Raw genomic sequence first — 115343 nt, 5'->3', positions numbered from 1 at the left:
TTAAACGTTGTGCTGAAATGTTGAGTCAATCTTCCGATATTAATTACATTGGCTATATTGAAGGTCATCAATTGTATTCCGATAAAGCGGATGTGATTGTATGTGATGGCTTTGTCGGGAATGTGAGTTTAAAAACCAGTGAAGGGGTAGCAAACCTATTCATTGATTGTATTAAGCGTAATATTGGTCGTAATCCATTTAAGCGATTGATTGCTAAATGGCTATTTCGTGAACTGTTTGATAGCTTACAGCAATTGAACCCCGACCAGTATAATGGCGCAAGTCTGTTAGGATTACGCGGTATTGTCGTTAAAAGCCATGGAAGTGCCGACACCACAGCTTTGGAGAATGCCATAAGCCAAGCGGTTTATGAGATTAAACGCCAAATACCGATGAAAATCAGTGACCGTCTGGAAGAGGTCTTATTAGAGAGGCATTATTAGTCTTCATGTATAGCAAAATTTTAGGAACTGGCAGCTATTTGCCAACACAAGTTCGCACCAATGCGGATTTAGAAAAAACGATAGACACCAGTGATGAATGGATCGTTGCTCGTACTGGTATTCGTGAGCGTCGCATTGCATCGGCTGACGAAACAGTGGCAGTGATGGGTTATCATGCTTCTTTAAACGCGATTGAAATGGCTGGCATTGATAAAGAAGATATCGATCTTATTATTGTTGCTACGTCTAGTGCAAGTCACTCATTTCCCTCTGCGGCTTGCCAAGTACAAGGCATGTTAGATATTAAAGGTTGTCCTGCTTTTGATTTATCTGCGGCATGTACAGGCTTTGTTTATGCATTAAGTGTTGCTGATCAGCATATTAAAACGGGCATGGCGAAAAATGTATTAGTGATTGGGTCTGATGCACTTTCTCATCATTGTGATCCACAAGATCGCTCAACCATTATCTTATTTGGTGATGCGGCAGGTGCGGTTGTTCTTGGCGCAAGTGAAGAGCAAGGTATCATTTCAACGCATTTATATGCTGATGGTCATTTTGGTGGTTTGCTAAGCCTTGCTGTACCAGAACATGATAAAGACTTTGATGCAAATACTTGGCTTTACATGGCAGGTAACGAAGTATTTAAAGTTGCTGTAACACAACTGTCTAATTTGGTTAAAAATACGCTTACTGCCAATAATATGGATAAATCTGAACTTGATTGGTTAGTACCACATCAAGCGAACATGCGTATTATTTCAGCAACAGCGAAAAAATTATCAATGTCGATGGATCAAGTGGTGGTTACACTGGATCGTCATGGTAATACGTCGGCGGCAACAGTACCGACAGCATTAGATGAAGCGGTACGTGATGGCCGTATTCAACGTGGTCAAACGTTATTATTAGAAGCGTTTGGTGGCGGTTTCACTTGGGGCTCTGCACTAGTGAAATTTTAAACTAAATCAAAATCGGTTTAGTTTTACGCGTTAAAAGAATTTTGCGATAAGGCAGAAGGTTGAATATAGTTAACGCTGTCTTATTAGCCTATTAATTTACTGAACGATCAGTATATAAAGAATAAGGATTCTCAAATGTCTAAGTTCGCGATTGTTTTCCCTGGACAGGGTTCTCAAACTGTTGGCATGCTTGCTGATTTAGCAGAGCAATTTGATGTGGTTAAGCAGACGTTTGCTGAAGCCTCTGATGCGTTAGGTTACGATCTATGGGCGTTAGTTCAAAATGGTCCTGTTGAAGATCTTAACCAAACTCAGCGTACACAACCTGCGTTATTAACTGCATCTGTAGCTATTTGGCGTGTATGGCAGCAGCAAGGTGGTGAACAACCTGTTGTTTTAGCTGGTCATAGCTTAGGTGAATACTCTGCACTTGTTTGTGCGGGTGTGATTGATTTCCAAGCGGCAGTTAAGTTAGTTGAGCTACGCGGTAAGCTAATGCAAGAAGCTGTACCAGCTGGTGTGGGTGCAATGTCTGCAATTATCGGCTTAGATAACGACGCTATTGCAGCCGCTTGTGCGCAAGCAGCAGAAGATCAAGTGTGTTCTCCTGTTAACTTTAACTCGCCAGGCCAAGTGGTTATTGCGGGTAACAAAGAAGCAGTAGAACGTGCCAATGTATTGTGTAAAGAAGCCGGTGCTAAGCGTGCATTGCCATTACCAGTTTCTGTTCCTTCACACTGTGCGTTAATGAAGCCTGCGGCTGACAAATTAGCTATCGCATTGGAAGGCTTAGCATTTAGTGCACCGACTGTGCCTGTAATCAATAATGCTGATGTAGCGACTGAGACTGATCCTGTTGCGATTAAGTTGGCACTTGTTAAGCAACTATATAATCCAGTACGTTGGACTGAGTCTGTTGAGCGTATGGCGGCTGAAGGCGTTGAAGAATTGCTAGAAATGGGACCGGGTAAAGTATTAACCGGTCTGACTAAACGTATTGATCGTGCACTTGGCGGCGCAGCAGTCAATGATGTTGCATCATTAACCGCAGCACTAGCGAAGTAATTAAGCTTAAAAGAGGATTTACAATGAGTCTGGAAGGTAAAATTGCACTAGTTACAGGTGCGAGTCGTGGTATTGGTCGTGCTATCGCTGAAATCTTAGTTGAGCGTGGCGCGACAGTAATCGGTACAGCAACCTCTGAGAGCGGTGCTGATGCGATTAGTGCGTATCTTGGCGATCACGGTAAAGGTTTTGCGTTAAACGTAACCTCACCAGAGTCAATTGAAGTAACATTAAAGCAAATTAAAGAACAATATGGCGATATTGACATTTTAGTGAATAACGCTGGTATTACTCGTGATAATCTACTTATGCGTATGAAAGACGACGAATGGCAAGATATCATGGATACCAACCTAACGTCGGTTTTCCGTCTGTCTAAAGCCGTGCTACGTGCTATGATGAAAAAACGTAATGGTCGTATCATTAGCATTGGTTCTGTTGTTGGCACTATGGGCAACGCAGGTCAGACAAACTACGCAGCTGCTAAAGCAGGTTTGCTTGGTTTTACAAAATCGATGGCACGCGAAGTTGCTTCTCGTGGAATCACCGTTAACGCAGTTGCACCCGGTTTCATTGAAACGGATATGACAAAAGCGTTAAATGATGATCAACGCGCTGCAACGTTAGCAAATGTTCCTGCTGGTCGTTTAGGCGATCCGCGCGAAATAGCAGCGGCTGTTGCTTTTTTAGCCTCTGATGAAGCTGCTTATATAACAGGCGAAACATTGCACGTTAACGGCGGCATGTATATGATTTAAGCAAATTTGTTGTAATACTTCATGATTCAAGTCAAATTGAACTATTTTTCTGGTTAAATCGTGGTTTGACCAGCATTATGAGTGTTGCAACTTTTGCTGTAATGAATAAACTACAACAAATCGCATTAGCGAATTCTTGTTAAAGGAAATATATTAGTATGAGCAACATCGAAGAACGCGTAAGAAAAATCATCGTTGAGCAACTAGGCGTAGACGAAGCAGAAGTTAAAAACGAAGCATCTTTCGTTGACGATCTAGGTGCTGATTCTCTAGATACAGTTGAACTAGTAATGGCTCTTGAAGAAGAATTCGATACAGAAATCCCTGACGAAGAAGCTGAAAAAATTACTACTGTTCAAGCTGCAATCGACTACGTAAACAGCGCACAGTAATATAAAAATGAATATTCCCAGGCGGTCATTATGACCGCCTGTTTTTTTTCACTTCCTGTTTTATCCTCAATTCCCGGAGAAATTAATCGTGTCTAAGCGTCGTGTAGTTGTAACTGGCATGGGTATGCTTACCCCGGTTGGTAATTCTGTTGAATCTTCTTGGAAAGCTTTACAATCTGGCACTAGTGGTATCAGTACCATTCAACATTTTGATGCAAGCGCATTTGCTACTCAATTTGCCGGAATGATCAAAGACTTCAATTGTGAAGATTACATGTCTAAGAAAGATGCACGCAAAATGGATTTATTTATCCAGTACGGCGTTGCAGCTGGCGTACAAGCATTCAAAGATTCTGGTATTGAAGTTACTGAAGAAAACGCACCACGTATCGGTGTCGCTATTGGTTCTGGTATTGGTGGTCTTGGTTTAATTGAAGCTGGCCATCAAACATTGATTGACAAAGGACCGCGTAAAATCAGTCCGTTCTTTGTACCATCAACAATTGTTAATATGATCGCAGGCCACATGTCTATCATGTACGGTCTACGTGGTCCAAATATCGCGATTTCTACTGCGTGTACGACGGGCCTTCATAACATTGGCCATGCTGCACGTATGATTGCATACGGCGATGCTGATGCAATGCTGGCGGGTGGTGCAGAAAAAGCATCAACAGAGCTAGGCATGGCAGGCTTTGCTGCTGCAAAAGCATTATCAACACGTAATGATGATCCTCAAGCGGCTTCTCGTCCATGGGACAAAGATCGTGATGGTTTCGTATTAGGCGATGGTGCTGGTGTGATTGTGCTTGAAGAGTACGAACATGCCAAAGCACGTGGCGCAAAAATTTATGCAGAGCTTGTTGGCTTTGGCATGAGTGGTGATGCTTACCACATGACGTCACCAAGTGCAGACGGTTCTGGTGGTGCATTAGCTATGGAAGCTTGTATTCGCGATGCGGGTATCAATGCTGACAAGATTGGCTACATTAACGCACACGGCACATCAACGCCTGCGGGTGATAAGACTGAAACATTAGGCATTAAACGCGCGCTAGGTGCTGCTGCGGATAGTGTTATGGTTTCATCAACTAAATCAATGACTGGTCACTTGTTAGGTGCTGCTGGCTCTGTTGAATCAATCATCACTATTTTAAGTTTGATTGATCAAGTAGTACCACCAACAATTAACTTGGATAATCCAGGTGAAGGTTGTGATCTTGATTATGTTCCAGGTGAAGCACGTCAAGCTAACCTAGAATACGCATTATGTAACTCATTCGGTTTTGGCGGCACTAACGGTTCGTTATTGTTTAAGAAAATTTAATTCACTTATTTGCGTGTTGAGCAATAAGTGCCATAACCTGATATGATTAAGTAGCCTGATATTTCGATATCAGGCTATTTTTTTATCTGTACAAAGGAATACTTAATGGCCCTAGTGAACAGTTGTGAACAACAGCAACTTGCTATTACCGATCGCGCGACTCAATATGGTGATGGTTGCTTTACAACAATGCTGGTTGAACATCAGCAGGTTCAATTATGGTCATTGCATTTAGCGCGTTTTAAAGTAAGCCTTGAAAGATTAGCAATAGCTGCACCTGATTGGCTGCAGGTATATACTGACGTTGCTGCCCTTGCATTAAAATATCCACATCAAGGCGGTATCAAAATTTTAATTAGTCGTGGCAGTGGTGGCCGTGGCTATAATCCAGCTGGGTGTCATGATACTCAAGTGATCATCACCCATTTTGAATGGCCATTGCATTATCAACAGTGGCAACAACAAGGAATTACATTAGGTGTATGCCAGCTACGAATGGGTAATAGCCCAATGCTCGCAGGAATGAAGCACCTAAATCGGCTTGAACAAGTATTATTGAAACAAGAAATTGAAAAAACGGGTTGGGTTGATGCAGTTGCATTAGATAGCGATGGCCGCGTTATTGAAACAACTGTTGCGAATCTATTTTGGCGTAAAGGTAATACTGTATATACTCCAGCGCTGCAACGTACAGGTGTTGCAGGGGTTATGCGTCAACGGGTGCTTGATATGCTTAATGAATTAAATTATGACTATCAAGTGGGTGACTTTGCCCTTGAAGCTGTACTGACTGCGGATGAAGTTTTTATTACTAACGCATTGATGACGTTAGTACCTATAAATCAAATACAAACAACACAATATAGTGAACGTACAGTGTTCAAAATACTATGGAAGAGGTTACATTCGTGCTAAAGAAGTTGATTACTGTGATTTTTATATTGCTATTATTAATAGCAAGCGCGGCTGGTTGGGGATATTTTCAAGTTAAATCAACGCTTGATAAACCAGTACTGACAGAACAACAAACATTTATTACCGTTAAGACGGGGACATCTTTCCGCGGGCTATTAACGCAATTAAGTAATGATAAGCTAATAACAATATCACCATGGTTACGTTGGGTTGGGTATTTGGAACCAGCATTAACAGACATTAAAGCAGGTACGTATGCTATCAAACCGCAAGCGTCTTTGTATTCTGTCTTAACCATGATCACCGAAGGTAAAGAATATCAATATGCGATCACGCTGGTGGATGGTGAACGTTTTAGTGAATGGCGTGAGTTGTTACAAGCTGATCCTCATTTAGCTCATACCACCGATGATATGACCCAAGCGCAAATTAGCGCTGCGGTTGGTATCGATAATGATAAAATTGAAGGTTATTTTCTGCCGAATACATATCACTTTACTGCGGGCACGAGTGATATCAGTATTTTAAAGCGTGCACATAGTGCAATGATGAAAGAGTTAGATCTTGCATGGCAGCAACGCGCGTCAGATTTACCTTTAAAAACGCCGTACCAAGCGTTGATCATGGCATCTATTATTGAAAAAGAAACAGCCGTGGCCAGTGAGCGTGGTTTAGTGGCATCTGTCTTTATGAATCGTTTACGCGCCAATATGCCATTACAAACTGATCCTACGGTTATTTATGGTATGGGCGATAAGTATAACGGCAACATTACGAAAAAAGACCTACGCACACCAACTGCTTACAACACCTACACCATGCGTGGTTTACCGCCAACGCCAATAGCAATGCCAAGTAAGGCATCTATCATGGCTGCCGTTGATCCCGATAACAGTGACTTTTATTATTTTGTTGCTGATGGTAAAGGGGGTCACAAGTTTTCAACTACATTAGTCGAGCACAACCGCGCGGTTCGTGCCTACCTTAAAATATTAAGAACACAGAAATGATCGGTAAATTTATTGTCATCGAAGGCCTTGAAGGGGCTGGTAAAAGTACAGCTATTGCACAAGTTATAGCAACATTAGCGCAGCATGGTATTACAAACCCACAATCAACACGTGAACCTGGTGGCACTCCGTTGGCAGAGCAAATGCGCGCCTTAGTTAAACAAGGTCATCCTGATGAGCCTTTAACGGATATGGCAGAGTTATTACTGCTGTATGCGGCGCGTATTCAATTGGTTGATAATGTAATTAAACCTGCTCTAGCTGAAGGACGGTGGGTGGTGGGTGATCGCCATGATATGTCATCACAGGCTTATCAAGGCGGTGGTCGTGGTTTTGATCAATCATTGATGGAAAACCTGCGTGATACCGTTCTAGGGGATTTTCGTCCTGATCTGACTATCTATATGGATATTGATCCTGTATTAGGCTTACAGCGCGCACGTGGCCGTGGTGAGCTTGATCGTATTGAACAAATGGATATCAGTTTCTTTGAACGTGCTCGTGAGCGCTTTTTAGCATTATGTCACAATCAACCTAATGTGATTATTATAGATGCGAGCCAAACTTTAGAACAAGTTACTGCCGATTTAACCCAAGCATTACAGTCTTGGTTGGAGCAACAATAATAATGATCTATCCATGGCAACAAACTTTGTGGCACAACTGGCAGCAGTTGCTTGAGCAACGACGTTTACACCATGCTATTTTGTTATTAGCGGCAAAGGGCAGTGGACGTGGTGTATTAACTCGACAATTATCTAAAACCGTACTTTGTCAAAACTCACAAACCGAGCCTTGTGGTGTTTGTCATAGCTGCCAATTATTTGATGCTGAAAACCATCCTGACTTTCATGTAATTAAGCCAGAACAAGAAGGTAAGCAAATTGGTGTTGATGCGGTACGTCAATGTAATCGCTGGGCTGTTGAGACCTCTCATTTAAATGGACAGCGGGTTATTTTAATTGAAGACGCAGATGCATTGGGTGAAGCGGGTGCGAATGCGATATTAAAAACATTAGAAGAACCGCCAGCTGGATGCCAATTTATTTTGACGGCACAAAGTTTAGATCGGTTATTACCGACAGTGGTGAGTCGTTGCAATAAGTGGCGTTTAAACCCACCGAATGAACTCAGTGTGAAAAGTTGGGTTGAAAGCCAACTTCAACAATCTATCTTTTTAGAAAGTGTACGGCTTAATAATGGTGCGCCATTAGCAACGTTGTCTTTCATTGAAAGTGGATTAGATATTCGTTACGGCCATTTAGTTAAAGCGTTTACTGAATTTGTACAACCGCCGCATATTGGTATTTATGATGTCGCGGCAATGTGTACTGCTGATGGTATTGTGACATTACAATTGCTCAGTTACTTTCTGGTGGATTGTTTAAAATGGCAACAAGGGGCAACGCAATATCTTGTTCATCAAGAATCGCTACCCGCAGTTGAAGCCGTCGCGACCACGATACCAACGGCATTATTATTAGAACAAGTGCGCAATCTTAACAACTTACATCGTCAATTAGCCAAACATACAGGGCTAAATATTGAGTTGTTAGTGGTTGAGTGGTTAAGCGGATTTATTGGTAAGTAATTTTCACAATTAATGCTTTACCAGCACCGTTATGAAATGAAGTATAAGAATAAACAAGAGGAAAGCCTGTGTTAGTCGATTCACATTGTCATCTTGATAAACTTGATTACAATAAATTACATACAGGGATTGATGATGTATTAAATAAGGCCAAGGAACGTGGCGTTGAATATTTTCTATCAGTAGGGGTGACATTAGCGGCTTTTCCTAAAATGATGGAAATGATCGCACCTTACGATAACGTGTTTGCATCCTGTGGTATTCACCCATTAGATGTAGAGTCAGGGTATGACTCTGAGCAATTTAAAGCCTATGCACGCCATGAAAAAGTGGTTGCGATTGGTGAAACAGGGCTTGATTATCACTACCAGCCTGAGACTGCAGAACTGCAGCAAAAGCTATTCCGTGAGCAAGCACGTGTAGCGGTTGAATTGAATAAGCCGCTAATTATCCATACTCGTATGGCACGTGAAGATACTATGCGTATTTTACGTGAAGAAGGCGCAGAAAAGTGTGGCGGTGTATTACATTGCTTTACTGAAGATTTGGATATGGCATTGGCTGCGATTGAGCTAGGCTTTTATATCTCAATCTCTGGCATTGTGACGTTCAATACTGCGAGCGACTTAAAAAATGTGGTGAGTAAGTTACCGTTAGATCGGTTATTGGTTGAAACCGATTCTCCATTCTTAGCGCCAATTCCATACCGTGGTAAGCAAAACCAACCAGCTTACACACGTGAAGTAGCTCAATATATTGCGCTATTAAAAGGTATATCTGTTGAGGAAGTGGAACAAGCCACCACTAAAAACTTCTTCACACTGTTTTCATTAGCAAAACAGTAAAACACAGTTTTGATCTGACATTAAAGAGAAGCTTCGGCTTCTCTTTTTTTGTTGCTGGAAAGGGGCTGGTGGTTGATGTGACATTTCTAAATGGTTGTAACACATACAATTCTCTGTGGGACATATAACAGATGTTATGTGAAATAGGTGGAGATGTTCGTCGATATAGCATGATATTGGTGAAGTTTGTTTTAGTGGGGTCGCTTGGTAACCCAAACGAGTTAGCTAAAGAGCTAACTCGTTATTGGTCAAAAGTTAGTTAGGGTTCGGAATCTAACTAAGTGAATATAGATCAGTAAAAGTATAGCAAAAAGGGAGAAATCAGTTCTGCCACCTCATATATTTATTTTGATACCGCAATCCAATTTTCAAGATAATGAAAAGGGACTGGATACCGATAGCAGCGACAAGCAGTTAATACCAAAGGCTCCTTCCTCTTAGTAATCGCTGACATTCTCTTAAATGAATCAGCATTGCTACACTCTTGTGTTATGTGCTCTAACGCTAATTTTCCATTCATAGGGAAATTAGTTGATGCCGAACCATGCATATCAGAGTTCGAGTACATATTCTGTTCACTATATTGGTTTGGATACCAATACTGTAATGTACTATGTGCTAGTTCATCCGTGACAAATGTTTCCAATTCTAGGCTTACTGAATCTAACTTATATAGAGAGCAAAATACTGCCAATAACGGGTATAAAATGCTAGCTTCTGTAACTTTATTCTTATAATTACTATCGGCCTTATCTTTATCTCTGTGCTCAAGCAGCTTCTCATAGGAGTCGTGCACTATTGGGTACATGCCATTACTCTCAAAAGAGAATATACACTTGTTGACCATTTCTGAAAGCCAACTATCCACGAAGACATCTAGTTCTGAATTATTTGAAAGCAACGTTAGAGCTAAACCAATATCAATTGCTTGTGAGTCTTTGTACGGCGACAGTAATATTGGATTATTAACACACAAGAGATTAATTGATCGTGTTATTTCTCTAAGGCGAAGTCGTAATTTTTCCTGTTCTTCACTCCCGCCATCGGTTATTGGAGTTTCAATATAACTCTTTGATAGTGAATCTAATATCCAGTGCCCTTTAACTGATAAGCGTCCTAGTGCATCAAATAGCTTAATATTCACATCAATAGAGCATGGTGAGTGAACAGCATGAGAGAGCGCATATTTAAGATCAACATATGGAATTAAACATCTATCTACATAGCAATCAGTAATTTGTTGGTATGTATCTAAAATACTATCGAATGCCTTTGAGGGCTTATTCTTTCCTGTGTAATAATCTTTCACTTTATCCCAAGCTAACAATAATGCTCGCTCGGATGAAAGATATGCTGCCTCTAAATTTTTAGTATCACGACACCATGAAAATAAAACCCATAAACAAACGTTTACTCGTGTTATGGATGATGCAACAGAATCTGCATCAATGGCATTTGATAGAACCTCACCAATCAATAATGAAAAGTGTTTGCTTGAGCTCTCTGGCTCTTCAAGCAAAGCTAAAGATTTTCTCAATAAGGCTTGATTAGAACTAGGTAGCAATTTTTCTTTTAATAAGTGCTGTTGAATGTATTCCGCCAGCATATCGCCATTCCACTCTTCAAACCTCAAATTATCCCGCGAATTAATACTTTCAAATCCTGTGACTTCTTGGCGAATACCAGAATTCACATCACCACCAAAACATAAACAAATAACGATTGGCTTAGCTTTGTGTTGAGGAGGTATACGACAGGGAATGAATCCATATAGGATCTCTTGTAGCGATGGAAGCAGTGACTGGTTCGATTGCCCACTCCACGTTTCACGAGTTAGGTTTCCTGATTTTACGGAAAATAGATAGACCGACTCTTCCTTATCATCTTGCAACTGACCTACTGCTGCTATATCAACACCATACTCTTTAAATCCTCGTGAGGGGAAAATGAATACATTCATTCCCATGCTACTCAACAAGTCAGGCAGTACAGCATCTAGCTCTTTTCGCTCTTTCAGTGAGGCTAAGTATTGCTTAAGAATTAACTTCATCTTTTATTCTCTCACAGCGATAAATTCTTAAAATGTAGTCTAATGACTCGGGATCTAATACATTCAGCCTTGGCATTTCAGTTGAATGAGAAAAGGACTGCATTTGCATTTCTTGTCGTAACTGCTCCCCATTACCTTTATGTACATAATAAATTGAGCTATTTCCATATAGTAACCTTTGTGTAGTTGCAATTTCTCTTATAAACGATCCTTTTGATGCTTCTTCGTAGGCTGCCTGCATGTCTTTATTAGATTTTTTCCAGTAAGCTCTTACATTTTCACTCGGAGCTATTAACTCTTTTAAGTCAAATACTTCTTTAATATTAGTATGATAAACGTCAAGTCTATCAAGTAAACGCTCACATAGATGAACTTGAAAGCCTTTATTAATACATGACTGTAAGAATTGTTTAAGCTCTCCTGGATAGCTTAGAAGCATTGGATCGTATAAAGCTTGTTCAAGAGTTTTATGCGTAGTTGGAGAGGCTGTTTCATAAATTGATAAAATAAAACTTGCCACAGATATAGGCCGAGTAAACAACCATCCTATAGCTTTATTAGCAACAAATACTTGTTTCACTTCATCATTTAACTGTGCCATCTCCGCTTTTAGCTCAATGTCTTTATCAATTACATCATGAAGTAGTTTAGAAACACTATTACAAAGTGATAATTTTCCAGACAAGAACCACTTTGTAATAATGTGGTTAAGTAATTCTTGTCTTTTGTTCAGTAGCTCATTAGTAAAATATCCAAGATCCGTGATTTCCACACCAGCATTTAAGATCGATTCCAATAATTCAACTGCAAATGAAGATGACCCCTTTTCAACCAGCTTAACTAACACATAATTAATATTGCTGACGGCATTATTATTCTCAGGTGAAACATTAGCTAACTGCTTTATTAAAAGATGTAAAACAGTTGGTGGAATATCGACTCTTTGAAAGGCTGTAATATCTGATATCTGATATATAATTTCTGCTGAAGTTCTTTCAATAAACGTAAGTAGAAACTCTTCTATTTGCGGCCAATAAGATGGATATTTCCCTCCAAAGTAAAGTGCTGATTTCAGTATCAAAGCACGACAGTTATCATCGGTCTCATTATTAGCATTACTACTGAGTAAATCCCATATGAGACTGGCTTGAACTTCACTTACATCCAGTTGCCCCAAAGCAAAATAGGCTTGGCCTCTAACAATCTGATTATTATTACCAATTAGATTTTTTGTTATCTGAATAGCTTCAGCCACACGATCTGATCTGTATGCTAAGATTGAGCTAGAGAGAAAAGGAGCATATATACTAAGCTCAGGTTGTTCCATAATAAATTCAATGCCATCTATGGGGCGATGTGCTTCTACTTTACAGAAACACTTAAATGCCTCATCGACAGCCAAATATCCGCTTGCCTGTTGTGCAACATGAGTTAGGCAATATAGGATCTTTTCAACACTTTCATTCAATAAAGGTAGTGCGCTGTTAAAAACATGTAGAAATGTATAAAATTTGTGTCCATTAAAATTTTTAATGTCTTGTACTATTTTTACAAGATCAATCTCTCTCGAGTTATGTAGTTCAGACAATGCCTCTTTCAGGTTCTTATTTTCAGCACTCATTTCCTCGACATATAAATCGTTTATCTGGGTAAGCAGTCCCTCTAACGTTTCATTTGCAGTTAACAATTTAGCTTTTGTATCTTCTAGTGACATTTCTGTTTCCTAACTAGACAACCATTAAATTTACGATCAAAGATAACTATGAAAATTTGGGTAATTATACTCAATCTATGCATCTATAATCTCAATGCTGGTAACACTTTTACTTTAAATGAATAATTTATATAGAAAATGTATAAATTGATGTTTGCCATAAATAGTATGGCTTAGTATAAGAAAAAATAATGCTAACGAAATGTGAGTAAATATTTATTAAAACTAATGAAGAAGTAGAAATTAGCCACATACTTTGATCTGTTATTACTCCGTTACTTTAGGTATACGCTACCGAACAAAATGTTCAACAAAACAATATTATCTTGGTTTTAACCGGACACATATTAGGTCTAGGCACAGATATGGTGCGTAATGGCTATGAGGCTAGGTACAAATATCAAGCTCAAGGTATTGCGAAAGCAAAAGCCGAAGGTAAGTACCGTTGTCACCGTGTAAATGAATCATTGCAAGCCTTAGGCATCGTTACTCACAGATATAGTAGAAGTAGGGCAATAATAGCGGGGGTGGTTAAAGATAGTCTGTTTGATCGTTGTAATATATTAAAGATTATTGTTTTTTTAATTTATTCACAAGAATCACCGACAGGAAGAGACCAAGTTGTTCCATCTAGAGCTTTATTAAATTTAAGATAGGCTAATAGTCGTTTTTTAGTATTGGTCGTTATTGATTCCAGCTCTGAAGCGACACGAGCTGGGTATATTGCATTTTCCTTTGTACTATTGAATTTAGAGAGTATGCAATTAATGGCTCTAGAGTTAAGCTTGTTTATTTGTTTGACTTTAAGTTTATTATCAATGTCAGCAATTAATGTTTTCTGGAGTCCTCTCGCTAATTGCTCTGCCGCTTTTTTTTGAGTCACATTTGGATAGTTAAGTTGAATGAAATTATCAATATCATCTCTAATTCCATTGTTATCAGAGTCAATACCGAGTAAGTCATCTCCTCGATCTTTTAAATTTGGTATTTCAGCTAACTCTGTAATTTGATCTATTTTAGCATTATTTGTAAATCTTGAAGAAATACCTAATTTAAGCCAAATATTATCTGAGTTAGATAATGTAGACGTTGTCCATATATTAAGTGAAAGCATAAAAATATAAAATAATAGTAGTTGTTTCATAGAATAGAATAATCATTGAACGTGGAAATAATTTTATTTTATAAAGTTATTTCCATATATATATTGTTTTTCTTTTTCGAGTTATTTCTCAAAGTTATAATATAATCTCAATGTTTTGTATTATCTTTTTAGAGCTATGTCTAAGGTTTTTTAATTAACAGTTATTGATTATAAAGATATTAGTAATATTTGTTATGACAGAGTCGTTGGTGAGCACAATAACTGAGTCGAAAACTTACTCATAGATAGGCAGAAATGAATATAGAACTTCTCGTGACCAGTTAATGATGTATCTGATATTTACCCAGTCACTTTTCAAATATTTACGATAGAATATAAAGTGGTTAGGAATTGAAATTCCTAACCACTAAATTATTATTGTAATTTTAAGAAATTAAAGCCATGTTCTTTTTCAAATAATTTTGGTGCTGTTATTACTTTATCTTGGTCGTAATCATATACAATGAATCTAACCCCATCAGATTTATTAGCGCTTGTTTGTTTATCATCGGGTCTTAATAAAATCATTATTCTTCCAGATTCAAAATAGTTTGCAGCAGACGTAATATCTTTCATATAAGGCTTTAATGCTGTTTTTCCAGTATTTTCCCAATTATTAGTTGTGAATATTTCACCTTTATTTGAAATAATTAAACCAACTTTATCATCGTAAGGATGATGAAAGGCCGCAATTATTTTTATTTTTGTATCTAGAGGTTTAATTGCTAGATAGCTTGTAAACGGAGTTAGAATAAATTCTTTTTCATTAGCCAATCCATTTGTAAATAAATACATTTTATTTTCAGATTCAGAAAAATAGCCAGAATAAATAAATTTCACATAGTTAGTAAGTTGAGGGTAAAAAGCTAATAAAGATCTTGGTTGAAGTGTTAAACCATCTCTATTGACAGTTACGGCTGTGTTATTTGTTAAAGCACCATAACCTATATTATAATTACTATACCATCCTGAATAACTCATTACTTTTGAAATACTTTCTGCAATATATCCAGGATCAGGTAAATCTCGATATTTACTCATTGGAAATGATTTTGGTACTATTGTACTGTAGTCAAATGGTTGAGAATAAGTAATTTGTTCATTTTTAGGTACAATAGCATTAAATAACTTTCCGCCAAACCATGCGCAGTTTGTATACATTGTATATCTGCCACCTGCCCAATCATATCCGACGTTTAAGAAATCTTTTGCAATATTAATGCTTTTTTTGTAAAGATCTGACGATTTTAGCGCAATATCATTTTCAATTTCTTGATGAGTTTTGTTTTGTATATTGACACATTTTTGGAAACTAAATTCTCTAGAAGATTGATTACCATTACTTCCAAACCCATAACCTTTAGACTTAATTTCTCCATTATCATCTTTATAAAAAAGATTAATCCATGTATGGCCAACAATTCCAGAATCAGCCCATTTAGTAACTTTTCCCATGAATTGATCAAAGTTATCATTAGGAGATTCACTTCTTATTTCTTGAAATTTTTCCATGATAGGAATTCTATTAGCGCTACGATTAACTCGAATGCAGACTTGAGGATAATTTATATTCTGATCGCCTTTAAGGTCGACTCTATGTATATTCAGATATTGAATTGAATCAGCATAAGCTATATTAAAAATTGATAGATTGAGTATGGCAGCTATAACTATTGGTACTGAAATGTATCTCATATGATGTTCTTTGAGTCATTAAAAATAGATGCATAATATAATATCAAGGATAGTCGTCTCTGTCGCAAAATTATAATGAAGTGCTTGATTTTTTTGTATCGATCTTGTTGATAATGACTTTCTCAGCTAAGCCATTCTTGTTTATAGCCTTATGTAGAAAAGTTTGTGCTGCTTTTTCATCCATATATCACGATAGTTTACGTTTTAATTGATGAGCATTGTGCTTAATTATTGGAGTAAAAGTAATAATCCAACGGTTGATTGTGAAACAATCAATAGCACTACTGTGCTCCGTAAAAATATCTTTAATATCACGCGTGCTGAGTTTGTATTATACGTAATTGAGTTTGTATTATACGTAATAACGTACCGCTTGAAGAATGACCTCAGAAGGGGGGTTGGTCGCTAGTGAAATCAATGAGTGACTCTAAATGATCTTAAAAACACATATTTTTAGCGGGTACCGCTAATTAAGCTCCCAACTTATACGGCAGAACCTTTATTTTGTGTTGTTTGTGTTACATTGTGTTACTTAGGTATCAATTCTGTAATAAAAGTTTTATTAGAATTACGTTTTTTTGGTTTTATTATCAGTAATTTACGGCTCGTAATGCAATCCGTGTGATCTATGTTTTATATTTAGCATGTTATTTAAGTATATTCTGGAAATATCGGTCAAAAACGAGCAATATCTTCGCTGGGTTATACTTGTTAAGAATGCTTTAATCAATTTATTATTCTAAAGAGCTAAAACTAAATTTATTAAAGTAGATAAATATTGTATATAACCCTTAATTATATTAATAAAATTAATGAGTTATTAAGTACATGCCAGTGAGGGATGCTATCCTCATTGGTATTGGTCTGGATATCAAAGGTAAAAATCATGTCGAATGGCAATAAATCATCAGCAGAGAGAATCCTTGAAGGGATTGGTGGTGCTGCTAACATTAAGTTTTTAACGTGCTGTGCAACGCGTTTACGTTTTGAATTAAACGATAACTCAATTGTAGATAAAGCCGCATTAGATGCTATTCCTGATGTAATGGGTTGTGTTCCTCAAAGTGGCGAGCGCTACCAAATTGTTGTTGGTGGCGGTGTTGCGACGATGCATAGCGCACTGCAACAGTTAATTGAAGATAGTAAAGCAAGTGGTGGTGCTGATAACACTAACACTAAAACTGAAGCTGTGGCATCTAATGATGATGTGAAAGCATCACTGCGTTCAGGTGGTGTTCGTGGCAAAGTTGCTTGGGTTGATGGTTTCTTTGAATACCTTTCAGATTCGTTCCGTCCCATTTTAGGTATTTTACTTGGTGCATCGTTAATTATTGCATTATGTGCAGTATTAGATGCCTTACACATTGTTGATTTTAGAGGTGATAAGTCTGCGGGTTGGATCTTTGTCGATTCAATGTGGCATTCTGTATTCTACTTCTTGCCAATTATGGTTGCTTATAATGCGTCTAAAAAACTGAAGGTTGACCCTTGGTTAGGTGCGGCAATCATGGGCGCATTAATGACGCCTGATTTCCAAAAGCTAACGTCATTAGCGTCAACAACATCGATTAAAGATACAACATTAGGTACTGTCTCTCACGTTGCACACGTGTTTGGTTTACCAATGCAGCTTAATGATTACTCTGGTAACGTGTTCGTTCCATTGATCATGGTTGCTGTATTAGCGCTTGTATACCGCTTCTTAAAGAAAATCATTCCTGACAACCTACACATGGTATTTGTACCATTCCTTTCTTTGATCATCATGATTCCGCTAACTGCGTTCTTGATTGGTCCTCTAGGTGTATGGATTGGTACTTACTTAGGTCTTGGTTTAGCTTGGTTAAATACGAATGCACCGTTTGTGTTCGCGATTCTAATCCCGCTATTATACCCATTCCTTGTTCCATTGGGTCTACACTGGCCACTAAACGCACTAATGTTAATGAATATTCAAACATTAGGTTATGACTTCATTCAAGGCCCAATGGGTGTGTGGAACTTTGCATGTTTCGGCGCAACAGCGGGTGTATTGTTGATTTCGCTTCGTGAAAAAGATGCCACTATGCGTCAAACTGCTTCTGGTGCGTTAGCTGCTGGTCTATTTGGTGGTATTTCAGAACCATCACTATATGGTATCCACTTACGCTTTAAGAAAGTTTACTCACGTTTACTTCCTGGTTGTCTTGCTGGTGGTGTAACACTTGCGATTCTTGGTTCTATGTACGGTAGTGTTAAAACTCAAGCGTTTGCATTTACATCACTATTAACCATTCCTGTGTTCCACCCAATGTGGGTTTACGCAGTATCAATCGCTGTTGCTTTTGTTGTGCCAATGGTACTGATTTTCATCTTTGATTATCGTACAGCAGAAGAAAAAGCAGAGCATAAAGAATAGGCCTAATTGCGATTAGCTACTCTTTGTACTATAGAATGAACAGAGAGGTATATTAGCTCGCCTCTCTATGAAAATCCCGCGATGAAAGTCGCGGGATTTTTTTATTTATAAAATAGATAGAATTTAGCCATTGACGATATTTTTGAATATTATTTTCTGCGCATGTTAGCGATATGATGGCAAGGTAGCTTAATTAAAGGTGAGATTTATGGCTCTTATATGATTTATAAATGCGCTATCGAGTTTTGTGTGAATTATTATGCGACAGTTGAAAAATGAGTTATATGACAAACTTTTAACAAATATTACTTATTATTCATGTTACATAGGTTACAAAGGTTACTTATTGGAGAGGGTGAAATTTGTTGAAAAAGGCGTTTTTTGTGATTATTTAACCTTTATAATCATTATGTTGCGATTTGTTGGTGGCGTTTAATTGCATTTGTTTCATTGTGATCTGCATTATAGTTTGGAATTATACTTTATTGCTTATTAGTAATTTTGATAGTCATCAAGTTATATTATTCGACGCATTTTATACTAATGCCTGAAATAGTACTGAATAAGTATTAGCAAATGACTACGGGGGTATGTCGCTAGTGCTTAGTGTTATTTCAAAATAAATATACTCAGGAGCAAACAATGTTCACTAACGCAATTACCGATGGTAATTGGAGCTGGTCTCTAATCTGCGAAAGTGTTCATCACCTGCTTATTTGTTTTTGAAAATGATTTAGAAAAAGAGACGTAATTAAAGTCTTATATTTATTTCATCGACAAGTGTAGAGTCCATCTCGAGGAGACAAGGTAATGAAAGCCTTTTTCAGTAAGTTATCCCAAGCAGTAATGCTACCGATAGCCTTGCTACCAGCCGCTGGTATTATGCTGGGGCTTGGTGGTAGTTTTACTAACCAAAGTATGATTGAAGCGTACCAAATCGGTATTTTGCAAGACGGAACACTTTTAAATAGTTTCCTACAGGTTATGACCGCAGCTGGCGGTATCGTCTTCGCAAACTTACCATTAATGTTCGCACTTGCTATTGCTATCGGTTTTGCGCGTGCAGAAAAGGGTGCAGCAGCACTTGCTGCTACTATTGCATACCTTGTAATGAACGTTGCGATTGCAAAAACACTGACTGTTGCAGGTATGGTTGATACTACCAACAACACAGTGATATTAATGGGTACCCATTATGCTGGCGTACTTGCTGATGTGCTTGGTATTCATAATACACTCAGTATGGGTGTATTTGGTGGTCTTATTGCTGGTGGTATTACTGTTGTGCTTCACAATAAATACCACGCTATTAAGTTACCTGAATTCTTAGGCTTCTTTGGTGGCGCACGTTTCGTACCAATTATTAGTGCATTCTCTGCATTATTTTACGGTATCGCATTAGTATTTGTTTGGCCTTACATCGGTGCTGCATTTGGTTCTATCGGTGCAACGCTAGGTGAAATGACTGCGTCTGGTCATGGTTACATTGCTTCGTTTATCTTCGGTATTATTGAGCGTGCATTGATTCCTGTTGGTCTACACCATGTGTTCTATCTTCCATTATGGCAGACAGAAATTGGTGGTACGGCTGAAATCGCAGGTCAAGTATTTAAGGGTACGCAAAACATTTTCTTTGGTTCTTTAGCGAATGGTGATTACTCACAGTTCTCTTCAACTAACTTTATGACGGGTAAATTCCCATTCATGATGTTTGGTTTACCAGCAGCCGCTTACGCTATGTACACTGTTGCAGATAAAGAAAATAAAACCGCGGTTGGTGGTCTACTGTTTTCTGTTGCGCTAACAGCGTTCCTAACCGGTATTACTGAGCCAATCGAATTTACATTCCTATTCTTATCTGCGCCACTTTACTACTTTATCCACGTGCCACTAGCCGGCCTATCATTTATGATCATGGACTTGCTACAGGTTAAAGTGGGCATGACATTCAGTGGTGGTTTCATTGACTTCGCTTTATTTGGTATGTTGCCAGGTCTTACAGGTACTGAAAACCATTGGTACTACATTCCATTACTAGGTCTAATTTACGGCCCTGTATACTTCTTCTTGTTCCGTTGGTTTATTCTGAAGTTTGATGTGAAAACACCTGGTCGTAAGGGTAGTGCTGTTGCCGTTGTACGTAAGAAAGATTACCACGCATCAAAAGCAGCGGGTGGCGAAAATGACGTTCAAGCTGATGAGATGATTGATGCACTTGGCGGTAAAGATAATATCGTTGATGTAGATGCATGTATCACTCGTTTACGTATCATTGTTAAAGATGGTGATTTAGTAAAAGACAATCAATATTGGACTGAGCATTTAGGTGCAAAGGGTTTAGTGAAGATTGGTAATACAGGTATTCAAGCTATCTATGGTGCACAAGCTGCTGGCTTTAAAGCACAGATTAACGCGAAACTAGGTAAGTAAGAACGCTAATGAGCTTTAAATTGAAATACCGACGTATTGGTACCTTCATGATAGATATGGCAATTGTGCAGATGTTCGCGATGGTTGGTCGTAACATCTACCTTAGTATTATTGCGTATATCTCCAATGGTACTGGCGCGACGCTTTCGTTAAACGATACCATGGCATTACCCGCATTATTGTTATTGTTTATGGGATTAATGCTGTTATTTATTGGTGTCTTTATGGGCTATCAATGGATCTGTTACCGTTTATTAGGAACGTCACTATCACGTTACTTATTAAGCGTTCAGGTTGTAACGACAGATGATCAACCGTTGACGAAGCAACGTTACTTAAAGCGTGAGTTTAATAAAATTTACCTTTGTGTCGCAACGTTAGGGTTATATCCACTCTATTGTGGAGCTCAATATTTAGCTTTCTCACATTTGCCTTGGCACGATCGTACCAACCATACGACTGTTGTATTGCATTAAGTTATCACCATAAATACGAAAGCCACAGCATTACGCTGTGGCTTTTTTTTTGCATTTTTTAATCTACAGTTGTTGATAGGTATAATAACGTTGTTTTTTTAAGCAATTATTGGCTCTTTATTTAAACAGTGTTTTATATTTTTGTTTGATTATGCCTGTGTTTGATTGATTGTTTTTTGCTCATTAATTGATGTTTAGGCGTGATTTTTGAGTAAATAGTTCTGTTTGTTTATTAAATATCGTCTATTTTTCATTATTGGAAAGATAGCTTGCACTGCTGAGTGCTATCTTTTAATAGGTTGGGTCATTACTCTTTTAGTGTCTATACAAATAATCTGCATTAAAAATAAAGCAGTTAATAAAGGAAGAAAAAAATGGGTTTATTAGATTTTGCTCGTGATATTGGCCATAAATTATTTTCTAATGAAGATGAAGCACCAACAAAAATTACTCAACATATTGAAGATAATAATCCGGGTATCAGCGATCTACAGGTAAGTGTGGAAGATGGCGTTGCTACCTTGTCGGGCGCTGCTGATTCAGCTGCTGCACGCGAAAAAGCTATTTTAATGGCAGGTAACACTCAAGGTATTGCAAGTGTTGTTGATAATATTTCAGCGCCAGAAGAGACAAGCAATATAACTTATTATGTTGTTGAAGAGGGTGATAGCTTATGGAAAATCGCCGAGAAAACACTAGGCAATGGTGCTAAGTACGAGCAAATTTTTGAAGAAAACAAAGAAGTTATTCAAAACCCAGATTTGATTTTCGCTGGACAAAAGCTGCGTATTACTCAGGCATAATAAAGCATAAACATTTGTCACTTCACATTAATAAGTAAATGAGGATATACATGGATATTGCAAAAATATTAGAAATTGGTGCACAGTTATTTAGTCAGTCACAAGCAAATACCGGTGGATTAAGCCAAGGTTCTATTGTCTCAGCACTGTCTCGTTTACTTGGTGGTGATGAGAATGGTCAAGGTGCAAATTTAGGACAACTATTGTCATCTATTGATGGTGCCGGTCTTGCTAATGTATTACAGAGCTGGCTTGGCAATGGTGAGAACAGTGCGATTTCAGCCGATGATATTGGTAATATTTTTTCAGGTTCTCAGCTGTCTGATTTTGCTAATGAATTGAATATTCCAGAACAAGAGGCTAAAACCGGCCTAAGTGAAGCGCTGCCTGCTATGGTTGATAACGCGAGCCCTGCTGGTGAAGTTGCCGGTGAACTATTAAATGCCGTTGGTGGTGTGTCTGGTTTGTTCAATATGGCTGCAAGTTTATTCGGTAAAAAATAAGCTAAATTAACTCAATCACTGTGATTGATAATGAGCACTTTGATATAAAACCTCAGCTTAATTGGCTGAGGTTTTTATTTTTATAGTGATAGGAAAAAGAGAATTAAAATAGGCACCAACATACTTAGAATAAACCCGCTAACAATGGCGATAGGCACACAACGAATGCCACCACAGTTCTGAATAACAGGTAAGGTAAAGTCCATAGCTGTTGCGCCAGCATAACCAATTGCGGTGTTTGGATAACGGTTAATAAGTAGTGGAATCATTATTAACGCTAACATTTCACGTAGAAGCTCATTTAAGAATGCCGCCCCACCATAAATACTGCCTAAACCGTCACCAATTAATATTCCAGCTAATGAATACCAACCAAAGCCTGATGCCATTGCTAAGCCGTTATTAATTGGAATGCCAAGTAACAGTGCGGCGATAATACCGCCTAATAAGGATGTCACGAGAATGACCGCAGCAATGATAACGCCTTTTTTATTGAGGATAATTTGTCGCAGTGTCATGCCGCTATTACGAAGTTGAATACCAACAAAAAATAACAGTAATAATAAAATGTGTTCGCTGGCTTGTTCTACCCATGACAGATCAAGGTTTAATAACAATCCAACAATTAAACCAAGCGCCACCACCACAACTAATTTTCCTGATTCAAGCATCATTTTTGTTAGCGGTAACTTTCGATGTATATGTGATGTGGGTGTTGGCCATAAACGGTCGAGCCATGGTAAAGCGAGTAGGTTACAGACTGAAATAGAGATAAAAAAAGTAAAGGTATACAGCAGAATCTGACCTAAATTCTGACTGAGGTTATCGAGTCCGGCTAAACTTAATCCCATTAACGCGAGAATCACCAATACCAAACGGCTTGTTTGTGTGTTGATAAACTCAAGAATATTGGCTTTTTTTATAGGAATTAAATATCCCAAGACCAAAGGTAAAAAAATGAGTAGGATCCCCGATAACATATTCATCCTTATATGTATAAAACTGCGCTGAAAGTGACTCGCTGAATATCTTAATACAAGATTGTTGTAACAACATCATAATAAGTGATTAAAGATTAAGCGTTTATTTTGTGACGAATATAACATAGAAGAATAGAAAGAGTATATATTTCAACAGGAAAGAACTAGTGAAATTATCTTAAAAGTGTATGTATATGTGTCAAAACGTATCGTCTAATAGGGAGATTAGACGAACGTAGAGAAGTGATAGGGGGTTCTGTTAAACGTGTTAAATACCGCTGCTATGGGTTATTTGTTGCAGCTGCTTTTCAAATTCAATTTCAGGCATATTGGTTAACTCATACATCACTTCAGCCCCAGTAAGATCTAATTCTATTTCATGCTCATTGATAGCGGCATCATTGGTTTTAAACAGTAATAAGTGATGTGCCATTCGAGCGATAGTTAAATAATTGATCTCACTATCATGATGAGGAGATATGGTATTGGTTGCGACCGCAATATAATCCTCATCAAATCCCCATTGTTTGAGGACGATTTTACTGGTTAATGCACAGTTATCTTGGAAGATATATTTAGCAATATTAAAATCAAGATAATTACCTTGTTTAATAAATTGTGAGTATTCATTAATCAAGCCAAATAAGCCAATGTCGGCTAGCAAACCTGTCAATAATGCTTTATCGGGTTCAAGTTTAAAGGGCTTACTACTGTATAGATGCATCTTTTGGCAAATAAGCGCCATCGTTGCAGCGAATTGACGTGAATGGAAAGCACTATTTTTAAGCAATAAATTACATTCAATATTTTCTATAGAGGTATTTTTTAAAGAATAAATTATTTGAGCTGTAATAATATCTCTAATTCGAATAATACCTAAGCGGGATACTGCCGTGAGAATATCGTGGCAAATAATATTACGACGATTAAATATTGCGGAGTTTGCGGTTCGAATAATGTTTGCAGTTAGTACAGGATCATCCAGTAATAAGGTGGCAACATCATGGACTGTTGTTTCGGGATCTTTACACAATATATTCAATTTTAATAGCGTATCAGGAATGGATGGTAAAGTTAACTTGTTATAACGTGCTGCTTTTTTTATTGAATGGCAAAGATCTGACTGAATAGCACGAATATAATGCTGGTTATTAGCTTCTAGCCAAAAAAAAGATAAATGTGACATTGAAATATTACAGTGGAAAGAGGTGTTATGAGTGTACGCATTGTTACTTCATGTACAAAGTATAAGCTGCTATTTTTTTGACACAGTTAACGCTTGGCTCATTTAATAAAGGTGTTATTTTAAATTATTAATTAAGTCATGGTTTTGTAGCAGCTGTAATAAGAAGTTAATTGTAATCTCTGCGGTTGGATGATGGATTAACGTTTGCTTTTGTTTTATTCCGATTGGTAATATTTCTAACCAACGTTGGCAAACCCAAGTTGCATCTTGATAGTTAGGTTGTGGATAACGTTGGCTTATTTCTGGCATTGATAGAAACAACAATTTTAGCTTGTCAGTGAGTATTTGGTTCTCGGCATTTATTCTAATACTTGGCCAATTATAATGAGGTTCATAGGTTGCTGTTAGTAAATTATCATGTGCCATTGTAAGATCTAAAATTGATATTTTATTCGTACCTTCAACGATTATTTCCAAGAATCCTCCAGCTACCGTATTAAAATCTCGAATTATTGCCGTTGTTGCAATAGCTGGAATATTAGTCACTGTTTCTGGTGCGGTATTTCGGTCTATCATCCCTAAGGCGAATGCCTCATTATTTGCGATTGCCTCGGTTACCATTCGAATATCACAGACTCTTGAAATAATAATTTTTAACCGTCCTCCGGGTAATAAATGTCCATTATGAGGTAATAATGCGATGGTATTCATAGTTTATCCTTGTCGTCTTTATGTCGCTTACAAGAAACCTTATTAAGGTTAGCACTATATATTTAACTGAGAGTAAGTATAAAAAATGATTAATTGTTAATTTGTTTCATAAATTTTCGACTAAAAATATGGGAGCAATCTCATATTCGAATGCTAGTTGTATCATCTGTTGTTGCTATGAGCATAAAATAGCTCGTCAAATGATTGACATTGTTAATGGTAAATATTTGGTGTGTTTTTAGTTGTTATGGATAATATCTGGAGCATAAGTTATGACGTCAATAAAAGATGATTACTTGAATTATTTATCTAAATTTGGCCAACAAGAAAAAAGATCAATGTTTGGTGGTACGGGTATTTTTATTAATAGTGCCATGTTTGCCATTGTTACACCGACGTCAATGTATATTCGTGGAGGGAATGACCTTGACGAGAAATTAATTAAATCTGGTTGCGAAAAGTTTAGACATATAAAAAAAAGTAAAACAGCTACCGTTAATTATTATGAAATTAAAACCCTATTTTTAACGGATCAATCTCAATGTGATTCATTTGTCGAAGAATCAATTGCTTTTTCTTGTCGAGATAAAAATTTTAGATCTTCTGAATCAAATCGTCGTTTGCGTGATTTACCTAATATGCGCTTAACACTAGAGCGAATGGTAAAAAAAGCTGGTGTTTTGGATGTAGATACTTTTTTTAATGCGGGTGCCGTTAATGTGTTTAGGCGTGTGTGCGAACATAATGGCCAAGAATTAGATCATAAACTGTTATGGATATTTGCAGGTGCTATTCAAGGTGGTCACTGGCAGCTATTAAGCGAAGATCATAAGCGACGCTTACTTGATGAATATCGTCAACAAACACATTAATAGAGATAGCTAATTGATAATGTAAGTCTATTTAAGATGATGTAGCTGAGAATCAGTGATTTTTTTGCTATGCTTGCAACAATTATGTTGTCGTGGCTAAAGTATGCAATTATCTAAGTTGTCAGGTTCTGTTCTTTCTGGATTACATTGTTTTTTGATTGCAGCAGATCAAATGAGTTTTACTCGTGCTGCTGAAATTTTGTGTTTAACGCAAAGTGCAGTCAGTCATAAGATTAAGAATCTTGAAGACAGTTTAGATGTTCAGTTATTTATTCGACAGCATCGAAAATTAGTCTTGACCGATGAAGGTCAGCGATTAAAGCAAGTTTTAGCGTCTAATTTTGGCAATATTATTCATGAAATTCGTGATTTAAAAAGTACGGAGCTATGTGGCGATTTAACCGTTTCAGCTCCTCCGACTTTTGCCCAAACATGGTTAGTGCCTCGTTTAACGTCTTTTATTGAAAAATACCCAAACTTACGTATTCATTTACGTACGAGAAATGATTTAGTTGATTTTCAGATCGAAAGTTATGATTGTGCGATTTATTTTGGTAATGGTATTTATCCTAATCTCGCGGTAGATAAGTTACTTGAAGAGACCATGTTCCCTGTGTGTAGTCATGATTACGCCTTAAAAAATAAACTGTATGACCAGCCTGAGAATTTGATGCATTGCTTATTATTACACGATGCTGCGCCATGGGCGAGGGCGGGTAGAAATGATGAGTGGCAATTTTGGGCTCAATATTTCAATGTCGCATTACCTGATAATAATTGTACGTTTGATCGCGCAGATTTAGCGATTAAAGCAGCAACTACGGGGATGGGGGTGGCAATGGCAAGACAATCATTTGTTGCCGAACAACTTGCTACATCTCGTTTAGTGTCACCTTTTGATATGACGATGAACTCAGCCCATAGCTACTATGTTGTTTGCCGCAAAGAGATGCAAACTTCGCCCAAGATAAAAGCATTTAAAGATTGGTTATTTAGTGAGATTAATAGCTAATATTCTAATCACCATGATCAAAAAAGGCGCATGATGCGCCTTTTGGGTGAAACATATTCTTTATTTTTTATTTAATGAGCTCGTTACCTGATAGCTCACCTTTTTCAAAGCTAGATAAGCTTTCTAATGTTGTTTGCGCAATACTGCCCAGTGCTTCTTCGGTTAAAAAGGCTTGGTGGCCAGTGAATAGCACATTGTGGCACGATGATAAACGACGGAAAACATCATCTTGAATAATGTCATTTGATTTGTCTTGGAAGAATAAATCTTTTTCATTTTCGTAAACATCAACACCTAATGAACTAATAATACCACTTTTTAATGCTTCAACTGCATCACTAGAATTGAGCAAACCACCACGACTGGTATTAATTATCATCATTCCTCGACGCATTTTTGCAAACGCTTTACGGTTTAGCATGTGATAGTTTTCTTTACTCATTGGGCAATGAAGGGTGATTACATTTGCTTGCGCGTAAATTTCATCAAGCGTGCAGTAGGTAACGCCTAGCTCTAGTGCAATGGGATTTGGGTAAGGGTCATAAGCAAGAATATTCATGCCTAAACCTTTTAAAATACGAATTGTCGCAATACCAATTCTCCCGGTACCAATAACACCAACAGTACGACCATGGAAATTGTAACCCGTTAAGCCTTCTAATGAGAAATTGGCGTCACGCGTTCGCTGATAAGCTCGGTGAATACGACGGTTAAGGCTTAACATCAGTCCGAGGGTATGCTCGGCAATGGATTCTGGAGAGTAAGCCGGAACAGTAACGACCTGTAAATTGAGTGCTTTTGCGGCTTCAAGATCAACGCGATCAAAGCCTGCACAACGCATCGCGATAATTTTCACCCCTTGCTCGGCTAATATTTTGAGAATAGGCTCGCTTAGGTCGTCATTAACAAAAGCACAAATAGCATCAAAACCTTCAGCCATTTTTGCCGTGTGATGATTGAGTTGAAATTCAAAATAAGTGAGCTGTTGATGGAATTGTTTATTAGTATGAGCAAATGATTTTTGGTCATACCCTTTGGTGCTAAACACAGCTATTTTCATAATATCACTCCAAAAACACAGTCTGTTATTCAGTCATTATTAAGTATAAAGTCTTAATATCTGACTAACTTACACGGTTATTATGTGATCAAGATAACAACTCTGTTGTAAATAGCAAATCATTTGTATGACAAAATAACCGTACTAAAATAACGGTTATGGTTATGCTGCTGTGACGAAGTGGTTCATGTTATGATTTAGATTGTTCGTTGCAACTTACTTTATTTTTGGGATTCAATATGTTGAAAAAAATTCTTGCCAGTGCAGGCGCTGTTGCGATCATTGCATGTGGCCCATTGGCAACAGGTCAAATCGGGCAGAGTATCTACATGGGGGCGGTTGAAAACTACCATAGCCCTTATCTGTCTATTACCAATAAAAGTTTTGAACGAGGCTACTTATCGTCAAATGCGGTATCGCGTATTGAGCTTAAAAATCAATTAAAAGCGGAGTTTGCAGAACAAGGTTTACCGACTGTATGGTTAGTTAGTCATCATATTGATAATGGCTTTTTAGGCGTTAAATCAACCAGTGAATTCGTGATCGATAAGCAGTTAGCACCGTTAGTTAACAAAATTTGGGGCAAGAATGTTGCACCAATGCAAATTGTCACAGACTCCGGTTTTACGGGGACAACCCATTTTGTGATGACAATTAATCCAATGGATTACACCCATGATGACGGTATGACAGCGATCAGTAAAACATTACTGGTGAAAGGTGAATTTGACCCTGAAAATGGTAAGAGTCAATTTAGCTATAATTTACCACAATTAACCATAGCGACCCCTGATAAAGAAAGTATGGTCGTCAAAGGTATTAATGGTGAAGGCAAAGGCCAAATGCAAGGTAATTTTTGGATTGGACATCAAACCTTTAGTTTAGAACATGCCAAATTTACCGCTGCTGATCAAAACCAGTTTATTGCTATTAATGGTGTTAATGTTGCAATGAATAATGCCTTAAGTCAGCCAAGCGGTGAAAAGACACCAACAGAAGATACCCAACAAGTTACCAATACTAATACCATCCAAGTGGCAACATTAACGACGCTTGATGGCCAACATTATCAAGACATTGCCTTTAAGTTAGCGTTAAAAGATTTAAATTATAAAGCCATTAGTCAGTTAGCTGCGATGGAGCAATCTCCACAAGCAGCTCAAGATCCAGCACAGATTAAGCAAGCAATGGTAGCGTTAGATTTATTGATCGCTCATGGTGCAACAGTTGATTTATCACAACTAAGTGTAAAAACGCCAGAAGGCACGGTTAATGCACAATTGCTGCTTAATATTAAATCAGGGTTAGAACATGCGTCGACCAATTTGACGGCAGTGACTGATCAAGTGAGCGGTAATATCAATATAGTAATTCCTGCAGCACTTGTGGCTAAAGAGCCGTTATTAGCGGCGAAATTGCCTGTATTAGTGAATCAAAAAATTGTCACTAAGAAAGATGGTAATTATCAGTTACAGGTAAAAATTATTGCTGATCAATTGGAGTTTTCTTCTGGTGCAAAACTACCATTAGCAATGATGGCATTATTCCTGCACTAATTTAATTTGGGTGGGTTAGAGATAATAAAACGCTTACCTTTTGAGTAAGCGTTTTTTTTGATGTGTAAAAGTGTTAATTATCATGTTGTTACCATTTTTTTTGATAAATATGTTTAAAATGGAACATTGATATTTAGTAAAACCAGATATTTAGACTTAACTTAATGTCATAGGTACAGGTTTATTTTAAACAGCATATCAAAGGATTAAATCTGATCCACAGCAGGATACAGTATGGTGGGGGGAAGCTATGGAATCACTAAAAGTAAAAGACTATATGAATATTCGTCCGGTTACATTTACTGAAGGTATGTCGTTATCCGCAGCATTAGATAAATTACTAACAGCGAAACAGATTGGTGGACCGGTTGTTAATGAGCATAAGCAAGTGGTCGGTTTTATATCGGAACAAGATATGATCCATAAACTCCTTAAAGTAGGTTATCACTGCCAAGATAGTCATACTGTTAGTGAGTGTATGCGCGTTGATGTGTTAACCGTGTCTGGGGATGACACAATCATTGTATTAGCTGAAACCATGACTGGGCAAAAACCTAAAATATACCCTGTTGTTGATGATGGTCGGTTAGTGGGGGTTATCACACGTCGTGATGTGCTAACGGCAATTAGTAATCAGATTGGGGCTTGCTTTAAGCATCCATTGTGATCAATATATAAACATATTTGTAGATTAGTAACAAAAAAGGCGCTCAGAGCGCCTTTCTTTTTGATTGTTATGGCCTTATTTTCGAGTGTCATAATGCCGATTTGGAGATGTTGTGAACAAAGAAAATACAGCAGAGAATAGCCAAGCTAAATTTTTAACTGGTTCTATTATGCGCCACATTGTGGTGATGTCAGGAACGGGTGCGATTGGCTTAATGGCATTGTTTTTAGTTGATTTGCTCGATATGTTTTTTATTAGCATGTTGGGGCAAATTGAACTTGCTGCTGCCATTGGCTTTGCTGGAACCTTGGTGTTTTTTTCTACTTCTATTTCTATCGGTACATCGATTGCTGCGGGGGCATTAGTCTCACGCGCACTAGGTAAAAATGATCGTCAACAAGCACGTATGATGGCCAGCAATGTAATGATTTTTGCCGTTATTATCAGCATTACTGTCGTGAGCTTGATGCTATGGCAGTTGCCGCTCTTGCTTGATTTAATTGGCGCGAAAGGGGCTGTAGCTGAAGCCGCTACTCAATATTTAGTGATTCTATTGCCCAGCGCACCATTTATTGCGATTTCTATGTCTGCGGGAGCGGCATTACGCGGGGTTGGCGATGCTCGACGTTCAATGATCGCAACACTTATTGGCGGGGGCGTTAATGCGGTCTTAGATCCTCTGTTTATTTTCGGTTTATCAATGGGTATGCAAGGTGCTGCAATTGCATCTGTATTTGCACGATTAGCTGTTATGTGTTTTTCCTTGTATGCCGTGGTCTATAAGCATCAATTAATAGCCAAACCTGATCTTACGAGCTTTAAACTGGCATTACCAACAGTGGCTAAAATAGCCTTGCCAGCAATACTTACCAACACTGCAACCCCTATTGGTAACGCTGTTGTGACCAGTAATATTGCCCATTTTGGTGAAAGTTTTGTCGCAGGTTATGCGGTTATTGGGCGCATTATGCCAGTTTGTTTTGCGTTGGTTTTCTCTTTATCTGGTGCTGTTGGGCCGATTATTGGTCAAAATTTTGGTGCTGAACGGTGGGATAGAATTAATCAAATCTTACGTGATGCAATGTTATTTACGGCGGTTTATTGCGTTGGTGTTTCGCTGTTACTTTGGTTTGGACAAGATATATTAATTGCGATGTTTAGCCTGACGGGTGATGCGGCTGAAATTGTCGGTATATTCTGTAGCTTTATTGCCGTGACCTTCATTTTTAATGGTGCATTATTTGTGGCAAATGCCGCCTTTAATAATCTTAATCGTCCAACATGGTCAACAGCATTAAATATAGGAAAAGCAACCTTAGGAACCATACCTTTTGTGTTAATTGGCGGACATTTGGCGGGTGCGGGGGGGGTATTAATGGGGCAGGCTGTTGGTTCGGTAGTGTTTGGTATTATCGGTTTTGGTTTGGTTATTCATCAAGTTAAGAAGATGGGACTGACACACGAACAACAACTATTGGATGACAATGATATTCTGACCCCATCGGTTCCTGTTACGGCGTTTTGTTCTTCACGCACCTACATGGGAACGGAAGATGTGTTAGAAGAAGTATTAGCGGCTGATATTGATCATAGTCGTAATACCACTGAGCTAAAAAAGTAGGTAATTGAGGTGATATAGGTTGTGTGAAGTGGCTCACATGCAGCTATGTTTTTGATAGAGATAGGATATTTTTTTGTCGAAATGTGATCATTGTTTTATCTAATGAGTGATTATTTCATCACTTTATTGATCTAACTCGATGAAATAAGAGCTATAGCCAGCGACAATAATAATACTAACAATTATTAGCTTGTAGATGAATGTTTATAGCGACTGCCGCTATTTGCCATTGTCAGTAATGTTAGTTTAGCCATTACACTTCACCTTTAGGTTAAGGAAAATAAAGGTGATGGCGTATTTATTGTTTAAGGGAATAATGCTCTATGCGTCAAAATCTTCGCTATATCATACCTATTTTAATTCCATTACTGATTTTATTGTTGCCCGCATCTGCCTTTCCTCTTGAAGGGTTAACGGTTATTCAACAACGTGTTATTGCTATTTTTTTATTAGCTGCATTGTGTTGGGTAATGGAGCCGATTCCTATTTATGCAACGTCTGTTGTGATTATTGTGCTGGAATTATTATTACTGTCAGATAAAAGCTTGTATCTGTTTCGGCTTGATCAAGGACAGCCTCATTTTGGCAATTTAATGAGTTATAGCGAAATAATGGCGACCTTTGCGAGTCCTATTATTATGTTATTTTTAGGCGGTTTCTTTTTAGCCATGGCGGCAACGAAATACCGTTTAGATGTCAACTTAGCGCGAGTGTTATTAAAACCATTTGGACACCAACCTAAATATGTCATGTTTGGCTTAATGCTGATCACGGCTATTTTCTCTATGTTTATGTCAAACACAGCAACAACCGCAATGATGCTCTCTATTTTAGCGCCAGTTATTACTTTGTTTAGCGCTAAAGATCCGGGCAAAATAGCGTTTGCTTTATGTATTCCAGTTGCGGCTAATATTGGTGGTATTGGCACGCCTATTGGTACTCCTCCAAATGCGATTGCGTTGAAATACCTGACCGGAGAAAATCTGATTACTTTTGGTGAATGGATGTTCTTTGGTGTGCCATTTGTAGCGGTGTTATTGGTATTTGCATGGTGGTTGATTAATAAACTTTATCCTGCCACTCAGCAATCAATTGAACTGACTATTCAAGGTAAGTTTCTTAAAACGCCAAAAGCGATCACGGTTTATGTGACATTTGCTGTCACCATTATTCTATGGTTAATGGGTTCAATGCATGGCATGAACTCTTATACTGTTGCATTAATTCCAGTAGCTATTTTCTCGTTAACGGGGATCATCAATAAAGAAGATCTTAAGAAAATATCATGGGATGTTCTATGGCTGGTATCAGGGGGTATTGCGCTTGGTTTAGCCTTGGATAAAACCGGTTTAGCAAAATTAGTCGTGCATAGTATTCCATTTGATATTTTCTCTCCTTATGTGGTCTTGCTTGGGGCGGCGATATTGTGTTTATTGATGGCTAACTTTATGTCACATACCGCAACGGCAAACTTATTAATGCCAATTATGGCGGCATTAGGAACATCGATGGTGTCGTTAACGCCTTTAGGTGGTGAAGTGACATTGATTTTAGTGGTTACTTTTGCAGCATCGCTTGGTATGTCATTACCTATAAGTACACCGCCGAATGCGTTAGCGCATGCTACAGGGCATGTTGAAAGTAATCAGATGGCTCGCGTTGGCGTTATTATTGGTATTGTGGGGGTGTTATTGAGTTTTGTGATGATTTGGGGACTACAGGTCATCGATCATATTTAAGGATAATGAACTTAATTCAAGGATGCTGGCATGAATCAACCAAAAGCATTGCGCCGAATCATCGATACCTATTTTCAAGATCCAACCATGACTATGGCTGTTGTCGCGGGCACAGAGGTGTTACGCCAAGATGGGTATAACGATCGCTTATATTGGGTAAAACAAGGTGAGCTATCGGGGTATTTAAAAAGTGAAGAAAATGATTTAAGTGCCCAAGTGTTTGTCGTGAAGGAAGGGATGTTTTTTGGTGTTCACAGTTTCTTTGCACAAACACGTGTCGCTTCAACGACAGTTGTTGCAGAAAAAGACAGTGAAATTGCTTGGATTGATTTATCAACTCAAGCGATTGAACCTGAACATTATGGCCCATTAGCGGAACAATTTATGCCAGTGATGGTGCATGAATTGGCAATGCGGCAAATGCTAACGGGAATTGCAGCACTAGAAAAAGAAAAAGCGTTGCAGAAACTGTATGCCACTGAACAAATGACGACTTTAGGGCAATTAGCCGCTGGTATTGCCCATGAACTCAATAATGCTATTGGTGTTATTAGCAGTAAAACGGAAAATATCCAAACCGCGATTAGTCAGTTTGTTGGTGATAACCAGCCACAAATGATGCCATTTTTACAACATGGTATCGATCATGGTCAAAGTATAAGCTCGGCAGAAGTTCGTGAGCGTACCAAGGTTTTACAGCAGCAATATCATTTGAGCCGAGAACAAGCACGTATCCTTGCTCGAGCATTACCGAGTGGGGATGTACCTGCTAATTGGCTTGTAGATATCAATGCCGCACTTGAATGTTGGGACACGGGACGTGATTTACGTGATATTCGATTGGCGGCTCGCCATGCCGCAAGTATTGTACGTTCGGTAAAACAACTTGGTGGCGGTGATCATGCCCGCATACCTAATGTTGATATCAATGATACGCTTCATAAATCATTAGCGTTATTACAAAGTAATTTGCGAGCGGTGGAGGTTGTGCTTAGACCTGCAATTTTACCACCAGTAACCGCAAGCGTTACTGAGTTGGTGCAGATCTGGGTTAATTTGATTAAGAATGCATGCGATGCAATGGAGCACACTGACAATCCACAAATTGAAATCGCGACTCGAAGTGTAAAGAATAAGTTGTTAGTTACAATCACTAATAATGGACCAATAATCGATGAAGCCACACGACGTAAAATATTTAATCCCAATTTTAGTACCAAAAAGGGTGGATTATCATTTGGATTAGGATTGGGATTGGCCATTGTTCAACGTATTGTGAATAGCTATGGCGGCACAATAGTTGTTAAAAGTGATCACCAACATACGACATTTAGAATTAAGCTACCGATAACGTAAGGGACGGTTATATGGAAAAAATCACTATTATTTGCGTTGATGATCAACGTGAAGTGTTAAGTGCAGTATTAAAAGATTTAGCTGAATTTGAGCCATCTTTTTTATTGGAAGAGTGTGAATCAGCCGATGAAGCATTAGCGTTGATGGATGAACTGGATGCTGACGGTCAGTTTATTGGGGTAATTATTTCTGACCATGTTATGCCCGGTAAAAGTGGCGTTGAATTGTTAACCGCAGTGGCTAACGATAACCGCTTTATTCATACTAAAAAGGTGTTATTAACCGGTCAAGCAACCCATCAAGATACTATTGCCGCGATCAATAAAGCCCGTATTGAAAGCTATTTTGAAAAGCCATGGGACACTGAGGTATTGGTTAACTGTGTACGAACATTAGTGACAGAATATATTTTTGATATGGGGTTAGATTATACGCTTTGGGGTGATGTGCTTGATAATACAATAGTTTTACGTCGTTTACGTTAATTTATCTCTAAGGGTGCAACAGTATTTTTACTTATTTATGATAATTATTATCACTTAACTGTGATGAGTTGCTTGACCTTGGTCTTAACTCAAAGGTTTATAATCAAAAATAGTAAAATCGAATAGCACCCAAGGAGAACGATGATGTGTGCTCAATGTAATAATAAAAAAGATCATATTCATACTGCAAAATCAACCGTTGCAAATAAAGCAACGGTTACTATGGTTGCTGCAACAACGGATTGCTGTTCAAGTGTCAGTGCTGATTGTTGCTCGACCAATAAAGATTCTGAAGGGTATGGTGATAATGACACTGAAGGTCCTGCGGCAGGTGGTTGTTGTTCAGCGACAACACATGATGCGATCCATCCGGTAGCCAAGAAAAACAGCTTTACCATTACAGGTACGCATATTTCTGATTGTGATAAGCCTGCCCAAAATAATACACACCATGATCATGGTGTAGATGCCACGCGTACGCACCACCATGATACTCATGATCATAGCGAACATGTTCATACGAAACAGTGTTGTTCAACACCAGCGATGAGTAAAGAACAAGAATTAGCGTTAGAAGCTTCTCTAACCAATAGCGCTCATGGCAAGACCTTTAGCTGGAAAGTACTAGGCATGGATTGCCCTAGTTGCGCAGCTAAGCTTGAAAAGTCCATTATGTCATTAACTTCAGTCGACACGGCTAAGGTGATGTTTGCGACTGAAAAGTTGATTGTAAATATTCATGATAATCAACAAGCAGATATTGAAAGCCTAAAATCTGAGATCGAAAATAAATCACAACAGACAGGTTTTATCTTAGTTTCTACTGCTACAAAAACCGCAGATTTACCTACTCAATCTTTTTTACATCAACATCTCTCTGTGATCGTTATTGCAATGATGATGGTGATTGCCTTTATTTTAAATAAAACGGTTTCGGCAGAAGCAGGGTTGTTAGCGTTTACGTTGACGACCATTGTTGGTTTATTCCCTATTTTGAAAAAAGCGATTATTTTAACTAAATCAGGAACACCGTTTTCAATTGAAACATTAATGTCGGTTGCCGCTATTGGCGCTTTGTACCTTGGTGAAACTGCAGAAGCGGCAATGGTTATCTTTTTGTTCCTTATTGGCGAACAACTTGAAGGTTATGCGGCTTCTCGTGCGCGTAGTGGCGTCAAAGCATTAATGGATTTAGTACCAGAAGAAGCCACTGTTATTTTGGCTGATGGTACTAAAACCAAACGATCAGCAGCGGAGTTAAAACCCGGTGATGTGATTGAAGTGGTACCGGGTGAACGTTTACCCGCAGATGGTCAAGTGTTGGATGTTATCGCCAGTTTTGATGAAAGTGCGTTAACAGGGGAGTCCGTGCCTGTTGAACGTACACCGGGCGAAAAAGTCATGGCGGGTAGCATGGCATCCGATAAAGTGGTGCGATTAACCATTATTTCAGCGCAAGGCGATAATGCCATCGATCGTATTTTGCATATGATTGAAGATGCTGAATCACGTAAAGCACCATTAGAACGTTTCTTGGATAAATTCAGCCGTTGGTATACGCCAAGTATGATTTTATTGGCTGCGCTGGTGGTTATTATTCCACCACTGGTATTTGGTCAATCGTGGGATGAGTGGATTTATAAAGGCTTAGCATTATTATTGATTGCTTGTCCGTGTGCATTAGTTATCTCTACTCCCGCAGCGATTACATCAGGTTTGGCTGCGGCGGCACGTCGTGGTGCATTAATTAAAGGGGGAGCGGCGTTAGAACAACTGGGTCATATTGAAGTGGTTGCGTTTGATAAAACAGGTACGCTGACTGAAGGTAAACCTGTTGTAACAGATATGATTTGTTGGGATAACGACGACGAGAAATTATTACGTCAAGCTGCAGCGATTGAAGCGGGTTCATTGCACCCATTAGCGAAAGCCGTGGTTAATCGCGCGCAACAACAGCAGGTCACTGTGGTTGAAGCAACGGAGCGAGAAACCTTGGTTGGTCGTGGTATTCAAGGTATCACCGAAGGCGATAAGTTCTTATTATGTGCCGCTGATCGTTTACCACAAGATATTGTGCTCACTGAAATACAACAACAGCAAGCAACAGCATTAGAAAATGAAGGCAAAACGTTAGTGGTTGCTGTTCGTAATTCATACCCTGTTGGCTTGGTAGCATGGCGAGATAATTTACGTGACGATGCATTAGTTGCGATTGAAAAACTTAAACAGCTTGGTATTAAATCCGTAATGCTAACGGGTGATAATACTCGGGCTGCCGCTGCAATTGCGAAAGAGATCAATATTGATTTTCGTGCCAGCTTATTACCTGCTGATAAAGTCACTGAAATTCGTAAATTGAATGACGAACATAGTGTTGCCATGATTGGTGATGGTATTAATGATGCGCCGGCAATGAAAACTGCAACTATCGGTATTGCGATGGGCGGCGGTACTGATGTTGCACTGGAAACTGCTGATGCAGCGATTACGCATAATCGTTTGGCTGAATTGCCTGTAATGATTGAGCTGTCACGTGCAACGTTAAATAATATTCGTCAGAACATTGGCCTTGCTCTTGGGCTTAAAGGTATTTTCCTTGTCACAACGATATTGGGTGTAACGGGACTGTGGGTCGCGGTATTAGCGGATAGTGGTGCAACAGCATTAGTGACTTTAAATGCGTTACGCTTATTACGTTTTAAACCTAAGCAATAATTGGGTGAATAAATAATATTATTCGCTGAATAACGAAGAGCAGAATGGTTTCAATACCATTTTGCTTTTTTATTTATAGTTATGATTGAATACCAATAAAAACGGTAAACGTTATGCTGAAGTTACGATTTTTTTTGTGATGGGCTCGATAGGAAAACGTTTTGTTGTGATCTCTGTTCAATTATTTTGTAACTAAAAATTATATTGCTTTTGTTTAATGTGATTTAACTCACTAAAAACAGTCTCAGCTTCCGTTATCTTTACATTAGATTTTGACAGACGTTGTTGTTATGTTGCGTATTACGTTTGCTGTCAAAAAACACAATAATTAACGATAATTATCCATCTCTGTTCCTACAATCAGAGCGATTAAATTTAAAGGGTATCATTATGTCTGACAATAAAGTGTTCCACCTAGGTGTTAATAAAGCGGATCTTAACGGTGCTGAGTTAGCAATTATTCCTGGTGATCCTGCTCGTGTAGAAAAAATTGCCAACCTAATGGAAAACCCTGAATTCCTAGCAAGTGCACGTGAATACACAGTATACCGCGCGCAGTTAGATGGTAAGCCAGTTGTTATTTGTTCTACTGGTATTGGTGGTCCATCAACATCTATCGCTGTTGAAGAGTTAGCACAATTGGGTGTTAATACTTTCCTTCGTGTAGGTACAACAGGTGCTATTCAACCAAACATTAACCCGGGTGATATGATTGTAACTACGGGTTCTGTACGTCTTGACGGTGCAAGCCTTCACTTTGCACCAATGGAATTCCCTGCGGTTGCTGATTTCACTGTTGCAACAGCAATGAAGCAAGCATGTGATGATGCTGGTGCGACAGTGCATACTGGCGTTACCGCTTCTAGTGATACTTTCTACCCAGGTCAAGAGCGTTATGACACATTCTCAGGTCGTGTAGTACGTCGTTTCCAAGGCTCTATGAAAGAGTGGCAGGAAATGGGTGTGCTGAACTTTGAAATGGAATCTGCAACACTATTAACTATGTGTGCAAGTTCTGGTTTACGTGCAGGTTGTGTTGCGGGCGTTATTATTAACCGCACTCAAAAAGAAATTCCTGATCACGCAACATTAAAAGCAACTGAAGCGCGCTCAATTAAGATTGTTGTTGAAGCTGCACGTCAGATGCTAACTAAATAATACGTTTTCAATAACGCGATTTATTTAATATGTATGTTAGAAAGCCGATAGATTACTGTCGGCTTTTTTGCATTAAAAGCGCACAGGTATAATGAAAACAATACGATAATGCTATGACTTAGTGGGGGAGTTTAACCATTAGGTTGTTTTTGTTGTAGAATAGTATTTCGTTGAGCTTAGTGAAGTTATAAACATGATTGATTATAAAATTATATTTCCAAATGGACATCAAGCGACCATAGCATTACCTATCTCTCCTGTATTACAGATGAAGATTGCTTACTTAGATGATGTGTTTGTTGTAAGAGATATTATTGCAACTGTAGGGGAAAATATGACCATGGTAACACTTGTCTTAGATGAGGGTCAGCACCATACACAGAAGCCACAAGCTGCAGGAATTGTTTTTAATCGACTTGGATAATTCACGCCAAACAGCATTAAGCGATTCTCAAAATTTGATGAAATAAAAAGGCCTTTAAGAAGGCCTTTTTTGATCGTTACTCTTTTTTACTAATGCAAGATGGCTCGCGATTTAGGCTGGGTTATGAGCTTGACCACCAGCACCTTTAAGCCAATCATGTAGATGAGTGTATAACTCTCCTAGTTGATCTGGACCAATGATCGCTAATCCTAAATCTTGAGCTCGAACGAGGTCATGGTGACGTAAAGGACGGAAGCTCACTAGCATTGCACGTGCTTGTAGGCCACCTAGCAAGTCACGTAAAGATTCTAGTTTGTACAAGGTATCATCGCCATCATCGCGCATACCTTTGGTCTTACATTCAATGATGTGCAGTTTATTATTGACGATAGTTGCTACATCAAGTTCATTACGTACTTCACGCTCACCAATTTTACGGTAAACCTGCACACCTAAAGAGTGATCTTGAATAGTGGGTAACTCATTTTGAATCGCACGCACTGTACTGTGAACAAGGCTTTCTAACCACTCGCCATTAGCAAATCGACGTGCCTCTTCATGTTTAAATGTCAAAATACCATCGTGATATGTTGCAAGGCCTGTTTCTTCGAGATCGGTTAGAAGTGTACCAAGTTCTTTATAACCTTGCTGTTTTTCACTTAACTCAACAGTTAGCACTTGTTCTTTACGACATGTAGTTGCTAGGTAGTTAAGCGTTGCTAAGCCTGGGCCTAATTCTAATGCAGAACTCGCCCAACGTTGGCCCAGTTCCCATAACTGATCGTTAAGAGATTCTGGCATTGGATTATCAGATAACTCACAACGCGCACCAAAAATAGTTAAATAATCAGAAATTTGAATACGATCTTGTACTTGTTGTTGTTCGCGATCATTGGGGAATAACCAGCACATTTCATCACTGAATGGTTCAATGACATAGATTGGCCAATGAAAAGAGCGGAAAACTTCATAAGCGGATAATAAACGGTGACGTAAACCACAACTTGCATTAAACCAAACATCACGGCTGTCTTGTTTTAATTGGTCGGCAAGTTGGTTCAAACGTTGTCTAATTTGAGTGACATTGATAATGTCGGGAATAATGAAAAATTCAACAATAATATTACGTGAAGTTAAAATAGAAGCGAGTCGATCATATTGTTCTTGTTGTTTTTCAGTACCAATAAATATCATTTTATCGGCAGGTACGGCTTCGTCTAATAATGGAGTGATCAGGCGGACTGGATCCTGATCAATAATGCCAACGTGAGTAATCATAATAATCCTTAATGCGCCCGACATACTGGGCGTAATGTTGTGATGCGCATTAAATAAAAGAAATGCAAAAGTAAGCGTGCGCACACATCTATAAGGTAAGTATATGAGGTTTTTTAGTGTGAAATTCAAGTCAAAATTTAAAGGCTAAGAATTCACATATAAGGCGAAAATATTACTTATTCAGTTATTTTGTCTAATAGTCTATTTTTAATCGTTTTTTTTACTTAAATATCGATAATTTCTAAAACGCCATCATTATTAATGGCGTTTTTTTTGTTGAAAACATAGTTACCAATATTAAATTACATGCTTGGTGGGGTTGGTAATTGCGAGGCTAATAGCCAAATAGCCAGTATGAAGAAGATTAAACCCATAAATTTATGTTGGTTATTTCGGAATTTTTCATTTTTAAGCAATGACTGGCCGAATACGCCAATGGTTGTCACGAGAAATAAATTAAATAATAACCCTAAGACATTAAGTAATAATCCAAGTACTAACATTTGTTCACCCGATGATGTTGCAACATGGGTTGAAACAAATTGCGGTAAAAACAAAACAAAGAAAATGAGTGCTTTAGGATTAAGTAGATTAGTAAAAACAGCTCGACGATAAAGTGTCGATGCCATTTTATTTGAATGCTCTAATTCTTGAGGGGCGTCATCTGGATGAGTGCGCATGCAATCCCAACCCATTTTCAATAAATACGCGCCGCCAACTAAACGTAAAACATGTAAAGCGATTGGATTCATTGCTATAAGCGCAGAGACACCAAGAGCCGCTAAAATAGTTAATAAAATACCAGAGGTTGCATTACCTAAACTTGCATAAATACCGACTTTGCGACCGTAAGTTAAGCTTGAGCTGGCAATAAGTAGCATGTCAGGTCCTGGAATGAGTAGTAGAGCAATCACAGCGGTGAGGTAAAGAGGTAATACATTTAAATCAATCATGGTAAAAACAACGTTATAGTGTAGAAGTCTATATTTTACACAATAAATAGTTCCAATCCATGAGTTACAAGCAATAGAGGGTGTTTTTTACTGCTTTGACTTGATTATGTATGTTAATCGTCTGTTTTACGTTATTGAGTTGTTAATGGCGATGGTTTTTTTGGAAATGAAGCTAGGTATAGGACTGATCACTAACAATAAAAAATACCGTTGATGTGATCAGTGAATGATTGGCTTTGTTGGTCTATTTTTGACTAACGTTGATTATGCTTTCTTGCTGTGGAAATGAAAACGCTCATGAAAGTAAGCTTTTAGATGCTCTTCCATATTGTGAACTTTATTATCAATCGCATCGCACAGTACAGCATCATTATTCATTGCATTTACACGGTTGATAACCATTTCTTCGATGGCGGATTTTTGTGCTTCTGTTAGTTGCGTTTGTTGAGTTGTCATGGTGTGTTTCCTTGAAATATAACGATATGATTAATTTTTATTATATCGTTAATATTTTACGACTGAAATGATTGTAATTAGAGATTACTTTTATGGGGTAAGCATAATGCATTAGGGTTATAAGACTTACCCTAATGCATATTTTGAAGATGTATCTGGTGTGCTTTTTACTTTAGTACGGTACGTAGTCGATTAATTTTTTCTTCTAAAATAGATGTTGGACAACCAAGATTTAGACGAATAAATCCACTACCATCTCGGCCAAAGCCATATCCCATTGTTGGAATAACACCTGCTTGATGTAGTGTATTTTCTAGGGTTTGATCATCTAATCCCATTGCTCGACAATCTAGCCATGCTAAGTAAGTCGATTCTTGAACTCGATAGGTTACTTGCTTAAGCTCATTACGGACAAAGGCTTCAAGAATTTTGTTATTCTCTTCTAAATACTTAACTGTTTCATCTACCCATGCGTGACCATTACGGTATGCTGCTTGATTGGCAATAATGCTAAATGCGCTATACACATCGATACCATAGGCAAGTAATTTAGTTTTTAATGCTTGGGCTTCTTTCTCATTTGGGATCATAGTATTTGTTAAGCGCATTGACGGTAAGCCAAATGTCTTTGTGCCAGCGATACATACTGCTAATTTATCAAAATATTTAGAGTCTACGCGCAAACAGCTGTAAAACTTACTGCCAGTGAAGACGATATCAGCCCAAATCTCATCAGAGATAAGATACACACCATATTGATGACAAAGTTGGCAGACCTTATTGACTTCTTGTTCTGTCCAGACTCTGCCTCCTGGGTTATGTGGATTACAGAAAATCATAATCTTGACGCCACTTTGAAATTGCGTTTCAAGATCAGTAAAGTCAATGGTGTAGTAACCGTCATTATTAATTAAACTGGATTCAGCAACAGTGCGGCCTGTATTTTCAATAGTACGATAAAAAGCATGATACACAGGGCTTAAAACCAAGACTTTATCACCCACGTGACACCATTGTTCTACTAGCATTGCTATAGCGGGTAGGCTACCTGGTGTTGTATGGAACCATTCTTTTTGTAATGTCACTTGATGACGTTCAGCCCACCAATCAATGACAGAATTAAAGTATTCATCACCGCGCTCAGAATAACCAAAAATGCCATGATCTAAGCGCGCTTGTAGCGCATCAGTAATAAATGTAGGGGCTTTAAAATCCCAGTCTGAGACCCAACTTGGTAAAGCTTCTCCTTTCGGAACACCAAGCCATTTTTCCATATAATCCCATTTTAAGCTGTCTGTACCATAGCGATTAATAATTGTATCAAGTTCGTGTGCCATAATTTCCTCTCGTAGGCAGAAAAGCCCCAAATTGACGGACTTTCCAAAAATAGTTTATTTAGATTGTTACTTTATTTTGAGTGGTTGTTTTTGTTTGTTTTACATCTTTTACTGCTTTAGCAATACCAATGCCGGTTACTGCCCATAGCATGGCAAAGAAAATGGCAGAATAGTTTTGAATTGCCCAAGGCATATAGTCAAGTGTTGATACTCCTAATGTAGCAGCCATAAATACACCAGCATTAGTCCAAGGAACGAGAGGCTCAATAATGGTGCCAGCATCTTCGATTGTACGAGATAAGTTTTTAGGATCTAACTGCATTTTCTTATAAGTATCACGGAATAACTCAGATGGAATAAGCAGTGCTAATTTACCATCAGAGGTGGTACATACCACGGTAATCGTCGTGATAATTGTTGCACCTATAAGGCTTGCTGTTCCTTTAATGCCTTTGCTAAGTAAATCTACCAGAACATTAAGTGCGCCAGTGAGTGCTAATGCTCCTGCAAATGAGAAAGCACAGAAAACCAATAATACGACACCCATCATGGATGTCATGCCGCCACGATTGACTAATGTTAGAACATCACTAACAACAGTAATGTTGCCTAAACCTGCATCAGCAAACATGCTCGCATTGAAGCCATTAAGCATTGCATTTAACGCCGTCACTAAGCTAAAGCCTTGGAATACTACTGAGTTAAAAATGCCAATAATGATGGCTAAGAGCATTAAAGGAATCGTTGGTAGTTTACGGATAGCACCCCATAAAATTAGAGCTGGTGGGAGTAATAAGAAAACGTTAAGTGAAAATAATTGTTCAATATTTGCCAACATAGCAATAACTTTTTCTGGTGTAGCGGCTGTTACTTCATGGTTACCAACAAAGAAAAACACGACACAGGATAGGATAAATGCTGGAATAGTCGTCCATAGCATATGTTGAATATGTGAGTAGAGATCTGTTCCTGCAACCACGGGGGCAAAGTTGGTTGAGTCCGATAATGGTGAAATCTTATCACCAAAATAGGCTCCAGAAACAACAGCACCTGCAACCGCTGCAAGGTTTGCGTCCATACCCGTTGCTATACCCATTAGAGCAACACCAATGGTACCCGCCGCGCCCCATGAGGTACCAGTACAAAGTGAGATCATGCAGGTTACTAAAAATGAAGTCAGTACTAAGTATTCAGGGCTAATAATTTTCAGGCCATAGTAAACCAACATTGGGATAGTACCACCGACCATCCAACTGCCGATTAAACCACCAACTAATACCAGAATAAATATAGCCGGTAGAGTTTTTGCTAAACGTTCGATAATGGCATTTTGAATATCATTCCAGCTATAGCCAATTTTCCATGCTACAACTGCGGCAATGATTGCTGATGTTAGTAAAAGACTTTCAATTGGAAGGCCATACACTCCATATCCAATGACTAATAATCCGATCATTGCGATTAATGGCAGCAGGGCTAATCCTACTGGTGGTGTCGTTATAGATTTATTTTTCATGTAATTTACATCCACACGTCATTTAAAGGGCAAGGGTTATTAATTATTTTTATCTGTTTTGATTCACATTCTTAGGATAAATACTAAATATCTATCATTCTGTGATGGAATTCACTGATGTAACATATTAGTATCATATGTAAATTACATGGTTAAAAAATGGGATCTCTACCTCATATGGCAACAATTAAAGATGTAGCAAAAGCGGCAAATGTCTCAACTGCAACCGTTTCTCGTGTTATTAATAAATCGAATAGTGTGCTGCCAGAAACAGTGGCTAAAGTTGAAATGGTAATGGCTGAGATTGGCTATCAAATAAAAGATAATCAACGGCTTACGATAAACCAAGGGCAAGATACGATTGGGTTGATTGTTAGCCGCTTTCACTCCTCTTTTTATGGTTTATTAACGCAAGGCGTTGAAAAGGTGGCTAAAAAGCATGGCCGTAAACTGATTGTTGCGAGTGGTAATTATGATATGGAGTGTGAAGAGGAAGCGCTTAAATTTATTTTAAGTAAAGGCTGCCGTAATATTGTTTTACATAGTAAAGCGATGACTGATGACATGTTGATCCATTATGCAAAACAGCATTCAGGAATCATCATTATTAATCGCCATGTTAGTGAAATAGAATCTCAGTGTGTGTGGTTAGATAACAGCGCTGGAACCTATTTAGCAACTAAACATTTGATTGAACAAGGGCATCGTAAAATTGCTTATCTTTCGTGCGAGATGGAGGTAGATGATAAATTTGATCGTTTTAATGGTTATCAACAAGCATTAATAGAAGCGGGCATTGAGCTTAACCCTGATTGGATAGAAGAAGTTCCTTTTGGTGAACCAGGGGGGGCTGAAGCGGCAATTAACTTACTCAATAAAGGGTTGCCAGTGACAGCTTTAGTGGCATTTAATGATTTTTATGCGGCCGCTGCGATGCAAGTATTTAAAGAGCACGGTATTGAAATCCCACAACGGTTATCTATTGTCGGTTTTGATGACGTTTTACCACAATGTTATTTTAGTCCTAAGCTCACAACAATTCGTAATCCAATTGAGAGTATGGCTATTAATGCGGCAAGGTTATCTTTAGAAGGTGAAAATTTACCAGTATCAAACGCCTTTCATCCATTGCTAATTAAGCGTGATTCGGTACAAGCGCCATGTGAGTAATGGTATTCAACGAGTAATATAAGCTGTGATTTATCTTCCAAAATTGGACTTAATCGCCCTCATGAGTAGAATAGCCGCTCACAATATTGGTACGTTTTTTTAAGGCACGGTTATAAATGGGTAATAACGCGATGAGAAGTAATTTTGAGTTGTTAGCTCCAGGTGGCGATATAGAGTCGATTAAAGCGGCTATCGTTGCGGGTGCGGATGCTATTTATTGCGGCTTAGATAATTTTAATGCCCGTAATCGTGCAACCAATATTACTTTTGAAGATTTAAATGGCATTGTCCGTGTTGCCCATCAACGCGATTGTAAGATTTTTCTTACGCTTAATATCATGATCCTTGAAAGTGAAATTCCAGCGGTTATTCGATTATTAAATAAATTAGTTAACACTAAAATTGATGGTGTGATCCTGCAAGATTTAGGGCTGTTTCATCTTATTAAACAGCATTTTCCAACCCTTGATGTGCATGCATCAACTCAAGTTAATAGTCACAATGAAGGCCAAATTTTATTTATGGGGCAGCTTAATGCGAGCCGTGTGAATTTATCGCGTGAACTTAATATCAAAGAGATAAAACATTTAGCACAGTTTGGACATCAACATAATGTGTTAATGGAAGTGTTTGTCCATGGCTCATACTGCATTGGTTTTTCCGGTTTGTGTTATATCAGTTCGGCTAAAAATGGTAACTCAGGTAACCGTGGTCGTTGTAGTCAGCCTTGTCGAGATCAATACCAAACTACCGCCGTTGGTAAAGATTATCCGCTCAATATGAAAGACAATTCTGCGTTTTCAAATTTAGAAGCCTTAGCGGATGCTGGGGTGTATTCATTAAAAGTAGAAGGACGCATCAAAAAATCACATTACGTTTATACCGTGGTAGATAATTGGAGTCGTCAATTAGATAACTATTGTAATCAAAAGCCATTATTAGCGGATACACGTGAGTTATATACTGTCTTTAATCGCGATTTCTCTAACTCATATTTAATGGGTGATATTAATAAAGCGATGTTTATCGACAATCCACGTGATAACTCTGTCGATCACTTTGCACAAATTGCTGATGCTAAATCTGAGACAGAAATTCAAGCGGTTAAACGAAAGTTATATGATGATAAAACCACTATTATCCAAACCGTTGAAGAACGAATTGCAGATTTAGACATTAGTTTATTAGCATTAGAGCTGACGATTATCGGTCAGGTTGGACAGCCGCTAATTATTCAAGTAACGACACCGTTACAACAGTTTGAAGTCACATCAACCTCGTTATTACGTCAATCAGATAATACAGTGCTTGATAGCGATTGTTTTGATAAACGCTTCCGTAGTTTAAATAATGGTGAGTATTTATTAGCACCAATAGATTTGAGTCAACTCGTGACAGACGTAGTGGTGCCGTTTAAAGAATTAACTATCATGCGAGATCAAATTGCCCGTGTGTTAAACGGTGATCAACCATTAGTTGAGCCGGTTGAGTTACCTAAAGCTGTCCGTAAGCCTCTCGCTGCGATGATGCCACGGTTATCAGTATTAATTGCTAATCCTGCAGATATTGAAGCTGTGAGCCAGCCAGATACCGCAGTGTATTATCAATTGCCAGAAGCGATGGCAATGGAAGGGCTAAAATTAGTGAGTTTGTTCCAAGAAAACCCACAGCTAATTCCTTGGTTCCCTGCAATTTTAATTGGCGATAATTATCAAGCAGCTGTGACGTTCCTTGAGCAAGTTAAACCATCACGTGTTGTGACTAACAATAGTGGTGTGGGGTATGCATCGCACCAATTAGGTTTAGCGTGGATAGCGGGTCCGCAAATGAACATCAGTAATAGTTTGAGCCTTGAGTGTTTACAGCAAGAATTTGGTTGTGTAGGGGCGTTTATTTCTAATGAGATCAAACGTTCACAAATTAAGCCCATTGTTGCACCTACTGGGTTTGAATTGTATTACAGTATTTATCATCCAATGATGCTATTAATGAGCCGTCAGTGTTTATTCCATCAAACCGTTGGCTGTAAGAAAAAGCGTTTTGATGATAAATGCTTACGTAAATGTGATAAGTCAGCGTCGATCATTAATCTGACGGAAGCGTCATTTGTGGTTGATAAACAGCGCGGTGATCATAATGCGTTATATAACCCAAATAATTTCTTAAACCTTGATATTGTTGATGAGATTAAGAATAAGTTCTCAGGGTTTATGGTTGATTTGCGCGACATTAAAACTGACACCCAAGTGACAGTAACTAAAGCGGAATTAACGGCGTTATTTAATCAGTATGTTACGGGTAATAATGAACTTACGCGTAGTGAAATTGAAGCGGTTATTATTGGTAATACCTGTAATCAATACACCAAAGGCTTGTAACAGCGAGCAGTAAATAAAAGCAACGCATTGCTATAACAAAGCCCCGCAGGAGATTAACCAGCGGGGCTTTTTGTTATTTAAATAATAGCGGACTATTAATTATTTTTTAGCATTTTCTTGTAGGAAATCAAGTACAAGTTTACGGTCTGTCGCATTTAGACCTGCACGTGGGAACATACTGTTAGTAATACCTTTCCACTGCTTGTAAGTGAAGTCACTTGGGTGTGGTGCTGCGTGACAAAGGGTGCAGCTACCGTAGAATAATTTCTCACCAGGAGATTGCTCTGGACCTTGCTCTGCTGCAACGGCTTTTAAGCGTTTACCTAATTGTAGCGACCAGATATCAACTTGATAATCAGTCTTAACAATTTTTGGTGGTGTGTAAGCCTGGTTTGGTGTTTCTACGTCAGTACATTTCTTAAAGTAAGCCAAACAAGTGTTCGCACTGGTTGCTTGGGCTAAACCACTGGTTGGTTGGCTACTTGTTAACATGTTGATTGAGCCTGAGTTACAACGGCCTTTGCTATCAAGTTGTAGCCATGCGCCTTCGTGGATGTAAATAACACCCGGCATTGCTTCATCAGTGATACGAGCACCAGCTAGTAGTACGCCACGATCATTGTAAACTTCAACTACATCGCCATCTTTTACGCCACGTTCTTCAGCGTCTTTCTTATTGATAAGTACGATTTGACGACCATCAACAGATTCGTAGCTGTTTACATCCGCATTCGCCATTTGTGAGTGCAAACGCATCCATGGGTGTGGGCTTAATACGTGTACTTGGCCTTTCTTAGCATTACCTAGCCATTCAAATGGTGGAATCCATTGTGGCATTGGTGGGCAACTATTGGCTTTAAATCCAGCAATAGTTGAGCTATATAATTCGATTTTACCACTTGGTGTATGCAGTGGGTTCTTAATCGGATCAGCGTAGAAATCACCATGACGTACAAAGCTATTTGCTGCCGCAGGTGTTGATACGTGAGCGATACCATTTTGCCAGAATGTTTTGAAATCATCCGTTGCATCAGATGCTTCATAAGAGGCTTTAACATGTTGGTACATAGTTTTACCTTCGGTAAATTCTTTATGTACGTTAAACATGAAAGCAAGGCGTGAGAAGATTTCGTAGTCATCAAGACTTTCACCAACAGGCTCAATAACCTGACGCATTGCGTAGATTTTATTGTTGCTGTAAGTACCGCCAGATGAAATATCATCACGCTCAAGTGTGGTGGTTGTTGGCAGAACGATATCGGAATATTTTGCTGTTGCACACCACCACGGTTCGTGACAGATGATGGTATCGATATTATCGTTAAGCGCTTTGATTAATTCGTTAGTGTCTTGTTGGTGAGACAGTAAGTTATTACCTGCGTTATAGATAAGTTTTGCTTTTGGTAGCGTAAGGTTTGAACCATCACGAGTATAAGCTTTACCTGGGTTTTTCAGCATATCTGAAACCATAACCACAGGGCATGTCTTAGTGATAGGGTTACGACCTTGTGATAAACCGATAGGCATGCGCTTACCAGATGCAGGCATACCGCCATTACCATAGTGCCAACTAAAGCCTGCACCTTCACCTGGCTTACCAATTTTACCTGCGATTGCAGCAAAGTTGATGATAGCCCAGTGAATCATCTCACCGTGGTCAGCACGTTGTAGTGCCCAACCCGCTGCAATTTGGGTACGTTTAGTCACACACAGTTCAGCAAGTTCTTTAATTTTAGCTGCAGGTAAACCTGTGATTTCTTCAGCCCACTCAGGTGTTTTAACAACACCATCTTCGTCACCGATTAAGTAAGCTAGGTATTTATCAAAGCCAACTGTGTATTTATCGATGTAAGCTTTATCGTGTTGACCTGTTTTGTATAAATGATAAGACATTGCAGTAAATAGAGCAGTATCCGTATTAGGACGGATATTGATCATTTCACTACCAACTGCTTTATCTGTTTGGGTTTGCTGAGGGTTTATAGAGACAAACTTAATCCCTTTTTCCTTAAACGCTTCCCAGTGTTTTTGCATAGAGTGATCAGCAACACGGAATTCTACACGGTTGGTTTTCCATGGATCACAACCGATGAAAAGAACAACTTCAGTGTTTTTTTCAACAATTTCCCATGCAGTTTGTGGTGAATACACTTCCATATCACCGATAACATGCGGAAGAATAACTTCAGAAGCACCAGCAGAGTAGTCACCAGCACAAATACTTTGGCCACCAATAAGGTTAAAGAAGCGACCTTGTAATGTTTGAGGGCGGTTAACACCACAGTGTGACCAACCACCGTATGATGAACTGAATACAGCTTCGTTACCGTGTTTTTCAACAGTACGCGCGATGCAGAATGCGGTTAATGCGATTGCTGTATCCCAGTCAACGCGAACAAAAGGTTCTTTACCACGAAGATGTGGGTTGTGATCGCCCAATGGATCTTCTAATAATGACTTACGTACCATTGGATATTTAATACGTGTATCACTATAAGTGCGACTTAATACACCTTTGGTTAACATTTCTGTTGGGAAAGGGTCAACATCATTAATCGGTTGAACACCAATTAATGTACCGCCTTTAACGACTGCTTTAAACGGACCATAGTGAGTAGCTGATGGAATGGTAATTGTATCTGAAGCAAATACTTTTCCAGCAGGAAAAAGGGTGAGTCCGTTAGCAGCGATGGCCGTTGCTACTGAACCTTTTAAAAAGTTACGACGTGATAGGGTCATGTTTATATTCCGAAGACAAACCGAATAAGTAAGCATTTAAATGACATAATAAGCATTTAAATATTAATCGGTATAGTGATCTATTATTTGACTTATTTCTTGATAGGCTACACGGAAATATAAAATATATTAGGCTGCTAAATGGAAAATAAGTTACCACAAAAAGACACTATAATAAGTAATGTTTAATGCTCTATATAAATAAAAAACACTTAGCACTAAAACTAAAAATGGATTGATAACTATTCTCGATATTAATAATATAAAGCGCCATTTACCGTATGACTGTCGGTATTTTTGTTATGTAACTGATTGATTTTATTTTTGTTTTATGGTTTTTATTTTATAAATTAGTGGTTATTGTATTTACAGAAAAACACTATTTACAGATTAAATATAATTAGAACGCTAATTAAATAATAAGTCTTACAAATTGTAACATAAAAATATTTTTAATTGTGTTTAGAATGTTTATTTATATGAATCAATGACGTTGCCCTGTTAATATTCAAATGTTAGTTTGTGCGCAACTCTTTTTTTAACGTTGTTTTGACGTTTAATTCATTTTGGACCATCCATGAAGAAACTATGGCGTTTTTTAGTAAAGCCAAGTAGTCGTTATTCAGTATTAGCGATTGCAGTTGTCTGTGTGATCATAACATTGGCAGGCGTGTTTACCTTTCACGAATCAATAAAGTTTAGTTCGACTACTGAGTTTTGTACTTCATGTCACTCAATGAAAGAAAACTACAACGAATATAAAACTAGTATCCACTACAAAAACGCATACGGTGTACGTGCTGAATGTCGTGATTGTCATATTCCAGAAAATGATCCGATTGCTTTCATGAAAGCAAAACTAGGCGGTGTTGGCGATATCTATAGCGAATTTATTAGCAAAGATATTGATACTCCAGCTAAGTTTGAAGCAAATCGTTTACGTATGGCTCAAAATGTTTGGCGTATGATGGCTGAAACCAATTCAGCGACATGTAAAAGTTGTCACTCATACACTGCAATGGATCATGCAAAGCAATCTCCTGCAGCGGCAGCAGCAATGACCACTGCGGCAGCAAAAAATATGAACTGTATTGAATGTCATAAAGGTATTGCGCACCAATTACCGCATATCAATAATGACTTCCAAGCAACGTTCAAACAATTGACGATTAATGCTGGTGAGGCGCCTGCGGCTAAAACACTTTATACGCTAGCATCGAAAAAATTGTATATCACTGACTCAGCATCAGGTGATGCACAAGGTCAACTATACCCAGCATCAAAAGTTGAAGTGTTAGGTACTAGTGGCGACATGATCAAAGTACAAATTACAGGTTGGCAGCAACAAGGCTCAACAACAGGTATGTTAGTACAAGACATGGCGAAACAAATTCAAACTGTTTCTCTAAATGCAGATCTACAAAAGTCAGCAACTATTCTTAATACAGTAAAAACTGAAGATGGTCAGACATGGCAGCAAGAGCAAGTATCAGCGTGGATCACTCAGCGTAATATGCTAGCAAGCATGAAGCCTATTTGGGCTTACGGTAAAGAGATCTTAGATGCAAGTTGTAATCAATGTCACGCTATTCCAGATCCAAAACACCTAACAGCAAATGGTTGGGTTCAGGGTCTTAAAGCGATGCAACAATACTACATGCTTAATAAAGATGAAGAACGTACGTTACTTAAGTATCTTCAAGATAATGCGAAAGATGCACCCGCTGCGTCATCTCAAGTAGCTCAATAATTATTGAGATATAAACGCTATTATTGAGTAATAAAAAGCCTGCGTTTAGCGCAGGCTTTTTTGTACGTAATTGTTTCTACTTTCTTTTATTTAGTGACAGTAATTGCATGTGTTTGCGGTGAAAGATTATCACCCAACGCATGAAGTTCTGGTAGCATGCAATGAATCAAATGCAGTTGTTGTAATACCATTCGAGTTGAGGTGCAATCTTCATCTCGCCATTGGCCTAGACGTTGTTCTAGATTGAGGTTTAATGGTTGTGATGTCTCAATCAGAGAACCATTTAGTTGTGATGATATACACTCTAAATGATTGTGAATAATACGATGAGCTTCTGATACTAACTGATGGGTTTGATTATCTTCAAGTTGAGTACGATGCGCACCCAGTGCAGAGATATAGCTCAACATGGCATGGTTTAATGTCAAAAAACGAAAGCTTTTATCCGTATCTATTTGGTATTTATCCGGCTCTGCTAACATATTATTGATGGCTGTACTTAGCTGCGCATCTTTATTATGGGCTTCACGACGTGCAATACGATAATTCATATTATCGCGTTTACCAATACGGTATTGAGCAATAATTTGCGCTAAATAATCTTTATTTGCTAACGTGGCTTCAGCCATTACTTTATGTAATCGTTTAGATTCCCAATCAGGTAAGATGAAACTAACGGCTAATACTGCTAACAGACAGCCAAGTAATGTATCGCCTAAGCGCGGTAAAATAACCGCAAATCCTTCACCTAATTGGTTAAAACAAAACAGCACTAATAGTGTGATAAAAGCCGTTGCCCAGTCATATTTAACGGCTCGAAAGGCAAAGAACAGTACGCCCATTATAACCATTAATACCAATTGGCCTTCTTGGCCGGGAAATAAATACAGCAGCGGTATGCCTGCCAGCAAGCCCCCCAATGTCCCAATAACACGCTGCACAAGCTTTTGACGGGTTGCACTGTAGTTTGGTTGGCATACAAAGAGGGTTGTTAATAAGATCCAGTATCCGCGTTGTAGATCCAGAGCTTGAATAAAGCCATAGCCTACTATTAATGCAATCCCTAAGCGGATGGCATGACGAAATAGCATTGAATCAGTATTAAGTTGGCTGCTAATACGCTTCCACATTTCTTTGATGCTGTGCGCTTCAGTGTCCACTAACTCAATATCAATTTGTTGTTCAATGTGTTCTGCATCTGGATTATTAATATTTTGTAGTTGACGTTCTACTGTTGCCAAATTATTAAATAAATAATCCAATTGATTCAGCAGCAAACGCCATTGCGGGTTGTTTTGTTGTTTGAGGTAATTCAGTGATTGTTGCAGTTCATCTAACGCACTGATGGAATCAGAACCATGATGATAGGGCTTACCTTGTTTTAACGCATCAGCAATGCCGTGACAAGCCTGTGCTTGTACATGTAATAAGCGTTGAAAGCGAAACAAGACATCACTGCGTTGAAAGGCCTGCGCCAGTTCTCGATAACGATAATGTGATGAACTGGCACGTTCATGGATATCTTGCGCCATAAAATAAATTTTAAGGAATTTATCACTTTGTCCGCGACCAGCACGATGTAGCAATGTCATTTTAACGGCATTTAACGCATTAACGACTTTCGCATTTTGTTTGGCTGCTTGAATTCGAAATGGATGTGAAGTGAGATCAACCACTGGCTCAAATAACTTACTTTTATTATCAAGGTAGTAACCAAACTCAGTGAATACATTGGCTAATCCTTGTTGAACTGGTTGATTGGGCCATAAAATATGCCATAGCAATGACAAGATCCCATACCAACAAGCACCCGCTAAAAGTAACATCGGTTGATACCAAAGATCGGCACTACTATTTGCACCAAGCATAGTGTAAACCGCTAATAATAATGAGGCAAAAGCGATGTTGGCATAACGTGGGCCCATTGCCCCCAACATAATAAAGCCAAAGGTTGAACTAAATAAGCCGATTGCAAATAAAATGGGGTAATCAAATAGAATTTCTATAGAAAGAGAAGCAATCAAAAAACAAATTAAAGTAATGGTTAAGCCTTTAATTCGGCCCGTTAAATTATCATCAGATTCAGCCAGTGCTGCTGCAATAATACCAAGTACAAGTGGGGTTACGGCATGATTAGCGCCAAGATACCAACAGGGTAATACAACACCAACTAAAGCAATCAATACTCGAATTGAATAATTGATTCGGTCATTAACCCAGTATTTGCGGAATTTTACATGTAACTCTTTAGTTTGCATGGATATTAACAATCTTCTGATAATAAGGAATGGAGAAAACGATAGAATCAACTAACGTTATAAAAACGTGACTAAAGATAACAGATATCTTGTTATTGCCGATCAAAAAAATAAACTTTTAGCTCGTGGAATAATATTTAGTCAAATAGACGTTTCAATACTATGGCTACACGAGAGTTATTGATACTCTAAGCAACATTATCCCGATAAGCGGGTGACAAGTAATGATTCAATTGAGGTTGATGACAATAGTTATCAGCCGGTAATGAGTGTTACAGCCTAATTAAAGCATGGAACAATTGGTGGAATCACAATGCAATTAAGTGCCAGTCGACTAGCACAATGGCTAGTTCAAGGTGATTATTACAGTATCGCTTTAGACGGTAATAGCTTGGTATTAGATAGTCAAACTTCTTCTGATGTTATCTCTTTTGATGATTGGGATGGTTCGATTGAAATCCATCGCGGTGTATTATGGGGTGCGCTTGAGCTTACGTCTTCAAATCAACAATACTGTTGGACAGTTCATGGTTTACCTTGGCACGAATGTAAATCTTTCGCGGCATTTTTAGTCCGCAGTTATCAAGATTGGGCGCAAAGCCGTGTTGATAAATTAGATGCTATGTTGCCAGAAATGCTGCAACGTATAGCATTATTTTCTAATAAATCTGGGTATTTACGTCATTCTGAACATCATGAATTACATCAGTTTCTTAATGATGGTTTAACTGATTCAGACTTAACACCAGAACTTGCAGCGACATTTAGACCGCGTAGCTTTGAAAAAATATCACCTTGGCTTGGTGAGCATCAAGCCTGGGTTGAAGAGCATAACCAGCAATGGTTAACACAACAAACCCAAAAATGGGGTTCGTGGTTTGATAGTTTTGAGAAATCACCGTTAAACGAATCACAACGTTTAGCTAGCTTAATTAACCAAGATTATAATTTGGTTCTTGCCGGGGCGGGTACGGGTAAAACTAGTGTCTTAATCGCACGTGCAGGTTACTTAATTGCGAGTCAAGCGGCGGTACCTGAAGATATTCTTATGCTATCGTTTGGACGTAAAGCAGCCGATGAGATGTCTGATAGACTGAAAGCTAAAGTCAGTGATCGCGTCAAAGTAGCGACGTTCCATAGCTTGGGTTCGCAGATTATTCGTGATGTTGAACTTGATAAACCCAATGTGGCTTCGATTACCTTAGACACGCGTGCCCGTAGTGCATGGCTTGCTCGTATGTTAATTGAGCAATGGAATAATTCAACGTCAGCAAATAAGTGGCAGCGTCATCTTACACAGTGGCGAGTTCCTGGTTTTAGTAAAGAAAACTCAATGGAACAACAAGCTGAAAATGAACAATTACAAGCTTGGGTATGGCGTCATATTGAGTTGCTAGGTCAATCAGGGATGAATAAAGAATCGCTGCTTGAGGCCATTCAAAATAATAATAATCCCGCAATGCGACCACGTATGAAAAGTGAGTTAACATTGTTATGGCCTTGTTATCAGGCCTATTTGCAGCACTTAAAAGTGAAGAAGCAAATTGACTTCAACAGTATGATTGAAGTGGCCACTGAGTATGTTAAAACGGGTAAATTTATCTCACCATGGCGTTATGTTATGGTCGATGAATACCAAGATATTTCGCCACAACGATTAGCATTGATTGAAGCCTTATGTCATCAAAAAATTGCCGGACATGCAACACCGACATTATTTGCTGTTGGCGATGATTGGCAAGCCATTTACCATTTTGCTGGTGCTGATGTTAATTTAACGACTGATTTTGAAAGCCGCTTTAGTAATAGTCGTATTACTGAGCTTTCAACCACATACCGCTTTAATAGTATGATTGGTGAAGTGGCGAATGTATTTATACAACAAAATCCATTCCAAGTTAAAAAGCAATTAACCAGTTTTACTAAGCAGAGTAAAAAAGCAGTTACCTTATTGGCGACAGATTTGTTACCACAAGAGTTAATTCGGTTGAGCAAACATTACGAGAAAAAGGCGACAAAAGTACTTATTCTTGGGCGTAATAATAAGCAAAAACCTGAAAAATTTGAAACGTGGAAAAATCAGTGGCCGCAGCTTAACTTGGAATACATGACGTGTCATTCAAGTAAGGGCCGTGAGGCTGACTATGTGTTTATCGTTGATGTGAATAAAGGTATTTTCCCATCACCCGATCGTGAAACAGGGTTAGCCGCTATCATGCAATCGCGTACTGAAACATATAATGACGCAGAAGAACGCCGTTTATTCTATGTTGCATTAACGCGTGCTAAAAAGCATGTGTGGGTATGTGCTGATCCTGATAAAACTTCACCGTTTATTAATGAATTAATTGAAGATAAATACCCCGTCAATAATAAAATCAAACGGACTAAGTAAATATTATTAGTTATTGAAGCCCTGTTATTATGATTGCTTGTTATTATAGCAATAAATAGTACAGGGCTTTTTGTTGCTCAATTTTCACCTTATGAGCCGACGTGAACGACGATTTTACCTGAATGGGTATTGTTTTTTAGTTCTGCTAGGGCAACGGCAAGTTTATCAAAGGGAACGATTTTTTCGACCATGCTGTGTAAACGACCATTAGCGACCCACTCGCTGAGGTTGTTTCCAATATCGGCTAGATGAGAAATGTGTTCAGGAGCGCCATGGGCATAGGTGCCATGAAGGGCGACTTCGTGAATACTGAGGGCTTTAGTTGTGGCAAGCATCGGTACTTGGTCAAACTGATTCGCAACCATAACAATATGGCCATTATAACGAATCAATGCACTCATTATGCTACCTGATTTGGCTGAGATACAATCAATCACACCATGCAATAATCTATCTTCTGTCAGGTTTATAAGCTCAAGTGCCACATTTTGTTGCGGGCAAATAACCGCATCAATACCATAGCTGAGTAATCGAGCATGGTGTTGTCGTTCAGCAATGGCATAGACATGCGCGCCTGCAAGTTTGGCTAATTGTGCCGCAAATCCACCAACGCCACCTCCTGCTCCTGTGATTGCAATGTGCTGTCCTGCTGTAACCTGTAACTTATCATGTACTGCTATCCATGCACTGTACCCAGCACAGGGCAGAGCTGCGGCATCGGTAAACGATAATGTAACGGGAATACGGCTAACAGCAATAGCTTTTACACATATATATTCTGCAAATCCACCTGCTGTGCGGGGATCGGCAAAAAACATAACTCTATCGTTTATATTAAAGTGGTGAACATTTTCACCAACACTTTCAATGCTACCGGTAACATCTAATCCGATAATCTGTGGATAATGCCATGTTGCATACCCCCAGTCAGTTAGTTTGTAATCAATAGGGTTTAATCCAACGGCGGCAACTTTGACGCACATTTCATCTGCGGTTGGTACTGGTTTATTGGTAGTTGTGAGTGATAAGGCTTGAAGCCCATCTGGCTGTTGTAAAATCCACGCTTGCATAGGCGACTCCTTGAGGTACTACTTATAACCATATAATGAATTATTTTTTTTGCCTTAAATATTATGTCTAAATAATAAAAAGCCTTCGATAATGACGAAGGCTTATGATTGAAATAACAAAAGCTATTGATGCTTAATCAAGACGTTCTTTAAGGTAAGCATCATAGTCTGGAATTTCAATATCAATTTCTTTATCAAGTAATGGTGACGTAACAATAAAGTTAGCACTTGCACGGTTAGTCGCAACGGGAATATTCCAAACAGCAGATATACGCAATAATGCTTTTACATCAGGGTCATGTGGTACCGCATTAAGTGGATCCCAAAAGAAGATCATGATATCAATTTTGCTTTCTGAAATTAAAGCGCCCAATTGTTGATCGCCACCCATAGGGCCACTGATTAAACAAGTGATGGGTAAGCCAGTTTCTTTGGTGAGTAGGTGCCCAGTAGTACCGGTTGCATAGAGTGCATGATTTGCTAACTTATGTTGGTGTTCTTTCACCCAACGCAGTAAAGCTGTTTTGCAATTATCATGAGCAACTAAAGCGATATTTTTCTTCGCTGCCATTTTGCGTGTTGTAGTGATCATGCTCTTCCTTTTTATCTCTCAAATTCATCTTGATAAAACATGGTGACGATATTTATAAGTAACAAAGACTGGGCATAGTGTAAATCAAATTAGACTAAAAATTTGTGGTAGCCCATAAATTATTGACCTTCATCTTTATAGGCACCATTTAAGTATGGCTTATCTACTGATATGATGATTATTAACGTAGAATGAAGGTCTAAATTCTGCTGGTGATAACGAGTTACCAATAACTACTGCTGGTAAATGCTGTGGTGTTAAATCAACAATTAATGGTGAAATATCAAGAACAACAGGTTTCTTCTCTAGATAACGTACAGTTTGATCTATTGAAAGTCGTGCTTGTTCTGCCATTTTATCGGTTGGTGCAAATAGAATTTTATGGCGACGTAAACCACGATAAACACCATGACTAAGATAGGTTGAGACTATTTTTATGTCGGTAATATGGTTGGTGCGTAATTCACTGATGGCAACTTCAGCTGCGACTGCGCCACCGACAATATAATCAATGTTTTTATAGTCGGTAAATAATTGTTGTAATAGGTTACGTTGGAGTTCTTTACTGTTATCACCCCATAAGGTCGTTATAATTTCGACATCACTATTGGCAATAGCAGCTTTAAAACCTTTAGTAACAGGTTTAGTTCCACCACGTAACTGTGGCCCTGGTAGCCAAGCAATGCGGACTTTACCAGAGCCTTTAGGATGGTGTTTTGCGAGGTAGGCTCCCGCAGCTTTGCCCATTTCATACCAATCGACACCAACTTTTGCTTTTACATGTTGACGAATATCAGGATCAGAAAAATCGATGTCATTGGTCATCAAAAAGACGGGAATATTACCGATTAATTTAGATAGTTTACCATTATAAGCTTGAGCATCGACGGTGCCTAAAATAATGGCATCTGCCCCCCAATGACGACAAGCAACGAGTTGGCTTTGTTGTTTATCAAGGTTGCTATAGCCGCCAGCTTCAAGCACTTTTAATGTAATACCCAGCTTTTTTGCTTGTTCAACCATTCCATAATTGATCGATAACCAATAAGAATCTTTTAAATGTGGGTACACTGCACATACTTTCCACGGTTTAGAAACCGAGGTTAAAAAAGAATATTGAATTTTTGTCGGTTTTTTATCCGTTTGAAAAGGGGGTTGATATGAAATCACCTCAAGCGCAAACGCGGATTGAGTAGAGAAAATCATTAATATAAAAAATAAAATGCGCATTGTTACCAACATTATTTAGGTCTAAAGCCATATCGCTGGCAAAATAGTACCGTTTTATTGTGTCTGGTGAAATAGCCAGTATCGAACAAGGCATATTTATGCTGATTATGAACTGTTCTAAACAAGATTTTTGAGATAGAGACTATTTATGACGTTTACCCGAAAAGGTATCGGAGCCAAACTGTTATTAGCCTTTTCTGCCATGGCTGGTTTGATGATCATTGCGGTGATGATTGGTGTAGCAGGCTTTTCGTTAGTTGCTAAAACCGAGCGTACTGTTATTAATTCTGCGGTACCTTCATTAGCTGAAGCGCGAAAATTATCAGATTTAAGCTCACGTATTATCTTTAATGCTCAAGTTCTTGCTAAATCGAAACTTGAATCAGAACGAATGCAGCAAGGGCGAGCATTGACTGTGCATATTGAGGCTTTAACCCGTAGCCTACATGCACTTGAGCAATATTCGTTTGATCAACCGCTAATGTTGAAATTAGAAGATGATGTAAAACGTATTGTTGATAATTTAGCCCTACTTGGATTACTTGTTGGTCGACAAATCGATTTGCAAAGTCAACTCGATGAAATAATTGCAGCGATGACCAAAGCCACACATCAAATTGACAGTTTGTCACAATCTCAAGTGGCGAATGCGAATACCATTGCCGTCGCAAACGTGTCTCGCATTTATGATCTTGTAGCTGAAAATAATAAACCTGCGGTCTATAACGCGTTAGATAGCTTGGTTGAAGTTGATATGGACTTATCCGAGCGTTTATTTGAGTTACGTTTCCTATCATTACAAGTGATTAATATGCTCGATGATTCTGAACGTATCATGGATATTAAATCGCTGGTGGCGCTAAAAAAACGGTTTAATAATGCGGTTAATATTATTAGTCATCGTGTAAAGTCTGTTGAAGATCCGAGTCGTTCAGCACAATTAATGAAACAAACGGCGAAACTTGAGCGCGGCAATGTATTGTTTGGTGTTAGTGAACAGCTCATTTATGCAAAACAAGATGTACAGCGATTAGATCAACAGAACTTGGTCTTATTTCAAGAGTTAAACAGCACGGTTGATAATATTATTGCAGCGGCTAATGCCAATACTCAACAAGCCGTTAAGCAGGTCGATCAAACATTGACTGTTGCGCGTAATACACTGATTGTGATTTCAGGTATTGGATTACTCGCCTTAGTGTTAATTATGTGGCGTATTGTTTATGTTCGCGTTATTTGCCGTATTAATCACTACAGTCGTGCTTTGTTATCACTGGCGCGTGGTGACTTATGTATTCAATTAGATGTTGATGGTGATGATGAATTAGCACAAATGGGTCGGGCTATTTTAGTGGCACGTGATACCGCGAGTGAACGGCATCGATTAGCACAAGCTGAAGCTAAAATTCGCCAGGAATTACAGCAACACAAAGCAAGTTTAGAACGGTTGGTTGCTAAACGAACGGGTGAGCTAGAGAGTATCAATAGTCGCCTCAATGAAGAAGTCTATAACCACTATAAAGCACGCGATGAAGCAGAAAAAGCAAACCGTGCGAAGTCTGCATTCTTAGCAACCATGAGTCATGAGATTAGAACCCCAATGAATGGCGTGTTAGGTACGGCGTCATTATTGGCTGATACTGCGTTAAGTACACAACAAAAACGCTATTTAGATGTGATTAATCGCAGTGGTGAAACATTATTGGATATTTTAAATGACATTCTAGATTACTCTAAAATAGAAGCGGGACACTTGGATATAAGACCGAATGACTTTGCTTTAAAACGTATGGTTGTTGATGTATTTAATATGCTTCAAGGTCGTGCTATGGCGAAACGGATCGGGTTTGAATATTATATTGAACCTAATGCGGATGCGATTTGGTTTGGCGATGAAAGCCGTATTCGACAAGTGTTAGTCAACTTGGTTGGGAATGCGATTAAATTTACTGATAAAGGTAAAGTCACTATTAATGTTCAACTTCATCCTGATATGCCTGATGAAATACTATTTTCAGTGCAAGATACGGGGATTGGCATTGATGACAACGAACAGTCACTGCTATTTAGTGCCTTCCAACAAGCGGAAGCTGGCCGTAAATCAATTGAAGGTACTGGTTTAGGCTTGGCTATTAGTAAGCACATTGTTGCTGCAATGGATGGTGAAATCGGTGTTGATTCAGTTGTTGGCACTGGGAGTTGTTTCTGGTTTTCATTACCGCTAGAACATGGGCAAGTGAGATTAAATACTGATGTTGATCAAGTATTAGTTCCTGCTGCGCACATTCTATTAGTTGAAGATAATCCTGTAAATAGCATGGTTGCGGAAGGGTTTCTTAAACGGCTAGGACATAGTGTTGTTATTGCAGAAGATGGGGCTCAAGCTGAACGGCTTTATCAAAATGAACAGTTTGATTTAGCGTTACTTGATATTAATTTACCCGATACCGATGGTGTAACGCTATTACATCAATTACGCCGTATTGATAGTCATCGTAAAGATACATGGCAAGAACCAACGCCGATGGTCGCCTTTTCTGCGCATGTGTTTAGAGAAGAAGTGGAAATTTACTTAAATGCAGGGTTTGCAGGTTTCTTACCTAAGCCTTTAGTTGAGCAACAATTAATTGATACGATAAGCAGTATTTTAAAAGGAGATAAACGCGTGGTTATTGAGAAAGGGGCGGGTGAGGAAAAACCGCAATTTGTTGAGAATGATGAGTTATTTCCATTAGTGAAAGAATCTGTTTTAGGCAGTGATTTACAAGTACTAGGCGAAGCGCAAGTAAAACAACTGATTAATTTATTTGGTGATTCTGCCAGTAAGACACTTGCCATGTTGCATCAAGCTATTGCTGATAATGATTTACCGGATATCGCTAAGCAAGCTCATACATTGAAAGGTGCTGCTGGTACGATGGGGTTAATGCAGTTACATCAATTATGTTTAACGTTTGAGAAAGCAGCCCAAGAAGGCTCTATTGAGGGGCTTGAGGTTGCACCATTACAGCAAGTGTTTGATGATTCTGTCGCGGCGTTAGCAACGACTTTTCTTAATGATTAATGGTTAGTAATGTAGTCGTTATAATAAAAAAGAACGCTTCGGCGTTCTTTTTTTATGCCTGCAGATCCAATGTCATAAAAGTGCTATGAGGATCGGGTTGATAATCAGCAAAGGGCGGGCATTCGATAAACCCATGCTTTGCATAAAGAGCGCGTGACGCAGCAAAGAAGTCCATAGAACCTGTTTCTAAACTTAATTGTTGATAGCCCTGTGTTTTGGCATAAGAAATAATATGTTGGAGTAATTGTGATGCCACACCTTGGCCGCGAAATGTATCAGCGGTTCGCATTGATTTTATTTCAGCTGTGGTTGTATTTAAGCACTTTATTGCGCCGCATCCTGCCAATTGATTTTGATGCCATATAGACCAAAAAGTCACACTCTGTTGTTGCAGTTCGGTTAGATCTAAGGCATGAACGCTCTCTGCTGGAGCGGTAGAATTCATGTCTATCAAGTGTGCTTGTAATAACGCTTGTATGGCGTGTCCTTGCAAATCATCAATAATAATATTCATGTATATTGTCATTAATAAAAGCAGTACTTTACGTTTAAATAGGGGGTTTATCTAGTTATTTTAGCGGTAATTACGATCGTTATAATGCAAAAAAGCATGTTACGGGTGTAGTAGAGCAGAGGACAGATAAAAAATAACCCCGAGAACAAAGTCCTCGGGGTTAATGTATCACTTAGAGTAATTTAAAAATTATTTCTTAGCGTTACGTTCTTTCTGCTCAGCGATAACTTTTTCAGAAACGTTAGCAGGACATGGTGCGTAGTGTGAGAACTCCATAGAGAACTGACCACGACCAGAAGTCATAGTACGTAGAGTACCGATGTAACCAAACATTTCTGAAAGTGGTACGTCAGCTTTAATACGAGAACCAGTTACGCCAGCGATCTGGTCTTTGATCATGCCACGACGACGGTTAAGGTCACCGATAACATCACCAACGTGATCTTCTGGAGTAAATACGTCAACGTTCATGATTGGCTCAAGAAGTTGCGCACCAGCTTTAGGCATAGATTGACGGAATGCGCCTTTCGCTGCGATTTCAAATGCTACTGCAGATGAATCGACTGCGTGGAATGCACCATCAAGAAGCTCGATTTCAACGTCAAGAACAGGGAAACCAGCTAGAACACCAGTATCCATCATGCCCTTGAAGCCTTTCTCGATTGCAGGCCAGAATTCTTTAGGAACGTTACCACCAATTACTGATGATGTGAACGTAAAGCCTGAACCTACTTCGCCTGGTTTCATGATGTAGTCGATCTTACCGAACTGACCAGAACCACCAGATTGCTTCTTATGCGTGTAGCTATCTTCAACTGGCTTCGTGATTGTTTCACGGTAAGCTACTTGAGGTTGACCAACAATTAGGTCTACGCCGTATGTACGCTTAAGGATATCAACCTTAATGTCTAGGTGAAGTTCACCCATACCTTTAAGGATTGTTTCGCCAGTTTCTTCGTCAGTTTCAACTTGGAAAGATGGATCTTCTGCAACCATTTTACCGATCGCGATACCCATTTTCTCAGAACCGCCTTTATCTTTAGGCGTTACAGCAATTGAGATTACTGGAGTTGGGAAGATCATTGGCTCAAGAGTACACTCGTGCTTAACATCACAAAGAGTGTGACCAGTTTGAACGTTCTTCATACCAACGATAGCGATGATATCACCAGCTTGTGCTGAAGTAAGTTCGTTACGGTCGTTCGCTTGCATCTCAACCATACGGCCGATACGCTCAGTTTTACCTGTAGCAGAGTTAAGGATGGTGTCACCCTTGTTTAGCTTACCAGAGTAAATACGAACGAATGTTAGAGCACCAAAGCGGTCATCCATGATTTTGAATGCTAGCGCTTTGAATGGTTCGTCAACAGATACTGTTGCAACTTCGCCAGTTGGTTCACCAGTTTCTGGATCAGTTAACGGCTGTGGGTCTACTTCTGTTGGAGAAGGTAGGTAATCAATTACCGCATCAAGAACAAGTTGCATACCCTTGTTTTTGAATGCTGAACCACAGAACGTTGGGAAGAAAGTACAAGTACGAGTACCAGCACGGATACAACGCTTGATATCTTCGATAGAAGGCTCTTCACCTTCCATGTAAGCTTCTAGAAGATCATCGTCTTGCTCAAGAGCAGTTTCGATCATTTCTTCACGGTAAGCTTCAACGTCGTCAACCATGTCTTCAGGAACAGGTAGAACTTCGAAGTTCTCTGGAAGACCTGAGTCATCCCATACGAATGCTTGACGGTTTAGAACGTCAACAACACCAACGAAATCATCTTCACGACCGATTGGAAGTGTCATGATTAGTGGAGTAGCGCCTAGTACCTTCTTAACTTGATCTGTAACGCGGAAGAAATCTGCGCCCATACGGTCTAGTTTGTTAACGAAGATGATACGAGCAACTTCTGATTCGTTCGCGTAACGCCAGTTAGTTTCTGATTGTGGTTCAACACCACCAGAACCACAGAATACACCGATGCCGCCATCAAGTACTTTAAGAGAACGGTAAACTTCAACTGTGAAGTCAACGTGTCCCGGAGTATCGATAACGTTAAAACGGTGATCTTTCCAGAAACAGCTTACTGCTGCAGACTGGATAGTAATACCGCGCTCAGCTTCCTGTTCCATGAAGTCAGTTGTTGACTCACCGTCATGAACTTCACCAATCTTGTGGATTTGGCCAGTTAGCTTAAGGATACGCTCTGTTGTAGTAGTTTTGCCCGCATCAACGTGCGCGAAAATACCAATGTTTCTGTATTTAGATAAATCTGTCATTGTTTTTCTCTATAAACAATTACTGTCACATGTGAGGTCGCGGATTATAGCACTACTTGTGCTAATCAGAACATAGTCATGTGTAATAAAATAGTTATTCGCTTGCTTTTTGCCCTAGGTAGCATACCTGTTGACGAAGATCCGAGCAAATAACGGTGATAAAAACCAAGATTAGTCGAGGTTAGTTATTATTGTAAGTCCATTAAAGGATATTTTAGTGATATTTTAAGGTCACAATGTTGAATATGTGTTGTTATGAGGTGTCCATAAAAATGGACAAAACTGATTTTTTAGCGGGTTAGACGTTAAAAAATAGTAAGTCAGTTGGAATTTGTCATTTGTTTCACTTTCTGTTTGTTAGTGAGGTAGAATTCAACTAAGTCCTGTTTTGTTATTTGAGTGTGCAAGATGTCTGAAGAAATAGAAGTAGAAGCACTGGAAGTGGAAGTATCAGTTCAACCGATTGAGCTGTATAAAGTGCTAAAGATTGCCAATTTAGTAAGTGGTGGTGGTGAAGCAAAGTATGCCATTTCTGATGGTTATGTTGCTGTTAATGGTGAAATTGAATTACGTAAGCGCTGTAAAATCTATGATGGTGACGTGATTGAGTTTAACGGTGAGTATTTTGTGGTTATTTGTGACCAACCAGTACAAGAAGCCGTCCCCCGCGATCAGCAAGCAACCAAAGTAACCCCTGCAGCAAAAGCGCCTAAAAAAGATAAAAAAGTACCAGCAGCAAAAGCAAAGAAAAATACATCGGCACCAGCGACCAGTAAAAACCGCTCTGTAACTAAAAAAGAAGCACTAAAAACAGAGAATAAAGCAGACACTGCAACTGGACGTAAGCCAATAAGCTTTTAGATGATGAATTAAATGACAGAGGCGTGCGATTGCACGTCTTTTTTATTACTATTTTTTGAGATAGGACGAATTAGGATGATAGCTGCTTCTCGTAATATGTGGGTTTCGTTATTTTTGTTTTCTGCTGGTGCGGTGACATTACCCGTTAATGCTGCTCAAATTAGTACGTTATCAACGGGAGAGTGCCAACTAATGACTAAGACAGGTGTTATTTCGGCAACCGCGCCTGTGCCATGTCAACGATTACGAAAAGTTACCTTTAATTACCGTGATTTTGCAGGTAAAGCACATACCAATGGACAGTTAGTGGTAATGGATGCCGTAGCACCTTATGTGGGAAAAATTTTTGATGAATTATATCAACAAGGTTTTCCTATTCATAAAGCGGTACCTATTGAAATGTATGACGGTGATGATACTCGTTCGATGGCGGCTAATAATACTTCAGCATTCAATTACCGCCCGGTCGCCGGTAGCAATAGTTTATCGTTGCATGCCTATGGAGCGGCAATAGACATTAACCCATTACAAAATCCATTTGTGACTTTTGGTAGTAATGGCAATGTTAAATTTAGCCCAGTACAAGGGACGCGTTATGCAAATCGAGCTCAATATCGGTTTGGTAAACCTGACAGTCGAGGTATGGCTGAAACTGTGATTGCAATCTTTGCTCGTCATGGTTTTCAATATTGGGGTGGCTTTTGGGATTCACCGATTGATTATCAGCATTTTCAATTGACCAAAGATATGGCGTTAACCATGAGTAAAATGACGCCAGCTCAAGCAACATTGTTTTTTCAACGTTATGTTGCTTGGTATGACAGCTGTAGCAAGATGTACCCAACAGCATATAGCCACTATAAATTTAACGATTACGTCGAATACCTCAAGCATCAGTTATCTGTTAAGTCATTGCATACAGCCTATAGTGCTAATCCTCAACGGGTAATGGATGCAATTAAACTTCAGCCTGTACGTTCAGCTATTTGTGTAAAGCGTTAGTTGGCAAGGGGTTTATTGATAAGTTGCAATCTAAGTCATAGTTTTTAGTCTGCATACTTTGTTTTTAATTAATTCATTTGCGGCAATGATTTGAGGCTCTTAGGATGGTGAGTAATTCGTTTTACTCTTACAAAGGATGGTTCAATGATTCGTCAGGTCACAATGGTTGCACAACAATTACATTTTTCAGAGTTAGTGCAAGGTTATTGGCGTTTAGCTGAGTGGGGTATGACTGCGCAACAACGATTATCCTTTATAGAGCAGCATCTTGAATTAGGGATCACAACAGTTGATCACGCTGATATTTATGGTGGCTATCAATGCGAGACGTTATTTGGTGAAGCTTTAGCATTAAAACCTAGTCTACGTCAGCAGCTACAGTTGGTGACGAAGTGTGATATTAATCTGTGTAATGCTAAATACCCTCAACGCCGTATTAATCATTACGATACCAGTAAGCAGCATATTGTTGAGTCTGTAAATAATTCATTGGCAAACTTGCGCGTTGACAATATTGACGTGTTATTAATTCATCGCCCAGATCTACTGATGGATGCTGATGAGGTTGCTTTCGCTTTTGCTGAGTTAAAACAACAAGGAAAAGTGAATCATTTTGGAGTGTCGAATTTTTCACCTGCTCAATTTGAGTTATTGCAATCTCGTTTAGAGCAGCCTCTGGTTACCAATCAAGTTGAAATTAATCCACTTAATTTTGAAGTAGTACATGATGGTACGCTTGATCAATTACAAATGAAGCGCATTCATCCAATGGCATGGTCATGCTTAGCTGGAGGGAATATTTTCTCTGGTAGCTCTGAGCAACATGTTCGTGTACGTGAAACCTTAAGTGAAATAGCCGCGGAAATCGGTGCTGATAGTCTTGATCAAGTGATTTATGCTTGGATCAGATGCCTACCATCAAAGCCGTTAGCGATTATAGGTTCGGGAAATATTGAACGTGTAAGATCGGCTGTTGCTGCCCTTGATTTTTCATTGTCACGAGAGCAGTTTTACCGAGTATGGGTAGCTGCAAAAGGTCACGGTGTGCCATAACGGAATTTAAGAATGGCAGCTGCTATCGTGAATTAGGATCGTGATAGCTTGCTGCCATTGGTGTTGTTAGTGCACGTTAGCGGGAGTTATCGTCCCATCCGCGATAGGGTTATTTTTATTGGCACTCCATTGGTACCAACCACCATCGTATACGCTGATATTTTTCCAACCGAGAACATGCGCGAAAAAGAAGGCTTCTGATGCTCGCCAGCCAGTACCACAGAAAAAAGTGACATCTTGATGCGGCTTAATATTCCATTTAGCCCATTGTGCTGCAATTTCATTACCGCTTTTCATTGTTTGATCTGGGTTAAGAAAATCTTGCATATGGTAAGAATCAGAGCCCGCGTGTCCCCATTTTGCACCCTCAATACGTCCTTTGGGCTTAATGTAATCATAGCCACTGGTTTCACCTATATATTCAGGCCAAGTGCGAATACTGACAACAGATTGTTGATCTGCTGGCATTTTTAATAACGATTTTACTTGGGCCGTATCTATTATATATTGAGGGTTACTCGGAATAGGCTTACCAAATGCCACTGGTTTTTTATTGTAATTAGGTAAGTTCTCTGTGGGGTAATTCGCATTACTCCATGCTGTCCAACCGCCATTTAATAACCGTACGTCTTTAACGCCAGCATACATTAAGAAGTTAGCAAAACGTGCTGCCGACATATTGTTGCGTGCATACAGAATAACCGTGGTGTCATAACGAATACCAAGATTTGCAATGACTTTGGCTAATGCCGTATTACTGACTTTATTCCACCAAGGTTCTGATTCAATAGTATTGGTATTAACGTATAGCGAACCTGGAATATGATCGAGTAAATATTTTGCAGGTGGACCCCACTCAACTTCAACCACTTTATAACCATGTTTTGGTGCATAACGAGGATGTTTATTATTGATTAGCGCATATAGCCATGATGCAGGTACTAATTGTTGAAAATTAGGTAAAGCACTAAGTTTACCATGGTAGTGATTAAGTGACTGATCAATCGTTGTTATTGAGTGATAGCCTTGAGCTTGTAAAGCAGTCGTGAGTTGTTGGGCTTTATCTGTCGCGCAATATAAATAAGTCGGTAACGTCGATTTAAGGTGCTTTTCATGCAGCAGAGCTTGCAATGCAGAGGTATCTAATGTTTTTAGCCAGCTAGCGTCAATATTAACGGCACCTACAATATGACCACCTTGCTGTTGTTGGGGTTCAGGCCAGCCGTTATAAAAATTACTGTCACGGCAATCAATAATTTGTAATGGTGTGTTATGTGCTTGCTGTTGAGCTAATTGCTCAAATGTTGCTGTGGTTGGCGATGATATCGAGGGCGCGGCAAAGAGAGAGCCAGAGGTCAATAATAGTGTAACCATAGCTGTTGTTTTAATGAGCATAATTAAATCAAATCACCTCAGTGATAGTTAAAAACAAGCGTGCATTCTAACTGCTTCAAAATGTAATACAATTGGAGTTCACTAATTTTTAAGCGACTTAATGATTAATACTCGCTAAAGAAGTGCTATATCCGTATTTGTGAGGAACTATTACGCAGGTTTTATGTCAGAAAAGTATTACGACATGATCTTATTATTAGACATTGATTTGAAGCATTAATGAGGAACACATATGAAACGTTTGCTCTCTGCATTTATAAGCTTATTAACGATTTATAGTTCAACGTTAATGGCAGCAGAGATGACAACAATAACCCCTGATGCAAGTTCACCTGCCTCCTCTAGCTTGATATTAACTTCAAAAACATCTTCTTTAACGGCAACGGCTCATTCATTCGATTATTCATTATCAGCATTACAACAGGCCTATTATCGTGGAATAGATGGTATTGATAGTACTATTCATTTGCAACAGGGCTTATGGGCTGGCGATCCTTATCAACCAGGGGGAAACGTTATGCCACAAGTGATGTTATTAGGTGATTTAAGTGCAATCGGTCAATTGGATGCTCATAAAGATCCTATGGCGGTAGTACTGTTAAATTATTCTCCTGGTGGAAGTGGTCAATTTTTATATTTAGCTATAATGGCTTATCAGCATGGTAAATTAGTTAACATTGCGACTCAATATGTGGGCGATAGGGTACGCGTTAAAGATTTAACGATTAAAAATAACGCTCTAATTTTAGATGTTATTCAAGCTGGAAAACAAGATCCTGCGTGTTGTCCTGGGGATATTGCGCGGCGAATTTGGCATTTAAATCATAATAAATTGGTTGAGGTTCCGAGTAATCAAGCCATTGTTAGATTAACTCCAGCAATATTAGCTAATACGGATTGGCGTCTTGAAAGTTGGCGCTATGGTGATCCTGTCACTGACGACAGTAAAATTAGCTTGCGTTATATTAATGGCCATTTTGTTGGTATGGTCGATTGTAATAATTATACCGTTACGGTGAACGCACTATTACGACCAGGTTTTATTGATGTATTAGAACAACATGCCGCAATTACGAATCGTAAATGTGATGATCCTTTATCAGTACATCGTCAAAAGCGTTATTTTGAACAGTTAGCTAATGTGACTCAGTTTACGTATTTTGCAGGGAAATTGGCGCTCACTTATCGGCATGATAACCATGTTGAAGTGATGATCTTTGCTGCTAAAAAATACAGTCGTAATATCAGTTAGAAAATAAATTAAATACAAAAATACCGCCATTTAGCATATCTCAGTGGCGGTATTTTTATATCGATATTATTTGTTGATAGTTATAGTGCCAACCATTCAATAATAAATTGGCAAATATTCTGAGGGTTATTTAAATCTAGCTGTGGTAATGCACAGTTTGCAGGTGCTGGCTGATCACTGGCAAAGGCTAAAATTGTATTGTCTGTAGGATAGAGCAGAGGTTTACCGTAACTTGGGCGATGAATCTCTATTTTTGGAAATGGTTGGTCACGAAAGCCTTCAATTAAAACAAGATCTAATAGATCATGATTAAGTTGGCTTAGACAATGATTTAATTCAGGATCTTGGCGTTCTGCTTGTGGGTATTCAAAATACAGCATGTGGCGAGATTTAGTGGCAAGTAAGGTTTGGCTACAACCCGCATGACGTAAGCGGTAGCTATCTTTTCCTGGTGTGTCTGGATCAATATCATGATGGCTGTGTTTGAGTAACCCTATTTGTAAGTTGTGTTGTTTAAGAAGAGGGATCAGTTGTTCAAGAAGTGTCGTCTTTCCTGAACCACTAAAACCAGCGAAACCAAGTATAGGTGTAGGTGATGTAATCATTATGAGACCCGTTGATATTGATTCTTTTGCTATTATATACCTAACAAAAGTGAACACCTATCTACAGAGTGTATTTATTGATATATAAGGGATTTATTTAAATAAACTTAATTTTTCTTAGTTGCATAAAAACAAAACTCCTATTTTTTGGTAATTATTATGTAACTGTCTACATTTAATTTGTATTGAGTTTATTGTCATTAATAAGTGCTACAAAAATCATAAATGCGACAATTAATATAATCTTTCCTAAGCGGGAGTGTGTAATGTGGGCGACGTTAGATTTTGAAGCATCAGGACTCTCCGAATTTTCTTATCCAATAGAGGTAGGTTATTCATTACCAAGTGGTGTTGATAATAGTTTATTAATTAATCCATTATCAGCGAGTGATGAGTGGGTGCATTGGGATACCTTTTCAGAATCACACATTCATGGCATTACACGCGATGAACTAGAGCGAGATGGCAAACAAGTTGTCGATGTTTGCCAGCATCTTAATGCTGTTTTAGGGCAGTATGAATTGGTGTTTTGTGATAGTGAGTGGGATTTATTTTGGTTAGGTCGGCTATATCATGCCGCTCATATGCGGCCGTCATTTATGCTGACAGAAATTTGTTGTTGGTTAAAACAACATAATGGTATTGATCGTGCGTGTTTTCAATTAGCTCTTGATCGCCAAGGTTCCGTTAAACATCGAGCAAGTTATGATGCTAAACAGATTCGGTTAGCATTGAATACGGTAATAGGTAATAGGTAATCTGCTTTATTTATAAATTTGGTGTTTATTATTGGCGGTATAGTTAATGACGATTACAATGCTCGGCATAAAAGCATATGTATATGAGAATTTTGAGTGAAATCTGCGTCTAATCGTAATCAATCACTGCGTGTGGCAATGTTTAATATTTCGATGTCAGACAGTGAACCGGGAAAAATATTAGCATTAACAGCAAATCCTAATATTACTCGTTTACAGCGTCTCGCAGCCACTATTCAACATGTCGCACCTGATGTGATATTGCTGTGTGAGTTTGATCATCACGGAGAAGGGGGAGACGATGGTGCTTTGGCTCACTTCTGTGATAATTATTTAGCGGTTTCTCAATATGGGCAGGAGCCTATTGAGTACCCATACCATTTGTGCCCAGCAACCAATACAGGTTTATTAACAGAGCTTGATCTTAATCAGGACGGTATGATTTCATTGCCAGCTGATGGAATGGGATTTGGTCATTTTCACGGTAATTTTGGTTTTGTATTATTATCTAAATACCCTATTCAAGATAATAATGTCCGTTCATGGCAATATCTGCTGTGGAACACTATGCCAAACGCATTGATTCCGCGTGATTTTTACAGTCCTGAAGCGGTAAGTATATTGCGGTTATCGTCTAAAAATCACCTTTGTGTACCAATACAAATCGAGCAACAAGTAATAAACCTTGTATGTTGTCATCCGACGCCCCCTGTTTTTGATGGACCTGAACGTCGTAATGCTAAACGTAACCATGATGAGATCCAATTAATTTGCGATATTATTGATGACGCTGATTATTTAAAAGATGATATAGGCATGACTGGTGGGCTACATTCTGAACAGCCGTTTGTAGTGTTAGGTGATTTAAATGCTGATGTTATTGATGGCGATGGTTTAAAAACACCCATTAAACACTTGCTTAATCACCCACGGATCCATCAACAGGTAAGCCATGGACCATTGACACCTAAAAGTGTCGGTGGATGTGAACATCGCCCATGGCAGCGACGTAAAGGGCGTAATAATGAATGGACGCATTTAGGTGGCATGCGTTTAGATTATGTTTTGCCATCATCTAATTTAACGGTAGTTAAAAGCGGTGTATTTTGGCCTGAAAAAGATCACCCATTACGACAATTAATGCTCGATGAGAAAGGGCGAGAAAAACCTACCGCCGGGTCTGACCATCGACTTGTTTGGGTAGATATAAAACTGACTAAACCAGCATTATAATAAAAGCGGAACAATAACGATTGTTCCACTTTATATCTGTTTTATTTATTGGTTTCAGTCGATTTTTTTGCCCAAATTTCAAGCTTGGCTTTTTTTGTTACACCCGCTAAATTTAGCGTTGCATTACCGATACCGTTATATGTCAATTCAATCGATTTTATTTTATTTTGATCGCGATCAAGAGACATTGCGCGTGTAGAACTATTACTCGTGAGTAATCCTAATGTCGATAGTTTTTGAACATGGCCATCGGTATAATTAACTTGAATAGAATCTATTTGTACCGAACCTTGAGTGCAGGTTAATTTAAGAGAATCATAATGGTTTGAATTAAATAGTGAATTGATTGTTATTTTATCAGTATCTGTTTGAAAGTTAGCTGTTTTAGTTGCTAGCTTAACCCAACCATTAGTGGTTTCTTTGGGAGTACTATTACAGCCACTTAGTGTTATTAATAGAATAAATCCGGTTAAAAATGGATATAAAAATTTACGCATAAAACCCCATTAAAGTCATAATAAAATACAGCGTGTATTTTTAATTAAAGTTGAATTTACGTAAAGTATGCCATATTTTATGAGTGTAATGTTATGGCAATGATAAAATGACTAAATATTTTAGTCATTTTATATTGATACTATTTTACATGATTGCTTAAAAATATTTACCGCGGATAGTGTTGAAATTCTCTTTAAGTGCGCAGGTAGTAAATGTTTTAATTACCATAGTGTCAGACCAATAATTAGCAGACCAACCGGCTTTTTGTTTGAGTAATTGTATAAATTGAGGGGTTGATAACCCTCGACGCCAAGCACTAGGTAATACAATTGTTTGTACATGTCGATCTGTCAGCAGTACACCTTGCTTGTTATGAGATAAATACTCAGCTAATTCAGCTTCAGTAGTGAATGGCTGTATAACTAACGGCGATAGTACCTCTACCTCAATGCTTAAATCATCAAGTTGATCTTCTGCTAGAGGCATAAAGCGGCGATCTTCATAAGCACTGCCAATGGCTTTATTGTGCATTTCTAATATTAAAGGTTTAGTCGCAATTGTAGAGCCAATACAGCCTTGCAGTTGACCTTTGACTTCTAATGTTACAAAGCATGCTGCAGGTTGCAGCATTTTACGCGTATAGTGCTCAAGTTTAGGTGCTGATGTTGAAATTGCTTTTTCTGAAAAATGACCTCGAATGGCGTCACGGGCAATATCCAATAGCTGCGTAAGTTCACCTTTATTGTATGTTTGATGTGTGACAGCTGAAATATCCACCAGTGTTCTCCTTTTTGAATCTTATGAATTATCAATACGTCCGTATATAAATAATGAATGTCGAAAACGTGTATTTATAAAATATTGGCAGTGATAAAAAATGTTTTATAGGCAATAACTTATTTCTATATCTGATTAATATCATCTATTTTCATTGATTATTCAATATGTGCTTAAGTAAAAAGTGTTAACTTGTTTGTCAAACTTATGCTGTTTGTAAGTTTTCTATCTGAGTGTTATTAAATTGCAATAATTGAGTGATATTTGTACTTTTTTGATTGTTTTTGGGGTTGTGCTGTTTATAGATTTTACTCGTAACGTAGATTGTTTTATCGTTAATGCCATTTTTAATACTGAAGATAGATAAGTCTATGAATAGCGACCACGGTTTGACGATTGAACAATTAAGTGAATACAAAAATGTAATCATTACTCAGCCTAATTGCCCATATTGTGTAAAAGCAAAACTACTATTGGATCAGCAAGGTACTGAGTATTCAACATTAGTATTAGGTCAAGAGTTAACAAAAACCGTTATGGTGGATTTTATTCAACATATTGCGAATGTTAGCGTACGTACAGTGCCACAAATTATTTTAGATGGTCATTACATTGGCGGGCATGACGATTTGGTTGCCTTTCTTGAGCGTCAGGTAGATAAGACTAGTTTTGATGATTTTGAGTTATAAAATTACCATCATATAGTTATCAAAGAGGGGGAGAAAGCTTCCCCTTTTTATATTAATCTTAGAGTAATAGACGATGAAATTAGATTTTTCGCAATTAAATAAACAAACTAAACAGTCATTTAGTGACCAACATGCGGTGATAAAAAAAGTGATGCAGGGTAAAGTTGTGGCTTGTGAACAATGTAGACAACCATTGGTACTTATTACACCTGAACAGAGTGAAAAACCAGGTATTGGTTGTTTAAAAGGGTGTACTTTTATCTCACTTGAGTTTGCTTAATCGCGAACATTCGTCGTGATTCATGTCTTTTTTGGTCAAAAAACAACCTAAATTGATTGATTTTTGAAAACTTACTAATTAAATATATGTTGTTTTTAGGTCGTCTTCTTCTATCAATAAGCTTTATTATTTACTGCAAAAGCGATTAGTCAATTATGGGCTTCTTCATTTTTATAAAATAGTAAGTTAACACCCATATTCTTTGTTTCTTTGTATTGATAATGGTTTCTTTTACTTTTGGTAAATATTATTTCTAATTCATTGATTAAAAATAATAAAACCTAATGTAATTTACTATAATCACTTATAAAAAGTAGTTAAAAATTTCAAAGGAACTAAAGTTGTAGCAATAGATGGTTAGAGTACGAAAGAAAAAACCATTATTGCGACTAAAAATAGTCAATGTAATCGCTTTATTTTAGGCTGAAAATCAGCCATTTTAGGCTATTTGGTTGTTTTGTCTCTCTATTGACAGTTCTTGTCTACTAGTGGTTATATAATGGCGCTTTAATTTTTATTTACATGACTAAATATTATGATTGGGGCGATATCTAACAGGACGTAATAATGAGTAAACACGATAAATATAGTATAAATAATACGGATTACACGATTGGCCAAGATAATGTCCAAAAGTGGGGATTCGATGTACATAACGCCGTTTTTGGTGTGAGCGCTGGATTAATAGTCATTTTTTTAGTTGCGATTTTAATTTCAGATCCAGCCACCGCAAAAGCAACATTAGACAGTGTAAAAGGTGCCATTGTTAACCAATTCGCCTCTTTATTTATTTGGGCTGGTAATTTCTTTGTCTTCTTTTGTTTAGCATTAATTGTTTCACCGTATGGACGTATCCGTCTCGGCGGTAAAGATGCTGAAGCTGAGCATACAACATTATCATGGCTATCAATGCTATTTGCCGCAGGTATGGGTATTGGCTTGATGTTTTGGAGTGTGGCTGAACCTGCTGCATATTTCACAGGTTGGGGCGGTTCAACACCTTTGAACGTTACCCCTGAAACACCTGAAGCATTTAAAGTCGCGATGGGTGCAACCATGTACCATTGGGGTCTCCACCCTTGGGCTATTTATGGTGTTGTTGCCTTATCAATGGCATATTTTGCTTACAATAAGGGATTACCACTTTCTATTCGCTCTGTGTTTTATCCTATTCTTGGTGATCGCACTTGGGGTTGGGCTGGCCACATCATCGATATTCTTGCTGTATTGGCAACACTATTTGGTTTAGCTACGTCATTAGGCTTAGGCGCACAACAAGCGGCAAGTGGTATTAATCATGTATTTGGTACTCATGGCGGTTTAGAACTGCAAATTGGTATTATCATTGTAGTTACTTGTGTCGCTATTTTTTCTGTAGCGAAAGGTATCGATTCAGGTGTTAAATTACTCAGTAACATTAATATGATGGTTGCTGTTGTCTTATTAATATTTGTTGCACTGGTTGGTTTTGCTATTTCTATTGATACGATTCCAAAAACAGTAATGGGCTATATTGAAAACTTTATTCCGCTAAGTAACCCTTATGATCGTACTGATGAAAAATGGATGCATGCTTGGACGGTTGTTTACTGGGCTTGGTGGATTTCATGGTCACCATTTGTAGGCTCATTCATTGCGCGTATCTCAAAAGGTCGTACTGTTCGTGAATTTTTAATTGCAGTATTGATTATTCCAACAGTAGTAACGATTGTTTGGATGTCAGTATTTGGTGGCCAAGCTATTCACCAAATTATGGATCATATTGGTACATTAGGTACTAAAGGTATTACTCAAGTACCATTAGCGATGTTTGAAATGTACGACGCATTACCATTTGGTACTATTTTATCGTTCATTTCAGTGATTCTAATTCTGGTGTTCTTTGTAACATCATCAGATTCAGGTTCATTGGTAATCGATAGTATTACCGCTGGTGGTAAAGTTGATAACCCTGTTGCTCAACGTATTTTCTGGGCAGCCGTTGAAGGTGTTATTGCTATTGCTTTATTATGGGTCGGTGGTACTCAAGCTATTGAAGCATTACAAGCCGGTACGATTTCGACAGCATTACCGTTTACATTTATTTTATTACTTATGTGTGTCAGTTTATTGATGGGCTTTAGGACTGAGCGTAAATAGCCTTTTCGTTCATTCGTTGTAATAAAGTTAATGTTATAAAAAAAGCAGCCATTCAGAATATTTACTGAATGGCTGCTTTTTTATGGAAAGAGAATAGAAAAGGTGTTGTTTATTCCCAAAGGTATCCAATAGGTGTCTCAGGTGTAAAATGATAAGCGATTTGTGCTTGAAGTAATTCAGCAGTCGCTAAAGAATCGGTTAGCGCATGATGTGGCTGATAGGCTGGAAGGCCATAACGGGAACGGCATTTACCTAGTCGTACTGAACCTGGGCGTTTACCTTTTAATTTATTCCACAAACCACTAATTTGTTGCTGCTGAATGGTTGCTTCAATAGCTAAAGTATCAACAACTGGAAATTGAATTCCTTCGCCTAAACGAATGTCTAAGGCGCGATCCATAAATTGGCGTTCAATATTTTTATAATGAACGACAACCACTTTTCCAGCCAAAGCGTCTAGCACTGATTCAAGGATACGGCGTAAGTCAGGTGCTTGTTGCACATCAGAGTGGGTAATACCATGAATAACAACCGAGTCTTCTTCTAATTTTACCTTAGGTTTTACCACCCAGTGTTGCGATTGGCGGCAATAAATACGGTGTAAGTCAAAAGGGACTAATCCTATACTAACAATGTCATCTATTTCTGAGTTGAGTCCTGTTGTTTCAAAGTCGAGAGCAACAAAAGGCACCTCACTCAGTGGCGTATCTTCAGAGACAATACCTGTCTCATAATAAGATTTAATGCGGCTATCTTGAGCTTCTTGCGCTAATGTTTTAAAACGTAAATGCCAGTCTGGTACTGGCATATTACGTGTAAAGTGTGCAGAAGTAGGTTGTTTTGATCCGTGATGAAACATGAACGGCTCTTTTTATTATCGGGCTGATTGATAGCGAAACTTCACAAAGTTTTGCGCTTTACTCAATATCTGGAATGCGTCTTTTAAATTTCTACGTTCAAAATCAGACATATTTTCAGGCTCAATGCTGTTATCTGGCTCAATACCTGCTTCAATATCTAATGCTTGGTGGCGAATACGCACTAAAGAAATGTATTCCATTGCATCACGTAAGTCTTGTGCTCGACCTGGCGGTAAAATACCGCTATCGATAATATCATCAAGACGTTCAAGTGAGTTTTGTGAACGAGAACCGACCGCAAGTGCATGGACACGAATTAAATCAGCTAATGGTGCCGTACCACGGCGCTTTAGGTTGATTGAGTTATTATGTCGACCATCTTTTTCCATAACAAAATCTTTAAAAAATCCCAATGGAGGGGTGCGGTTTAAAGCGTTACGTGCAAGACAGGACAAGAAACGAGAGCTATTTCGTGCTCGACGAACAATGAAGCCATTTAATTGTTTGGCCCATTTAGTTTTGCCCCATACACCACCAAGATCAAAAAAGATTGAGCTGTTAAGTAATGCGACTGGCTTAGGGTTATCAATCCATTCAGCGAAACAATCTTCCCATTGTTGACGCGTTTTACGCCATTCTGGGTTGGTTGCCATAATATCGCCAGTACAATAGGTATAGCCACATTCAGCTAATCCATCACAAACAAATTTAGATAGTTGCTCAAAATAAGCATTATGTTTGTCATAATTGAAGTTGTTATCAAGAATGATAGCGTTATCTTGATCGGTCACAATCAGTTGTTCATCACGTGCCATTGAACCGAGAGCAAGAAAACAATAAGGCACAGGGGGGGAGCCATATTTTTCTTCTGCAAGTTCAAGTAGACGTTGTTTAAAGCTACGCCCGATTTCAGCCATCGCGCTACCAATCATATGAGAGTTAGCATCTTCATTGACCATTCGTACAAAACAATCTTTAACTTGAGTTGAGAGAACCGCTAATTCTTCTACTGATTGTTGCTGATAAATGCTGCTGACGAGTAATAAGCTATTTTGTGATTCATAGCGCACAATGTCAGAGACACTAATAATACCCACTGGATGTTTATTGCGCATGACGGGTAAGTGATGGATGTTAGAGCGTAGCATGGTTAACATGGCTTCAAACACATAAGCATTATGATCAAGAGTAATTGGTTCTGCTGACATTACTGTCGAAACAGGCTCGGCGGTTGAGACACCAAGCGCTAAAACGCGGGTACACAAATCACGATCAGTAATAATGCCAACGATTAAGTCATTATCATCATCATCGTCAGTGATATTTTCATCACAGATGAGCAGGGCAGAGATCCCTTCTTCTGCCATTGTTTGAGCGGCAACTTGAATGGTTGCATTTTGATCAAGGATCACCGCATCACGTGTGAGTAGGGTGCGCACTTTTGATGTGGTTAAGTCATTTTCATCATTTTGACGTGATACTGCATGCCGTAGACGAGAGCCATCATCGACTTCAACAAAATCGGCAAAACTATCATAATCGTCACAGAGTTTGGTAAAAAGAGTACCTGGCACGCAATAGAGTAGGGTGTCTTCTAATGCTTTGGCTGGCATTCTTACGCGATTATTCATTAATAATCCCATTTGCCCAAAAATATCACCTTCATCTAGACGGTTATATAATTCCCCTTTACGGCGATAAACTTCAACAGCACCACTACGAATAAGAAATAAATCATTAATGCTATCACCGAGATTTAAAATCATACTGTCTGCGCGGTGATAAGCCACTTCAATTTCGATTGCTATTTCATTCAATTGTTCTTCTGGTAGCAAGTCGAAAGGTGGGTATTGGCTGATAAAATTAAGTATTTCTGTTTGTTCTGCTTCCATATCTCAGTCCATATCAATAAAAAACAGGAGCAAGGCTCCGCAGATAATAATTAGAGAGCGATAGATCTTATTGGTACTTAAATAGCCTATCACTCTTGGAATTGTAACCTATGCCAGAGTGGAAATCACATATTGTTAGTATTAACGATTACAGCTGTAATTGTTAATACTAATATTTATTGATAAGTAAGCATTGATGATTATTTGATATTGTCAATCAATAGCCCCTAGTGATTTAAGAGATACTGATCATAAATATAAACATTAATGAGTAGCATAAAATAGTGCCAAAATATTAATAATTAGGGATATTTTGTTATTATTAAATAAGCCCTATTATCATCTGAAAAAAACTTAAATCTAGAGTATTGTGAGGGTAGAGATAAAACGGAATGTATTACGCTTTTAATGAGTCAATGTTAATCGGCGTATTATTATTTATCGCTATCTCTAGCGAGGGAAAATATGAAGATTGTTTTTTTTGGGGAAGCATTAGTTGAGCTTAACCATTCACCTCGATATCAAACATATGGTGGTAATGTGGTTAATCGAGCTTTATATTTGGCTCGATTAGGCGGTTCGCGTGCTATTAGTGTTAGTTATGCGACATGTATTGGTATTGAAAAAATATCAATGAGCATGCTGCAATGTTGGCAACGAGAAAATATTGATACCAGCTTAGTAAAATGTTTAGCAACAAAATTTCCTAATTTATGTTTTATTGAAACAGATAGCCATGGTCTGCAACATCATCATTATTGGAATAAAGATAATGCGATGCGATATTATTTTACTTATGGCCCAGCATTATTAAATCGAGCCCTGACGAATAATGATTATGGAGCGATTTATATAAGTGGTAGTAGCATTGCGGCTTTGACTGATGATGATAAAACATTGCTATTAAGTTTACTTGAAATACATAAGAGAGAAGGCGGTAAAGTTTACTTAGATAATAGTTTCCGTGCTGATCTTTGGTCAACGAAACAAGCACAGTATTGGTATGAAAAACTATTTTCTTATGCTGATATCGCGTTTGTTGATTTAAATGATGAAATGAGAATTTGGGGAAGCTCACGTTATTTAACTCAGCGTTATATCAAATGGGGTTGTCGCGAGGTTGTATTTAAACAAGCGAATAGAACAGAATGTACGGTGTGCAGTTTAGTGATTCGTTCTGATGCACTATTACGGGTCGCAAGTATCAAGCTAGCGGTGCAGTATGGCGATCAGATAGTAGATAATGCTTTTGTTGCTGGTTACCTTGCTGCTCGAATTAACCAACAATCGATTTCACAGTCATTATTGTTGGCACAAAAACTCAGTCATCGAGTAACAACATGTTCTGATGCGATTATTCCGTCTGATTCAATGCGCGATATTATGTAGATAGATAACTCATTGTGCAGCATGTGATCGGAATGGCTTGTTTTGTATGTAAAATAATCAAACGATCGTAAAATCAAAAAATGCAGTTGACTCATCTACAGTAATCCGTAGAATGCACCCCATACCGCGAAACAACAACGTTTCATCGGTTAGGAAATATGGCGCGTTGGCAGAGTGGCTATGCAGCGGATTGCAAATCCGTGTACCTCGGTTCGACTCCGGGACGCGCCTCCATACTTCCTCTTGCGACACTAGCTCAGCTGGTAGAGCGCAACCTTGCCAAGGTTGAGGTCACGAGTTCGAACCTCGTGTGTCGCTCCAATTTTAAGAATATTGACATTGTCAGTGTTCAGCAATACAAGAGGTGACTCAACAAGGTTGAGGTCACGCCTGATTTTACAAGATCAGGAACCTCATGTATCGCTAAAAATTAAAAAATATGGCTTAAGAGCGATATTTATAGATGGTGTCTTACCCATCGCATTAAATTGCGTGCCCTGGTGGTGGAATTGGTAGACACAAGGGATTTAAAATCCCTCGGCGTTCGCGCTGTGCCGGTTCAAGTCCGGCCCGGGGCACCATCTTTTTATTTGCTTATTTGCAAATGAAATAGTAACAACAGAATTAAAAGATATGGCTAAGATAGCGGTATCTATAGATGGTGTCTTACCCATCGCATTGAATTGCGTGCCCTGGTGGTGGAATTGGTAGACACAAGGGATTTAAAATCCCTCGGCGTTCGCGCTGTGCCGGTTCAAGTCCGGCCCGGGGCACCATCTTTTAAAAAAGCTCATCATTTGATGAGCTTTTTTTTCGCCTATTATATTTGCCTTAATTCTTATCATCATCTGAACGAAGAATACAGTTTTGGGTGAATTGTACGGCTTCATTCGCACTCCATTCTCCTTTCGCTTTTTCTTTTAGCTGGTTACACCATTTTTCACTACCTATAGTGGGTGAGCATGCTGATAATAAAAATACCATACTGATTAAAACTAACATTGTTTTCATTGGTAGCCCTTCTTCATGTGAATTTTTATCTTTTTATTATTTGATCATGGTTATAGCGTAGATAATTTAAATCATTATTCGTGTTATTTAATACTACACTCAGTAGGGAATAACGACATTATATTTACAGCTATAGTGTTGGCGCTAGGAGGGCGAATGAAATTAAATTGTGATATGGGAGAAAGTTTTGGTGCATGGAAAAAGGGCAATGATAGTGATGTAATGGCTATGATTTCAATGGCAAATATTGCTTGTGGGTTTCATGCATCCGATCCTGATACGATGGCTGAAACTATCCACTTAGCTAACTTATATGATGTTATGTTAGGTGCTCATCCTAGCTATGATGATAAGTTAGGTTTTGGTCGACGCCATATTGTTCACTCTTTAACCTCAATTGCTAATTTGGTTGCATACCAGATTGGTGCGCTAGACAGTTTATGTCAATTACATCATTCTTGTTTATATTACGTGAAACCTCATGGTGCGCTTTATCACGATATGATGAAGGATGACCAGATCTTTACTGTTATTGTAGAGACATTAAGTCAACTCAATTGTAATCGTCTTCATCCATTGGCTTTGGTGGTACTTTCTCGAAAAGATAATCACCGTTATAAAATGATAGCTAAACGTTATAACGTGACATTAATCTATGAAGCTTTTGCTGATCGAACATATTTGGCATCGGGTATGCTCATGCCACGAGATCAACCACAGGCAGTATTAAGTTCGGTGGCAGAGGTTCAACAACAGATGCAACAATTACTGCAAGGGAAAGTACAAACACATACTGGAGAATGGTTAATATTAGATGTTGATACTGTGTGTGTACATGGCGATAATCCGCAAGCAATGAGGCTCATTAAGAAATTAGCAGCACTCATAAAAATCAATTAATTATCATTAATATAATGGGGAAATATATGGAAATTACCCCGATTTCAGAAGGGACGCTAATGGTTGAATTTAGCGCCGTTATTGCACCAGAAATCACTCAATGTATTGCTGATTTTATTGTCTATATTCAGCAGCAATATGCTCCTTATATTATTGAGATTATTCCGTCATATACCAAGGTGTTGTTGCAATATAAATTGGGTACCTGTGATTTTGAACAATTACAACAAACTATTTTGATATGGTCTCAAGATTATGAGTATCAACAGCGATCTTCTATTGCAACGGTTCACCATTTATCGGTGTATTATGATATTGAAGTTGGTCCTGATTTACCTGTATTAGCGGCATTAAAACATTTGTCGATAGAGGCTGTCATTGAAGTACATAGTCGCCAAATTTATGATGTTGGGGCGATAGGATTTACGCCGGGCTTTGCTTTTTTATCTCTTGTTGAACCTAAGATCGCTATTTCTCGTCATGCTACACCGCGGCAATGTATTCCTGCTGGTAGTGTGGGGATAGCTGATCAACAAACCGCTATTTATCCACAATGTAGTCCTGGTGGGTGGCAAATTATTGGTAATTGCCCACAGTCGGTATTTGAAGCCGACACTTATCCACAATCTTGTTTTAAGATCGGCGATAAAGTGAAATTTGATCCAATTGAGCGCTCGCAATTTTTGGATCTTGGAGGTGTAATATGCTCGGCTTGGTCGTAATAAATTCAGGCATATTATCCTTAATACAAGATCTTGGTCGTTATGGTGTTGCTCAACAAGGTATTACTCAAGGTGGAGCAATGGATTTGCATGCATTTTGTTGGGCAAACCATTTATTAGCTAATGATAGTAATGCCGCCCAATTAGAATTGACGGTTGGTTTAGCTTGTTTTGAAGCGTTAGAAGATTGCCAGTGTGCATTAACCGGAGCAGATATGGCAGCAACGATTGATGGCCAGCCTATTTCGCCATGGCAAAGTTTTTTACTTCATAAAGGGCAAAGATTACAATTTGGTGTGGCTAAATATGGGTTACGCACTTATCTTGCTATTCGTGGCGGTTTTAAAGTTCCGGTAGTACTTGGCAGTGTATCAACGGTTATGCGAGAGCATTTAGGAGGATTACAATTTGGTCAATCTGTGGCTAAAGACGATATTCTTGAGGCTTATGCTGCACCATTATTACCGACATATTCAACGGTACCTTGTCTCTATATTCCAGATTATAGTACAGAGATTGTATTGCATGTTATTGAAGGTTATCAAGCTGAATGCTTTTCACTCTCGCAAAAAAATATTTTTTATCAACAGCAATATCAAGTAACACCGGCATCTGATCGTATGGGCTGTCATTTGCAAGGGACAAAAATTGAGGGTGTAATCACAGGAGTGATTTCACAGCCTATTGCTATTGGCGCGATTCAAATTCCAGCGAATGGATTACCCATTATATTGTTAAATGATCGTCAAACATTAGGGGGATACCCTATTTTAGGATGTATTGCGCGAATGGATTTATGCCGTCTTGCTCAAGTAAAGCCTAATGATGGGGTTCAATTTAGAGTTATGGACGATAAATCGTTAATGCAGTATCAACAGCAGTGGATGGATTTTAGTGATTTCTTTTCGTTACCGTTTTAGCTCTTAATCAATAACGTCATTATAATATGGAGTGTTATGTATATTTTTGGTTATGGTAGTTTAATTAATACATTTTCACGACAACGAACGGGAAACACCGGTGCTGCAATACCAGTGTTAGTTGAAGGATTACAGCGATATTGGGGTAAGATAGAAGGGAGTTACCCTTCGCCATTAGTCGTTGTTCAAGAACAAGGCCAATGTAATGGTGTGTTAGTTGAAATTGATGCAGTGGCATTAGTTGAGTTTGATAAACGTGAGCATGGTTATCAACGAGTAGAGATTGCATGGCAAGATATTACATTTATCGACGATCAATCACTCAAAAGAGAAGGTGTTGTTTGGGTGTATACAAATAATAATTTTTGTACACCATGCCCTAAAAAACCGATTATTCAAACTTATGTTGATACAGTGCTTGCTGGGTGTTTAATGATTTCACCACAGTTTGCTGAGTTATTTATATCAACGACAAAGGGGTGGCAACATGCTTATGAAAATGATCGCCACCAACCTAAATATGGTAATCTAGCACATGTTTTTAAACAGGATAGGCTAATTATTGATCAATTGGTGAGGTTTGCAATAATACGTTCTCATCAATCGTAATAAGAATATAAATATAATGGCAAAACCCAATAAAAAAGGACCGGTTAAAACGGTTGATGTAATATGTGGCCGTTGTAAAACGTTATTGTTTAAATATCGCAAAGGTGGAAAGGGCGCATTAGTAAAATGTTTTAAAGAGAGAATAAGTAAAGATTTTACTCTGCAAGCCTGTGTTTGTCCTGAATGTCAGATGGTATTTGGCCGTGAAACATTGGTTCGTGGCACACCAGCCTATAAAATTATTGGCAGTAAAGCGGTAGCAAAATAACGGCAATAAACAGCTAGTGATTACATAACTGTTTAATACCGTAATAGTCGTGTTATTTTATTAGAACAGGGTTAGGACAGATTATTTTTTTACTGACTAATACTGCTTTTAGATCGAGTAATTTACGTTTGTAAGTTGCTCGTACGAGTTGATAGTCAATTGAAGGTGCAAACCACAATGAGAGTTTACGATCTTTTTTCTTTATTTGATCAACTCTAATTGCTTTTATATCACCAAAATTAGTTGCGATTGTTTCTTCTCCGATAACCTTAAAGTAGTAATGGCTAGTGTCGTCACTATTTTGCAGTATAAAGTCAAAACTCTTCTTACCTTGCATAATATCTAATCGCATCTGCGCACCAATCGTATCGCCATCCAGAATTGGTAATAAACTTTCACTAAATTGATATGATTTACCATCTTCAATCACGGTAGATTTTGCACCGTTATCAGTAAAAGTAGCAGAAACGTTGCCTGTCATTAATCCTTTTATATTACGTTCAAAAGAATCTGTCACAAAACTATGACGTTGTGGTGACCAATGCAGCTTTGAATGTTGGTTTAATTTTGCTGTAGTGATTAATACATTAACAGTACTCTTTGTATAAATATCTGCTTGAGTACCATTCCATACCAAATTACGTTGATAATTACCGATATCATGCCCTTCAAAAAAAACCTTATAGTTCAATGTCTTGTTGCATTGGTTGTTTTTTCTCGGTAATGATTGCTCTAAATTACTCTCTATATTTGTTGGAGTATTATTTTTTTGAATTGGCACACTGCTAATAGTAGAAGAGGGTGCCAATGTGTCTGCGTTAGCATTAATAGTGATACTGAGTAAGCCCACTAAAGAAAAAGTCATAATAGGTAATAAACGCACGAATACTCCTGGAATAATTACAAATAACCGTGTTACTTGATGTTAATTATAGCTGTTTAATAGTCTAACAGATGTGTCATAAAATTAACGTAGCTAATTGTGATGTAATAATGAGATTAGCGTATGAATAATTAAGAATTAAGAAAAAAATATTTATTTAAAAGTTCATGAGAATCATATGGTTAAATTAATTATCAGGTGAGGGCCTTTTTAAAAATAATGTGATTAATATTAAGGTATTGTTTTTTAAGTAATTAAAGTTAACTTTTCTGCGCTAGTGATATGACGATTTGATATTGGTTATTTGACGTAATCCTTGGAGAAGCCTATTTTTATTTGGTTGTTATTTGTGTATTTTACTTAGAGGAGTTAAAGATGAAAAAGATGAACTCGTCATATCGATTACAGATTATTAAGGAAATTGCCCAAAAAAGGCAAATGCAGTCCACCGATGATCCGATGGCGAGGCATATATCTGAACTTCTTGAATGTCATCATGATGGCCCTATAAAAGCATCGCCGACTTTTTCAGATAATCATTATGATGATCATATCGGTGGTTGGGTCAGTGATTTATGGGGACAGAATAAGTAAATAAACACATTTCTAATACCATAAATGGGTGCAATTTTTTGTTGTACCTTTTTATATCAGAAAGAATAGATATAAAAATTATGGGTGAGATACTGGAACAAATATCATCACTGATGTACATTGCGTCGTCTTTATTTTTTTAGGCTGACAAATGAATTATACCGAATTTGATAGTTACGCGCGTAAATGGATTTTCACTCATGCTTCAATGCCTGTGGCTGAAGCTGATTTAGTACAAATAAAACCATTTACTCAAGCTCGTTCGGCGCAATTGTGGTGTGAACACGTGAGTAGTCAGAGTCCTGATGCAGATCATTTTGAAAAAGGTGATTGGGCCTTTGATAAAAAAATTTGGTCGGATGCAATAGACTGGCAGCAAGCTTGGGACAGTGATGAACCTGAGTTACCAGCAGAGCTGTTGGCTGATATAAAGTGGGAAGATAACACAACCATTTTTTTCTGTTATGAAAAATACAATATTATCGAAACTAAATGGGGTGTATTTAAACGCAACTGGAAGAATTTTTTGTTTTTTGATGACGGTCCTTTATTACTTGGACGCAAACAAAAACAAGCCATTTGGTTCCAATCAAATGGTACTTTTCAATTAGCGACACGCCCATAAATTGATATTCATTTTAAATGCCGTATCTGTTCTGGCAGATACGGCATTTTCATCAAAACGAATTACATTCTACAAGGCATCCCTTGCCGGCCATTTTGGCTTGATACATCGCAATATCTGCTTGGAATAAAATATCATCAATAGTCTGTTGCATATTTGGATGCACATAATAACATCCGATACTTGCGTTAATGGCTAAATGATGTTGATTTATAATTATCGGTTGTTGAAGTATTTTTAGTATACGTTTGCATGTTTTGATGACATCGGTATGTTTTGTGGCGGGATTAATTATTGCGATAAACTCATCACCAGAAAGACGCGCAACCATATCACTTTTTTTTACAGCATTACGTAATTTATTGGCTGTGATTTTTAACACTTTATCACCTATTTGGTGGCCATAATTATCATTAATGATTTTAAAACTATCTAAATCAATAAAAAGGACAGCGAATATATGATGGGTAGTAAGTTGATTTTTTAGTTCATCATTTAAACGATTAGTCAGTGCTATTCTATTGGGTAGCTCTGTTAATGGGTCATGGTGATTGATATATACTAATCGATCAATTTCTTTTATGGTTGTAAGGTCAGTTGCGATAATTGAATATTGTATATGATTGTTTTTAATGTCAATTAATTTATTTACCTTTACATATAAAGGAATGTTCTTTTTGCTTACCATGTGTTGAATATTAAATTCACCCTGCCATTGATGTGAGTTATTAAGCCCATGAGAAAGGGATGCTTTAATTTTTTCATATGCTGGAGTATGAATGAAATTAATCAAAGGTTGGTGAATGATATTTTCATAATTAAGACCAATAAGGCGGCAGAAGATAGGGTTAACACGAGTAATGATACCATTGCTATCAAGAAAGATAATTACATCTTGGCTGTTATTAAATATACTTGATGTTAATTGTTGCTGATGTATATCTGTTTGTTTTTCTTTGGTCAGAGTTGAGATCTCTAAATCTATATTAGTATCTTTCTCGGTAGCGTTACGAATCATTACTTGATAACATTTAAAAATATCACTCTCATGAATATTTTCATTGCTATATATACTGTATTGGTTATTGGTTGTGTTTTTTAATTGATGTAATGGTTTAATAAACCATTTGTTAATACGGTTTAAAATATAGAAAAAAACAAAAAAAAGAGTACAGATTAGTAAGATATTTAATTTTACATGATGGTTGTGAATGACATTCAAAGTATCTTTATCAAAGAATCCAATCTTAATAAGTGCTTGAAAAATAATGTAAATTGAAGCAAGGAATAGGAGCAACTGCAATGCTATTTTTATATATATTGAGTAATTTGAAGAAAACCTTTTGAAGGTTAGCATAAAAAATACCTTGTGACATTAATTATGATGGCGCAATTACAACACTAGCCATGTTATTTATTACGCATTAATGCATTATTTTTAGTATAGGAATAGTTTTAAATAATATCATGGTATGAGCGCAATCATGCATATTAAACTTATAAGTATTTTTTATTGATATATATATAATCATAGTTAACTATTCATTTTTATTTTTAATAGTTTCCATTAAATTTTTAATTGTTACCTCACTTTTACTCATATTATTCTCACAAGAGTGAACGGAATGTTGATTTGTTATTAATGGCTGTTTTAATGGAACGGCACAAGCAATGAAAAAACGTGAACTATGATCTGTTGTGGTTATTATTATTGGTGCTGATGATGATTCGAAAAATCCCATTTGAAACGGCATTAATTTATTATTAGCACTATAAGAAATACCAGATTTTAAGTAAATAAAGCAGGAGTGATAATCTTGGGGCGGGGTAAAGCACCATGTACTGTAAGATGTCATAATAATATCGAGCAATATTAACTCACAATGACTTTTAATTGGGCTGGTGTGTTGCTGGTAATCACCAACCAATACTTTTGTTGTTGAATGATTATCTTCTACTAAGGGAAGGTGGTGTTTCTTAAATAGTTGGCTTTTTGGTTGGCACATTTCATTATTATTTGCTGCTGGTAATGCCATCCATAACTGGAATGATTCTGTTGTTGATTGCTGAGGTAATGTGGTTGATTTATGAATAATACCTTGACCGCTCGTCATCATATGGATATCACCACTTTTCACGATATGATGCTGTTGTGTTGAATCATGATGTAAAATAGTGCCAGTGAGGGGGTAGCTAATAGCTTCTATTCCTGAGTGGCCATGAAAACTCAAACCATGGTTCGTGGGGGATTTTGACGTGAAATGTTCCCATAAAACGAATGGATTTGTGGTAGGAAAATGTTGTTCATGGATGAAAGAAGTAGTAATGCCTTTTTTAATGCCATGACGAATATGAGTAAGTTGTCTACTTTTCTGCATAAGATATTTATGTCCACTTTAAAATAAAAGTAAAGCTATCGTTCATTCTTAATATCTATGTTATTTAAAGCGTAGTCGCGATAATAATTATTTGCAGATGAATAGCCTAATTTTTGCGATTTTATTTCTATCGATAACATGTTACTGAATAGCTTCCTAAGCTGTTATATTGGTAAGGTTGTAATATAATAATGTAATCAGTCAGTTATTTATTTCAATGTACAGTTTAACGGGTATTCTTCTGGCTATTCGTGCATTGAAAAAATAAAGCAAGGTATCGTAATGACATTATCTTTAGGTGGTTTGTTTAAGCAACAAGCGTTTATTAACGGCGAATGGGTAAACGCATATTCAGGAAAACACACGGTTATCACTAATCCTGCTACCGGTGAGGTTATTGGAAATGTTCCTTTAATGGGAGTTGAAGAAACACGTGTAGCAATAGATTGTGCTGATAATGCATATCGACGTTGGTCAAAAACAACGGCTAAATATAAAGCGACCGTATTACGTCAATGGTATGAGCTTATTATCAATCATTCTATTGAATTAGCGACTATTTTGACCTTAGAGCAAGGTAAACCACTGAATGAAGCTAAAGGTGAAATAGCCTATGCGGCAAGCTTTGTTGAATGGTATGCCGAAGAAGCTAAGCGGATGAATGGTGAAATAATTCCAAGCCATAAAGCTGACGCAAGAATTTTGGTTTCACGCCAACCTGTTGGGGTTGTGGCTGCTATTACTCCATGGAATTTCCCCGCGGCAATGATCACGCGTAAATGTGGCCCTGCATTTGCCGCAGGTTGTGCCGTGGTATTGAAACCGGCACCTGATACTCCCTTTACAGCATTGGCATTTGCAGCATTAGCGCAAGAAGCCGGTATTCCTGATGGCTTATTCAGTGTTGTAACGGGGGATGCGGTTAAAATTGGTGCAGAGCTTACGGGTAATAAGAAGGTTAAGAAGATTTCCTTCACTGGCTCTACAGCGATTGGTAAATTGTTGATGGCGCAAGCTGCGGCAAGTGTGAAAAAAGTGTCATTAGAATTAGGCGGTAATGCACCATTTATTATTTTTGATGATGCTGATATTGATCGCGCCATTGAAGGTGTGATGATTGCTAAATTTCGTAACGCAGGCCAAACGTGTGTCTGTGCTAATCGTATTTATGTACATCATAGTATTTACGATCAATTTATTGATCGGCTACGTCAACAAGTCGCTTTATTAAAAATTGGTAATGGACTTGATGATGGCGTGACTATTGGTCCATTAATTAATCGAGCGGCGGTTGAAAAAGTTGAACGTCATATTCATGATGCGATGTTAAAAGGTGCTCATTTAGTGCTAGGTAGTCAACAAGCATCAAGTGATTGCTTTATTATGCCGACGATTATTCGTGATGTTCGAGATGACATGTTAGTTGCGACGGAAGAAACTTTCGGACCATTAGCGGCTATTTTTAGCTTTGACGACGATCAAGATGTGATTGAGCGTGCTAATAATACTGATTCAGGTTTGGCAGCTTACATTTATACACAATCACTATCGCGCGCATTTAACGTTAGTGAAGCATTAGAATATGGCATGGTTGGTGTGAATGAAGGCCTTATTTCTACAGAATTAGCTCCTTTTGGTGGTGTTAAAGAGTCTGGGTTAGGACGTGAAGGCGCACACCAAGGGCTAGAAGAATACACTGAAATGAAATATACGTTGATGGGCGGCATTTAGGGATCTTTGTACATTGAGTCCTATTAAAATAAAGCTCTATTATTAGGGCTTTATTTTATTAACTCGTAGTATAAGTAATATACACGTTATAAATTGTTTTGTTTAGTTTCTAGGTAGAGTAAAGTGCAACTATATACATTTAACGTATTGTTAAAGTTACTAATAATGAAGAGTAAATCCAGTGCTATTGGATATGGCAACGCATGAATGCGTAATCACTGGAAAAGGGAGAGTAAAAAATATGTTACCTGCATTAACCTATCAAAGTAGTATTGATAATAGCGTACTATCGTATTTAACCGCATTATTCGATGCTGGTTTTCAAGGTGATATTGAACAAAGTTATGCTAGCCGGTTAGCGGTTGCAACTGATAATAGTGTCTACCAGAAGTTACCTCAAGCTGTGGTATTACCTCGTAATATTGATGATCTTATTCTTATTGGGAAAGTTGGTTGTCATGATGATTATCAGAGTGTTACATTTTCTCCTCGCGGTGGCGGCACGGGTACAAATGGACAATCACTAACATCAGGAATTGTGGTTGATCTTTCCCGTTATTTAAATCAAATATTAGAGATTAATATTACGGAAGGTTGGGTACGTGTTCAAAGTGGTGTCATTAAAGATCAACTTAATGATGCTTTACGGCCACATGGCTATTTCTTCTCTCCCGATCTTTCAACCAGTAATCGTGCCACTATTGGAGGCATGATTAATACTGATGCTTCTGGTCAAGGCTCATTGAAATATGGCAAAACGTCTGATCATGTCTTGGCATTGACCGCGGTATTAGTTGATGGCTCTGTACTCAATACTGAGCCATTGAATGATGAACAAATACAAGCATTGGACAATTCTGCATTGGTTGATCATGCGATTCAGACAACAGCTCAAATTTGTCGAAATAAACGCCAACAAGTAGTTGATAAATTTCCACAACTTAATCGGTTTCTTACCGGCTATGATTTGAAAAATGTTTATGATGATCAACTTCAAGAATTTGATATTGCACGGTTATTATGTGGCGCTGAAGGATCTTTAGCTTTTATAGCAGAAGCAAAATTAAATATTACACCGATTCCAAAGTCTCGTACTTTAGTGAATATTAAATATGATAGTTTTGATTCGGCATTACGTAATGCTCCTATGATGGTAGATGCTCTTGCATTGTCTGTTGAAACCATTGATTCCAAAGTTTTGAATTTAGCGAAACAAGATATTGTTTGGAATACTGTTGAAAGTTTATTAACCGATGTTGAAGGAAAAACCATGTTAGGTATTAACATGGTGGAATATGCAAGCAATGACATTGTTGAGAACCAGCAACACGTTGCGGCATTGTGTCAGCGACTTGACCAACTAATAACAAATCAACAAGCAGGTGTTATTGGTTATCAAGTTTGTGATGATTTAGCCAGTATTCAAAAAATGTATACCATGCGAAAAAAAGCCGTGGGTCTATTAGGTGCTGCAAAAGGCACTAAAAAGCCGATAGCATTTGCTGAGGATACTTGTGTACCGCCTGAAAACTTAGCCGATTTTATTGCTGAGTTTAGACAGTTATTGGATGAGAAAGGGCTTAATTACGGCATGTTTGGTCATGTTGATGCAGGTGTCTTACATGTCCGTCCTGCATTGGATATGTGCGACCCTCAACAAGAATTGTTAATGAAAGAAGTATCAGATCAGGTGGTTACATTGGTCGCTAAATATGGTGGTCTAATGTGGGGTGAACACGGTAAAGGATTCCGTTCTGAATATGGTCCTGCTTTTTTTGGTGAAGAATTATTTACCGAGCTACGTCGAATTAAAGCGGCGTTTGATCCCCATAATCGTATGAACCCAGGTAAAATTTGTACACCACTTGGTAACGACAGTGAATTAGTAAAAGTTGATAGTGTGAAACGGGGTTTTTATGATCGTCAAATAGCGGTCACAACACGAGATAGTTTTAAACAAGCTATGGAATGTAACGGTAATGGTTTGTGTTTTAACTATGACACCAGTTCACCAATGTGTCCTTCAATGAAGATTTCAGCTGATCGTCGCCATTCACCTAAAGGACGAGCGGGGTTAGTACGTGAATGGCTAAGGCAATTAGCTGAGCAGGGAATCAATGCTGATGAACTAGAACAACAGTTATTAACCACATCTCCAACAATCAAACAGATTATTGATCGTTTAAAAAATACCTATGGTTCTAATCGTAATCGCTATGATTTTTCTCATGAAGTCATGGAAGCGATGAATGGTTGTTTAGCGTGTAAAGCGTGTGCTAGTCAATGTCCGATTAAAGTTGATGTACCAAGCTTTCGCTCACGATTTATGAATATCTATTACAGCCGTTATCAACGTCCGGTAAAAGATTATTTAGTGGCATATGTTGAAAATATTTTACCACTAATGGCGAAAGCACCAGTCATCGTAAACAGTGTAATCAGGCCACAATGGTCGAAAAAGTTAACCTTAAAGACTATTGGTTATGTTGATATGCCTTTATTGTCAGTGCCAACTTTAGCTGAAAGTTTAAGTGGTCATCATGTGTTATGTTTTGACATGTTATGGTTACAAGCTTTATCAGATCATGAGCGAGAAAATTACGTTCTGGTAGTTCAAGATCCTTTTACTAGCTTTTATGATGCGCAAGTTGTACGTGATTTCATCCATTTAATTGAAAAGTTGGGTAAAAAGCCGATTTTATTGCCATTTAAACCCAATGGAAAAGCACAACACGTAAAAGGGTTCTTAAAAGCGTTTGCAAAAACGGCGACATCAACGGCTGATTTTTTAAATCAATTAACGGTATTAAATATACCTATGGTAGGTGTCGATCCTGCTTTAGTGCTGTGTTATCGCGATGAATACACTGAAGTGCTACAGCAAGGCCGAGGTAAATTTACAGTTTTAACCGCACATGAATGGTTATTGCCATTATTACAACAAGTACCTCAAAGGCTAGCATTAAATGATAAGCCCTGGTATCTATTTGCCCATTGTACGGAAAAAACTAAACTACCTAATGCGGAAAAGCAGTGGGGAGCTATTTTTACCCATTTGGGTGGTGTCATGGAATCGGTGCCAGTGGGATGCTGTGGAATGGCGGGTACATTCGGTCATGAAAGCGATAAATTAGAAGCGTCAAAGAGCGTGTTTAATTTAAGTTGGAAAGAGAAGATTGATCAGTATGATCCCACTCGCTGTATGGCGACTGGTTATTCATGCCGTAGTCAAGTTAAGCGACTAGAACATATTCAATTTAAACATCCAGTACAAGTGTTGTTACAGTTGGTTGATCTCTAAATGTGAAGTTGATGAGCACCGTATAAATTATAAGCCATAAAAAAAGCGAGCTTAATCATTAAGCTCGCTTTTTTATATTCAGTGTTAGCTTAGTAAGCTTAGCTTACTGAACGGTATTCGTTGTCAGGACATAACCAACGGTATACAACACCCGCAATTGCCGCACCAATAAGAGGAGCTACCCAGAACATCCATAGCTGTGATGTTGCCCAATCACCTACAAATAATGCAGGACCAGTACTACGAGCAGGGTTAACTGAAGTATTTGTTACTGGAATACTGATTAAGTGAATCAGTGTTAGTGCTAGACCAATAGCAAGGCCAGCCATTTGTGGTGAAGCAAGTTTATGTGTAGCGCCTAAAATTACGAATAAGAACATGAATGTCATTACTACTTCAGTAACAAATGCTGATAGTAAAGAGTAATGGCCAGGAGAATGGGCACCGTAACCGTTAGAAGCAAAACCATTGGCAAGATCAAAACCAGCTTGACCACTTGCAATAATATAAAGCACACCAGCACCAGCAATACCACCAAGTACTTGTGATGCAATGTAAGGAATAACGTCACCAGAAGGGAAACGACCGCCAGCCCATAGACCAACAGTAACGGCAGGGTTTAAGTGACAACCTGAGATATGACCAATTGCGTATGCCATTGTCACAACTGTTAAACCAAATGCTAGAGCAACACCTAAAAAGCCAATACCTAAATCAGGGTATGCTGCAGCTAATACTGCACTACCACAGCCACCGAGTACTAACCAACCGGTGCCAATAAATTCAGCAACTAATTTTCTCATCATAAAGCTTATTTCCTTTTAAATTACGATTAAGGGTACGTTAGAAAAGATAAACAACGAATGATATAACTTTCTTCTTTACTCTTGTAACGGCTGAATGGTTATACTTAGTCCGTCACTGCTATTGTTACGTTATTACATATATGCTAGGTCGTTTTTAATCGTTATTTAGTATCATTAATGACACTGGTGTTAGACGACCTTATTTGCGGCGCACATATTGAATTAAAAACGCTGTGCAATCTAGCCTGTAGTTGAAGATTTAACTATAAATTATCTTATTAAATAATAATTTATTCTCATAGGTGTTGGTTTTTTTCTGAAAATTTATTTATAGATGGGAATAAGTCTAGCAATAAATGGCTTTTTGTTAGGTATATTTACCATTATTTTAGATATTATGCTTAAAATGTGAGTGTTTTATAGATCTATGCTTAGGTTGTATTTATGTGATTAATTTTGCTGTTATAAATGTGAATATTCAACATTAATCGCCTTCATCAAATAAATAGCTTTCTAATTGTTCGGATAACCATTTTACAACTGTTCCGCGTCGAGACTCATTTTCAACAACTTCACCATATGATTGCCAATTCATGGCTTTATTATACTTAATCACTTGAAGGGTGCCTTCTCGTAGGTGTTGCTTAATGAGAATTGCAGGTAAAGATGACCAACCCGTTTGATCAAGTACGGCATCACGTAAGTGTTCGTAAAAAGATAAAGCGATATATTTCCCAGCCTTAGGGGTTACAATACGTAAGCTTTCTTCATCAAAATAAGCAACAGCAATTTCAGTGTAACGCTCGAGATCTGCATCATTTACTTTTCGAAGTTGGCTTAGAGGGTGGTCTTTGTGAGCGACAGACATCATCCGTATTTGGCCAAGATCTGTTTGTTGTAGTCGTGAAAAAAGATGTGTATTAGGTAATAAACCATAAGCGACATCAACAAGATTTTGCGCCACCATCTCTTCTAATTCTTGTGTTGGCGCACTATAAATTGACACACTTGTTTGTGGAAATTGAGTGCGTATTTGGCGTAATAATTGACGCCATAATGATTCTGGTAATGAATCATCGCGTGCAATACGAATACTGGCTTCTACTCCTACATTATATTGTTCACATCGTGTATGAATATCTCTAGCGATTAAGATGATACGTTCAAAATCATTAACAGTCGCTTCGCCAATAACGGTTGGAGTAATGCGGTTACCACTGCGGTTTAACAATTCAACGCCTAAACTATCTTCTAATGAACTTAATGCTGCACTGACTGTGGTTCGACTTTTTCCATGTCGACGAGCGGCTTCGGCAATTGAGCCTGTTTTTATCGTTGATAAAAACATTTCAATCTGAGCTATTTTCATTGATGGCACCAATGTAATAAATGTTGTGATATAGGGAAGTATAATAACGCTTATTAGCGACGATAAATTCGACGCTCAGTGATTATAGTATTAATAGAAGTGGTTGTATCATCTTATTAGTTTCACAATTAAACAAAAAACGACGAAAAATTTGTCGATTGAGGTCTATATGTCTAGTTCAATGCAACAAGAGCGCGGTTTACTCCTGTTGTCTACCGTGTCATCGTTTACTTTTGCTATTTTAGGGATTGTGCTTGGGTCACTTGTTGGTTCTTTAGTGATTATTTTTGATGGTGCATATTCTTTAGTAAGCTTGGCGTTAACCATGTTATCTCTGGGTGCCGCGCATTATCTTCATAAACCTGAAATAAATAAAGATAGTTCGCAAGTAGCAATGATAGCACCAGCTGTTATTGCGATTAAAGGCTCAGTTATTGCTTTAATGTGTATTTGGTCTTTCTATTCAGCTGTTGAAGCTATTTTGGCTGGTGGTCGTGATATTAATGCGGGTGTTGCTTTAGCTTTTGGTATGATCAGTGTTGTGGGTTGTTATGGCACATATCGTTATATCAAAATCAAAAGTAAAAATATCTCATCAGTATTAGCTGATGCCGAAGCTAAACAGTGGGTCATGGATACCGTGATCAGTGCTGCTGTATTAATGGGTTTTGTGGTCGCGAAAATTTTAATGATGACTCAATATGCACATTTAGCTGTTTATGCAGATCCTACAATGGTGATTTTAGCGTCTATTTATTTCATTATTGTTCCTGTGAAAATGGTACGTCAAGCAACCAGTGAACTCATGGATATTTATAGTCATCCAGATCTTGTTCATGCTCAGCATATTAAATAAAATTTGATGAATAAAAAAGGCCAACATAATTGTTGGCCTTTTTTATAATATTAACGTCCCAGTAATAGAGTATTTTCTATTTCTCGATAATGTTGTGCTGTATTAATTAATGAGGTTGCAGTTAAACCAGGCACTCCATATATTTCTACGATGGTATTGTATTTGGTCTGTACTTTATCGACCAATAAATCAAAATCACCATCGCCAGATAATAAAATAATACGATCAACATCTGCAGCATGTTCTAACACATCAATAGTGATTCCAACATCCCAGTCACCTTTCGCTGAGCCATCACTGCGTTGAATAAATGGCTTTAATTTAACGTCAAAACCAATTCCCCGTAGGATATTTTGGAATTGGCGCTGTTTTTCATCACCTTTATGAATAGCGTAAGCATAAGCTGCAATAATTTCGCGGCCTTGTGATACTTCTGCCCAAAAAGCATTGTAATCAAAATTACAGTGGTACTTTTCTTTAACGGTGTAATAGATGTTTTGGACATCGACAAAAATAGCAACTTTTTCCACGAGAATCCTAAAGAGTTTAAATAACCAGTTTGTTATGGTGGACAAACTGGCTATACATTACAACTATTATTAATTAAATAATCATATGTATGACTATTCTCACTATTTATTGGCTGATGATTGATTAATATTGCCATTGCGTAATGTTTGTAATACCTGTTCTTTCGGTCCGTCAGCAACAATATGACCATGTTCCATAACGATTAATCGATCCACTACATCCAGCATTCCTGTCTTATGGGTGATCAGGATTAAAGTCTCATCTTGCTTCATTTGACGTAACTGCTGTTTAATGTACATTTCTGAACGATTATCCATACTACTTGTTGGTTCATCCATAATAAGTACTGGGGGCTGGCTAAGAAATGCACGCGCTATAGCGATGGCTTGACGTTGGCCGCCGGAAAGGGCATGACCACCTTCACCCACTTGTTTTTCTAAACCCGCAGCATCATGCTGAGTGAATGCGGTTACTCCTGCACGTTCTGCCGCAAGTAAAATTTCTTTATCTGTTGCTAATGGCCGTCCAAGTATAATGTTATCGCGAATTGAACCAAAAAAGAGAGTAATATCTTGTGGCACACAACCAATATTACGTCGAATATCAATATGATGTAATTGGTTTATATCCGTATCATCAACGCGAACAGATCCTTGTTGAGGTTGATATAGTCCCATTAATATACGTTCAAGACTGGTTTTTCCTGAACCAATACGACCGATAATGGCCACTTTTTCACCAGGGTTGATTGTGAAACTGATATTTTTTAATGCCGCTTGGGTTGCATTTGGATAACTAAATGTGACGTTATCAAATTCTATTTTTCCTCGAATAATTGGACGATGAATATAGCGTTTACCTTCTTCTTGCTCTAGTGGCATTGCCATTAATTGCTCAATAATGGTCATGGCTGATTTAGCTTGATTATAACGGGTTGATAGTAGTGCGAGTTGTACCATCGGACCAACAGCACGACCACTTAGCATCGTTGATGCTATTAATCCACCCATGGTTAGATTACCGTTAGCGATTAAATACACACCAACAACAATCATTGCGACTGATACAAATTGTTGTAAAAATCCTGCGGTATTTTGAACTGAATCTGTTAAACGACGAGATTTTAGTCCCCAGTTTGAAATATGGGTAACGGCTTCTTCCCATCGATATTGAAACTGGCTTTGTGCCCCAAACATTTTGATGGTTTCTAAACCAGATAAACTTTCAATTAAGTTAGCGTGTTTTTGGGAAGCTAAACGCGATCCTTCCTCAATTGTACGTCGTAATGGACGTTGAATAAGATAACTATAGATAACCAAGATTAAGACTGCAATAAGTGGAACTAATGCTAGGGGTCCAGCCATAACATAGATTATAAATAAGAACAGTAGTGCAAATGGTAAATCGATTAATGATGAAACCGTCGCCGAGGTGAAAAATTCACGAATAGATTCAAATTCTTGTAAATGACGAGCAAAAGCACCAACGGAAGCTGGCTTTGCTTCCATACGGATGCCCATTACTTTGCTATATATTTTTGCTGAAATTAAAAGATCTGATTTTTTTCCTGCCAAATCAATAAAATAACTTCTTAATATTTTTAAAACGAAATCAAAAATAAAAATAATGGTAATACCAATAGCAAGCACCCATAAAGAATCAAATGCAAGATTGGGTACGATTTTGTCATAAACCAAACGAGTAAATAATGGTGCAGCAATGGCGAACATGTTAATTAAAATAGAGGCAATAAAGACATCACGATAAATACTGCGTGATTCCCACAAGGTGCTCCAAAACCAGTGTCCATGGCGTGTTTTTAGAATTTCAGGAGAACGTTCATCGTAACGAAAACGTTTCTTTATTAAGAATAAATGACCACTGTATTGCGCATTTAATTCATCAATATTAATCCATTGTTCTGAGCCTTCATTTTGTGGTAATACAACTTCAGCTTCTCTTTTTTCTTTATCAATACTGAGGATGACACAAGCATCTCCACCTTTTAGTAATGCAATGATAGGAAAGAGTAATGGTGATAGTTGAGTAAGATCTAGTCGTGTTTGTTTGGCTTGAAGACCGGCTTTTTCTGCTGCTCGAGGTAATAAAAATGGAGTAAGTAATCCGTCAGTGAGAGGCAGATCTGCAATTAATGCATCTGGTGAATTTGCTTGGCCGTAGAAACGACTAATATAAACAAGTGATTGAAGTAATGGATCTTTCATGTTATTTCCCATTAACTAACTGAGCGGTGACATAACCTTGGAAACCTTGAACTTTTAACTGTGTTAATTTTTGTTTTTGCTCAATTGTTTCGACACGAGAAGCAATGGTCAGTATTGATAAGTTATTGGCACTACGTGTTATTGACTCTAAAACATCGGTTTTTACTTGATCATCTAATTGTGATGTATAAGCAAAATCCAATTTTACATAGCTAGGTCGCAGTTTATTCAGATAACCTAGAGAGCTAAAATTGTGACCATAATTATCAATACCAAATTGGAACCCGTTTTGGCGAATGATTTCACAAAGTAAACTGGTGTTATCGATATTTTTAATAAAACAAATTTCAGGTAATTCAAATAAAATGTTTTTTTTCATTTGAGGGTTAGATTGAAGTTTACTGTTAAGCCAACGAATAAAGCCCGTATCATTAATACTACTTTGAGTTATATTAATGGCGACAGGAACTGATTTTGTTTGTTTGGTTAATTGGTTAAAAATAGTATCAATGATATAGCAATCAAATTTGGTGCCTTCATTGAGTTTTTCTATTGCAGATAAAAATTGCCCGGCATTAAAACGGTGCTGGCCTTTTTTAATGTAAGCAAACATCTCTTTATGAATGACATTATTATTGCTATCAACAGCTTTTTGGAACGTAAAATGAAGTAGGTTATTTGCAATCGCTTCTTCAACTAATGTTTTCCATTGTTGTTTACCCATTGCTGGTATTGTTTTGTTCTTATTACTATCTAATAGCGCAATCGGCTCTTTAACTTGTTGGCGTGCTTTATTTAGGGCGTTGTCAGCATGAGCAAGTAATGCGGTAATAGTTAATGTAGCAGAGCAAACGACAATACCAACGGCAGCTTGAAGCGGCGCAATACCCAGAGGATCTGAGTTTAGTTCTGATGTCATATAGAGCATGCATCGCCCCGTTTCCATAAGGTCATCTTCAGAAGCATTAGGGGCAATAAGGATAAACTCAGATTGATTTAAACGGGCGATCGTAACATCATCCGCTGACAATTCTTTTAAGCGTTCTGCAAGTTTTAATACGAGCTGATCACCTGACTCATAACCTGATTGTTGGTAACTATTTTCTATGGTGTCGGACTTTAATAAAATGATGCCACCACTTGGCTTACCAAGTAACCATGATTGAAGTTTAGTGATTAAATAGCTACGGTTAGCTAATCCAGAAACAGGATCTTGATAGGCACGAACTCGTAATGAATCGGCTTCTTGGGCTTGTTGTTCAAAATGCTGCTGTAACTGAACATTCATTGAATTAAAAGCGGTAACCAGATCAATTAATTCACGAGTGTGAGGTTCTGGTAGCGGATCTGTGAAATGGTTAAGTGCCATTTCTTGTGCACTTTTTTGAATTTGTTTTAGAGGCTTTAGTACTTTATTGAGAACGAATGCCAGCACAATTGCACCGAATAATAGGCAAGCTATAAATCCAAGCACTAATTGAATAGTTGCATTCCATAATTGGATATAGGCTGATATAGGGCTGCTAGTAACTGAAATGTTGGCAAGTTGTAACCAACCACTGGTTAAGGTTCTTGTTTGAGATATGCTTTCAATATGCACTAAAGATTGAAACCAATAAGGAACATTATTCGTGATTTGCGGATAATGACGAATAATCTCTTTGTTAGAGTCTAATAACGTTAGTTTTACTTGGCTGTAATAGCCAGAGTCAAAAGTTGCATTGATAACGGACTCTGCAGCAACAAAATCTTTTGCTTTGATGTATGGCGATAATGCAAATCCAATTGAGCTGACAACATTATTAAGTTCTGTTGATTGTTGCTCTATTAAATAATTTTTTGTAGTCTTAAATTGAATCGCAAACACAGCACTAGTTAGTGAAAATAATATAACTAGCATCCACAGTAGAAGTTGTCGGTAAAGAGTCATTGTTATTTACTCATTAAAAAATGTTTCGTGGGTGATTGAGTTTTATATTTTGTGAACGGTTACGTAAATCATTCCAAAGACTTAGACGTGAAGCATTACCTGCTATTTTTCCTTGTCCTTTTTGTTTCATTAGCCATAACTTACTACCGTTAAAACTGTATATTGGTAATAGATCGTTACGCTGAGAGGCGGATAGAATATCCCCTTTGAGATTATCTAAAATTAGTGGTATAGCTGATGGTGTTGGATAATAAGTCACAACCATGTGAAATTGGTTAAGTTCAAGCGCTTTTACATACACTAATCTAAGCTTATTATCATCAATGCCAAGTTCAAGTAGTGCTTGGTATTTCGCGATACTAAAATCTTCACAATCCCCAGCACCAATGCCAACAAATTCATAAGGCGTTGCCCAATAATCATCTTTACCCCATAGCTTTTGATCACTAATAAAAACAAATTGATTAAAAAAATCATTAACAGTACTAAGTTTTTGACGCTCAGTTAAATGCTGTGATTTTTGGATAAGCTTACGCCAAGCGATTGCACGCTTCCCCGCACGTTCACCATAAAATTGTTTTATTTTTTCTATTTGGTACATGTTATTAGCAGCAGATACATTTACTGCTAATAACATGCAAACTAGCCATAATATTGTTTTTTTCAATAGTTGTTATCTGTTTAGTTTTCACGGACGGTATAGACGGTCCATTCTTTCACAACATTTTCTTGATAGCCAACAACTTGCGCTACAACACGGCGACTTAGGGTGTTGCTTTCTTCTATGTCATAAGCCATAACGGGATCACTGTCACCAAACCCGATCGTTTTAATTCGCGATGATGTAATACCATGATTAATTAATACTTGGCGGATAACACTTGCGCGACGCTTTGATAAGGCAATATTGTAAGCAGCATTACCCACAGGGCTAGCATATCCTTTAAGTTCGATATGTGTTTTGGGATATTTCACCAAAAATTCGCTCATTTTATTGATGTTTTGCATATAATTTTCAGGAATTTCTGAAGAGTCATTTGCAAATAAGACATGAATCTTATTTTCTTCTGAGCTATCAATATAGCTTGGGCAACCATCATTATCGACGACTGCATCAATAGGTGTTTTAGGGCAGTGGTCTCGTTGATTGATAACACCATCACTGTCGTTATCAAATAAATTTTTAGTTTGCTTAGCAATGGGAGGGTGAGGCACTGAAAGTGAGCAGCCAAATAATGATAGTGCGAGTAACCCAATAATTGTGTATTTCATGTTTTGTTCCTTTATTTAGCTGATTGTACCCAAGACTGAGGTATTTCAACTCGCATCTCACTAAGAATTAACCCTGTTGCATTTAACACGCGGTATTTTGCCAAAATACCATCGTACTCGGCACTTAAATAGGCTTTGCGTGCTTCAAATAATTCGTTTTCAGTATTCAGTACATCTAATAAAGAACGTTGACCAATCTTAAATTGTTTTTCATAAGCAATAACGGTACGGGCAGAGGCATCAACATGTTCTTGTAAGAATATTTTTTGTTTTTTTGATAGCGTTAATGCACTCCATGAAAGGCGTGTTCCTTCCTCTAACATACGGTGAGCACGATCTCGAACATCTTTAGATTTATTGATTTGATAAGCTGCTCTGCGTGATTTTGCGACGTCACTCCCACCGTTAAAAAGGTTATAACGCATTTTTAGCATTGCTTTTAATTCATCGGTATCACCGGCTGAGCCATTAAGATCGTGTCCCCACTCTTGTGAGGCTTCAATGCTAAATGAAGGGTAAAAAGTACCTTGTGCTTGTTTATATTGATATTCGGCAGCATTAATATCATTTGATGCGATATATACGACAGGATTACTTTTTTGTGCTTTTGCAAGAGCATCATCTAAAGATGTTGGTAAATAGTTACTATCAACTTCAGGTTTTACTAGATTGACAGGATAGGCGCCAACAATACGCACAAAAGCAGTAATCTTATCTTGAAGATTACTTTCTGCGGCTAATAAATTGGTATTAGAACTTGCTAAACGGCCATCAACTTGCGCCAAATCTGCCGTCGAACCAATCCCTGCATCTGCACGTTTTTTTATATCAACGTACATTTTTTGATGCACTTTGAGATTAGATTGTGACAAGGTTAAGACATCTTGAGCATGAAGAACATTGAGGTAAGCTTCTGTTGCTTTAAGTGCTTTATCTTGCGCATCGGATAATAGTTGATAACGTTGAGCTTCTGTTTCTGCTTTATTACGTTGAATATCGTTATACGTAATAGAACCATCCCAAATTAATTGGCGAATATTTATTTGAGCACTTTGAGGATTGTATTCCCCTGATGGACTTTTAGCTTTGTAATCGTCGCGTCCAATACCTGCCTCTAGATCTACTGAGGGCAAATAATCTCCTTTAGCGGCATTAATTAATTGATGCTTACTTTGAAATTCATTGTAAGCGCTTTTTATATCAGGGTTGGTTGAAAGTGTCTCGGCAATAGCCTGTTCTAATGACTGCGCCATTGCGGGCATCGCCAACCATTGAGCGCCGATTAATAAAGCAATATTTCTTAAAAGGTATATTTTTTTCATTTAATTATTCTCTTAACGCCGTTTGACTCGCTCTAAGGACAGGTTTCAATAGGTAATCAAGTACTGACCGTTTGCCTGTAATGATATCTGCTGATGCTGTCATTCCCGGAATGATAGGTAATGTTTCGCCATTAGGACCTTTAAGGCTGCTTGCATCAGTGCGAATTTTTACCTGATAAAAGCTATTGCCTTCTTTATCTTGGATCGTATCGGCACTGATTGTTTCTAATGTTCCTTTTAGCCCCCCATAATTAGTAAAATCATAGGCACTAAATTTTATGATTGTTGGTAGCCCTGGTCTTAAAAAACCAATATCTTGTGGGGCTATTTTTGCTTCAATCAATAATGTGTCTTCTGTGGGGACAATTTCTACTAATGGCATCCCCGGTTGAATAACGCCGCCAACGGTATTGACGTATATTTTTTGAATAGTGCCATTAACTGGAGAGATGACGGTGGTACGCTTCACGCGATCTTTTAGACCCACTTGCGTTTCTGTCATACTCGATAATTTATCACTGGTTTCATTCAGTTTAGCTTGAATTTCTGAGCGGAATTGCAAAGCAATATCTATATATTTAAATCCAGCTTCTTGAATAGCGGCTTGGGTCACGGGGATTTGTAGTTTAGCTGAATTCAAATCTCGTTTGGTGTCATTCAGGGAGCGTTGTAGCTTTAATAATTCAATGCGAGGTACTACACCTTCATCAGCTAATGGCTTAGTGATGTTGTATTCTTTTAAGGCGATATTATAACTATCTCGAAGATTAGTGACTCGAGAACGCGTTTCGGTAAGTTCTCGTTCTTTCTGTGATGCTTGTTGTGAGGCAACAGATAGTTGGTTTTCTAGATTATTTAATTTGCCTGAAAATTGGTTAAGTTGTCGCTGTACTAATTGAGTATGTTTTTTCTTAAAGTCAGTACTGAAAACTGGAGGTAATCTAGTGACATTAACACTTTTTCTCCATTGGGTATTCTTCGTGTTTTTATTGATGGTAACACTGGCAAGTAAGGCGTTAAGACGTAATGAATCCGCATGCGTTGCTGCAAGACTCTGTGTTTTTTCTTCAAAATCAGATTTAAACTGAGTGTCATCAATGAGTAATAAAGTTTGACCTTTTTTTACTGCTTGGCCTTCTTTAACTAAAATTTGTTTAACAATTCCGCCTTCAAGATTTTGTACAACCTGTAGTTGTGATGACGGAATAACCTTACCCGAGCCTGTAGTCACCTTATCTAACTTTGCCAAAGAAGCCCAAAAGATAGCAATAAAGAAGAATAACACCATTACCCATAAAATTATTCTGGCATTTCTAGGAGTATTTAGTAGTAATGCGGCTGATTTATCATCAATAAAATCGAGATCATTGGTTGATATCGAGATGGCTTTTTTACTCATATAAAAACCTATATACCTAGAAAGAACGGCTGATAAATGACATTAGCTTAAAAACAGCGTTGATTTGGCTCAGCGAACGGCCACATTGCTATAATTACAGCAAATAAAGATAGATATATTTGCCGTAGTATTTAACGCTTTAAGTATAAATAATTTCAGCGATATATATAACTAATATCTATATGTTAACGTGTTGTTTGTTTATAATTAAGACTAATGATAAGCTGCCAAAGTATTGACGTAAAGTTGTTTTTTATGTCCAAGTATACAATAACTGTATGATTGCTTTAGTTATATGAATAATTAACGATAATTTAAACATATTAATGTTGATTTCAAATTATGCAGTTTGATTGTTATGCCATCAGGAATTCTAAAGGTTGGGCGTTTTCATGACTAAAAATGATAATAATAAAGTTGAAGAGTTTAAACTTATTGATGGAGGCGGTTTTGTTCTTCAGCCAAATCAACAGCCTATCCCTATTGTTGATTCACATACTCTTCAAGCCAATGAAGTTATTGTCACCAATCGTGACGCCAAATTTATTTTAATTAAAGATGGTATAGAACAAGTTGTTAACTTTCCTTGCCCTAGTTGCACTGTATTAACGCCAAAGGGTGTTGAAACCGTTGAATTAGATAATAGTCTAACTTTTAATGGAGAGGCGAAAGAAGGTACATCATTTTCTGTTGATGATATTACAGCATTACAAAATGCTATTTTAGCAGGGCAAGATCCGACAGAATTGTTTGAAGCACCAGCTGCGGGTAACGAGAGTGCCGCTGGTAATGTGGGATTAAATGGTTCATCAGCAACCTCCAGCTTTATTACAATCAATTACGATAATGATGCTGTATTAGCTAAAGCTGGTTTTGATACAGCGTATGATCCTCAGCGTAATATCCAAGCTATCGATCCAAATGCTATTTTAGCGGCTGATGGCGGTGAAGTTGGTGTGATGACTGTTGTGGAGGGTGATTTGTCTCCATTAGCAGGCGAACAAGGGTACCCTGTTCAGACCTCAATATCTATTGCTGTTGAAGCAGCAACTCTTCCTCTTGATACTGCTTCTTTTATTTTTGACCCTCTTACTATTAATTCTCTACTTTCTGAACTTAATAATGAAATTACGGCTGGTGGTGAAGCGGTTAGTTTTATTTATGACACTCAATCAAATTCAATTATTGGTACGCTTAATGGCGAAACCGTAATGTCAATTACTTTGAATGCCACTTCTGAAAATGGGCGAGATGTCAGCGTTAATATTACGACAACGATTAATCAACCGATTGATCATGTTGGAGGTAATGGCAGTGGGTTGGTCTCACATGACGGTGATATTGTTACAGTTGATGTATCGATTCAGGGGACAGATTCAAATGGCAACCTACTTGATAAATCTATTAATGTTGATATCACTATCAAGGATGGTACCAACCCAGAATTTGGTACCGATAGTGGCACTACCATTGATGAAACGACTCAACAAGGGCAAGTCATCCATGGCGATGTGCCGCTTGATATTGGCTCTGATGCTATTCACCACATTGATTTCAATGCCGACCAACCAAGTCTTCAAGGTATTACTAGTAACGGTGAGGCGACGAGTTTCAGCGTGAATGGCAACGTATTAACGGTTGTTGATAGTGATAATAAGCCAGTGATGGTGGTGACTATCGCAACGGATGGTTCGTACACTGTTGAAGTCACAGGCTCGATTGATCAATCAGCGAGTGATGTTGTTAATCTGAACTTGGGTGTGACGGCCACCGATAACGATGGCGATACCACTAACGGTCAAGTGGTGATTGATATTACCGATGGCGCAGACGCGGGTGGTAATGAGCACGGTGACATCACCATTACTGAAGGTGATTTAACCCCACAAGGCAGCGAACAAGGCTATCCAGTATCGGGTAACACTACGGTTGTGATTGAGGCGGGTGCAGACCGTCTTGATCCAAGTAAAGTAACCATCGATCCAAAACAATTAACCACGTTAATTAGCGAATTAGAATCAGAGTTAACCACGGGCAATAATGAAGCAATTAGCTTTCATTATGATGCTGCAACAGGCGTATTAATTGGTAGCACGGCGGCAGGTGAGCAGGTTGTAACGGTATCATTGGATGCGGTACAAGCGGCGAATGGTCACGATATCGATGTAAAAGTGACCATCATTCAAGAAAAACCATTAAATCACACCGACAGTGGTGTGGATGGTTTAGTCGATAGCATTAACGATCAGATCACCATTGATGTGCCGATTCAGGCGCAAGACACTGATGGCGATTGGTTACAAAAGCCTGCCAATGTTGATATCACTATCAAGGATGGCGTCAACCCCGAATTTGGTACCGATAGCGGCACCACCATTGATGAAACGACTCAACAAGGGCAACTCATCCATGGCGATGTGCCGCTTGATGTTGGCTCCGATGCTATTCACCACATTGATTTCAATGCCGACCAACCAAGTCTTCAAGGTATTACTAGTAACGGTGAGGCGACAAGCTTTAGCGTAAATGGCAACGTATTAATGGTTGTTGATAGTGATAATAAATCGGTGATGGTGGTGACTATCGCAATAGATGGTTCGTACACCGTTGAAGTCACAGGCCCGATAGATCAGTCAGCGAGTGATGTTGTTAATCTGAACTTGGGTGTGACAGCCACTGATAATGATGGCGATACCACTAACGGTCAAGTGGTGATTGATATTACCGATGGCGCAGACGCGGGTGGTAATGAGCACGGTGACATCACCATCACTGAAGGTGATTTAACCCCTCAAACAGGTGAGCAAGGTTATCCTGTTTCAGGCTCTACAACAGTAGTAATTGAAGCCGGAGCTGACCGTCTTGATCCAAGTAAAGTAACCATCGATCCAAAACAATTAACGCAATTAATTGGCGAATTAGAGTCAGAGCTTACCACTGGCAATAATGAAGCGATCAGCTTCCATTATGATGCTGCAACAGGCGCATTAATTGGCAGTACCGCAATGGGTGAGCCAGTTGTGACGGTATCATTGGATGCGGTACAAGCGGCGAATGGTCACGATATCGATGTAAAAGTGACTATCACTCAAGAAAAACCGTTGAACCATGTAGATAATGGCAACCAAGGTTTAGTTGATAGCGTTAATGATCAGATCACCATTGATGTACCTATTCAGGCGCAAGACACTGATGGCGATTGGTTACAAAAGCCGGCCAATGTCGATATTACTATCAAGGATGGCGTCAACCCCGAATTTGGTACCGATAGCGGCACTACCATTGATGAAACGACTCAACAAGGGCAACTCATCCATGGCAATGTGCCTCTTGATGTTGGCTCCGATGCTATTCACCACATTGATTTCAATGCCGACCAACCAAGTCTTCAAGGTATTACTAGTAACGGTGAGGCGACAAGCTTTAGCGTAAATGGCAACGTATTAATGGTTGTTGATAGTGATAATAAATCGGTGATGGTGGTGACTATCGCAATAGATGGTTCGTACACCGTTGAAGTCACAGGCCCGATAGATCAATCAGCGAGTGATGTTGTTAATCTGAACTTGGGTGTGACAGCCACCGATAACGATGGCGATACCACTAACGGTCAAGTGGTGATTGATATTACCGATGGCGCTGACGCGGGTGGTAATGAGCACGGTGACATCATCATCACTGAAGGTGATTTAACCCCTCAAACTGGTGAGCAAGGTTATCCTGTTTCAGGCTCTACAACAGTAGTAATTGAAGCCGGAGCTGACCGTCTTGATCCAAGTAAAGTAACCATCGATCCAAAACAATTAACGCAATTAATTGGCGAATTAGAGTCAGAGCTTACCACTGGCAATAATGAAGCGATCAGCTTCCATTATGATGCTGCAACAGGCGCATTAATTGGTAGTACCGCAACGGGTGAGCCAGTTGTGACGGTGTCATTGGATGCGGTACAAGCGGCGAATGGTCACGATATCGATGTAAAAGTGACTATCACTCAAGAAAAACCGTTGAACCATGTAGATAATGGCAACCAAGGTTTAGTCGATAGCATCAACGATCAGATCACCATTGATGTACCTATTCAGGCGCAAGATACTGATGGCGATTGGTTACAAAAGCCGGCCAATGTCGATATTACTATCAAGGATGGCGTCAACCCCGAATTTGGTACCGATAGTGGCACTACCATTGATGAAACGACTCAACAAGGGCAAGTCATCCATGGCGATGTGCCGCTTGATATTGGCTCTGATGCTATTCACCACATTGATTTCAATGCCGACCAACCAAGTCTTCAAGGTATTACTAGTAACGGTGAGGCGACGAGTTTCAGCGTGAATGGCAACGTATTAACGGTTGTTGATAGTGATAATAAGCCAGTGATGGTGGTGACTATCGCAACGGATGGTTCGTACACTGTTGAAGTCACAGGCTCGATTGATCAATCAGCGAGTGATGTTGTTAATCTGAACTTGGGTGTGACGGCCACTGATAACGATGGTGATACCACTAACGGTCAAGTGGTGATTGATATTACCGATGGCGCTGACGCGGGTGGTAATGAGCACGGTGACATCACCATTACTGAAGGTGATTTAACCCCACAAGGCAGCGAACAAGGCTATCCAGTCTCGGGTAACACGACGGTTGTGATTGAGGCGGGTGCAGACCGTTTAGATCCAAGTAAAGTAACCATCGATCCAAAACAATTAACCACGTTAATTAGCGAATTAGAATCAGAGTTAACCACGGGCAATAATGAAGCGATCAGCTTCCATTATGATGCTGCAACAGGCGCATTAATTGGTAGCACTGCCGCAGGTGAGCCGGTTGTGACGGTATCATTGGATGCGGTACAAGCGGCTAATGGCCATGATATCGATGTAAAAGTGACCATCACTCAAGAAAAATCATTAAATCATACCGACAGTGGTGTGGATGGTTTAGTGGATAGCATTAACGATCAGATCACCATTGATGTACCTATTCAAGTGCAAGACACTGATGGTGACTGGCTACAAAAGCCTGCCAATGTTGATATTACTATCAAGGATGGTGTTAACCCAGAATTTGGTACCGATAGCGGCATCACCATTGATGAAACTACTCAACAAGGGCAAGTTATTCATGGCGATGTGCCACTTGATGTTGGCTCTGATGCTATTCACCACATTGATTTTAATGCCAATCAGCCGAGTTTAAATACAATCACCAGTAACGGTGAAGCAACAACATTTACAGTTTCAGGTAATGTTCTGACTGTTGTTGATAGTGATAATAAACCTGTGATGGTGGTGACTATCGCAATAGATGGTTCGTACACCGTTGAAGTCACAGGCCCGATAGATCAATCAACAAATGATGTTGTTAATCTGAATTTGGGTGTAATGGCCACCGATAACGATGGCGATACCACCAACGGTCAAGTGGTGATTGATATTACCGATGGCGCTGACGCGGGTGGTAATGAGCACGGTGAAATCACCATTACTGAAGGCGATTTAACCCCTCAAACAGGTGAGCAAGGTTATCCTGTTTTAGGCTCTACGACAGTAGTAATTGAAGCCGGGGCTGACCGTTTAGATCCCACCAAGGTCACTATCGATCCAAAACAATTAACCACGTTAATTAGCGAATTAGAATCAGAGTTAACCACGGGCAATAATGAAGCAATTAGCTTTCATTATGATGCTGCAACAGGCGTATTAATTGGTAGCACGGCGGCAGGTGAGCTGGTTGTAACGGTATCATTGGATGCGGTACAAGCGGCGAATGGTCACGATATCGATGTAAAAGTGACCATCATTCAAGAAAAACCATTAAATCACACCGACAGTGGTGTGGATGGTTTAGTCGATAGCGTTAATGATCAGATCACCATTGATGTGCCGATTCAGGCGCAAGACACTGATGGCGATTGGTTACAAAAGCCTGCCAATGTTGATATCACGATTAAAGACGGTGCAAA

At 38.3% G+C, this 115343-nt stretch carries 92 protein-coding genes and 4 tRNA genes (2 of these 96 running past the window's edge); 57 read left to right on the top strand and 39 right to left on the bottom strand.

Features of this window, described 5'->3' with window-relative positions; genetic code table 11:
* The 11 genes from plsX to C9I86_RS04565 form a co-directional block, all read left to right on the top strand.
* Nucleotides 1–443, top strand: the 3' end of a protein-coding gene (gene plsX / locus C9I86_RS04615; RefSeq protein WP_199190740.1) for a phosphate acyltransferase PlsX. Its footprint begins 583 nt before the window's first position; only the last 443 of its 1026 coding nucleotides appear in the window; the start codon falls outside the window, past its left edge; its stop codon occupies nucleotides 441–443.
* Between the two features lie 5 nt (nucleotides 444–448).
* Nucleotides 449–1405 carry a beta-ketoacyl-ACP synthase III gene (locus C9I86_RS04610; RefSeq protein ID WP_080157867.1) on the top strand — a complete coding sequence of 319 codons (957 nt, stop codon included), beginning with the start codon at nucleotides 449–451 and terminating at the stop codon, nucleotides 1403–1405.
* Nucleotides 1406–1540: 135 nt separating this feature from the next.
* Nucleotides 1541–2470 (top strand): ACP S-malonyltransferase, encoded by a 930-nt coding sequence (fabD, locus tag C9I86_RS04605; RefSeq protein ID WP_080157866.1) that lies wholly within the window; start codon nucleotides 1541–1543, stop codon nucleotides 2468–2470.
* Nucleotides 2471–2493: 23 nt separating this feature from the next.
* Complete coding sequence (gene fabG / locus C9I86_RS04600) at nucleotides 2494–3228, top strand: 3-oxoacyl-ACP reductase FabG (protein ID WP_080157865.1); 735 nt, start codon at nucleotides 2494–2496, stop codon at nucleotides 3226–3228.
* A 158-nt stretch (nucleotides 3229–3386) separates the two neighbouring features.
* Complete coding sequence (gene acpP / locus C9I86_RS04595; RefSeq protein ID WP_027697107.1) at nucleotides 3387–3620, top strand: acyl carrier protein; 234 nt, start codon at nucleotides 3387–3389, stop codon at nucleotides 3618–3620.
* An 88-nt stretch (nucleotides 3621–3708) separates the two neighbouring features.
* Nucleotides 3709–4947 (top strand): beta-ketoacyl-ACP synthase II, encoded by a 1239-nt coding sequence (fabF, locus tag C9I86_RS04590; protein ID WP_080157864.1) that lies wholly within the window; start codon nucleotides 3709–3711, stop codon nucleotides 4945–4947.
* 105 nt (nucleotides 4948–5052) lie between these two features.
* On the top strand, nucleotides 5053–5862 hold the full coding sequence (gene pabC, locus C9I86_RS04585) for an aminodeoxychorismate lyase (protein ID WP_080157863.1): 810 nt from the start codon (nucleotides 5053–5055) through the stop codon (nucleotides 5860–5862).
* Nucleotides 5856–6872 carry an endolytic transglycosylase MltG gene (gene mltG, locus C9I86_RS04580; protein ID WP_080157862.1) on the top strand — a complete coding sequence of 339 codons (1017 nt, stop codon included), beginning with the start codon at nucleotides 5856–5858 and terminating at the stop codon, nucleotides 6870–6872. The genes pabC and mltG overlap by 7 nt, the downstream gene beginning before the upstream one ends.
* Nucleotides 6869–7498: a dTMP kinase gene (tmk, locus tag C9I86_RS04575; protein ID WP_158258916.1), complete on the top strand. Its 630-nt coding sequence runs from the start codon at nucleotides 6869–6871 to the stop codon at nucleotides 7496–7498. Before mltG ends, tmk begins: the two co-directional genes overlap by 4 nt.
* Nucleotides 7499–7500: 2 nt before the next feature.
* Nucleotides 7501–8463, top strand: a complete 963-nt coding sequence (holB, locus tag C9I86_RS04570; RefSeq protein WP_107275761.1) for a DNA polymerase III subunit delta' — start codon at nucleotides 7501–7503, stop codon at nucleotides 8461–8463.
* Nucleotides 8464–8531: 68 nt separating this feature from the next.
* The gene (locus C9I86_RS04565) at nucleotides 8532–9308 is read left to right on the top strand and encodes a TatD family hydrolase (RefSeq protein ID WP_080157859.1); all 777 of its coding nucleotides are present in this window, start codon (nucleotides 8532–8534) and stop codon (nucleotides 9306–9308) included.
* Between the two features lie 343 nt (nucleotides 9309–9651).
* Here the strand turns inward: C9I86_RS04565 and C9I86_RS04560 are convergent, their stop codons facing one another.
* From C9I86_RS04560 to C9I86_RS04545, 4 genes are all read right to left on the bottom strand, one after another.
* Nucleotides 9652–11358, bottom strand: a complete 1707-nt coding sequence (locus C9I86_RS04560) for a hypothetical protein (RefSeq protein WP_107275760.1) — start codon at nucleotides 11356–11358, stop codon at nucleotides 9652–9654.
* Nucleotides 11342–13072 (bottom strand): hypothetical protein, encoded by a 1731-nt coding sequence (locus C9I86_RS04555; protein WP_107275759.1) that lies wholly within the window; start codon nucleotides 13070–13072, stop codon nucleotides 11342–11344. Before C9I86_RS04555 ends, C9I86_RS04560 begins: the two co-directional genes overlap by 17 nt.
* A gap of 586 nt (nucleotides 13073–13658) precedes the next feature.
* Entirely contained in the window at nucleotides 13659–14216 is a 558-nt protein-coding gene (locus tag C9I86_RS04550; RefSeq protein ID WP_107275758.1) for a hypothetical protein, read from the bottom strand.
* Nucleotides 14217–14591: 375 nt separating this feature from the next.
* The gene (locus C9I86_RS04545; RefSeq protein WP_241956846.1) at nucleotides 14592–15911 is read right to left on the bottom strand and encodes a hypothetical protein; all 1320 of its coding nucleotides are present in this window, start codon (nucleotides 15909–15911) and stop codon (nucleotides 14592–14594) included.
* Nucleotides 15912–16797: 886 nt separating this feature from the next.
* On the opposite strand from C9I86_RS04545, the gene C9I86_RS04540 reads away from it, so the two are divergent.
* The 5 genes from C9I86_RS04540 (at nucleotide 16798) to C9I86_RS04520 (ending at nucleotide 22521) form a co-directional block, all read left to right on the top strand.
* Complete coding sequence (locus C9I86_RS04540) at nucleotides 16798–18309, top strand: PTS transporter subunit EIIC (protein WP_107275757.1); 1512 nt, start codon at nucleotides 16798–16800, stop codon at nucleotides 18307–18309.
* Between the two features lie 810 nt (nucleotides 18310–19119).
* Nucleotides 19120–20739, top strand: coding sequence for a PTS transporter subunit EIIC (locus C9I86_RS04535; RefSeq protein WP_107275756.1), 1620 nt, complete (start codon nucleotides 19120–19122; stop codon nucleotides 20737–20739).
* Nucleotides 20740–20747: 8 nt separating this feature from the next.
* The gene (locus tag C9I86_RS04530; protein ID WP_080157851.1) at nucleotides 20748–21215 is read left to right on the top strand and encodes an RDD family protein; all 468 of its coding nucleotides are present in this window, start codon (nucleotides 20748–20750) and stop codon (nucleotides 21213–21215) included.
* Nucleotides 21216–21589: 374 nt separating this feature from the next.
* Nucleotides 21590–22018, top strand: a complete 429-nt coding sequence (gene lysM / locus C9I86_RS04525) for a peptidoglycan-binding protein LysM (protein WP_107275755.1) — start codon at nucleotides 21590–21592, stop codon at nucleotides 22016–22018.
* A 50-nt stretch (nucleotides 22019–22068) separates the two neighbouring features.
* Nucleotides 22069–22521 carry a YidB family protein gene (locus C9I86_RS04520; protein WP_080157849.1) on the top strand — a complete coding sequence of 151 codons (453 nt, stop codon included), beginning with the start codon at nucleotides 22069–22071 and terminating at the stop codon, nucleotides 22519–22521.
* Nucleotides 22522–22601: 80 nt separating this feature from the next.
* Here C9I86_RS04520 and C9I86_RS04515 read toward each other — a convergent pair whose 3' ends face one another.
* From C9I86_RS04515 to C9I86_RS04505, 3 genes are all read right to left on the bottom strand, one after another.
* Complete coding sequence (locus C9I86_RS04515) at nucleotides 22602–23501, bottom strand: lysine exporter LysO family protein (protein ID WP_080157848.1); 900 nt, start codon at nucleotides 23499–23501, stop codon at nucleotides 22602–22604.
* Nucleotides 23502–23769: 268 nt separating this feature from the next.
* On the bottom strand, nucleotides 23770–24687 hold the full coding sequence (locus C9I86_RS04510; protein WP_107275754.1) for an HDOD domain-containing protein: 918 nt from the start codon (nucleotides 24685–24687) through the stop codon (nucleotides 23770–23772).
* A 114-nt stretch (nucleotides 24688–24801) separates the two neighbouring features.
* Nucleotides 24802–25398: an LON peptidase substrate-binding domain-containing protein gene (locus tag C9I86_RS04505; protein WP_107275753.1), complete on the bottom strand. Its 597-nt coding sequence runs from the start codon at nucleotides 25396–25398 to the stop codon at nucleotides 24802–24804.
* A 272-nt stretch (nucleotides 25399–25670) separates the two neighbouring features.
* On the opposite strand from C9I86_RS04505, the gene C9I86_RS04500 reads away from it, so the two are divergent.
* Together C9I86_RS04500 and dsdC are read left to right on the top strand one after the other, a co-directional pair.
* Complete coding sequence (locus C9I86_RS04500; protein WP_080157845.1) at nucleotides 25671–26270, top strand: TfoX/Sxy family DNA transformation protein; 600 nt, start codon at nucleotides 25671–25673, stop codon at nucleotides 26268–26270.
* Between the two features lie 103 nt (nucleotides 26271–26373).
* A complete protein-coding gene (dsdC, locus tag C9I86_RS04495) occupies nucleotides 26374–27282 on the top strand; it encodes a DNA-binding transcriptional regulator DsdC (RefSeq protein WP_107275752.1) in 909 nt (302 codons plus the stop codon).
* A gap of 67 nt (nucleotides 27283–27349) precedes the next feature.
* On the opposite strand, the gene C9I86_RS04490 is transcribed toward dsdC, so the two are convergent.
* On the bottom strand, nucleotides 27350–28342 hold the full coding sequence (locus C9I86_RS04490) for a 2-hydroxyacid dehydrogenase (protein WP_080157843.1): 993 nt from the start codon (nucleotides 28340–28342) through the stop codon (nucleotides 27350–27352).
* A gap of 239 nt (nucleotides 28343–28581) precedes the next feature.
* On the opposite strand from C9I86_RS04490, the gene C9I86_RS04485 reads away from it, so the two are divergent.
* From C9I86_RS04485 to C9I86_RS04445, 9 genes are all read left to right on the top strand, one after another.
* Complete coding sequence (locus tag C9I86_RS04485; RefSeq protein WP_107275751.1) at nucleotides 28582–29898, top strand: DUF945 family protein; 1317 nt, start codon at nucleotides 28582–28584, stop codon at nucleotides 29896–29898.
* 250 nt (nucleotides 29899–30148) lie between these two features.
* Entirely contained in the window at nucleotides 30149–30565 is a 417-nt protein-coding gene (locus C9I86_RS04480) for a CBS domain-containing protein (protein WP_080157841.1), read from the top strand.
* A gap of 169 nt (nucleotides 30566–30734) precedes the next feature.
* Nucleotides 30735–32186, top strand: coding sequence for an MATE family efflux transporter (locus C9I86_RS04475; protein ID WP_107275784.1), 1452 nt, complete (start codon nucleotides 30735–30737; stop codon nucleotides 32184–32186).
* A gap of 323 nt (nucleotides 32187–32509) precedes the next feature.
* On the top strand, nucleotides 32510–33925 hold the full coding sequence (locus tag C9I86_RS04470; RefSeq protein ID WP_107275750.1) for a DASS family sodium-coupled anion symporter: 1416 nt from the start codon (nucleotides 32510–32512) through the stop codon (nucleotides 33923–33925).
* Nucleotides 33926–33955: 30 nt separating this feature from the next.
* Nucleotides 33956–35281, top strand: coding sequence for an ATP-binding protein (locus C9I86_RS04465; protein ID WP_107275749.1), 1326 nt, complete (start codon nucleotides 33956–33958; stop codon nucleotides 35279–35281).
* A gap of 11 nt (nucleotides 35282–35292) precedes the next feature.
* Nucleotides 35293–35766: a response regulator gene (locus C9I86_RS04460; protein ID WP_080157838.1), complete on the top strand. Its 474-nt coding sequence runs from the start codon at nucleotides 35293–35295 to the stop codon at nucleotides 35764–35766.
* 144 nt (nucleotides 35767–35910) lie between these two features.
* Complete coding sequence (locus C9I86_RS04455; protein WP_107275748.1) at nucleotides 35911–38481, top strand: zinc/cadmium/mercury/lead-transporting ATPase; 2571 nt, start codon at nucleotides 35911–35913, stop codon at nucleotides 38479–38481.
* Between the two features lie 390 nt (nucleotides 38482–38871).
* Nucleotides 38872–39639 carry a uridine phosphorylase gene (udp, locus tag C9I86_RS04450; RefSeq protein ID WP_080157836.1) on the top strand — a complete coding sequence of 256 codons (768 nt, stop codon included), beginning with the start codon at nucleotides 38872–38874 and terminating at the stop codon, nucleotides 39637–39639.
* A gap of 193 nt (nucleotides 39640–39832) precedes the next feature.
* Nucleotides 39833–40063 carry a hypothetical protein gene (locus C9I86_RS04445; protein WP_107275747.1) on the top strand — a complete coding sequence of 77 codons (231 nt, stop codon included), beginning with the start codon at nucleotides 39833–39835 and terminating at the stop codon, nucleotides 40061–40063.
* A 111-nt stretch (nucleotides 40064–40174) separates the two neighbouring features.
* Here the strand turns inward: C9I86_RS04445 and C9I86_RS04440 are convergent, their stop codons facing one another.
* The 5 genes from C9I86_RS04440 to nhaC form a co-directional block, all read right to left on the bottom strand.
* Nucleotides 40175–41341 carry a Card1-like endonuclease domain-containing protein gene (locus C9I86_RS04440; RefSeq protein WP_080157834.1) on the bottom strand — a complete coding sequence of 389 codons (1167 nt, stop codon included), beginning with the start codon at nucleotides 41339–41341 and terminating at the stop codon, nucleotides 40175–40177.
* A gap of 302 nt (nucleotides 41342–41643) precedes the next feature.
* Entirely contained in the window at nucleotides 41644–42294 is a 651-nt protein-coding gene (locus C9I86_RS04435; RefSeq protein WP_107275746.1) for a LysE family translocator, read from the bottom strand.
* 264 nt (nucleotides 42295–42558) lie between these two features.
* A complete protein-coding gene (locus C9I86_RS04430) occupies nucleotides 42559–42750 on the bottom strand; it encodes a hypothetical protein (protein ID WP_080157832.1) in 192 nt (63 codons plus the stop codon).
* Between the two features lie 167 nt (nucleotides 42751–42917).
* The gene (locus tag C9I86_RS04425) at nucleotides 42918–44087 is read right to left on the bottom strand and encodes a MalY/PatB family protein (RefSeq protein ID WP_107275745.1); all 1170 of its coding nucleotides are present in this window, start codon (nucleotides 44085–44087) and stop codon (nucleotides 42918–42920) included.
* Nucleotides 44088–44145: 58 nt separating this feature from the next.
* Nucleotides 44146–45603, bottom strand: a complete 1458-nt coding sequence (gene nhaC / locus C9I86_RS04420) for a Na+/H+ antiporter NhaC (protein ID WP_107275744.1) — start codon at nucleotides 45601–45603, stop codon at nucleotides 44146–44148.
* 177 nt (nucleotides 45604–45780) lie between these two features.
* On the opposite strand from nhaC, the gene C9I86_RS04415 reads away from it, so the two are divergent.
* Together C9I86_RS04415 and C9I86_RS04410 are read left to right on the top strand one after the other, a co-directional pair.
* Nucleotides 45781–46773, top strand: coding sequence for a LacI family DNA-binding transcriptional regulator (locus tag C9I86_RS04415; RefSeq protein WP_107275783.1), 993 nt, complete (start codon nucleotides 45781–45783; stop codon nucleotides 46771–46773).
* A 131-nt stretch (nucleotides 46774–46904) separates the two neighbouring features.
* A complete protein-coding gene (locus C9I86_RS04410; protein ID WP_107275782.1) occupies nucleotides 46905–49151 on the top strand; it encodes a peptidase U32 family protein in 2247 nt (748 codons plus the stop codon).
* Between the two features lie 99 nt (nucleotides 49152–49250).
* Here the strand turns inward: C9I86_RS04410 and C9I86_RS04405 are convergent, their stop codons facing one another.
* Entirely contained in the window at nucleotides 49251–51890 is a 2640-nt protein-coding gene (locus C9I86_RS04405) for a molybdopterin-dependent oxidoreductase (protein WP_107275743.1), read from the bottom strand.
* Nucleotides 51891–52467: 577 nt separating this feature from the next.
* Here C9I86_RS04405 and torC point away from each other — a divergent pair.
* The gene (torC, locus tag C9I86_RS04400) at nucleotides 52468–53640 is read left to right on the top strand and encodes a pentaheme c-type cytochrome TorC (RefSeq protein WP_107275742.1); all 1173 of its coding nucleotides are present in this window, start codon (nucleotides 52468–52470) and stop codon (nucleotides 53638–53640) included.
* Nucleotides 53641–53726: 86 nt separating this feature from the next.
* Here the strand turns inward: torC and yccS are convergent, their stop codons facing one another.
* Nucleotides 53727–55898, bottom strand: a complete 2172-nt coding sequence (gene yccS / locus C9I86_RS04395; RefSeq protein ID WP_080157825.1) for a YccS family putative transporter — start codon at nucleotides 55896–55898, stop codon at nucleotides 53727–53729.
* Nucleotides 55899–56211: 313 nt separating this feature from the next.
* Between yccS and helD the strand changes: the two genes are divergently transcribed.
* Nucleotides 56212–58293, top strand: coding sequence for a DNA helicase IV (gene helD, locus C9I86_RS04390; RefSeq protein WP_080157824.1), 2082 nt, complete (start codon nucleotides 56212–56214; stop codon nucleotides 58291–58293).
* A gap of 89 nt (nucleotides 58294–58382) precedes the next feature.
* On the opposite strand, the gene C9I86_RS04385 is transcribed toward helD, so the two are convergent.
* The 3 genes from C9I86_RS04385 to torT all read right to left on the bottom strand — a co-directional run bounded on the left by C9I86_RS04385 (nucleotide 58383) and on the right by torT (nucleotide 61185).
* On the bottom strand, nucleotides 58383–59363 hold the full coding sequence (locus C9I86_RS04385; protein WP_107275741.1) for a zinc-binding dehydrogenase: 981 nt from the start codon (nucleotides 59361–59363) through the stop codon (nucleotides 58383–58385).
* 133 nt (nucleotides 59364–59496) lie between these two features.
* Nucleotides 59497–59955 (bottom strand): methylglyoxal synthase, encoded by a 459-nt coding sequence (locus tag C9I86_RS04380; protein WP_080157822.1) that lies wholly within the window; start codon nucleotides 59953–59955, stop codon nucleotides 59497–59499.
* 159 nt (nucleotides 59956–60114) lie between these two features.
* Nucleotides 60115–61185, bottom strand: a complete 1071-nt coding sequence (gene torT, locus C9I86_RS04375; RefSeq protein ID WP_080157821.1) for a TMAO reductase system periplasmic protein TorT — start codon at nucleotides 61183–61185, stop codon at nucleotides 60115–60117.
* A 148-nt stretch (nucleotides 61186–61333) separates the two neighbouring features.
* On the opposite strand from torT, the gene torS reads away from it, so the two are divergent.
* A complete protein-coding gene (gene torS / locus C9I86_RS04370; RefSeq protein ID WP_080157820.1) occupies nucleotides 61334–64249 on the top strand; it encodes a TMAO reductase system sensor histidine kinase/response regulator TorS in 2916 nt (971 codons plus the stop codon).
* A 52-nt stretch (nucleotides 64250–64301) separates the two neighbouring features.
* Here torS and C9I86_RS04365 read toward each other — a convergent pair whose 3' ends face one another.
* Together C9I86_RS04365 and fusA are read right to left on the bottom strand one after the other, a co-directional pair.
* Nucleotides 64302–64763, bottom strand: a complete 462-nt coding sequence (locus C9I86_RS04365; protein ID WP_080157819.1) for a GNAT family N-acetyltransferase — start codon at nucleotides 64761–64763, stop codon at nucleotides 64302–64304.
* Between the two features lie 189 nt (nucleotides 64764–64952).
* Complete coding sequence (fusA, locus tag C9I86_RS04360) at nucleotides 64953–67040, bottom strand: elongation factor G (RefSeq protein WP_080157818.1); 2088 nt, start codon at nucleotides 67038–67040, stop codon at nucleotides 64953–64955.
* Between the two features lie 408 nt (nucleotides 67041–67448).
* On the opposite strand from fusA, the gene C9I86_RS04355 reads away from it, so the two are divergent.
* The 3 genes from C9I86_RS04355 to C9I86_RS04345 all read left to right on the top strand — a co-directional run bounded on the left by C9I86_RS04355 (nucleotide 67449) and on the right by C9I86_RS04345 (nucleotide 69956).
* Complete coding sequence (locus tag C9I86_RS04355; RefSeq protein WP_107275740.1) at nucleotides 67449–67901, top strand: RNA-binding S4 domain-containing protein; 453 nt, start codon at nucleotides 67449–67451, stop codon at nucleotides 67899–67901.
* Between the two features lie 75 nt (nucleotides 67902–67976).
* A complete protein-coding gene (locus tag C9I86_RS04350; RefSeq protein WP_369924996.1) occupies nucleotides 67977–68903 on the top strand; it encodes a M15 family metallopeptidase in 927 nt (308 codons plus the stop codon).
* 144 nt (nucleotides 68904–69047) lie between these two features.
* Nucleotides 69048–69956, top strand: coding sequence for an aldo/keto reductase family oxidoreductase (locus tag C9I86_RS04345; protein WP_107275739.1), 909 nt, complete (start codon nucleotides 69048–69050; stop codon nucleotides 69954–69956).
* Between the two features lie 66 nt (nucleotides 69957–70022).
* Here the strand turns inward: C9I86_RS04345 and C9I86_RS04340 are convergent, their stop codons facing one another.
* Nucleotides 70023–71351, bottom strand: a complete 1329-nt coding sequence (locus tag C9I86_RS04340; protein ID WP_107275738.1) for a rhodanese-like domain-containing protein — start codon at nucleotides 71349–71351, stop codon at nucleotides 70023–70025.
* Between the two features lie 232 nt (nucleotides 71352–71583).
* Between C9I86_RS04340 and C9I86_RS04335 the strand changes: the two genes are divergently transcribed.
* Nucleotides 71584–72603: an META domain-containing protein gene (locus C9I86_RS04335; RefSeq protein WP_107275737.1), complete on the top strand. Its 1020-nt coding sequence runs from the start codon at nucleotides 71584–71586 to the stop codon at nucleotides 72601–72603.
* Between the two features lie 80 nt (nucleotides 72604–72683).
* On the opposite strand, the gene mobB is transcribed toward C9I86_RS04335, so the two are convergent.
* Nucleotides 72684–73208: a molybdopterin-guanine dinucleotide biosynthesis protein B gene (mobB, locus tag C9I86_RS04330; protein ID WP_107275736.1), complete on the bottom strand. Its 525-nt coding sequence runs from the start codon at nucleotides 73206–73208 to the stop codon at nucleotides 72684–72686.
* Nucleotides 73209–73474: 266 nt separating this feature from the next.
* On the opposite strand from mobB, the gene C9I86_RS04325 reads away from it, so the two are divergent.
* Entirely contained in the window at nucleotides 73475–73966 is a 492-nt protein-coding gene (locus tag C9I86_RS04325) for a hypothetical protein (RefSeq protein ID WP_080157812.1), read from the top strand.
* Nucleotides 73967–74062: 96 nt separating this feature from the next.
* Nucleotides 74063–75199 (top strand): endonuclease/exonuclease/phosphatase family protein, encoded by a 1137-nt coding sequence (locus C9I86_RS04320; RefSeq protein WP_369924993.1) that lies wholly within the window; start codon nucleotides 74063–74065, stop codon nucleotides 75197–75199.
* A gap of 41 nt (nucleotides 75200–75240) precedes the next feature.
* On the opposite strand, the gene C9I86_RS04315 is transcribed toward C9I86_RS04320, so the two are convergent.
* Together C9I86_RS04315 and amrA are read right to left on the bottom strand one after the other, a co-directional pair.
* Nucleotides 75241–75696 (bottom strand): hypothetical protein, encoded by a 456-nt coding sequence (locus C9I86_RS04315; RefSeq protein WP_107275735.1) that lies wholly within the window; start codon nucleotides 75694–75696, stop codon nucleotides 75241–75243.
* Between the two features lie 157 nt (nucleotides 75697–75853).
* Entirely contained in the window at nucleotides 75854–76474 is a 621-nt protein-coding gene (amrA, locus tag C9I86_RS04310) for an AmmeMemoRadiSam system protein A (RefSeq protein WP_080157810.1), read from the bottom strand.
* A 371-nt stretch (nucleotides 76475–76845) separates the two neighbouring features.
* Here amrA and C9I86_RS04305 point away from each other — a divergent pair, with 371 nt between their 5' ends.
* From C9I86_RS04305 to C9I86_RS04295, 3 genes are all read left to right on the top strand, one after another.
* Nucleotides 76846–77163, top strand: a complete 318-nt coding sequence (locus C9I86_RS04305) for a glutaredoxin domain-containing protein (RefSeq protein WP_080157809.1) — start codon at nucleotides 76846–76848, stop codon at nucleotides 77161–77163.
* Between the two features lie 73 nt (nucleotides 77164–77236).
* Complete coding sequence (locus tag C9I86_RS04300; protein ID WP_080157808.1) at nucleotides 77237–77443, top strand: hypothetical protein; 207 nt, start codon at nucleotides 77237–77239, stop codon at nucleotides 77441–77443.
* A gap of 567 nt (nucleotides 77444–78010) precedes the next feature.
* Nucleotides 78011–79582 carry a BCCT family transporter gene (locus C9I86_RS04295; RefSeq protein WP_080157807.1) on the top strand — a complete coding sequence of 524 codons (1572 nt, stop codon included), beginning with the start codon at nucleotides 78011–78013 and terminating at the stop codon, nucleotides 79580–79582.
* Between the two features lie 109 nt (nucleotides 79583–79691).
* On the opposite strand, the gene C9I86_RS04290 is transcribed toward C9I86_RS04295, so the two are convergent.
* Entirely contained in the window at nucleotides 79692–80441 is a 750-nt protein-coding gene (locus C9I86_RS04290; protein ID WP_080157806.1) for a 3'-5' exonuclease, read from the bottom strand.
* Nucleotides 80442–80456: 15 nt separating this feature from the next.
* Nucleotides 80457–82334 carry a DUF294 nucleotidyltransferase-like domain-containing protein gene (locus C9I86_RS04285; protein ID WP_107275734.1) on the bottom strand — a complete coding sequence of 626 codons (1878 nt, stop codon included), beginning with the start codon at nucleotides 82332–82334 and terminating at the stop codon, nucleotides 80457–80459.
* A 465-nt stretch (nucleotides 82335–82799) separates the two neighbouring features.
* Here C9I86_RS04285 and C9I86_RS04280 point away from each other — a divergent pair, with 465 nt between their 5' ends.
* From C9I86_RS04280 to C9I86_RS04260, 5 genes are all read left to right on the top strand, one after another.
* Nucleotides 82800–83723 (top strand): PfkB family carbohydrate kinase, encoded by a 924-nt coding sequence (locus C9I86_RS04280; protein WP_080157804.1) that lies wholly within the window; start codon nucleotides 82800–82802, stop codon nucleotides 83721–83723.
* Nucleotides 83724–83883: 160 nt separating this feature from the next.
* A tRNA-Cys gene (locus C9I86_RS04275) sits at nucleotides 83884–83957 on the top strand.
* Between the two features lie 11 nt (nucleotides 83958–83968).
* Nucleotides 83969–84044, top strand: a tRNA-Gly gene (locus tag C9I86_RS04270).
* Between the two features lie 173 nt (nucleotides 84045–84217).
* Nucleotides 84218–84304, top strand: a tRNA-Leu gene (locus C9I86_RS04265).
* 108 nt (nucleotides 84305–84412) lie between these two features.
* Nucleotides 84413–84499 (top strand) — tRNA-Leu (locus C9I86_RS04260).
* Between the two features lie 55 nt (nucleotides 84500–84554).
* On the opposite strand, the gene C9I86_RS04255 is transcribed toward C9I86_RS04260, so the two are convergent.
* Nucleotides 84555–84734 carry a DUF3012 domain-containing protein gene (locus tag C9I86_RS04255; protein ID WP_080157803.1) on the bottom strand — a complete coding sequence of 60 codons (180 nt, stop codon included), beginning with the start codon at nucleotides 84732–84734 and terminating at the stop codon, nucleotides 84555–84557.
* Between the two features lie 156 nt (nucleotides 84735–84890).
* Here C9I86_RS04255 and C9I86_RS04250 point away from each other — a divergent pair, with 156 nt between their 5' ends.
* Genes C9I86_RS04250 through C9I86_RS04230 form a run of 5 tightly spaced genes read left to right on the top strand, consistent with a single transcriptional unit; the run spans nucleotide 84891 to nucleotide 88153 of the window.
* Entirely contained in the window at nucleotides 84891–85634 is a 744-nt protein-coding gene (locus C9I86_RS04250) for a 5-oxoprolinase subunit PxpA (protein WP_080157802.1), read from the top strand.
* 26 nt (nucleotides 85635–85660) lie between these two features.
* Complete coding sequence (locus C9I86_RS04245) at nucleotides 85661–86356, top strand: allophanate hydrolase subunit 1 (RefSeq protein WP_080157801.1); 696 nt, start codon at nucleotides 85661–85663, stop codon at nucleotides 86354–86356.
* Nucleotides 86338–87276: a biotin-dependent carboxyltransferase family protein gene (locus C9I86_RS04240; RefSeq protein WP_107275733.1), complete on the top strand. Its 939-nt coding sequence runs from the start codon at nucleotides 86338–86340 to the stop codon at nucleotides 87274–87276. Before C9I86_RS04245 ends, C9I86_RS04240 begins: the two co-directional genes overlap by 19 nt.
* Nucleotides 87277–87312: 36 nt before the next feature.
* Nucleotides 87313–87885 (top strand): gamma-glutamylcyclotransferase family protein, encoded by a 573-nt coding sequence (locus tag C9I86_RS04235; protein WP_107275732.1) that lies wholly within the window; start codon nucleotides 87313–87315, stop codon nucleotides 87883–87885.
* A gap of 16 nt (nucleotides 87886–87901) precedes the next feature.
* Nucleotides 87902–88153, top strand: coding sequence for a hypothetical protein (locus C9I86_RS04230; RefSeq protein WP_080157798.1), 252 nt, complete (start codon nucleotides 87902–87904; stop codon nucleotides 88151–88153).
* A gap of 52 nt (nucleotides 88154–88205) precedes the next feature.
* Here C9I86_RS04230 and C9I86_RS04225 read toward each other — a convergent pair whose 3' ends face one another.
* Nucleotides 88206–89036, bottom strand: coding sequence for a DUF3108 domain-containing protein (locus C9I86_RS04225; protein ID WP_107275731.1), 831 nt, complete (start codon nucleotides 89034–89036; stop codon nucleotides 88206–88208).
* Between the two features lie 375 nt (nucleotides 89037–89411).
* On the opposite strand from C9I86_RS04225, the gene C9I86_RS04220 reads away from it, so the two are divergent.
* Together C9I86_RS04220 and C9I86_RS04215 are read left to right on the top strand one after the other, a co-directional pair.
* Nucleotides 89412–89630 carry a hypothetical protein gene (locus tag C9I86_RS04220; RefSeq protein ID WP_080157796.1) on the top strand — a complete coding sequence of 73 codons (219 nt, stop codon included), beginning with the start codon at nucleotides 89412–89414 and terminating at the stop codon, nucleotides 89628–89630.
* 151 nt (nucleotides 89631–89781) lie between these two features.
* The gene (locus C9I86_RS04215; protein ID WP_080157795.1) at nucleotides 89782–90255 is read left to right on the top strand and encodes a DUF2947 domain-containing protein; all 474 of its coding nucleotides are present in this window, start codon (nucleotides 89782–89784) and stop codon (nucleotides 90253–90255) included.
* 52 nt (nucleotides 90256–90307) lie between these two features.
* On the opposite strand, the gene C9I86_RS04210 is transcribed toward C9I86_RS04215, so the two are convergent.
* A complete protein-coding gene (locus C9I86_RS04210; RefSeq protein WP_107275730.1) occupies nucleotides 90308–91612 on the bottom strand; it encodes a sensor domain-containing diguanylate cyclase in 1305 nt (434 codons plus the stop codon).
* A gap of 181 nt (nucleotides 91613–91793) precedes the next feature.
* A complete protein-coding gene (locus C9I86_RS04205) occupies nucleotides 91794–92633 on the bottom strand; it encodes a pirin family protein (RefSeq protein WP_080157793.1) in 840 nt (279 codons plus the stop codon).
* Nucleotides 92634–92915: 282 nt separating this feature from the next.
* Between C9I86_RS04205 and C9I86_RS04200 the strand changes: the two genes are divergently transcribed.
* Together C9I86_RS04200 and C9I86_RS04195 are read left to right on the top strand one after the other, a co-directional pair.
* Nucleotides 92916–94364: an NAD-dependent succinate-semialdehyde dehydrogenase gene (locus tag C9I86_RS04200; protein WP_107275729.1), complete on the top strand. Its 1449-nt coding sequence runs from the start codon at nucleotides 92916–92918 to the stop codon at nucleotides 94362–94364.
* Nucleotides 94365–94605: 241 nt separating this feature from the next.
* Entirely contained in the window at nucleotides 94606–97665 is a 3060-nt protein-coding gene (locus C9I86_RS04195) for an FAD-binding and (Fe-S)-binding domain-containing protein (protein WP_107275728.1), read from the top strand.
* Nucleotides 97666–97763: 98 nt separating this feature from the next.
* Here the strand turns inward: C9I86_RS04195 and aqpZ are convergent, their stop codons facing one another.
* Nucleotides 97764–98468 (bottom strand): aquaporin Z, encoded by a 705-nt coding sequence (gene aqpZ / locus C9I86_RS04190; protein ID WP_199190742.1) that lies wholly within the window; start codon nucleotides 98466–98468, stop codon nucleotides 97764–97766.
* Between the two features lie 487 nt (nucleotides 98469–98955).
* Nucleotides 98956–99840 carry a LysR family transcriptional regulator gene (locus tag C9I86_RS04185; RefSeq protein WP_080157789.1) on the bottom strand — a complete coding sequence of 295 codons (885 nt, stop codon included), beginning with the start codon at nucleotides 99838–99840 and terminating at the stop codon, nucleotides 98956–98958.
* 169 nt (nucleotides 99841–100009) lie between these two features.
* On the opposite strand from C9I86_RS04185, the gene C9I86_RS04180 reads away from it, so the two are divergent.
* Nucleotides 100010–100696, top strand: coding sequence for a cation transporter (locus C9I86_RS04180; RefSeq protein ID WP_080157788.1), 687 nt, complete (start codon nucleotides 100010–100012; stop codon nucleotides 100694–100696).
* Between the two features lie 50 nt (nucleotides 100697–100746).
* On the opposite strand, the gene C9I86_RS04175 is transcribed toward C9I86_RS04180, so the two are convergent.
* From C9I86_RS04175 to C9I86_RS04145, 7 genes are all read right to left on the bottom strand, one after another.
* Nucleotides 100747–101226 carry an NYN domain-containing protein gene (locus tag C9I86_RS04175; protein ID WP_080157787.1) on the bottom strand — a complete coding sequence of 160 codons (480 nt, stop codon included), beginning with the start codon at nucleotides 101224–101226 and terminating at the stop codon, nucleotides 100747–100749.
* A gap of 102 nt (nucleotides 101227–101328) precedes the next feature.
* The gene (locus tag C9I86_RS04170) at nucleotides 101329–103452 is read right to left on the bottom strand and encodes a type I secretion system permease/ATPase (protein WP_107275727.1); all 2124 of its coding nucleotides are present in this window, start codon (nucleotides 103450–103452) and stop codon (nucleotides 101329–101331) included.
* 1 nt (nucleotide 103453) lies between these two features.
* Nucleotides 103454–105382 carry an EAL domain-containing protein gene (locus C9I86_RS04165; RefSeq protein WP_107275726.1) on the bottom strand — a complete coding sequence of 643 codons (1929 nt, stop codon included), beginning with the start codon at nucleotides 105380–105382 and terminating at the stop codon, nucleotides 103454–103456.
* Between the two features lie 13 nt (nucleotides 105383–105395).
* Nucleotides 105396–106019 carry a transglutaminase-like cysteine peptidase gene (locus C9I86_RS04160; RefSeq protein WP_107275725.1) on the bottom strand — a complete coding sequence of 208 codons (624 nt, stop codon included), beginning with the start codon at nucleotides 106017–106019 and terminating at the stop codon, nucleotides 105396–105398.
* Between the two features lie 44 nt (nucleotides 106020–106063).
* Complete coding sequence (locus tag C9I86_RS04155; RefSeq protein WP_107275724.1) at nucleotides 106064–106654, bottom strand: OmpA family protein; 591 nt, start codon at nucleotides 106652–106654, stop codon at nucleotides 106064–106066.
* Nucleotides 106655–106665: 11 nt separating this feature from the next.
* On the bottom strand, nucleotides 106666–107976 hold the full coding sequence (locus tag C9I86_RS04150; protein ID WP_107275723.1) for a TolC family outer membrane protein: 1311 nt from the start codon (nucleotides 107974–107976) through the stop codon (nucleotides 106666–106668).
* A 4-nt stretch (nucleotides 107977–107980) separates the two neighbouring features.
* Nucleotides 107981–109375 carry an HlyD family type I secretion periplasmic adaptor subunit gene (locus C9I86_RS04145; protein WP_107275722.1) on the bottom strand — a complete coding sequence of 465 codons (1395 nt, stop codon included), beginning with the start codon at nucleotides 109373–109375 and terminating at the stop codon, nucleotides 107981–107983.
* 392 nt (nucleotides 109376–109767) lie between these two features.
* On the opposite strand from C9I86_RS04145, the gene C9I86_RS20010 reads away from it, so the two are divergent.
* On the top strand, nucleotides 109768–115343 hold the beginning of the coding sequence (locus C9I86_RS20010) for a retention module-containing protein (RefSeq protein ID WP_158258915.1). 17890 nt of this gene lie beyond the right edge of the window; 5576 of the gene's 23466 nt are visible here — the first part of the coding sequence; it begins with the start codon at nucleotides 109768–109770; its stop codon lies beyond the right edge, outside the window.

Source organism: Photobacterium sp. NCIMB 13483, from assembly GCF_003025475.1.
Taxonomy (GTDB): domain Bacteria; phylum Pseudomonadota; class Gammaproteobacteria; order Enterobacterales; family Vibrionaceae; genus Photobacterium; species Photobacterium piscicola.
The sequence above is the reverse complement of the archived record's forward strand: the minus strand, read 5'-3'. Positions and strand labels throughout refer to the sequence as shown.

What these genes read in the sequence shown, in the direction of transcription:
- C9I86_RS04540 (WP_107275757.1), top strand. Translation starts at nt 16,798, where the DNA reads ATGTCGAATGGCAATAAATCATCAGCAGAGAGAATCCTTGAAGGGATT.
- udp (WP_080157836.1), top strand. Translation starts at nt 38,872, where the DNA reads ATGTCTGACAATAAAGTGTTCCACCTAGGTGTTAATAAAGCGGATCTT.
- C9I86_RS04335 (WP_107275737.1), top strand. Translation starts at nt 71,584, where the DNA reads ATGAAACGTTTGCTCTCTGCATTTATAAGCTTATTAACGATTTATAGT.
- C9I86_RS04280 (WP_080157804.1), top strand. Translation starts at nt 82,800, where the DNA reads ATGAAGATTGTTTTTTTTGGGGAAGCATTAGTTGAGCTTAACCATTCA.
- tmk (WP_158258916.1), top strand. Translation starts at nt 6,869, where the DNA reads ATGATCGGTAAATTTATTGTCATCGAAGGCCTTGAAGGGGCTGGTAAA.
- C9I86_RS04245 (WP_080157801.1), top strand. Translation starts at nt 85,661, where the DNA reads ATGGAAATTACCCCGATTTCAGAAGGGACGCTAATGGTTGAATTTAGC.
- C9I86_RS04305 (WP_080157809.1), top strand. Translation starts at nt 76,846, where the DNA reads ATGAATAGCGACCACGGTTTGACGATTGAACAATTAAGTGAATACAAA.
- C9I86_RS04410 (WP_107275782.1), top strand. Translation starts at nt 46,905, where the DNA reads ATGAGAAGTAATTTTGAGTTGTTAGCTCCAGGTGGCGATATAGAGTCG.
- C9I86_RS04345 (WP_107275739.1), top strand. Translation starts at nt 69,048, where the DNA reads ATGATTCGTCAGGTCACAATGGTTGCACAACAATTACATTTTTCAGAG.
- C9I86_RS04325 (WP_080157812.1), top strand. Translation starts at nt 73,475, where the DNA reads ATGTGGGCGACGTTAGATTTTGAAGCATCAGGACTCTCCGAATTTTCT.
- C9I86_RS04385 (WP_107275741.1), bottom strand. Translation starts at nt 59,363, where the DNA reads ATGCAAGCGTGGATTTTACAACAGCCAGATGGGCTTCAAGCCTTATCA.
- C9I86_RS04220 (WP_080157796.1), top strand. Translation starts at nt 89,412, where the DNA reads ATGAAAAAGATGAACTCGTCATATCGATTACAGATTATTAAGGAAATT.
- C9I86_RS04150 (WP_107275723.1), bottom strand. Translation starts at nt 107,976, where the DNA reads ATGAAAAAAATATACCTTTTAAGAAATATTGCTTTATTAATCGGCGCT.
- C9I86_RS04455 (WP_107275748.1), top strand. Translation starts at nt 35,911, where the DNA reads ATGTGTGCTCAATGTAATAATAAAAAAGATCATATTCATACTGCAAAA.
- C9I86_RS04210 (WP_107275730.1), bottom strand. Translation starts at nt 91,612, where the DNA reads ATGCTAACCTTCAAAAGGTTTTCTTCAAATTACTCAATATATATAAAA.
- C9I86_RS04285 (WP_107275734.1), bottom strand. Translation starts at nt 82,334, where the DNA reads ATGGAAGCAGAACAAACAGAAATACTTAATTTTATCAGCCAATACCCA.
- holB (WP_107275761.1), top strand. Translation starts at nt 7,501, where the DNA reads ATGATCTATCCATGGCAACAAACTTTGTGGCACAACTGGCAGCAGTTG.
- yccS (WP_080157825.1), bottom strand. Translation starts at nt 55,898, where the DNA reads ATGCAAACTAAAGAGTTACATGTAAAATTCCGCAAATACTGGGTTAAT.
- C9I86_RS04490 (WP_080157843.1), bottom strand. Translation starts at nt 28,342, where the DNA reads ATGAAAATAGCTGTGTTTAGCACCAAAGGGTATGACCAAAAATCATTT.
- C9I86_RS04365 (WP_080157819.1), bottom strand. Translation starts at nt 64,763, where the DNA reads ATGAATATTATTATTGATGATTTGCAAGGACACGCCATACAAGCGTTA.
- C9I86_RS04555 (WP_107275759.1), bottom strand. Translation starts at nt 13,072, where the DNA reads ATGTCACTAGAAGATACAAAAGCTAAATTGTTAACTGCAAATGAAACG.
- C9I86_RS04155 (WP_107275724.1), bottom strand. Translation starts at nt 106,654, where the DNA reads ATGAAATACACAATTATTGGGTTACTCGCACTATCATTATTTGGCTGC.
- C9I86_RS04340 (WP_107275738.1), bottom strand. Translation starts at nt 71,351, where the DNA reads ATGCTCATTAAAACAACAGCTATGGTTACACTATTATTGACCTCTGGC.
- fabD (WP_080157866.1), top strand. Translation starts at nt 1,541, where the DNA reads ATGTCTAAGTTCGCGATTGTTTTCCCTGGACAGGGTTCTCAAACTGTT.
- C9I86_RS04205 (WP_080157793.1), bottom strand. Translation starts at nt 92,633, where the DNA reads ATGCAGAAAAGTAGACAACTTACTCATATTCGTCATGGCATTAAAAAA.
- C9I86_RS04300 (WP_080157808.1), top strand. Translation starts at nt 77,237, where the DNA reads ATGAAATTAGATTTTTCGCAATTAAATAAACAAACTAAACAGTCATTT.
- C9I86_RS04500 (WP_080157845.1), top strand. Translation starts at nt 25,671, where the DNA reads ATGACGTCAATAAAAGATGATTACTTGAATTATTTATCTAAATTTGGC.
- lysM (WP_107275755.1), top strand. Translation starts at nt 21,590, where the DNA reads ATGGGTTTATTAGATTTTGCTCGTGATATTGGCCATAAATTATTTTCT.
- torT (WP_080157821.1), bottom strand. Translation starts at nt 61,185, where the DNA reads ATGCGCATTTTATTTTTTATATTAATGATTTTCTCTACTCAATCCGCG.
- C9I86_RS04425 (WP_107275745.1), bottom strand. Translation starts at nt 44,087, where the DNA reads ATGGCACACGAACTTGATACAATTATTAATCGCTATGGTACAGACAGC.
- C9I86_RS04315 (WP_107275735.1), bottom strand. Translation starts at nt 75,696, where the DNA reads ATGCGTAAATTTTTATATCCATTTTTAACCGGATTTATTCTATTAATA.
- C9I86_RS04160 (WP_107275725.1), bottom strand. Translation starts at nt 106,019, where the DNA reads ATGTTATTAGCAGTAAATGTATCTGCTGCTAATAACATGTACCAAATA.
- C9I86_RS04290 (WP_080157806.1), bottom strand. Translation starts at nt 80,441, where the DNA reads ATGTTTCATCACGGATCAAAACAACCTACTTCTGCACACTTTACACGT.
- C9I86_RS04465 (WP_107275749.1), top strand. Translation starts at nt 33,956, where the DNA reads ATGAATCAACCAAAAGCATTGCGCCGAATCATCGATACCTATTTTCAA.
- C9I86_RS04355 (WP_107275740.1), top strand. Translation starts at nt 67,449, where the DNA reads ATGTCTGAAGAAATAGAAGTAGAAGCACTGGAAGTGGAAGTATCAGTT.
- C9I86_RS04440 (WP_080157834.1), bottom strand. Translation starts at nt 41,341, where the DNA reads ATGATTACTCACGTTGGCATTATTGATCAGGATCCAGTCCGCCTGATC.
- C9I86_RS04530 (WP_080157851.1), top strand. Translation starts at nt 20,748, where the DNA reads ATGAGCTTTAAATTGAAATACCGACGTATTGGTACCTTCATGATAGAT.
- helD (WP_080157824.1), top strand. Translation starts at nt 56,212, where the DNA reads ATGCAATTAAGTGCCAGTCGACTAGCACAATGGCTAGTTCAAGGTGAT.
- C9I86_RS04170 (WP_107275727.1), bottom strand. Translation starts at nt 103,452, where the DNA reads ATGAAAGATCCATTACTTCAATCACTTGTTTATATTAGTCGTTTCTAC.
- C9I86_RS04545 (WP_241956846.1), bottom strand. Translation starts at nt 15,911, where the DNA reads ATGAGATACATTTCAGTACCAATAGTTATAGCTGCCATACTCAATCTA.
- C9I86_RS04480 (WP_080157841.1), top strand. Translation starts at nt 30,149, where the DNA reads ATGGAATCACTAAAAGTAAAAGACTATATGAATATTCGTCCGGTTACA.
- C9I86_RS04185 (WP_080157789.1), bottom strand. Translation starts at nt 99,840, where the DNA reads ATGAAAATAGCTCAGATTGAAATGTTTTTATCAACGATAAAAACAGGC.
- aqpZ (WP_199190742.1), bottom strand. Translation starts at nt 98,468, where the DNA reads ATGAGAAAATTAGTTGCTGAATTTATTGGCACCGGTTGGTTAGTACTC.
- C9I86_RS04445 (WP_107275747.1), top strand. Translation starts at nt 39,833, where the DNA reads ATGATTGATTATAAAATTATATTTCCAAATGGACATCAAGCGACCATA.
- C9I86_RS04515 (WP_080157848.1), bottom strand. Translation starts at nt 23,501, where the DNA reads ATGTTATCGGGGATCCTACTCATTTTTTTACCTTTGGTCTTGGGATAT.
- C9I86_RS04195 (WP_107275728.1), top strand. Translation starts at nt 94,606, where the DNA reads ATGTTACCTGCATTAACCTATCAAAGTAGTATTGATAATAGCGTACTA.
- C9I86_RS04235 (WP_107275732.1), top strand. Translation starts at nt 87,313, where the DNA reads ATGTATATTTTTGGTTATGGTAGTTTAATTAATACATTTTCACGACAA.
- C9I86_RS04250 (WP_080157802.1), top strand. Translation starts at nt 84,891, where the DNA reads ATGAAATTAAATTGTGATATGGGAGAAAGTTTTGGTGCATGGAAAAAG.
- C9I86_RS04145 (WP_107275722.1), bottom strand. Translation starts at nt 109,375, where the DNA reads ATGAGTAAAAAAGCCATCTCGATATCAACCAATGATCTCGATTTTATT.
- C9I86_RS04560 (WP_107275760.1), bottom strand. Translation starts at nt 11,358, where the DNA reads ATGAAGTTAATTCTTAAGCAATACTTAGCCTCACTGAAAGAGCGAAAA.
- C9I86_RS04435 (WP_107275746.1), bottom strand. Translation starts at nt 42,294, where the DNA reads ATGATTGATTTAAATGTATTACCTCTTTACCTCACCGCTGTGATTGCT.
- C9I86_RS04230 (WP_080157798.1), top strand. Translation starts at nt 87,902, where the DNA reads ATGGCAAAACCCAATAAAAAAGGACCGGTTAAAACGGTTGATGTAATA.
- C9I86_RS04380 (WP_080157822.1), bottom strand. Translation starts at nt 59,955, where the DNA reads ATGATCACTACAACACGCAAAATGGCAGCGAAGAAAAATATCGCTTTA.
- torS (WP_080157820.1), top strand. Translation starts at nt 61,334, where the DNA reads ATGACGTTTACCCGAAAAGGTATCGGAGCCAAACTGTTATTAGCCTTT.
- C9I86_RS04460 (WP_080157838.1), top strand. Translation starts at nt 35,293, where the DNA reads ATGGAAAAAATCACTATTATTTGCGTTGATGATCAACGTGAAGTGTTA.
- torC (WP_107275742.1), top strand. Translation starts at nt 52,468, where the DNA reads ATGAAGAAACTATGGCGTTTTTTAGTAAAGCCAAGTAGTCGTTATTCA.
- C9I86_RS04240 (WP_107275733.1), top strand. Translation starts at nt 86,338, where the DNA reads ATGCTCGGCTTGGTCGTAATAAATTCAGGCATATTATCCTTAATACAA.
- C9I86_RS04470 (WP_107275750.1), top strand. Translation starts at nt 32,510, where the DNA reads ATGCGTCAAAATCTTCGCTATATCATACCTATTTTAATTCCATTACTG.
- C9I86_RS04180 (WP_080157788.1), top strand. Translation starts at nt 100,010, where the DNA reads ATGTCTAGTTCAATGCAACAAGAGCGCGGTTTACTCCTGTTGTCTACC.
- C9I86_RS04610 (WP_080157867.1), top strand. Translation starts at nt 449, where the DNA reads ATGTATAGCAAAATTTTAGGAACTGGCAGCTATTTGCCAACACAAGTT.
- C9I86_RS04550 (WP_107275758.1), bottom strand. Translation starts at nt 14,216, where the DNA reads ATGAAACAACTACTATTATTTTATATTTTTATGCTTTCACTTAATATA.
- C9I86_RS04295 (WP_080157807.1), top strand. Translation starts at nt 78,011, where the DNA reads ATGAGTAAACACGATAAATATAGTATAAATAATACGGATTACACGATT.
- C9I86_RS04485 (WP_107275751.1), top strand. Translation starts at nt 28,582, where the DNA reads ATGTTGAAAAAAATTCTTGCCAGTGCAGGCGCTGTTGCGATCATTGCA.
- fusA (WP_080157818.1), bottom strand. Translation starts at nt 67,040, where the DNA reads ATGACAGATTTATCTAAATACAGAAACATTGGTATTTTCGCGCACGTT.
- mobB (WP_107275736.1), bottom strand. Translation starts at nt 73,208, where the DNA reads ATGATTACATCACCTACACCTATACTTGGTTTCGCTGGTTTTAGTGGT.
- acpP (WP_027697107.1), top strand. Translation starts at nt 3,387, where the DNA reads ATGAGCAACATCGAAGAACGCGTAAGAAAAATCATCGTTGAGCAACTA.
- C9I86_RS04255 (WP_080157803.1), bottom strand. Translation starts at nt 84,734, where the DNA reads ATGAAAACAATGTTAGTTTTAATCAGTATGGTATTTTTATTATCAGCA.
- fabG (WP_080157865.1), top strand. Translation starts at nt 2,494, where the DNA reads ATGAGTCTGGAAGGTAAAATTGCACTAGTTACAGGTGCGAGTCGTGGT.
- pabC (WP_080157863.1), top strand. Translation starts at nt 5,053, where the DNA reads ATGGCCCTAGTGAACAGTTGTGAACAACAGCAACTTGCTATTACCGAT.
- C9I86_RS04430 (WP_080157832.1), bottom strand. Translation starts at nt 42,750, where the DNA reads ATGACAACTCAACAAACGCAACTAACAGAAGCACAAAAATCCGCCATC.
- C9I86_RS04200 (WP_107275729.1), top strand. Translation starts at nt 92,916, where the DNA reads ATGACATTATCTTTAGGTGGTTTGTTTAAGCAACAAGCGTTTATTAAC.
- C9I86_RS04415 (WP_107275783.1), top strand. Translation starts at nt 45,781, where the DNA reads ATGGCAACAATTAAAGATGTAGCAAAAGCGGCAAATGTCTCAACTGCA.
- C9I86_RS04520 (WP_080157849.1), top strand. Translation starts at nt 22,069, where the DNA reads ATGGATATTGCAAAAATATTAGAAATTGGTGCACAGTTATTTAGTCAG.
- nhaC (WP_107275744.1), bottom strand. Translation starts at nt 45,603, where the DNA reads ATGAAAAATAAATCTATAACGACACCACCAGTAGGATTAGCCCTGCTG.
- C9I86_RS04215 (WP_080157795.1), top strand. Translation starts at nt 89,782, where the DNA reads ATGAATTATACCGAATTTGATAGTTACGCGCGTAAATGGATTTTCACT.
- C9I86_RS04350 (WP_369924996.1), top strand. Translation starts at nt 67,977, where the DNA reads ATGATAGCTGCTTCTCGTAATATGTGGGTTTCGTTATTTTTGTTTTCT.
- C9I86_RS04505 (WP_107275753.1), bottom strand. Translation starts at nt 25,398, where the DNA reads ATGAATACCATCGCATTATTACCTCATAATGGACATTTATTACCCGGA.
- C9I86_RS04535 (WP_107275756.1), top strand. Translation starts at nt 19,120, where the DNA reads ATGAAAGCCTTTTTCAGTAAGTTATCCCAAGCAGTAATGCTACCGATA.
- C9I86_RS04510 (WP_107275754.1), bottom strand. Translation starts at nt 24,687, where the DNA reads ATGTCACATTTATCTTTTTTTTGGCTAGAAGCTAATAACCAGCATTAT.
- dsdC (WP_107275752.1), top strand. Translation starts at nt 26,374, where the DNA reads ATGCAATTATCTAAGTTGTCAGGTTCTGTTCTTTCTGGATTACATTGT.
- C9I86_RS04165 (WP_107275726.1), bottom strand. Translation starts at nt 105,382, where the DNA reads ATGACTCTTTACCGACAACTTCTACTGTGGATGCTAGTTATATTATTT.
- C9I86_RS04405 (WP_107275743.1), bottom strand. Translation starts at nt 51,890, where the DNA reads ATGACCCTATCACGTCGTAACTTTTTAAAAGGTTCAGTAGCAACGGCC.
- C9I86_RS04475 (WP_107275784.1), top strand. Translation starts at nt 30,735, where the DNA reads ATGCGCCACATTGTGGTGATGTCAGGAACGGGTGCGATTGGCTTAATG.